This is a genomic window from Nitrospirota bacterium (assembly GCA_016219645.1).
Classification (GTDB): domain Bacteria; phylum Nitrospirota; class Nitrospiria; order Nitrospirales; family Nitrospiraceae; genus Palsa-1315.
Genome location: JACRLR010000040.1, coordinates 171,818 through 287,160 on the forward strand (window position 1 = coordinate 171,818; position 115,343 = coordinate 287,160).

Consider the following 115,343-nt stretch of genomic DNA (forward strand, 5'->3'; position numbering starts at 1 on the left):
GCCGGCGGGCTCTATGACCGACGCGAGGAATTTGCCCGCCTACTGACGGCTGAAGCTGGCAAACCGATTACCGACGCGAAACGTGAAGTCAATCGGGCTGTTCAAACATTTACCATTGCGGCTGAAGAGGCGAGGCGGATACCTGGCGAGGTGGTCCCCCTTGACTGGACGCCGGGAACGGACTCCCATCTCGGCATCCTCCGTCGGGTTCCCATCGGTCCGGTGCTTGGGATTACCCCCTTTAACTTTCCCCTCAATCTTGTTGCTCACAAGGTTGCACCGGCCCTGGCTGCCGGAAATTCCATCCTGATCAAACCGGCGCCACAAACACCTTTGACTGCGTTACTTTTGGGAGAGGTTGTCCTGGGGGCCGGACTTCCGCCTGGCGCAGTCAATATCCTGCCCTGCGACAATGGGACGGCAGAGCAGCTTGTGGTCGATCCGCGTTTCAAACTCCTGAGCTTTACCGGCAGCGCCGCCGTGGGATGGATGTTGAAGGCCAAATGTGGGAAGAAAAAGGTGGTGTTGGAGCTTGGTGGGAATGCGGGCGTCATTGTGGAGCCCGATGCCGATATAGAACTTGCCGCACAGCGTTGCGCAGTCGGCGGGTTCGGATATGCTGGTCAGACCTGTATATCCGTTCAACGAATCTTCGTCCACCATTCCATCGTGGACCTCTTCACCACGAAGTTTCTGTTTCAAGTCGCGCGTCTGAAGGCTGGCGACCCGAGCGACGATACCACAGTAATTGGACCGTTGATTGACCCGGCCGCATCCCATCGTCTTGAAGCATGGGTTGAGGAAGCCGTGTCGCAAGGCGCCCGAGTGCTTCTGGGTGGCAAGAGAATGGGATCGGTGATGGAGGCGACCGTGCTCTCGCACGTCACGCCAACCATGAAAGTTTCTTGTCAGGAGGTCTTCGGGCCGGTGGTGACCGTGACACCCTACCGCCACTTCGGCGAAGCGATCACAGCGCTCAACCAGTCTGACTATGGGCTCCAAGCCGGAGTGTTCTCCCAGGATGTGAACAAGATCTTTCATGCCTTTCGGCACCTTGAAGTGGGGGCTGTGCTGGCAAACGAGATTCCGACGTTCCGCGCCGATCACATGCCATATGGCGGCGTGAAAGATTCAGGAATCGGGCGTGAAGGGGTGCGGGCCGCAATCGAGGACATGACCGAGCCCCGTATGCTGGTGTTGAATCTTAAATCACCTGCGGGGATCTAGCAGCAGCTGATATGCCTACCAGCACCCTCCAATAGAAAAAACGTCTCAGGATATTGCGAACCTCCGCCAATCTTGATACAACAGCGACCCTGTGCCCAGTTACGCTTACGGTAGGTGTGCATTTCGGTTAACAAGGAACCTCTCCACCAGGTGTGTCTAACGAAGTAAGGAGTAGAAACGATGGTACCTACGCAGATGTTTCTGACGCGAGGCGTCGGAGTCCACAAAGAAAAGCTGGCCTCTTTCGAACAAGCCTTGCGCAGTGCCGGCGTCGCCTATTGTAATCTCGTCACGGTGTCGTCGATTCTTCCGCCGAATTGCAAAATTGTTCCACGCACTCGCGGAGAGAAGTTGTTGAACCCCGGTGAAATCACGTTTTGTGTCATGGCGCGATCGGAAACAAATGAGCGAAACCGCCTGATCTCCGCATCGATTGGGGTGGCAGTCCCTACCGATCGGCGAACCTACGGGTATCTGTCCGAGCACCATGCTCATGGCGAAACCGATGAAGAGACAGGCGAGTATACGGAAGATTTGGCAGCGCAGATGTTGGCCACGACGCTCGGAGTCGAGTTCGATCCGAACATCGCATGGAAAGAGCGGGAACAAGTATTCAAAATGGCCGGCAAGATCGTTCGGACCCAAAATATCACCCAGTCCGCTATTGGTAAACCCAATCGCTGGACGACGGTGATTGCATTGGCCGTGTTCATCCCGGCGGAAAATATACCGAAGCGGCGTCGGTAGCCCTGCCGCGTGAGCGTACACCCATGACACTTCCCGCCGGTTGGGAGGGCATCGACCAGAACTTCCTCGGTCTCGATGAGCCCTGGTGCCATCCCGATCAGGCGGGTGTCTATGTCCTGCCAGCACCCTACGAACATACCTCCAGTTATGTGCTGGGCTCCGATCGAGGCCCGTCAGCCATCATCGAGGCATCACAACAAGTCGAGTTATACGACGAAACCCTCCGGTGTGAGCCCTATCGAGAGTGGGGCGGGGTTGCCACCATCCGCTCGCTCGATCTTGATGGCAAAGTCGATCGGCAGGCGGTGGATGCTATCGATGCGTTCGTTGCTCCTCACGTCGGTACCGGACGGTTTGTCGTCACCTTGACCGGGGAACATACCGGCGCGCTTGGCGCCATCCGAGCCCATGCCCGATGCTATCCTGATCTGTGTGTCGTGCAGATCGACGCGCATGGAGACTTGCGGAAAGCCTACGGAGGGAATCCGTATAGCCACGCCAGTGTGATGGCCCGCGTGGTTGACGACGGGTTGCCGCTGGTTCAAGTCGGCATTCGTTCCATCTCTCCCGAGGAGATCGATTGCATTAAAGACACCGGTCGAATCACCACGTTCTTTGCCTCCGATATTCTTGACCAGTCAGGACCCTACGAAGGCAAGGCTTCCCGCTGGGTTCCCGATGTGGTAAAGGCCTGTCGAGGGCCGGTCTACCTGACCTTCGATTGTGATGGACTTGATGCCTCGCTCGTTCCTGCGCTTGGCACTCCCGAGCCCGGTGGATTGGGGTGGTACGATACGGTCAACCTCGTGACAGCCTTGGCCAATGGACCTGGCATCCTCGGGATGGACATCAGCGAAATTGCTCCGATAGAAGGGTTTGTCGCTCCACAATTTTGTATCGCCCGATTGATCTACCGCATGCTGGGACGTATCAATGCGGGCCGCCGCGTCCACTGAAACGGCATACCTTGCCCGTGACCGACAAGCTTCGTATCAATAAGTTTTTTACCCATCACGGCATCTGTTCTCGGCGCGAGGCTGATCGCCTCATCGAATCTGGTCGCGTAACTATCAATCAGCGGGTGGCGGGTTTAGGGGATCAGGTTGGTCCAGGCGACGTGATCGCGCGAGACGGACAGGTGATTCCCTGGGGGACGGCCCCGCTCTATATCAAGTATTACAAGCCGGTAGGTGTGACGACGACCAGTGAGTCACATGTACCCCGTAATATCATTGCAGAGATCGGTCATCCGGAACGGATCTTTCCGATCGGTCGGCTCGATAAGGACTCTTCCGGGCTCATTCTTCTGACGAACGACGGGGACATCGTGAACGAGATTCTACGGACCGAGCGCGGGCATGAACGGGAATACGAGGTGTCGGTCGATCATCCATTCGATCAAACATTCATGGACCGCATGACCCAAGGGGTTGTTATTCTCGATCGCCCAACCAAGCCCTGCAGGATCGAACGACTCGGTCCGGCGCGATTCCGTATCACCCTCACCGAAGGACGCAATCGACAGATCAGGCGCATGTGCCAAGTCTTGGGATATCGGGTGCTTACGTTACATCGTGTCCGGATTATCCACATTACGCTTGATGGATTAGTCTCGGGACAGTGGAAGCCACTCACCAGAGTGGAACGAGAGCAGCTCTTTCTGGCTGTCAGGCGAGGAAGCAATCAGGGGGCAACGTGAGCGAATGGGTGGTCTAGCAGGAAACCGAAAGGGTCCGTTGACAACCACGACGACGGAATTCACACTAGCCCCCGCATCATCCATGGAGAACGATCCTCAGATGGTCAATGTATGGTGGGGACCCCAACTCAATGCTCTGTTTGGTGGTCTCGTTGTCGCGGCTGGTGCCTGGCTGGCGTGGGACTCGATCCCACTGTGGGGGGTGTTTCTCGTCGCAGGAGGCGTTGCAGGGTTTCTAATTTGGAAGGGACGTACGATCGGACTGGTCTGGGCTTGGGCCACCCTCTTACTTGGCATCGAGAGTCTCGTGTGGCCCATTGTCACGATGGTTCAGGTCCGTTCGATCACGACGGAACCGACCGATGAACAATTGGGAACGATTCTCTCAGCCGCCCTGACCGGACTCATCTCAGCGGTCTTTTGGATCACGTTTTCCTATGGGTTCTTCAAGCGAGCCGGTCAGCCTCTCGTTGCGTCATCAACCGAGGCGACCGACAGCGCTACACCCATCATGCGATCAGGGCGCTCCAGCAGGAACAAATAAGTACTACCACTCTTCGATCGGATCGACATCGATATCGAACTTGACGGATCTGCGTTGATAAGTCCGTTCCATGTCTTTGACCGTCACTCGCACCGCTTCGACACCCACTTCACGGTCGAGCGACTTCACGAGGATTTGCCACCGATATCGCCCACGGAGTCTCGACACAGGAGAAGGAACTGGTCCCAGAACAGTGAGGCGGTCGGGCCGACCGATCGATTCAGCTGTCGAAGGGACATTGTCCGCAGCAACCGGTCTGGCCACAGACGGTGCAGAACAGGCGGTGAGCCGAACCACCCATGCGGCGGCAGCGTCGCGAACCATTTTCTCATCGGACCCCGATACGAGGAGGGCAATCAGATATACCGTAGGAGGATACCCCAATGCTTGCCGATAGGACAGCTCCTCCCTTAAGAAGATGGATTCCTCGTTCTGAGCCACAGCCTGAATCGCATGATGAGATGACAGGTAGGTCTGCACGATCACTTGTCCGCCATTCGTTGCAGAATCGGCGAGACTGATCGCATCGAGGAGGAGATGATAGGTACGTTCCGCGGATCGGAAATCAGGCATGCTGAGTCCTGCATCAGCTTGCACAATCCCGACTAGGCCCATCCTCGGGAGGGCCACCCGCCGCAGCAACAGTTGTGTCCCGACGAGGATATCCCACTCACCGTGCTCGATCTTCCGCCAGAGAGCCTCGGCTTGCGCCGGCCGTCGCAGGGTATCTCCATCAAGCCGAATCACTGCCGCGCGAGGAAACAACCGTTTCGCATCCTCTTCCACCCGCTCTGTTCCCTCCCCGATCAACTGCATGCGAGGACCGGAACAGGAGACGCAGGTTTCTGGGATTGGCGCGCTGCTCCCGCAGTAGGAGCAGCGCAGGCGTCCTGCCTGACGCGAATACATCAGTGCCACGCGACAGGCAGGGCAGCGGGGAACCAGGCCGCAGTCACGACAAACGAGGGCGCCCGCATAGCCCTTCCGGTTGAGAAACAAGAGGACGCCGGCTCGGCGACTGATTGCCTGCTCGATGGCCTGAGCGAGCGGCTGACTCAACACCGCGCTGTGGCCGTGATCGCGCAAATCAACAACCTGGACAGTCGGTCGCTCTTCACGCGGTATGGACTGACGTACAACGACTCCGCGTTGCCCCACAGCTGCTCTGGTCTCCAGAGATGGATGGGAAGAGCTGAGGACCAGCACAGCCTGTTCATCTTGCGCCCTCAACCATGCTACGTCCCGCGCATGGTACCGTGGCTCTTGAGCTTCTTTCAGCGCGGCATCTTCTTCGCCTTCGACCCAAATCACTCCGATCGCAGCCAATGGGAGAAAGATGGCTGACCTGGTCCCCACAACCACTCGAACGATCTGCCGATGGATCCGGTCCCAGATCTCGGCTTTCACCTGATCCGAGAGACCGCTATGGAAACAGACCGGGGAGATGCCTGTCTCGTGATCGCAGATCGAGTCTCTAATCCACTGGGCCCGCTCGGCTTCGCCGACGATGATGAGGGCCGACTTTCTTTGGTCGAGCGTCAGGCGAATGGCATCCTGCAACAGCCTCAACCGACCGCCCCAGGAAGCCTGTACCAGGATCCTGGACGGTCCTTGGCATCTCAGCGCTTCGAACAGGGGTCCGGCCCAAGATGTTGAGGTGTCAGGAATGAATGGTGCCGTGATGCCGGGGTTGCTCTGATCAGTCTGTCTGACTGGTGGAACAAAGGGTGCTGTCGAGATCAACGGCTGATCCTGCGAGCGCTTTTTGGGTGCCGGAGGTAGCATGAGCCTGAGACATTGTCCCCAGGGCGCGGCATACTGTTCGGCCACTTGCCGTGAGAGTTGAAACAGGCGAGATGACACATCTGTTGGAGCCTCCTCCTGGATGAGCGAGCGGATCTCCTTGATGCGCGCGCGATCGAGGCTCTGAGGAAGCGTCTGTGAAAGGGCGATCACCGCTCCTTGGAGGAGCGACCGTCCGAAGGGCACAAGCACTCGATGTCCGATGCGTATTGTCGGTTGGAGTGTCAGGGGCACGATGTAGGTGAAGGGGCCTGCCAGGTGCCGCGGGACAATGACGTCTGCGAACAGGGGTTCTGGTTCTGTGTGCGGAGTGGCTGCTTGAGGCGAAACCATGTGGCATTGTAGCAGTACGGGAAAAGGGGGGACAACGAAGGAGAAGGGATGGAGGAATTCTAGCGGGGGCCTGGAGGGTTGACGACCAGATGTCAACCCTCCGTGATGGTCCTTGATGAATCTACTGGAGAGGGGCTACAGAATCATTGGATTTCCGGTCTGAACTGCTCTGGCCAACTGAGGGCGAAATGGACGTTGAGGCAGGATTTCCAGGGACAGATGAGGGCGCTACGATGGATGGATCTGCTGAAGCCGCTGGGGTTATCGTGTTCGTTGGAGAGATGGGGGTGCTGCCTTCCGTTGGGCTGAGACGGGACAAGATGGATCCATTGTTGCCGGTCTCAGCTGACTTTGCCGCCGGTCCAGACTTTTCTGCGGGTGATTCGGGCGGAGAGAGTACGATATCCACACGACGGTTCTGCTGTCGACCGACTTCTGTCGCATTGCTGGCAAGCGGCTTTGTATCGCCATAGCCAACCGATGACAGTTTCACCGAATCGATCCCGCCTTTCTCGTTCAAGTAGCGAAGGACAGCTCTAGCCCGAGCTTTCGACAAGTCCCAATTCGTGTGGTAGAGCGACTGGAGCGAAGGGCCGATTTCCATGTTATCCGCATGACCCTCGACTCGAATCCACTGATCACCGGCAGCGGTCTTGAGGTACGCAATGAGTTGATCGAGTACCGTATAGCCCTCGGACTTGATTGTGGCTTCGCCGGATTCAAACCGAATCTGCTTCATGAAGTCACTGAGACTGATGCGAGTTTCGCCAGCAGCATTCTGTACGCGAAACTTGCTTGGGGAAGGAGCCTCAGTTGGAGACACAGTTAGTGACTGCCGGGGCGTTTGAGAGACCGGGATGACCTCAGCAGCAGGAACCGCGACCCTACTGAAGCGATCACCCTTGAGAATGCGGGAGGTTGATTTTGTAATCAAGGCTGTGGCGGTTCGGTCTTCCGTGGACAGGATTTTTAATTCACCCACGACTCGCTGGGGAAGACTCCCTCCGGTCCGGATTACCTTCATTCGATCCCCCGGTCTGATCCCATCTTCCCGTCCCCGGTCCAGGTACACGACGTTCCTTTGTGCCACAAGGTTCATTGTCCCCATGTTGGATTGAAAGTCCACAACTCGCCCTTCCATATTACCGGCAGAGGGCTGGTCCACTGCTGCTTCCTCGTCGGCCGGAAGTACGAATCTCATCACCGGATCACCAGGCGATACAGCTGCGTAGGCCCGAATGACCTGAACAGTGGTCAGCTCCTGATCAATTTGGCTGACCTCAACCACTGCGAGCCGATTAACTAGATGACCGAGGTATTGGCCGGTGGCCGGATGGAATACCTTGTGCGTTCGTCTGTAGATAGTGAAAAGATCTCCTAGGGCGGCATCGCTGGGATGGTTCAGCCGGAGGTAGAGGACATCCCGGCTTCCCAATATCATGTGATCTCCGGTTGTCTGATTGTCGCCGGTTATCACATTCACGAACCCATCCTGTGGAGTCGACTGCTGGATGGAGCCGGATGAATAGGCCAAAGCCTTTTCTCCGAATCTGATCGAATCGAGATTGTCTGCTCCCCAGGCCAGAGGAATGAGCGGTGTGGCTAAGCTCCAGACCATCAGGGAGACGACATGTTTCATTGAATAGTTAGCCATAATGGTTGTCCTTCATGTGAGGCAAGTATTGCTGTGAAAACCATAGCAAATAGTCTTGTATTGTCAAGGATATTAGGGTCTTTCACTGCTTGACCCGCGGATTTACTCGATGCTAACCTGATTCAGATTTTGGCTGCTGACAAAGGGGTTCCATTTATGGAATTTGACCAGGTGCCCGTCCATGATGCTCAACGTCGAGATCCTCCCCGTATCAAGACCCAGATTCACCGACGCAAGAAAGCCAAGGCCTTCTCGGCTCTGGAGCTTGAGTGGGATCAAATTTCTGGTATGCCGCCCTCCAGTTTGCGTATGTCATCAGATCGTATGGAACCTACCACAGTCACGATGCGGAGAATTCCGCATAAGTAGATCTGCTCCGACAGGCCTAAGCAGGTCGTGGGGAGATGGAATCCCTTCGGCTTCGGCTCCACCCGTACGAACTTCAGAAAAGTTTCCATAAGCTGTTGATTTCTCATCGCTGGATGATGACTTGTCAAGCAGCAGTGCCTAGGACTATTGGGTCGATCCAGCAGGTCCTTTGAACGCTTGCTATCCCTTAACCCAGAAGATAATATCAAGCTTTCCTTGTATCTCAAGGTGTTGAAAGGTCAGAGCAATGAGCGGCTTTGAGTTACTCTCCGAGTATCTGACCCACTACTTTCCGATCTTGTTCTTTGTTGTGGTTGCGCTGTTTTTTGGCATCTGGTCGCTGGTTATCAGTTATCTGGTCCAGCCGAAATATCCAGAGCCGGAAAAGCTCTCTTCCTATGAGTGCGGATCAGAGCCATTTTCAGATGCTCGAATGCCTTTCCCGGTTCGATATTACATTTTCGCGATGCTCTTTGTTATTTTCGATATTGAGGTCATCTTTTTGTATCCATGGGCAGTGGTCTTCACGAAGATTGAGTTGATCGGATTGATTGAAATGCTGGTCTTCATCGGATTGTTTTTGGTGGCCTATGTCTATGCTTGGCGCAAGGGGGCTCTGGAATGGGACTGATCCAAATTGGTCGTCATAGCAAGGACAGCGCCCCCGACATCGTCACTACAACGGTGGAAAAGGCGGTCAATTGGGCTCGCAAGGGATCGCTGTGGCCTATGACGTTTGGCCTGGCCTGCTGTGCAATCGAAATGATTGCCGCAGTCTCGTCACGGTACGATATGGACCGCTATGGTGCCGGTGTGTTCCGGGCCTCGCCACGCCAGTCCGATCTGATGCTCGTGGCCGGTACAGTTTGCCGACGGATGGCCCCCGTCATTCGAAAACTGTACGATCAGATGCCTGAGCCGAAATATGTCATCGCGATGGGATCTTGCGCCACGTCAGGCAATATCTACGACAGTTATAGCGTCGTCCAGGGTGTCGATCGTTTCGTGCCAGTCGATATCTATGTGCCCGGTTGCCCTCCCACGCCTGAGGCGCTCTTTGACGGTATCCTCAAGCTACAAGAGCGAATCATGCTAAAGCGTGTGTTCGTGAGACAACCGGATCAGGTCAAGCCTAGCCACAAAATATAGGTCTCGACCAATGTCCTTGCAGCAACTGGCCAGCCGACTTGAAGAAAGCTTTGCCACCGGCTTCGTAAAGGCCGTCGAATGGCGTGGCGAGCTTGCCGTGACCGTGATGCGGGATCGACTCCATGACGTTGCACAATTCCTTCGTGACGACCCGGCCATGGACTTCGATTATATTGTGCATGTGAGTTCGGTCGATTGGCCCGACGACGACGATCGGTTTGAAGTCGTGTATGAGTTCTACTCCATCAAGAAGTGCCATCGCATCAGGCTCAAGACCAGGGTACCAGAATCGGACTGTATCGTGGATTCCCTCACGGATCTCTGGAAGGGCGCGGATTTTATGGAGCGCGAAGTGTACGACATGATGGGAATCCGCTTCCGGCATCATCCGGATCTCCGACGGATCCTTTTACCGGACGATTACTCAGAAGGCTATCCGCTACGGAAAGATTTTCCGCTCCGTGGCAAGGGCTGGCGCGACACGTTTGAGTTCCTCGACGAAACGACTCGATAGGACAGACGATGGCCATAGAAGATCAGCGAACAACCGTCTACAAAATCGATCCGGCTCACCCGGAAAGCGAGACTCTCCCAACGTTACGTTCAGAGGAACTCTTGCTCAACATGGGGCCTCAACACCCTGCGACTCACGGGGTATTGAAAGTCATTCTCGAATTGGAAGGAGAACGCCTCGTCAAATCGACTCCTGTACTGGGATATTTGCACCGCGGTGTGGAGAAGCTGGCAGAAGACGGCACTTATCACCAATTTATTCCCCACACCGACCGGTTGGACTATGTCTGCGCGATGTACAACAATTTTGCATACTGCCGCGCGGTCGAGAAGCTTATGAATATCACCGTGCCCGACCGTGCAGAATATCTACGCACCATCGTGGCGGAGATACAACGGATCATCGGGCATCAGTTTTGGCTCGGTACCCAGGCCCTCGACATCGGAGCCATGGGCGTCTTTTTCTATTGTTTCCGGGACCGGGAAATTCTGATGGACTGGTTCGACGAACTCTGCGGCGCGCGCCTCACAACCAGTTGGTATCGCATCGGCGGCGTTGAGCGAGACTTCACGCCCTCGCTGTTCGGGAAGCTGAAGCAGTTTCTGGACTATTTTCCGCCGAAAATAGACGAGTATGTGGTGTTCCTCGAAAAGAACCGAATCTGGCTCGGAAGGACCAAGGGAGTGGCCATCATCTCGGCGGAAGACGCGGTGAGTTTCGGGCTGAGCGGGCCGACGCTCCGTGGCTCTGGTGTCGACTACGACCTCCGTAAGGCCGAGCCCTATTCGGCCTATGCGAAATGCGAATTCAGTGTGCCTCTCGGTAAGAACGGTGACACGTATGATCGGTATTGGATTCGCGTTCAAGAACTGTACGAGAGCATCAAAATCATCCGGCAATGCCTGGAACAGATGCAGGATGGACCTATTATGGCTGATGTGCCGAGCGTGACGTTGCCGCCGAAGCAACGAGTCTTTACGAATTTGGAGTCCATGATCCAGCAATTCAAGCTGTTCTCGCAGGGCTTCGACGCTCCTCCGGGGGAAATCTATTGCGGGACCGAAGCGCACAAGGGGGAATTGGGATTCTACATCGTCAGCACCGGCGGCGGGAAACCCTACCGCTTGAAAATTCGCGCCCCCTCTTTTATTCACATGGGCGCCTTCGACCATATGTCCAGGGGCTATATGATCTCCGATGCGGTCACGATCTTCGGGACCTATGACATAGTGATGGGGGAGTGTGACAGATAACAGAAATGTTTAATGCTAAATGTTCAATTGTGAATGGTGGGACGGTTTTTCAATTCAACATTGAAAATTCAACATTCAACATTCAACATTCGGAGCAATATGGGACTAAAGCCAGCAACTAATCCTGAGGTGGAAGCAGCCGAGATCGAACTGTCGATCGACGGAAAGTCTGTGATGGCAAAGAGCGGGGTCTCGCTCTATGACGTCATCTCGAGCACGGGAAAGATTATCCCCGCCATGTGCTACCACTATACCTTCGATCCATTCGGCTCTTGTGGCATGTGTTTGGTCATGCAGGAAGGCAAGAAGGCGCCTGTTCGTTCCTGCTCTGCCAAAGCGACCGCCGGGATGATCATCAGGACAGAGGGAGATGATCTCTTCCAAGCCAGGAAAAAGGCCGTGGAAAAACATCTCTCGGTCCATCCCCTCGACTGCCCTGTCTGTGACGCCGACGGTCAATGTGAACTGCAAGACACAGCCTTTCAGCATGGGGTGACGAACCTGGCGAACGCGAAACAGAAATTTATTCCGGAAGATACTCGCAGCCCCGCGCTCGACTTTAATATGAACCGTTGCATTGCCTGCGCGGAATGCATCAACGTGTGCAAAGACGTGCTGATGATCGACGCGCTTCAGTTCATGAAAAAGGGGGGGTTCAATCAAGTCGTGCCAAAGGGAGATCTCGCACTGTCCTGTGAGTTTTGCGGGGACTGTCTCGCCGTCTGCCCGGTCGGCGCCATCACGAACAAGTTCTCAAAATATTTGTACAAGCCGTGGCAGATGAAGAAAACAACCACGACGTGTAATTACTGCGGGGATGGTTGTCAGATGTACCTTGAGACCAAGGATGCTGAAGTGGTCCGCGTGACCTCGCCGCTGTCCTGGAAGAACAAATGGGGCGACAGGGCCGATACGGCTAAAGGGCACGGTGGACTCTGTGTTCGGGGGCGCTTCGGGTTCGAGTACATCGATAGTCCGGCACGTCTGAAACAACCGCTCCTTCGCAAAGGCAATCAACTCGTTGAATCCCCGTGGCTCGAGACCATGCACCAGGTGGTTGATCGGTTCTCAGAAATTCAACGGAAGCACGGACCTGACGCGATTGCCGGCTTAATCACGGCCCGTTGCACGAATGAAGAACTCTATCTCTTCCAGAAACTCATGCGCGCCGGGTTTCGGACCAACCATCTTGACAGCAGCGCCCGCTACGGCCACCTCAATTTCGTGCAGGCCTCTCGGCATGCTTTGGGAATAGGGCGGAATCCAAACGACTGGGAAGATCTGACGAAAGCCAAAGCCGTGATACTCATTGGCTCGAACATCACGGAAACAAACCCACTCACGGCCGTTCGCATCAAAGAGGCGATTCGTGTCTATAAAGCGCAAGTGGTGGTCCTTGATTCTGCCATCACGAACATCGCCAAGCTGGCGTCCCATCCGATCCTGATCAAGCCCGGAACAGAAGGCCTCGTGATCGATGGGATCGTGAAGGCCACCCTGGAGCTGGATTTAATCGATGACAACAGTACTCAGAAGTATCCATCGGCATTCAAGGCTTTGAAGGAGGCCGTGGCCCACATATCGCTGGAGCAGGTGGCCGCGCAGACCGGCATGCCGGTCGAGTCATTGAAAGAAACTGCGGCGATCTTTGCCGTAGCACCCAGATCCATCATCATCTGTGCCGAAGGGATTGTTCGGCGCCCCGACGGTTATCAGAACGTCATGAAACTGATTGACCTGGCCTGGATCACGGGCAAGCTGGGCCGGCCCGGCTGTGGGGTGAATACGCTTACGGAAGAGCCCAATGAGCAGGGTGCGGTGGATATGGGGGTTGCGCCGGAATACCTTCCCGGTCAAAGCTCATTCAACGATCAGGAAGCACGCGACCGGTTTGCCAAGGCCTGGGGTGTCACGCTTCCGGCGGCTGGGTCCGGCGCGAATCTCACAGAGATCCTCAAGCGCTGCAGGAACGGTCAAATCAGGGCCCTCTATGTGATCGGAGAAAATCCGCTTGCTACGTTGCCCACATCGATGGAGGTCCGTGCAGCATTGGATCGATTGGAGTTACTCGTCGTCCAGGATCCATTTTTGACTGAAACTGCCCGCATGGCCCATGCCGTGCTCCCTGCTTGTACCTTTGCGGAAAAAGACGGGACTTTCACAAATCTGGAAGGGCGAGTCCTGCGGGTTCGTGAAGCCCTCGATCCCATCGGGGAAAGTTTGCCGGATTGGCACATCATGACGGCGCTGGCTAATGCACTAGGCTGTCAGTGGGAGTACGCCTCTTCGAACGATATTCAAGCCGAGATCATGAAACTGCTTCCCGGGTACTACAACCTTGGGCAACCGCGCAAGGTTGCACCGACCAGGGATTCCTATTTCTTGGACGACTATGCGGCCGATGCGGCGGCGCGCTACCGAATCTCCACGCCGATAGACTCCAAAAATGAGCGACCTTTTGTGTTGCTGATGGGACAAGCCTTGTACCATTCAGGTAAGATGTCGACCAAAGCCCCAGGGCTCATCACGATCGGTCCGAATACCGGACGACTCAGGATGAATCCACAAGATATGGAACGTCTTGCAGTGGGTGAGGGGATGACGGTACGGCTCACATCGGATTGCGGTTCTCTGCAATTGGCGGTGCAGCCCGATCAATCCATCGGGCCGCTGACGTGCTTCTTTCCGGAGCATTTCAATGAGCCGCCGGTGAAAGACCTGATGTCGGTCCAGATTGATCCGGTGACCGGAGTCCCCTCGTTCAAGCAGACCAGCGTGACGATCGAAAAAGTGTAAAGGCGAGCAGAACGTACACATGAGCGTTGCCACACTGACAAAGCAGATCCTCAGAGCCGCGTTGTTCTATGAGATCTGGGACGCGATGAAAGTCACGTTCAAACACATGTTTCACAAGCCCATCACCTTTCAGTATCCACGAGAGCAACGCACCCTTCCCGATACTCACCGGGGGGCACTCGCACTCTTGCGCTATGACGATCACCGGGAACGCTGTGTCGGCTGTGACCTCTGTGAGGCGGCTTGTCCGTCTCGCTGTATCAAGGTCATCAGCTCGGAGGACGCGGAGCGTCCGCTGCAACGATTTGCCAGCGAGTTTTACATCGACATTACGAAATGCGTCTTTTGCGGCTACTGTGTCGAGGCTTGTCCGGTCAATGCGTTGGCGATGACAAAGGTGTATGAGTTCTCGACCCACGATAAACGCACCTTACTGTTCGATAAGAAGAGGCTGTACGAAATCGGTGAACGCCATCTCGAAGATGCAAAAAAATACTTGTACGCGCATAATCAAGAAGCGAATGTTGAGGAAAGCAGGGAATATCGCTATTACTTCCCGCAATCGGTACTGAAACCGACTCAACCACCCCCTAAGCATCTAGGCTGAGTCGATCGATGGTTGTCGTTTTCTTTACCTACTTCGCCCTGGCCAGTATTGCTGCAGGTGTCTTGACAGTCGCGCTCAAGCATCCTGTGCATTGCGGTCTGGCGCTTCTGGCCCTCTTGGTTCACGTCTCCGGACTCTTCATCCTCCTCAATGCCGAGTTTATCTGGGCCATGCAGGTCATCGCGTACGCCGGTGCGATCCTCGTCTTGTACCTCTTCGTCCTGATGCTCATGAACTTGAAGACCGATGACCGCTATTTCCACTCCTCCTATCTGTACTTTCTGGTTCCTGCAGTCATCGGGTCCTTGTACGTGTTGGCGCTCCTGGTCCGGTCACCCTTCGGGGGCGCAAAGGGCAACGCGACGACTGCAGTGGTCCTTCAGGATGGCGATACCCACGCGGTCGGGATCACGATGTTCAGCGACTATCTGTTGCAGTTCGAAATCGTTGGAGTATTCCTGTTGGGCGCCGTCATCGGAGCGATCGTGCTGGCAAAAACCCCCAAACCGATCAACAAAGAAAATAAGGCGTAACAGGTCACGCGTGAGGGAACGAGCGACAAGAGAACAGACAAGGGTTTGCGCGCCTCACGCCTCACGCCTCACGCCTCACACGTAACTATGGTTCCTCTCAGCGCATATATTGCCGTCGGTGCCGTGCTCTTTATCACAGGCCTGCTCGGCGTCTTGATCAGACGGAACTTCATCATCGTGCTGATGTCCGTCGAGATCATGTTGAACGCGGCGAACATCAACCTCGTGGCCTTTTCCTATTACCTGGAATCAATGGCAGGTCAACTGGTGGCTCTCTTTATCATCGCCATCGCAGCAGGGGAGGCAGCCATCGGATTGGCCATCATCATCGTCGTATTCCGTGGAAAGATCTCCACGAACGTAGACGAGATGAACCTCTTAAAATGGTAACGTGACCGATTTACTCATAAAACTCATTCCGCTGTTCCCTCTACTGGCCGTAATCATCAATGGGCTCGTAGGCAGGAGGTTTTCCCACGACGTGGCCCATCGGCTTGCCTGGGGGTCGGTAGGGTTATCGTTTCTCTGCACGATCAGCGTGTTTGTCGACATTCTGCGGACCGGTACGCCCCATGAAGTCATCGCCTATCAATGGATATTCGGTGGGGACCTCACCATCAATTTGGCCTATCTCGTCGATCCTCTCACATGCATCATGCTGCTCGTGGTCACGGGCGTCGGGTTCCTGATCCACGTCTATTCCGTCGGCTACATGCATGGGGAAGAGGGATTCACGCGATTCTTCACCTACATGAACCTCTTCATGGTCTCCATGCTGCTCCTTGTCATGGGGAACAACTATGTCGTGCTCTTCATTGGGTGGGAAGGGGTAGGACTCTGCTCCTACCTCTTGATCGGCTACTACTATGACAAGGTCTCGGCCGCGAAGGCTGCCTCGAAAGCCTTTGTGGTGAACCGTATCGGCGACGCGGGCTTCCTTCTGGGAATCTTCCTCATCTTCATCAATTTCAAGACACTCGACTATACGAAGGTCTTTGCCCAGATCAGCCAGCTCTCGCCGGAGATGGCCACCGCGATCGCCCTCTGCCTGCTCGTGGGAGCAGTTGGCAAGTCGGCTCAACTTCCTCTCTACACCTGGCTCCCGGATGCGATGGAGGGGCCGACACCGGTCAGCGCACTCATCCATGCGGCGACGATGGTCACGGCCGGAGTGTATATGATCGTGCGGAACCATGCCATTTTCGACTTGTCACCCACGGCCATGGCGGTCGTTGGCATCATCGGCGGACTCACGGCCTTGTTTGCCGCCAGCATAGGACTCGTGCAAACGGACATCAAGCGCGTCCTCGCCTATTCGACGGTCAGTCAACTTGGGTACATGATGCTTGCGTGCGGGATCGGAGCCTATACAGCTGCCATTTTCCACCTCATGACCCATGCCTTCTTCAAGGCCCTCTTGTTCCTCTCAGCCGGCTCGGTGATCCATGCACTCTCGGGGGAGCAAGACATACGAAAGATGGGCGGCCTCAGCGCGAAAATTCCCTGGACCTATCGACTGTTTCTGATCGGCACCATTGCCATAGCTGGTATTCCACCCTTGGCAGGCTTTTGGAGCAAAGATGAAATTCTCGCTCATGCCTTCACCCATCACCACTATCTACTGTACGGCATGGCGGCCATCGCCGCCCTCCTGACTTCCTTCTATATGTTCCGCCTGATCTACCTGACGTTTTATGGCCCATCCCGTATGGACCACCATACGGAGCAACATGTCCACGAGTCTCCGACTGTGATGGTCGGTCCGCTGATGGCCTTAGGTGTGCTGTCCATACTCGGTGGGTTCTTGGGGTTTCCTCCTGAACATGGCTGGCTCCATCAATTCCTTGCGCCGGTCGCCGGCATGGGAGAGGAACATGAAGCGAGCACCGGACTCGTGCTCACCCTCATGATGATTGCCACAGGGATCGCGTTGCTAGGCTGGGGGCTCGCGCACTATTTTTATAGTGTAAATGTCTCGGTGCCGGATCGCCTGTCCGCACAGTTTCAGGCTGCCTACAGGACCTTGCTGAACAAGTATTATGTCGATGAGCTCTATGATCTGTTATGGGTGGAGCCGACAAAAAAGTTGGGATTTCTGCTTGATTGGTTCGACCACACCGTGATCGATGGTCTTGTGCGCGCCGTCTCACGTCTGGCTGATCTGGCCGCGGCCGGTTCAACGTGGGTTGAAAAATACGTGATCTACAGCGGGCTCAACGTGATTGGCTACGGCAACCATCTTGCCGCCCGCCAATGGCGGCAATTACAGAGCGGGATGGTGCATCACTATGCTGCCATCATTGTGGCGGGACTATTCCTGCTGGCAGCCATTGTCCAGCTCATCATGCAGCTATAAAGCACGGACATGTTAGAAGAACTGTCGTCAACCTTTCCCATTCTTACCTGTATTCTTTTTCTTCCTCTCGTAGGGGCCGCTGTCCTGTGGCTGGTTGACGACGAGGACATGGTCAAGACTTCGGCCTTGACGATCGCACTCTTGGAGTTGGCTCTCTCCGTATTCATACTCTTACGATTCATTCCAGATTCGGCTGCCATGCAGTTTTCCGAACACGTGCCGTGGATTCCCGCCCTCGGAATCAGCTATCACCTGGCGGTCGATGGGATCAGTGTCCTCTTTGTCGGGCTCACTGCGTTTCTTACGGTCCTGATCGTGATCTATTCCTGGGACACCGTGCGCCATCAAATCAAGGTCTACATGATGGCGCTCCTCGCGCTCGAAACGACGACGATGGGGGTCTTTCTCTCTATCGATTTGATCCTCTTCTTCGTCTTTTGGGAACTCATGCTTATCCCCAGCTATTTTCTGATCAAACTGTGGGGTGGAGGGGCGGAGCGGCACTATGCAGCGCTGAAGTTCGTGCTCTACACCTTGCTTGGCAGCGTGTTCATGTTGGTGGGTATTGCTCTGCTGAACATCAATTTTCATCAGTGGGCGACGTTGCGCCATCTGGAACAGACCTATTCGTTTGACCTGTTAGAACTGCTCTCCGTTCCGATCCCCCTGAGCCAACAGATCCTCATTTTCTGGCTGTTGTTTCTTGGCTTCGCGTTCAAGGCTCCGGTGTTCCCGTTTCACACATGGCTCGCCGATGCCCTCCTCGAAGGCCCGATCGGGATGGCGGTAGTGCTGGCTGGGCTGAAGCTCGGGACATTCGGCTTCATCCGGTTCAGCATTCCGTTGCTTCCGGACGCATCGAAAAGTCAGACCGTTGTCACGATCATCATGGCTCTGGGCTTAGCGGCGATTCTCTATGGGGCCATTATGGCGCTGATCCAGCAAGATTTTCGCCGGTTGCTCGCATTCAGCAGCATCAGCCACCTCGGATTCGTGGTAATCGGCCTGTTTGCCCTGAATTTTCAGGGATTGCAGGGCAGCCTGCTCACCATGATCAACTTGGGATTCAGCACGGCGGGTTTGTTCTTTATTGCAGGCTTTCTCTATTCACGGCAGCAGAGTACTCAACTAGGTTCATTCGGCGGCATGGCCAAACGGACCCCTCTCCTCGCAAGCTATTTCTTGTTCATCGGATTGGCGGGTATCGGTTTGCCCGGAACCAATGGCTTCGTCGGCGAATTCCTCATTCTCATGGGGACCTTCAAAGCCTATTGGCTCTACGGGGCTATAGCAGTAAGCGGCGTGATCTTTGGTGCAGCCTATTTTCTCTGGTACTACGAGCGGTCGATGCTGGGACCGCTCGGCAAGGCCGTCAAGGATTCCATCCCTGATCTGCAGCCCCGCGAAGTGCTCATTGCGACAGCCTTGGCGGTGATGATCCTTTGGATTGGTCTCTATCCAAGCCCCTTCTTGAGAATGATGAACGGATCGGTGCAGGCGTTGGTAGATCGGCTGGATCGGGGAACCGTCGCGTCGATCGAGTCCAAGCCCCTGGTTACGGTGGATTAAGTCGTATGGGTGACTACACACTGCTCTATATCCTGTTTGCACCCTTTGTGGGGGCCATCGCGCTGATCTTCGTCTCCAACCGTCAAGCGATGCTTGTTCGGGGCATCGCGGCGGGATCGGCCTTTGTCTCCTTGCTCGCTTCACTATATCTGTTCTACGCCTATGATCATGTGAAGGGGGGATTCCAGTTCGTCCAGAAATACGAATGGTCTCGCCAGCTTGGTATCTCGCTTCACCTCGGTGTGGATGGGATCGGAACCCCGCTGGTGCTGGCATCCGGCATCTTGTTGTTCGCAGGAATTTTCGTCTCCTGGCACATCAAGGATAGGACGAAAGAATTCTACATCTGGCTGCTGATCCTCGCCGCAGCCACGATCGGCGTCTTCATGTCGTTGGATCTCTTCTTTCTCTTCTTCTTTTACGAGATGTCCGTCATCCCCATGTATCTCCTGTTGGGCATGTGGGGGAGCCATACGAAAACGTACAACGAGATGACGGATGCGGAAGGCCTCAAGCTGCGCGATTCGGTCGGATTCATTTTCAACTTCGGATCCAACAGTAAAGAATACGCCGCGATGAAACTGGTGCTCTTTCTCTCCGCCTTTGCCGTTGCGGCTCTGATGGGCATCTTGCTGATCTACAAGTTTGCCGGACTAAACACCTTCGATATTTTGGTCCTCCGCGAACAGGCCAAGTTGATGAACATTCCTGTGCTGGGCACGACGTTGGACAAGATCATTTGGATTTTGGTCTTTTTCGGATTTGCTTCGATCGCGCCTCTGTGGCCGCTGCATTCCTGGTCTCCAGTGGGCCATGCTGCCGCGCCGGCTGCGACGAGCATGCTGCACGCAGGTGTGCTGATGAAGCTCGGCCATTTTTCGATCATCCGGGTGGCGTTCGAGATACTGCCGGAGACCACCAGGGAGCTTATGCCCATTGCGGCCGTGCTCTGCATGTTCAGTATCGTGTACGGAGGATTCGTGGCGTTCTTCGCCAAAGATACGAAGTACGTTATCGGGTACTCAAGTTCGAGTCACATGGGTTATGTCTTCTTAGGCATGGCCGCTTTGGACTATATCAGCTTGACCGGGGCAGTCATGTACATGTTCGCCCATGCGATGGCCACCGGCATGCTCTTCGCGATGGCCGGCTGGGTATACGATCAAACGCACAGCCGCGACATTCCCTCGCTCGGCGGGCTCTCGAATCGCATGCCGTTCATCTCCGGCTGTTTCGTGATTGCGTGCATGGCTTCGATCGGCGTGCCTGGCACCGTGAACTTCATTGCTGAAGTCATGATCATCGTCGGCAGTTGGAACAAGTATCCGCTCCAGGTCATTGTGGCCGTGGCCGGCATCGTCTTGACCTTGGCTTACCTGTTCAAGATGATGCGGGGGATCTTCTACGGACCTATGGATCAGAAGTACAGTCACGCGCACGACGCAGTTGCCGTTGCTGATCGTCTTCCGCTCCTGATCATGATCACTGTCAGCGTCGGCTTCTTTTTCTTCCCCATGCATCTCTATAATGTGGTGCGGTCCGGTGTCGATCCCTTGATCGCAAAGATCATCCGTGTCGTGCCGGTCGCGCAGACAGGTGAAGGGTTAGGGGTGAGGAGTGAGGCGAATACCCCTCTGCGGACACCTGATGCTCCGCTCTTGGCGAACAACCCCTCACCCCTCACCCCTCACCCCTCACGGGGATCCGAATGACCTTCTCGCTTACGATATCTCCCTCCGATCTCCTGTTGCTGTTGCCGGAAATTCTGCTCACGTGCTGGTTATGCGTCATCCTCATCATTGATTTCTCGTTCCCTAGGCTGCCGAATGAGCAATTGGCCTATCTCAGTATCGCTGGGCTCGTCGCCACTCTCGGCTGTCTGGCGTGGTTCGATATCGCCGGCATCACAGGGACCCTCTTTGCAAACATGTTCGCCCTCGACCGGATGGCCTTATTTTTCAAAATGTTTGTCGTCGGATCGACGATCCTTGTCCTTCTCGCCTCAATCGATTACATCCATCGATTCAAGTTCTTCCGCGGAGAATATTATTTCCTGATCCTGATGTCCGCCCTCGGGATGATGTTTATGGCTTCCGCGAACGACCTGTTGTCGGTTTTTGTCACATTGGAATTTTCCACCCTCGGCTTCTACGTCCTTGTGTCGTATCTCCGCGAGGACATGGCCTCAAACGAAGCAGGCATCAAGTTTTTCGTCCTGGGGATCTTCGCCGCAGGCCTTCTCGCCTATGGCATTAGTTTGGTTTATGGGGAAACCGGCAAACTGGTGTTTTCCGATATGACAACGGCGCAGGCCACACCGGGACTGGCCATTGGTTTCCTGCTCATCTTCGCCGCATTAGGGTTCAAGATCGGCGCGGTACCCTTCCACTCGTGGATTCCCGACACATACCATGGATCACCGACGCCGGTGACCGCGTTCCTCTCGATCGCACCCAAGGGAGCGGCCTTTGCCATTCTGCTGAGAATGTTCTTCGTTGCCTTGGCCACCTTTAAGCCGGTCTGGATTCTGTTGATTGTCGCTGCGTCCATCCTGTCCATGACATACGGCAACATCGTGGCGATCGCGCAGAAGAACATGAAGCGGCTCCTGGCCTATTCCGGTATCGCCCAGATCGGCAATGTGCTGATTGGTCTCGCGACGGGGACGAAAATGGGCAGCGACGCACTGCTGTTCTACCTCCTGACGTATCTGTTCGCCAACCTCGGTGCCTTTGCCGTTGTCATTGCGGTCAGCGAAGCCATCGGCAGTGATGAAATCGACGACTATAGCGGTCTGGGCCGCCGGTCGCCATTTCTCGCATTTTCCATGTTGATTTTCCTCTTGTCGCTAGCCGGCGTGCCCCCGCTGGCCGGCTTTATCGGCAAACTGTACATCTTTGTCTCAGCCGTGAAGGAAGGGCTGTACTTGCTCATTACGGTAGGGCTCATCAACGTCGTGATCTCCATGTATTACTACCTCATCGTCGTGAAGAAGATGTATGTCAGCGAGCCCCATGACCGCGCGCCCCTCAGGGTCTCAGGCTCGATTAAGCTGGTGGTCTATGTCTGTCTCGCCGGCACACTTGCCATTGGCATCTATCCGCAACCGGTCACCGACTGGGTTGTTTCTGCTCTCTTAATGTTTTCAAACTTCCCTGATCCAACCGCAGCCCTCCCAGTTCCCCCTGCCGTCACCCCCTTCGGGGGGTAGTTCTACTGTGGACTGCCTCCACGGTGCAGCCAGTATCCTGTAGGATATTTCTTGCAGGGTCTTCTGGAGGAGGGTACAGTCTCCACAAGAGTGGCCTCCATTCCGGTGCAGCAGCACGTTTGACTGATATGGAATCCATCACGCAGGAACCTCCAGTTACGCCCGCTCCAGTTCAATCGGAACCGATCCCCGAGGGTAGTTCAGCCTCGATTCCCAAGGTCAACGGGATCTTGGAGTGGTTTACCCATTGGTCGATCGAACGACGAGTTCTTGCCGGGTTTGGGCTCGTTTTTGCTGGGATTGTCGTCATCAGTGCGATTTCCTATCGCAACACCTCCGTTCTGATCGAGAACAGCCGGCTCGATACCAGGAGCCACGAACTGGTCCAGTTACTCGGTTCAGTGAGAGAGGCCCTCGATGCCGCTGAAAGTGGTCATCGACGATACCTGGTTACCGGTGATGAGTCGTACCTCAGACCATACCGGAACCTGGCTGAACAGATGCCTGAATACCTCCGGTATCTCAGAGGCCTGATGAGCGAGGATGCTGAACAACAGACCCGCGTGGAGACGCTCGAGCGGCTCATCGCCAAGCAATTGGGAGCGGAGGCGGAAGCCATCACTCAACGTGAAAAACACGGCTACCAAGCCGTCCGCCATCTCGCGCTCTCGGGAGCGGCAAAGGCCGAGCTCGAGGGAATCCAACGCCTGATGACGGAGCTCGACACCGCGGAACAACGATCGCTCGTGCAGCGAGTGGCGCAATCCGCTGGGAGCACGAGAAATACGATCGCCTTGCTCGGGCTCGGCGCCCTCATGCAGTTGCTCCTCTTGGCCTTCGTATACTTTCTGATCCATCACGATGTCACCGAGCGCCGCCGCGTGGCCAAGGAACTACAAACCAGAGGCGAGCTGCTCCAGGCGGCCAATAAGGAGTTGGAAGCATTCAGCTATTCCGTGTCGCACGACCTGCGTGCCCCACTCCGCCATATCGACGGCTATGCGGCTCTGTTGTCCAAGTCGGCTGGTGACGCGCTGGGCGACAAACCGCGCCGTTATCTGCAGACGATTTCGGATTCCGCGAAGCAGATGGGTCAGCTGATCGACGACCTGCTCGTGTTTTCTCGCATGGGCCGTCAGGATATGCTCCGCACGACCGTCAACTTGGACCAACTTGTCACCACCGTCCTTCATGATTTGCGTCTTGACTTGCAAGGGCGGACAATCTCCTGGACAATACAGCCACTACCTCCTGTATTAGGCGATCCTGCGATGTTGCGCCAAGTGTTCATGAATTTGATCTCCAACGCGGTAAAGTTCACGGCGACCAGAACGAACGCCGAAATCACAATCGGCGCCACCAATAGAAGCCTCAGCGAAGCTGAAATATTCGTACGGGATAATGGAGTAGGGTTCGACATGCAATATGTCAACAAATTGTTCGGCGTCTTCCAGCGACTCCATCGTAACGATGAGTTTGAAGGGACCGGCATCGGTCTCGCGAACGTTCGTCGAATCATTCATCGACACGGGGGAAGGACGTGGGCTGAAGGGGCGCTGGACCAAGGGGCCACCTTCTACTTTTCACTTCCACTCGCGAGGTCTCTCAGATGACCACTGTGAAACCCATTCTTCTCGCGGAGGATAACCCTCGTGATGCCGAGCTTGCGCTGGCCGCCATGGAAGAACATCACATTGCCGACAAGGTTGTAGTATGTCGTGACGGGGCGGAAGTGCTCGACTACCTCTATTGCCGTGGCATCTTTTCCAGCAGGCAGGAGGGGAATCCCGTGGTCGTGTTCCTCGACCTCAAGATGCCGAAGATTAATGGGCTCGAAGTTCTGAGGACGATCAAGAGTGACGTCAATCTGAAACCGATTCCCGTCGTCATGCTCACATCCTCGCGCGAGGAGAGCGATTTGGCCCAAAGCTACGCCTTGGGTGCCAACGCCTACGTGGTGAAACCGGTTGAGTTTCACCAATTCATCACGGCCGTAAAAGAGCTTGGTGTCTTTTGGGGCGTAATCAACGAACCGCCCCCCGAAGGCTCTTAGCCTCAAGTAACATCCAAACGAAGGACCTGTGAAACCCCCACTCCGTCTACTTCACCTCGAAGACGATCCGGTTGATGCAGAACTCATTGCAACCACCTTGGTCGAGGGCGGGATTCCCTGCCAGTCGCAAGTCGTCGACACGAGGCAGGCATTTGTGGCGGCTCTCAAGGAATGCCGGATGGATCTCATCCTGGCGGACTATTCGATCCCGGGCTTTGACGGCATGACGGCCCTGACCTTGGCCCGCCAGCACTGTCCCGATGTTCCCTTTCTTTTCGTCTCGGCCACCATCGGAGAGGAGCTGGCCATCGACGCCATGCATCATGGCGCGACGGACTATGTGCTCAAACAACGGCTCGGTCGGCTTGTGCCCTCGGTCCAGCGTGCACTGCGTGAGCTCGATGACCGCGCCGAAAGGAAACGGGCAGAAGAGGCCCTTCGGCAGAGCGAGAAACAATTTCGGCAGTCCCAAAAAATGGAAGCGGTTGGGAGGCTGGCCGGTGGTATCGCGCACGATTTCAATAATCTCCTGACCGTCATCATGGGCTACAGTCAAGTGCTCTTGACCGAACTGGGCCCTCAACATCCTCTTCGCGGAAAGATAGACGAAACACTGAAAGCCGGTGAACGGGCTGCGACGCTGATCCGACAACTACTCACGTTCAGCAGCAAACAGTCGCTGGACCCAAAAATTCTGTCCCTCAATACGGCTGTCACAAGCCTGGAAAGTCTGCTGCGCCGTCTTATTGGCGAGCACATCCAGCTCGTCTGTAGACTCGATCCGACACACGCGCGACTCAAGGCCGACCAATCTCAGCTTGAACAGGTTCTGGCCAACCTCGTCGTCAATGCGCGGGACGCCATGCCGAGTGGCGGAACGCTCACGATCGAAACCGCCCAAGTGGAATTAACCCGCAGTCCTGTCTATCACCTCACCCCGTTACTGCCAGGTCACTATGTACGGTTGACTGTCAGCGATACCGGCTGTGGCATGGACCGTAAGACAGAAGCCCATATCTTCGAGCCGTTCTTCACCACGAAGGCGGAGGGGAAGGGTACGGGTTTAGGCCTCTCAACGGTGTTCGGGATCGTTACTCAATGCGGCGGTGCCATCGATGTTACCAGCCGAGTGGGTCACGGTACGCGTTTTGATCTGTACTTCCCCAGTGTCGAGTCTGACATCCCTGCCACCGTGACGCCCGGACCCTTGGCCCAGCCTCAGAGAGGCACGGAAACGATTCTCTTGGTGGAAGATGAACCAAGCGTCCGCACGCTCGTGCGAGACGAGCTGAGGAAACTGGGTTACCGAGTCGTAGAAGCCAAGAACGGAGTCGATGCCTGCTTGCTGGCGACGCAACAAGCAGGATCGTTTCAGCTTCTCCTGACCGACGTCGTCATGCCGGGCATGGGTGGACGGGAACTGGCACAACATCTCTCCGTCATCAAACCGGACCTACGAACCCTGTTCATTTCAGGCTATATGGATGACATCGGCATTATGGCAGGGCAAGAAGAGGGTATAAGCGCTTTCTTGCAGAAACCCTTTACTCCTGAGGTACTCGCCCATGCGGTCCGTAACCTGCTTGACTCCAGTGCAGTGTCCGAGACGGCCGGCGCTTCCATCCCATCGACAATCCCCAAAATGCCGCGCTGACCGCAAGAGCAACATCGCAGCTGAGGACCCTCTTCCTCGAATGATTTGACGCTCTGTACCAGCGCTCTCTATACTCGATCGTGAGACACCATGGCACAGAACACTCACTTCCAACTGTCTCTCCCTGTCGCTCGGGTTGTGTTGTCTATCACTCTTTTCATGTTCAGTGCTGTCTCCACGACGCCGGCTCAGACCATCACAGAGGATCAACTCGGAGACGGTTTATCCGTTTCTGTCTGGAATCCTCAGACACAATGCCCGGACGTTGCGCCATTGGTCGCCGTCGAGATCGACCCCGATCGCTATCGCTTTTCCGTGCACTATTACCAACAAGACGGTTTCTCAAGCCCGCTCGATATTCGCCAATGGCAGGAACGAACCGGCCACGATCTGGTGTTCAATGCGGGGCTCTTTCGTGAGAATTACGCGTATCTCGGTCTGCTCTATGGAAATGGCCGTTCGCTGGGAAGCAAGCGGCACCCCACGTGGCTGGGATTATTTGTGGCGGAGCCATCGGTGGATCGTACAAGGCGAGCGCGGGTCTTGGACTTGACCTTCGATACCTTCGATGAGGGGCACCCTCCCTATCGCGAGGTTGCACAATCCCTCATGCTCCTTGACCGGACGGGAACAATCCGCGTGCGTCAAACAGGCAAACGCGCGCATCAGACTCTGGTTGCCGAAAAAGGCGATGGGCATCTTCTCTTATTCAAGACGACCGAAGTGACGTCGCTCCATGCCCTTGGGGAATGCCTGCGGGACGCCTTTCCCCCCCTGCGTCAGGTCATGGCCATGGATGGGGGATCCTCGTCGGACATGGCTGTCAGCTCCGCACTGCGACAAGCCAGGCGTAAGATGGCCGGATTGCATAGTTGGCTTTCACTGTTGGACGGAAGCACTCTGACCCACATAGGACTTCCGGCTGTGATCGGGGTCAGCCCACGCCAGGAACAAGGTGGTGCGAAAACTGGTGCCAGATGAGGTCGGTCACATCTGTGAGCTAACGACGCCTCGATTCAACCGGGAAGCCAGCCGCGAGCCAGGCATTCATGCTTCCGCTGACATTGTAGACATGGCGATAGCCCAGATCGGCCAGTGTTTCTGCTGCAATGTTGCTGCGATGGCCTGATTGACAATAGACCACAATGTGGTCCTCCAACTGCGCGCCGATCTCACGGTGGCGTGTCCTCATTTCACGAAAATCGATGTTGATGTCAGTCCCAGGGATGAAGCCTTGCAGATGTTCTTCTGGGGATCGAACATCGATCAACACAAACCCCTTTTCGGCCATCGAAGGGGCTTTCGTCAGTCCGACTTTCAGTTGCTGGACGGTCAAGAGATACGAGTGATGGGCTGACACCACGGTCACGGTCGCGGCGAGAAAAACAACAAGACCGGTGACGAACATGGCGATTCGTGTATTCATGATAGGCCTCCCGATGATAGCCATGATGGACATGCTCGACAGAGAACGACGTTCATGATTATGATAGGGACTCCATGAAGACTTGGTCAAGCCTCATCTGTGCATCCGCTCTCTTCCTGGCTGGCTGCGCCGAGGGGGCAAAACTCGTGCAGGACACAGGTGACGGAGGGCTGGTGACCTACCCGTTCAAGGGGGAACAAGGGGCCATGCTCTCTTCATTTCGAAGCGAAGCACTCGCGTTGATGCGTGATAAGTGCAGCGGGTCCTACACGATTGTGCGGGAAGGAGAGACAAGGGGAAGGGCACGTGCCGACGGCGTTGAGGGCTCGCAAGAGATGATCCATGAGCGCCGGTGGGGTATTCAGTTTCAGTGCAAATAACTCATGTGGAGAGATCTTTGGTCAGATCGTCGATCGTCAGCAGACTGATCAGTGAGACTCCTTCCTGTACAACCCGTGCGTGCCCGTCCTGCTCTTTTCGATCCACGATCACGAGCGCCTGATTTACCACGAGGCCTGCCTGGCGGGCAGCGGCAATCGCCTTCAGGAGGGATCCACCGCTGGTCAACACATCGTCTACGATCAGCGCGCGATCTCCCGAGCGCACCGCTCCTTCAATCAGCTTCCCCAATCCATGGTCTTTCGCTTCCTTACGCACGACAAAGGTCCGCCAATTCCGTCGAGGGGTCGCTCCGTAGCAATAGTCCGAGATAGTCGTGGCAATAGAGATCGCGCCGATTTCAAGCCCTCCAAGGCAGTCGATCTCCACCCCGGCCAATGCGTCATGCGCGAGTTGTCCCACGAGCCGGCGCGACCCGGGATGGGCCATCAGCGATCGACAATCGACATAGAAGGGACTCTTCTGACCGGACGCAAGTGTAAATTGTTTAATGGGGTCCCACTTGAACGACTGCGTGTCATGAAATGCACGAGCGAGATCGTCTCGTATTGTCATGGGTGATGGCCCTCGTGTGTGGGAGAGGAGTAAATCCCTCGCTGTGGCAGGACGCCCGCTAAGAAGAAATATGTCATGGACCTTGTCCTCCGTTACATACTATGATGAAGTGGTGTCATGGCCAACGTCCGTTTGTGAGGAGCAATAGCGCTGGTCAGAGAGACAGAAGCAACAATTCCCGAGTCAAAGAACGTACATTATTCCTGTCTGCCTTGCTTCGATCGGCTCCACACCATCCCGGTCTGTTCCTTTGAGCTAAACCCCAGCTTTTCATAAAAGCCAGGCATACGGGTACAGAGCCAGAAAAGTTCGACTTTCTTGAGACGGGGGTGGGTCAGGATCCGCTGGACGATATCGGTTCCGACACCCTGTCCCTGGTAGGCTTTATCGACAATCACATCCCAAATGGTCGCTCGATACACATAGTCTGTTAAGACCCGTCCAAATCCGATCAGCAGATCATTGTCCCAGGCCGTGACTACCACATCGGTGTGGCGCAACATCTCACGTGCGTCTTCAAGGGTCCGTCCTTTAGCCCAAGGCGCTTGCTGGTAGAGGCGGACGAGCTTGGCCGGGTCGAGATGTTTCTTTTGAGCGAAGGTGATGGCGGGCTTGAGGGTTAGAGGCATCTTGTACTAAATTATATTCCAGTTCGATCAACGATAATCACGCGGAGTGTACGAGGAACAACATGGCAACGCAAGTACGAACCTGCCCCATGTGCAAGCAGCTCATGTGGCTGAAAGAAGACCAGTATGAACAGCTGGATACGGAAACCATCCGAGGAAAGTGTCCTCGATGCGGATCGACCGTTCGATTCAAACTCGTATCACAAGGCGAAAACGCGGCAGGCCCAAAGATGGGGCATTGAACTGGCAAGGGGTAAGGGGTTGCAAGATCGAATCCTTCGCCTGACGCCTCACGTTTCACGCCTAACGAGTTTACTACATTCCCCGCCCTGCTCCGTCAAGCTCAGGTTTGTTGCCGGGTAGAATCTTATTCAGGGCGGATCGATACTCAGCTGTACGTTTCTCATCTGGCCGTCCGATTTGGATTTCTTTATCTCGTTGCATCCTTTCAAGATGGTCGAGCACCGAGAGGAGGGGATGGACGGAACCGAGCAATCTGCCAACTTCGAAAGCTTCAAGCGATTCCACAAATAATCCGTTCAGGCCTTTATAGGGAGTCCCGGCGCTCTGGCTCCGGAATCGGGAGACAATCTCCTCATACTCCTCAACCGCCTCAAACTTGGGCTTCACTCCCGTCGGCACCACAGCCAGATGAACCACCGGCGGCAATTTGTCCGCATAGTGCTTCAGTTGAGCCACGAGTCCACCCATCACGTCCAGGACATCGCCAGTCTGCATGACCCCATCCTTTGAGGCGGAACTGATTACGCCAAGTTGAAAGGCCTGTCAAGGCTGTCGCATTACAGGAGGCGGCGTGAGATCAGCGAGGGCTTGAACGACCTGCTCCATATCCGATGGAACAATCCGAGTATATTCCTGAAACTCACCGGTGGAAGGATGATGGAAGCCCAGCGTCCTCGCATGCAGCATCACACGGGGAATCTCGACACCCTCAACCCTGCAGACCTTTTTCCCGCCGTAAGTTTGATCTCCTAGAATGGGATGGCCGAGGGATGTCAAATGGACACGAAGTTGGTGAGTTCTGCCGGTGCGCGGGTACAAGAGCACATGGGCGGCCAGTTTTCCGAAGCGATGGTCCACGTTGTATTCTGTCACGGATTCCTTGGGTCGCGCCGTGCGGGAAGAGAATGTTTTCCGTTCCTTCCTGTCGCGGCCAATGGCCAGATCGATTAATCCATGCCCTTTTTTCGGTATGCCTGAGATCAGCGCCTCATATACCCGTGTGATCGTGTGCTGTTTAAATTGTGCCGAAAGCGCGCGATGGGCCTCGTCCGTCTTGGCAATGACCATCACGCCAGATGTATCTTTGTCCAGCCGATGGACCAGCCCTGGCCGTTCTTTCCCGCCGATCGTCGAGACTGTGCCGCCGGAGGTCTGAAAATGGTAGAGGAGGGCATTCACCAATGTGCCGCCCCAATGACCAGGCGCAGGGTGGACGACCAGGCCGGCCGGTTTATTCAAGATCAACAAGACGGTGTCTTCGTAGAGAATTTCGAGCGGGATCGATTCCCCTTTGAGTTCCAAAGGCTCCGCCTTCGGAATATCAAAGGCAATGATCTCGCCAGGCCTGATCTTGTGACTGGGCTTGACGATCTGACCATTGACCCTCACACGACCCTGCTCAATCAACCGTTGCAAGGCTGACCGCGATAACTTGGGTTCACGATTGACGAGAAAAACATCCAGCCGTTTTGGCAGCTCACCGGCCGTTACGACAAACTCAGTTACCATGAAAGCATCACTCTAAGGAGCACGCCTCCCTCACCATCAGCCAGATTGCCGCCGGTTCACTGAGAAATCGAGCCTGCACGCAAGCCCACTGGGTGAAAATGATTCGGCAGCAGCATGATGCAGTTGGGGTTGAACCCCTGTGCTTTCAAGGTGTCGATGCTCCCCACCACCTTTCCCCCCTTCGTCACGTCGATCACCGTGATAGATCCGTCGCTCATCCCTTCCAGATTGAGCAGGCTATTTTGAACGAACAAATAGCGCTCATCCGGAGAGAGGACCGTGTGATGGGCGCCTGGAGCGGCTGGAATAGCCTGGAGAAACTTGGGCTGTCGCGGATCTGTATTGTCGTACAGATTGACGAATCCCGGCTTGGCGGTCGTGACGTACAAACGGTTCCCCTTTGCGCTATAGAGCATTTCCAATGGCATCCCTTGTTCGCGCGAGCCGAAGTCGTCCACTTGATGGAACGAGAAGGTTCTGGTTTTTGGATCCCACACTCCGGCCCACAGGGTCCCTTCCAACATGTTCGTGATGTGCACGACCGGCGGATCAGCGTTCGGCGCGAACATCACCTCGACGGGAGCAATCTTGGCGGGAGCCGGTTGGGACGTGACTCTATGTGTGGACAAGACCTTTCCGGTGCTGGCCTCGATGACTGTTACCGTGTCGCCCGCCTCTGACATATCCGGCTTGACGGTGCTGGTGACGAGCACGCGGTCGATGCCATTGTGAATTGCGATGCCGTGCGGATAGAGAATAAACGGCTCTGTCGGTCCAGCTGCGCTCACGGTTTTGATCGGCGTATCGTGGATGGCATCACCCATGATTACATTGCTCGAACCCATACAGGTGAGGTACCAGGTTTTGTTATCCTCCGATACGACGAGATCCTCGCCGACCTTGCAGTCCGGAACGTCAATCGCGCGTAGCCGGTAAGGGAACTTCGTAAGATCGACGACGTGCAGGAGGCTTTTGCCCAAGGCCGTAATGTAGGCTTTCGTCCGATCGCGGTTGAAGAAGATGTGGTGAGCGACGAGGTCCGGAGGTAGCGGAATCTCCATCAAGATCTTGCCGAAGTCAGACGACGCGGGGTCAATGTCCATAATCGCGATCCCTTCTCGTCTCACCGGCTGTCCCTGCTTACTCTCGTAGTTTAAGAGGGCCAGCAGTTCAGCCGACGCCAGCGTTGCACAGGAGAGCAGCAGCACAAGGGTCAAGGAAATGAGTCGAAAGGGTTTCATGGAAAGCCTCCTTGGATGGATCGCTAATAGCAGAAAAGGTACTCTTTTTAAAGGGGGCTCTGCAACGGGCGAAGGGGTAACGGGCGTGATTTCTCGCAGGGAAAGGGGTAAGCTTCGGCCGAGATGGTGGCGACGGGGGATTCGTCCCCTATGGGGTCGCGATCAGCCGCACCGGATATAAGAGCTGATGACGGATGTGTATGGCTGCGCATCATTCTCCAAGGCTTTTCTAAATCCTCGGCCCCTGGTATTCTGATCATACTGTTCTCGATGTTCTTTTTCGGAGAGACAAGCAAACTGTCATCTCTTGGAGGTCGTTATGAGGGTATACGAGAGGCTGTGGCACCTGTTGCGTATGGTCGGTCGCTTTTGGACCGACCTCCCCCTGTTGGTTCGACTTCTCAAGGCTTGGAAAGACGGCAGGTACAGGGGCCCATCGGTTCAGACGCTCGTGGCAGTTGTCGCGGCGCTGTTGTATGTGGTCAGTCCGTTAGACCTGTTGCCCGACTTTATTCCCTGGATTGGCTTGTTCGACGATGCCGTCGTGCTGGCCTGGTTACTAGCCAGCCTCGCCAAGGACCTCGATCGTTTTCGAGACTGGGAACAGGGCATCGTCGACGCAGTGGTCAAAGGCTAGTTTCGGGGGAGCACGCCTGAGGAGGCCCTGGTCCTTCTCTATTTAGCCGTCTGGCTGAGAATCGGGTCTGAAAACGGGGGTCTCGGCCCTCAGTCGTTCCTTATTCTTCGATCAACGTCCCGGTCATATTAGCATGGCCTTTGCGCCGGCGTATGTAGAGGTACGTGCCCGGCGGGGGCGCCATGGCAATCCGGATCGATTGCCTCGGCGGAAGGAGAATGCCGGGGCTGTCGGACTTGGGCGGAGGGGGGGCGCGCGCCCCGCGTTGTAGACGGAGAGGGTGATGGGCAGAGTGGCCGTTACCTGCACCAGGTTGGGGACGAAGGAAAAATCTTCCGCGGTGAGGGAGATCTGTTGCGTTCTGTCGCAGGAGGCAACGAGGAATGAGAGAACCAGACAGAGGAGGAATCGGGGGGAGTATCGGCTATGCATAGGGCGGCGCATTGCCGCGCTTCCACTTGATGCTGCAGCCGATGCTGGCCTTTTGGTTGGAATCAACTGGGTTTCCGGCAAGCAGCCTGTCGATCGCTGCACGAAGATCGCGGCCTGTGACCGGCTTGTTGTTGCCTGGTCGACTGTCGTCGAGCTGGCCCCGGTAGACAAGTCGTCGCTGGGCATCAAAGAGATAGAATTCCGGTGTGCAGGCGGCCTTATAGGCCTTGGCGACTTCTTGGGTTTCGTCGAAGCACAAGGGAAAACGAAACTTGAGCTGCTGGGCCATCTCCTTGAGCCGCTCGGGGGCGTCATCGGGATAATGAGCCGGATCGTTGCTGCTGATGCCGATGATGCCAAGCCCCGTGTCCTGGTAGTCCTGTCCGATCTTGGCGATCTCGCTCTGGACATGCACGACATAGGGACAGTGCCGGCACATAAAGATAACCAACAAGGCGGCCTTGCCGGCAAACGAGTCGAGCGAATACAGTCGTCCGCTCACGACATCGGGCAAGGTAAAGGAGGGAGCCGGCGTTCCAAGCGGGAGCATCATCGATGAGACCGCCATAGGGTAACTCCTGATGTCATGTTGAACAACGCAGGGGTGACATTTTACAGATCTGGATGTCCGCCGACTAGGCCTGGTCATGTGGAGATACATCACAAAAAGAGAGAAGAAGGGCCAAGCGGATGCTCGCGCATCCGCTTGGTTGCACAGGGTGATGGAATAACGGCATAATTTCTGGCGATGTCGATGCAATATGTCCATCTCGGTCGCTCGGGGGTGAAGATCAGTCGGCTCTGTCTTGGCACGATGAACTTCGGGCCGGAGACGAGTGAGGGCGAGAGTTTTGCCATCATGGATCGGGCGCTGGAGTTGGGCATTAACTTTTTCGACACGGCGAATGTCTATGGTTGGAAGGTGGGTGAAGGGTGGACGGAGCAGATTGTCGGGCGCTGGTTTGCCCAACGCGGAGGACGACGAGAGAAAGTCGTCCTGGCGACGAAGGTCTTCGGCAGAATGGGCCAATGGCCGAATCAGTCACGCTTGTCGGCCCTGCACATCAAACGGGCCTGCGAGGAAAGTCTGCGACGTCTTCAGACGGACTGTATCGATCTCTACCAGATGCACCACGTCGATCGGGAGACGCCCTGGGAGGAAATCTGGCAGGCGATGGAGCAGCTGGTGCGGGAAGGCAAGATTCTCTACGTTGGCAGCAGTAACTTCGCCGGCTGGCACCTGGCCCAGGCGCAAGAGCTGTCGCGCAGTCGTCACTTCCTTGGACTCGTGTCCGAACAGAGTCTCTATAATTTGAACGAACGGACGGTCGAGCTGGAAGTGATTCCGGCCTGCGAAGCCTATGGCATCGGTCTCATTCCTTGGAGTCCGCTCGCGCGCGGGCTGTTGGCCGGCTCATTGGAACCGGCGAAGGTCGGTCGACGCGCCGACGAGGACCTAAAGAAAGAAATTGAAAAATATCGGCCCAGGCTGGAGGCCTATGAGGCGTTGTGCAGTCAGCTTGGCGAACAACCAGCCGATGTCGCACTCTCGTGGCTGCTCCATCAAAAATCGGTTACGTCGCCGATTATCGGACCCCGTACGATCGCGCAGTTGAACGGCACGATACGTGTGTTGACTCTCACGTTGAGTCAAGACACACTGAAACGGCTCGATGACATCTTTCCCGGCCCTGGTAGGCCTGCCCCAGAAGCCTACGCTTGGTAAAAAAGGAGGCAGGCAACCTCTCCGGCGCCGTCCGCCTTTCCCCATTCCCTATATCTCTCAGGGGTAGCCTGGTCGAGCCTCAAGTGCGCGCGTCGAACGAGCACCTCTTGATTCTTCACATTCTCAAGAGGGGGCAGGCAAGCCGTCGTTCACTGCGCGCATCGAGCGACCACCGTTGTATCATGGGGGCTCTGCGAGCAAGAAGGATGGTTGGCTGCCCCTTCCTAACTTTTGCGGGCTCGTTCGGCGATTTTCTTGCGGAGGCGGGCTTTTTCGAGGCTGATTTCGGCTTCTTTGAGTTCGGACGGCAGGCCTCCGGCCTTGAGGCGCTGTTCAGCTTTTTCCACGTTCGCTTGTGCGCGGTCCACGTCGATATCTTCAGCCTTCTCGGCGATCTCGGCCAGGATGGTCACTTTGGTCGGCGTGACCTCTGCATAACCCCAGAGGACCGCCATGTGGTTGGTCTGATCTCCGACGCGATAATGGAGCTCACCGATGCGCAACGTCGTAAGGAAATGACAATGTCTCGGCAACACACCGAATTCACCCTCTGAGCCAGGGGCAATCACCTCATCCACCTCCTGGCTCAAGAGCAACTTCTCCGGCGTCACCACTTCTAATAGAATCTTCCCCGCCATAATTCCTCGTGAGGCGTGAAACGTGAAGCGTCAGGCGAAGGATTGAAACACCTTACCCCTCACGCCTTACCCCTTACATTCTTTTAGACTTTTACTCCCATTTTCTCTGCCTTCGCAATCGCTTCCTCAATCGGGCCAACCATGTAGAACGCCTGCTCTGGCAGATGGTCGTATTTGCCGTCGAGAATTTCCTTGAAGCTTCGCACTGTGTCTTTGAGTTTCACATACTTCCCTGGTGATCCAGTGAACGCTTCGGCCACATGGAACGGTTGCGAGAGAAACCGTTGGATCTTCCGTGACCTTGCCACGACCATCTTGTCTTCTTCCGACAATTCGTCCATGCCGAGAATGGCGATAATGTCTTGGAGGTCTTTGTACTTCTGCAAGACGGACTGGACTCCGCGGGCCACCTTGTAGTGATCTTCGCCGATGACCCTCGGATCGAGAATTCGTGAGGTGGAGTCGAGCGGGTCGACGGCTGGATAGATACCCAGTTCAGCTATTTGCCGCGACAACACGGTGGTCGCGTCCAAGTGGGCAAAGGCTGTCGCAGGCGCTGGGTCGGTCAGGTCGTCTGCCGGCACATAAACGGCTTGGACCGAGGTGATTGAGCCACGTTTGGTCGAGGTGATGCGTTCCTGTAACGTTCCCATCTCGGTGGAGAGGGTTGGTTGATAGCCGACGGCTGATGGCATACGACCGAGCATTGCCGAAACCTCAGACCCGGCCTGGGTAAACCGGAAGATGTTATCCACAAAGAGCAGCACGTCCTGATTTTCTTCATCTCGGAAATATTCGGCGACGGCCAGTCCCGTCAATGCGACGCGCAGCCGCGCGCCAGGCGGCTCATTCATTTGCCCATAGACCAACGAGACTTTCGACTTGGTAAAGTCCTTTGGATCGATGACCTTTGACTCCTGCATTTCGTGCCAGAGGTCGTTACCTTCACGAGTCCGCTCACCGACGCCGGCAAACACCGAGAAACCACCGTGGTGTAAGGCGATGTTGTTGATAAGCTCCATGATAATGACGGTCTTGCCGACACCGGCACCGCCGAAGAGGCCGACCTTGCCGCCCTTGCTGTACGGCTCAAGAAGGTCGACGACCTTGATGCCTGTTTCGAGGACTTCGGTCTTAGGGTCCTGATCTTCGAGCCTGGGCGCAGGCCGGTGAATGGGATACCTCTTCGTTGTCTTAATGGGGCCCATCTCGTCCACTGGGTCGCCCAACACGTTGATCAGTCGGCCCAATGTCTCGCGGCCGACCGGTACAGAAATCGGCGCCCCTGTGTCCTGCACAGCCATTCCACGGGTCAGACCGTCGGTCGTGGACATCGCGATGCCGCGAACTCGGTTCTCACCAAGGTGCAGTGCCACTTCAAGAGTGATGCGGACAGCCGGCGTGCCGGTGGCCTTATTTTCTTCCTGAGTCACTTTGAGGGCGTTATAAATGTTCGGCAGTTGTCCAGGAGGAAATTCTACGTCAACCACCGGTCCAATGACCTGAATGACTTTTCCTATACTCACGGATGTCTCCTTCTTCAACCTGGCGGACTATATTACCGCTTCTCCACCACCGACAATGTCCAGCAGTTTCGGATTCGCTTCAGTCACAATCTGTAAGGCCTCGGTAATGGCCTGTGTATGTCTACATACCGCCATGTGTATGTTACGTGCAGAGTTTCTAGCCCCGCATCGTTGAGATTCCTTGACAATGAACTATACGCCCTTAGACGTCAGCATTTCAGCAGTGGTTACTTTCCTCCGTACCCCATTTTTTGTTTAAAGGTCTTGATCATCTCTTTGAGTCTGTCGCTAACCGTCTCATCGATCTTCCCGATGGTCGTAATTTCTGTTTTCAGCTCCGGATGGTTCTGTTGTATGTAGCGCAGCAGGTCAGCTTCAAACTCTTGGACTTTATCGACCGATACATCATCCAGATATCCGTTGACGCCGGCGTAAATCGACAGCACTTGATCGGCGACCGGCATCGGTTTGTATTGTCCCTGCTTGAGCAACTCCACCATCCGAACGCCACGCGCAAGTTGCCTCTGTGTCGCTTTGTCGAGCTCGCTGCCGAACTGGGAGAACGCGGCCATTTCTCGGTACTGCGCGAGATCGAGCCGAAGGGTACCGGCCACCTGCTTCATGGTCTTGATCTGAGCCGAACCCCCGACGCGGGAGACCGACAGACCCACGTTAATTGCGGGACGAATACCGGAGTAGAACAGATCGCTGGCGAGATAGATCTGCCCATCCGTAATTGAAATGACGTTGGTCGGAATGTAGGCGGACACGTCACCGGCTTGCGTTTCGATGATCGGCAGTGCCGTGAGGCTTCCCCCGCCGAGCTTGTCACTGAGCTTGGCCGCACGCTCCAACAACCGGGAGTGCAGATAGAACACGTCACCCGGATAGGCTTCGCGGCCTGGAGGACGACGGAGCAGGAGAGACAACTGACGGTAGGCGACGGCGTGTTTGGAGAGGTCGTCATAGACGATCAACGCATGTTTGCCGTTATCCCGGAAGTATTCGCCGATGGCGGCACCGGCAAAGGGCGCAAGATACTGCATGGGCGCAGCATCGCTTGCGCTGGCCGCCACCACGATGCTGTAATCCATCGCGTGGCTCTCCTCGAGCGTCTTAACAACCCGGGCCACGGTCGACCGTTTCTGACCTATGGCCACGTAGATACAAAAGACGTTGAGGCCCTGTTGATTGATAATGGTATCGATGGCGATGGCGGTTTTGCCGGTCTGCCGGTCGCCGATGATCAACTCACGCTGCCCGCGGCCAATGGGAATCATGGCGTCGATGGCCTTGATACCCGTTTGCAGGGGTTCGCGGACCGACTGGCGTGTATTCACTCCCGGTGCAGTGACTTCTATGCGGGACGAGAGCGACGATTTGATCGGGCCCTTTCCATCGATAGGTTGCCCAATTGCGTTCACCACACGACCGAGCAATGCTTCGCCAACTGGAATCTCCGCAATACGTCCCGTGCGCTTGACCGGATCGCCTTCCTTGACCCCCACGTCATCGCCCATGAGCACGGCGCCGACGTTGTCTTCTTCAAGGTTCAGCGCGATCCCGTAAAGTCCGCCGGGAAATTCGAGCATTTCACCGGCCATGGCGCCGTCTAGGCCATAGACCTTGGCAATCCCATCTCCGACTTGAATGACAGAGCCGGTCTCTTTGACATCGACCTGTTTGTCGAAGCCTTTGATTTTCTCTTTGATGATCGAACTGATTTCTTCTGCCTTGATCTGCATGACTACTCCTTCTTCAACAAACCCTCCATCGCTTGTAACCGGCTCAGTACGGTGCTATCGACTAACGTGCTGCCGAGACGGATCTGTAGGCCAGCGATATAGCGGGCATCAGTGTGAAAGGTCACTTCCACTTGGCGCTTGAGCACTGTGCGCAAGCGATCGCTGATTTGATCTTGTTCATGTGGAGGTATAGCCGTTGCTGAGAAGACAATGACCGGCTGAGTGCCTTTGGCCGCATCGGCAAGTTTCGCGAAGGCCTCGGCGATTTCAGGAATAAAGGCGACGCGATTCTTTTTCACTAACTGTGCTAGAAAGGCTTTTCCGGCTGGAGGACAGCCCAGGCGTGAACCTAGTTCTGCAAGGACAGCAATTTTATCCTCGGCGCCATATGCCGGTGACGCCACGACATGGCGCAGCTCGGTTGAGTCCTTGAGCGCTTGCCTTAACCCGGTTAAGGCTGTGCGGGCTGACTCGATTGTGGAGATGTCGAGTAGCTCAAACAACGCCTGTGCGTAACGTCGCGCCACTACTGTCTTAATCACTATATCGATCCGTTCTCTGTTCTATTTGGCAAAGAAGGAAGTCTTCCTGCTCTAGCAGGAAAATGGGCGTGCAAAGTTAGCATTGCCGGATAAGTGCTGTCAATATGATGCCGGGAATTTGAGACCGTTAGCCCGCATTATTCATGACTGTTCGTGGCGAAATCGCCACGCCGCGTCGTGAGACTGGCGCGCGGAGCCCGGAGGACCTGAGGCCTACTGTGCACGTCGAAGGTCCGAGGGGCGAGCCTGCCGGCTTGTTGCAACAACGGATCGGCGATTGCAGCAGAAGAGTCCTGAATAATGCGGGTTAGAATGATTGGATGATACCGCCGCCCAGTACATGATCGTTTCGATAGAAGACCGCTGACTGCCCTGGGCTCAACGCTCGCTGGGGTACATGAAAGGAAATACGCAGGGTGCCCTCTGAAAGGGGTTGGATGGTTGCGGGCGTGGCAGCTGTAGCATACCGGACTTTAATGTCAGCCTCTGTTGGTCCGGTGAGGAGGGAGGGGTCGAAGAGATTGAGATCCGTAATGTCACAGTGGCTGCGACGTAGTGATTCTTCTGCTCCAAGCACGACGGTATTGGTGGCCGGCAGTACTTGCTGTACATAGAGCCTGCGGCCAGTGGCAATACCGAGACCTCTCCGCTGGCCTGGCGTGTAGAAGGCGATACCGTCATGTTCGCCCAAATATTGGCCCGCATCGTCGACAAAGGCCCCTGGGTTCTTTGCGGAGGGCGATTCCTTTTCGATGAAAGTCCGATAATCGCCGTGGCTCACAAAACAGATTTCCTGACTTTCCTTCAATTCTTCGACAGGAAGACCCAAGGCCCCTGCTTCCTTCCATACGTCCGCCTTCTCCATGTCTCCCACAGGAAAAAGTAGGCGTTCGAGCCACGCGTGGCGGAGACGATAGAGGAAGTAGCTTTGGTCTTTCTTAAGATCCGTTGCTCGCTGAAGCGTCCGCATTCCCCGGGATTCGCCAATGCGAACATAGTGGCCGGTGGCCACAAATTTGATTCCGCGTGTGTTCGCAAGCTCGATGAGACCACGCAGCTTGACCCGCTCGTTGCACCTGACACAGGGGTTGGGTGTTGTCCCTTCGAGATAGCCGGCCACAAAGTTGTCGATGACGCCGGCTCGAAAGGTTGCTCTGGTGTCGACGACCTCATAAGGAATTTTCAATGTCTGTGCGACAAACCGGGCAATACCGACCTTGCAGCAGCCGCGTTCCTCCCACCGCTTAGAGGCCGCGACGGTTTCATCTTCGTGTTCCCAGACCTGGAGCGTGACGCCGTGGACGTCGTACCCCTGGCGAACGAGGAGCGCTGCCGCGACGGAGCTGTCCACTCCACCGCTCATGCCGAGAAGAACTGTAGGGCGAGCCATACAGTCGCTATTCTACTGGGAAGACGGGAAAAGGGCTAGAGGGCGCGTCCTCTGACTAATGGGCGGCCGCGACGAAGCTGGGTGAGATATCGAGCGCGAGAGCGCGGTCGTTGCTCCAATGATGCGCACCCATATCACACATGCCATGGAAATGAGAGCCTTCTTCGATTGCAATAACCGGGGTCCGGATATCACCGACAAGAACACCGGGTTTAAGGATGAGAATTTTTTCACTAGCAGTGATAGTGCCATTGATCTTGCCGCTATTCATGAGGACTCCGGCTGACACGATACCCTCGATCACTGCATGCTCACCGACGATGAGTGTCCCAGTTGTATAGATCTCGCCTTCGACTCGTCCATCAACCCGGAGGGTGCCGTCAAAACTGACGACCCCCCTGAACTCCGCGCCTTTTCCCAAAAGGGTAAGGTTTTCACTGTTCTGCTCATGTTGTTGAACGCGTTCTCTTGTCGGCCACATGATTGCCTCCTACAGTCCTCTCCCATGCCTGCACAGTGTTCGCCAGACAAGTAAAGAGCTGAAAAATACCTACATATTAATATTTCCCCTAGCCATTGACTCGTTTGATGCCAGGGGGCATGATCATTCCTACGGGGTGCAGAGAGACTTCCCTGGGGAGTTCGCGCACGCCGTGAGCCATTTCAAGGGCGCCGTTAAATAGTACTCCATCTTCCATGGAAAGGACCGGCGTCTTGACGCTCCCATTCATCACCGCTGGGGCGCGGAGCTTCACGCACTCCTTGGCAATGACATCTCCGGTGATTTTACCCTTACACACAACGGTACCGGCAGTAATTTTCGCCTGGATGACGGCCTCTTCGCCAATCAGTAAGACCCCGTCGGTATGAATTTCTCCGTCGAGGTATCCGTCAATTCTCACCGTGCCGCTGTAGGAAATCGTACCTTTGAATTCGACTCCTTTTCCGACAAAGGCACTAATATCCCCAGTCCCTTCGGGAGTTGTTGAGTTGCCGGTCACCATAATCACCTCTTCACCTTTCTGCTCGCTTGAGCTCTTTTCTTCTTTTTTATCCTGCCCCCACATGAGCGCGCCTCCTCGATTTCATGACATTCCTATTTCACCACGGGTTCAGTGCCATCAAGGAAATAGTGGATCAGAAGGGGAATAGTCACGAATACGTAGAAGCAACAATTATGCCTCTAACGATCGCGATTCATGTGAGACTGAAATGAGATTCTGATTAGTTCAGAAGTCTCTCAAGAATCCCGTCGAGTTCAGGAGGAGAGAAGTAGTGAATGACGATTTTCCCGCCACGCCTTCCCTTTTGTATAATGACCTTTGTGCCCAATCGTTTTTGCAATCGCTCCTCAACATCGGACCAGGCTGTTTCCCGTACTTCCTTTGTCGCGCGTTTCTTCGCGATTGATGGGGATTCTATGACTTTTTCCGTTTCTCTTACGGATAGAGATTTTGCAACGACAAGGTGGGCGATTCTGAGTTGTTCGTTCTGGCTGGAAAGACCGAGAATCACTTTTGCGTGCCCCATCGAGAGTTGATTCGTCTCGATCAGCTGCTGGACCTCCAGAGGGAAATTCATAAGACGCACGACGTTGGCGACCGATGACCGCTCACAGCCAACTCGTTGCGCAATTATGTCCTGAGTCAGTCCAAATTCGTTCATCATCCTATGGTAGGTCCTTGCCGTTTCCATGGGATTGAGATCAGCCCGTTGAAGATTTTCCACCAACGCAAGGACGACAGATTCTTCATCGCCACAATTCCGAATGACGGCTTGAATGGTTTCCAGCCCCGCCTGCTTCGCCGCACGCCAACGCCTTTCACCGGAAATAAGCTCGTAGATGCCATCGCCCTTGCGGCGTACCAAGATTGGTTGTAGCAATCCACTTTGCTTCAACGAAGCAGTGAGTTCTGCCAATTCTTGTGAGGGAAATGCTTGTCTCGGTTGGTACCGGTTTGGAACAATCGAATCCACAAGCAGATGTTGAACCTCAGGCAATTCCGGCATCGACACAGGTTTGGCAGCGGGAAGCAGCGCGTCCAATCCTCTACCGAGCGCTTTCTTCTCCATGGCTCACAAACTCCTTGGCTAATGACAAGTACGCTTGAGATCCTGACGATGAGGCATTGTATAACATTGCTGGCCGTCCGTAACTTGGAGCTTCAGCCAATGTCACATTGCGAGGAATCACTGTGTCGTAGACGACATCCTTGAAATACTCGCGAACTTGTGCAAGGACTTGACGCGCTAACGTATTCCTCGCGTCAAACATTGTCAAGACGATCCCTTCCAGCTGAAGGTCAGGATTAAAGGACTGTCGAACGCGATCAATGTTTCCAACCAAGCGGCTCAAGCCCTCCATGGCGTAGTATTCACATTGGACCGGGACTAAAATGCTGCGAGATGCGACGAGCGCATTGACCGTCAAAATGCCCAAGGTAGGAGGACAGTCGATAAAGATTACATCAAACAACTGATCAACATCTCGCAGAAAATTCCGAAGCAGTTTTTCTCGTTCTTCAACGTTCACCAGCTCGATTTCTGCTCCAGACAAGTCAGCATTTGCCGGCAAAAGTGACAAACCGTTCACTTCTGTTACCTGTACAGCCTCGTGAAATTTAACATAATTAATCAAGCAGTTGTACACGGTTGTCTGTAGAGAACGTGGATCAATACCGAGTCCACTTGTGGCGTTCCCTTGTGGATCCATGTCCACAAGTAAAACACGTTTTCCAAGCAGTGCGACACCAGCGGCAAGATTCACCGCAGTTGTAGTTTTGCCTACGCCACCCTTCTGATTTGCGATTGCTACAATCTTTGCCATGTTCATTACCGGGGAACCATCTAGTAATTAATGTTCCACGTGGAACATATGCTTATTTAGTTGCTGAATCACTATGTAGTTCTCTGAATCACCGATACAACTCTCTTACCCGACCCCTGTGGGAGCATAAGAATCTTTTCGTCCACAAGATGAAAGGCTTCCCACATTTCCTCATTATTAATGGGGCAGGTTCTATACAAGACCACCTTTCCTTTGGGGGCGAGTAATGTAGGAATATGCATCTGTATTCCTTCACATTTCAATGCCCTTATCACAACCGTGTCAATTAGCTGCCTAAGCGGCCATTGAGCATATTGTTCGATTGTCCCATTAAATATTGACACATCTTGAAGTTTTAACAAGCCGACCACTGAATTAAGGAAAGAACATTTTTTCTGAACCGGCTCCACTAGAACCAGCCGCACGCCAGATTTCATGATTTTAATGGGGATACCAGGAAAACCTCCTCCAGAACCTATATCAAGCACCAAACTCTTATCTGTGAAATCTGTCGTGACGAGTGCGGCGAGTGAGTCAACGAAGTGTTTGATGATGATTTCATCGGGGTCAAGGATAGCTGTGAGGTTAATTACCCTATTCCACTCAATGAGATGAGTGAGATATCGCAGAAACTGCTCCGCTTGAACTTCTCCGATTGCCAGCCCGAGTTCCCTTGCAGAGCTAATTATGAATGTGCGTAATTCAAGTTGATGTTCCACGTGGAACAATTACGCGAATCAGCTAGTGAGGTCAAGATATTCCGAGATGAAAAATAAAAATCTTTGTGCTCGCCCGCTTAGGGGGAGACTTTCTGCAGGCTATCCCGATCGGATTCGCCTTTGTATTTTTCAAGAGCCACTAGGAGTAACGAAATAGCTGCTGGTGTAACTCCTGAAATCCTCGACGCCTGACCAATAGACTCTGGACGAACTTTCTTTAACTTCTCTCGGACTTCTCTAGAAAAACCAGGAATCCCATCATAATTGAAGGCCACAGGAATTGGCTTAGTTTCGAGTTTCTTAAATCGTCCTATTTGCTGAAGTTGGCGCTTGATATAACCGGAATACTTAACTTGTAATTCTATTTCATCTGCAGTTTCATTATCTTGTACAGAATCTATCTCGAGTGCTTCTAGCAAGGATCTATAGCTCGCACTCTGGCGCCGTAAAAGTTGAGCCGCGGTACAGGGCCCAGATACATCCTCAATCAGAACCTTTGCCAAGCGCTCTCGAACGCAGCCCGTAAGCTTTGGCCTTAAATCTTCGAGCCGTTCAATTTCATCTTCAATAGTTTTCTGCTTTAACTGAAACCTGGAATAGACTTCGTTGGAAATCAATCCAAGCTTCGATCCAAGATCAGTTAGCCGGAGGTCGGCATTTCCATGGCGCAGTAATAAACGGTACTCTGCCCGTGATGTAAACATACGATAGGGCTCACGAGCATCTTTTGTAATGAGATCGTCGATGAGCACACCAATATAGGCCTGCGACCGGTCAAGCACGAATGGCGATTCATTTCGAATTTTTAACACTGCATTGATACCTGCCATCAGACCCTGAGCCGCTGCCTCTTCATATCCTGACGTCCCATTGATCTGGCCTGCATGGTAGAGCCCAGCCATGATTTTAGTCTCAAGAGTTTGGTGCAGTTGCCGTGGAGGAAAGTAGTCGTACTCGATCGCATAGCCTGGCTTGAGCATGGTAGCCCGCTCTAGTCCTGGAATCGTTTTCAGAATCGCGGCCTGGACATCAACCGGCAGGCTCGTGGAAATTCCATTCGGGTAAAACTCATGACTATCCAACCCTTCGGGCTCGATAAAAATCTGGTGACGTTCCTTATCCGCGAAACGTACGACTTTATCTTCGATCGATGGGCAGTATCTCGGTCCCACCGACTCAATGATGCCACTGTAGAGTGGCGACCGGTCTAGATTGCGCTGGATTAATTCGTGTGTCGTTCGACAGGTATGGGTCAAATGACAGGGGAGCTGCCGATTCTCAATCCTGTCGGTTCGATAGGAAAATGGCGGAGGCGGATCGTCGCCCGGCTGCGGCGACATGGCGGAAAATTCTATGGTCGTTCCATCCAAGCGAGGGGGTGTACCGGTCTTGAGCCGACCAAGCTCGAACCCCAGGTCGCGCATACAATCAGACAGATGTTCGGCCGAGGCCTCGCCGGCTCGCCCCGCAGGAAAACGATTCAACCCGATATGGATAAGTCCCTTAAGGAATGTACCTGATGTCAGAATCACGGCCTTCGCCTGAATGTGGTCGCCTCGATCCGTCACGACGCCTGTCACCGAGCCGCCATGCGTCAGCAAGCGGTCGACCGTCCCCTCGCCAACCGTCAGCCTTGCCTGCCGGCTCAACGTGCGTTGCATGGCCTCTCGGTACAGCTTCTTATCGCATTGGACCCGGAGGGCTCGAACCGCCGGGCCTTTACTCGTGTTGATGAAGCGGAACTGGATGCCGGCTTGGTCGGTGTTCCGTGCCATTTCCCCACCCAGCGCATCGATTTCTTTTACCAGATGTCCTTTGGCGATTCCTCCAATTGCCGGATTGCACGACATCTGCGCGATGCGATCCTGATCCATCGTGAGTAGCAACGTCTGCGCCCCCATGCGCGATGCGGCTAAGGCAGCCTCGCAGCCGGCATGACCTCCGCCCACCACAATGACGTCCACAGACTGTCCCATGATTATCCCATCCCTATTTGCCGACACAGAACTCTGAAAAGATCCGACCAAGAATCTCATCTGTCGTAATGGCGCCCGTGATTTCCCCAAGCGCGTCCGCTGCAGCCCGCACATCGATCGAAATAAGTTCCCCGGCCATCCCACCTCGCACAGACTCGAGAGCCTGGTCCAAGGAAGTACTAGCCCGGCGTAACGCGTCACGATGTCTTGCGTTTGTCACCATGAGACTTTCTCCTGCCTCAAAACCTCCGGACACGAGCTGAGCGAGAAGAGCGGACTTCACCACCTCAATCCCCATCCCTGTTTTTGCAGACATGATATAGACCAGGCGGTCAGTCAGCGTGGGGTCCCTCTCCACAGTTTCAGCCAGATCCGCCTTATTCAGCAACACCATGTGCTTGCGATCCCTGACCGACCTCAACAGCTCCCGGTCATCGCTCGTGAGGGGCACCGACCCATCGACGACCACCAACAACAGGTCTGCCTCATCCTGTGCGGCACGCGCACGTCTGATGCCTTCCCGCTCAACCACATCGTCCGTCTCTCTCATGCCGGCCGTGTCCGCCAGATGAATCATCACCCCGTCAATATCGATGGATTCTTCGATCACATCCCTCGTTGTCCCAGGAATCGCAGTTACAATCGCACGTTCTTCCTTCAGAAGCCGGTTCAACAAACTGGACTTACCAACATTCGGGCGTCCCAAGATGACGACGTGTGCTCCTTCCTTCAAAATTCGTCCATCCCGCGCCGTCGCTTCCAGTTTTTGGACGACTACACGGGCGTGACTCACGATCCGTACGAATTCATCCTGTTGAAGAAAGGAAATATCTTCGTCAACAAAATCAATCCCTGCCTCAACATGGGCCAGCACAGTCAGGAGGGAGGCCCGAGCCTGCTCGATCTCATGAGCGAGATCACCCCGTAGCTGGCGCTGCGCGATATTCAATCCGGCGGATGATGCGGCCCTGATCGTATCGAGCACCGCTTCTGCCTGGGAGAGATCCAGGCGCCCATTGAGAAAAGCCCGCTTCGTAAACTCCCCCGGCTCAGCCATCCTTGCACCGGACTCCAGACAGACCCGGCACACCAGCTCAAGCACCAACATTCCCCCATGCGACTGAATCTCCACCACGTCTTCAGCCGTGAACGATCGCGGGGCCTTCATATAGACCACGAGCGCTTCATCGATCAGGCCCGATACGGGCAGGCGGTTACGAACGGCACGAACTTCGCCATGCTTCTCCAAAGCAGGAATGACAAGATCGGCAAGGTGCAGTGTATGGGAAGAAACCGATGAGAGGGAATCACCAGACCGAAGCCGGACTACTTGGGAAGCAATCGAAAGCGCCTGAGGGCCGCTTAAACGAACGATCCCGATGCCGCCTTGGCCTGCAGGGGTGGCAATAGCACAGATCGTGTCGTCGAGCCCTCCACGCATGATGACTTCTATGCGTTCGTGCTGCGGCTCTGCTCGGTCCCTGCCGCGATGAGTGCCTTGTCATGCAGCAGAAACCGATCCGTCACCAACTGTTGAGTGATAGTCAGAATATTGTTCGTCATCCAATACAAGACAAGGCCAGCGGGAAAGTTTATGAACAGAAAGGTCATACCGATCGGAAGCATCAACATGATCTTCGCCTGAGTCGGATCCATCGTGTTGGGCGTAATCTTCTGTTGAATAAACATGGTCGCGCCCATGATGATCGGCAGCACATAGAATGGATCTTCCAACGATAAATCGGTCACCCAGAGCATGAAGGGCGCTTGACGCAAATCAATCGACATGTAGAGGACATTGAACAGGGCTACGAAGACCGGCATCTGCAACAGCATCGGGAGAATGCTGCCCAGCGGATTGACTTTCTGCTCCCGGTACAGCTTCATCAGCTCTTTGTTCAGTTTGTCACGATCACCTTTAAATTTTTCCTGGAGCGCAGCGATCTTGGGTTGGATCGCCTTCATCATTTTCATCGACTTGTAACTCTTGTATTGCAACGGCACAAAGAGCAGCTTGATCCCCAGTGTGAGCAGGATGATGCAGACCCCATAGTTAGGGATATACTCATGAATAAATCTCAGCACATAAAAGATCGGCTTCGCCACGGATTTCACAATGGTCCAACTCCCGTAGATGAACCATCCGAAATCGATCATGTCCTCCAGGCCCACGTTCAACGATCGGAGCGTGTCATACTCCTTCGGGCCTGCATATAGCTGAAGTGCCACCGAGGATGTTGACCCTGATGCGGGCATTCGTACCCCTGCCGACACGACCTTTGGAGCTTCCGTCTTGACGAGAACGGCCTCACCCTGCTTCGGCATCATGACCGTGAGGAAATATTTATCCTGTAAGGCGACCCACTGAACTGCCCCCTTGAGCTCAAGCTCCTTCTCGGGCGTGTCCTTGTCTATTTTGTCGTCTACACGAGAGGCCGAGCCGATCAGACCGATAAACCCATCACCCCATTCCACGATACCGAAGTTCGTCCCCAACCCGACCTCGTAGGCCTCAGTCACTCCCTCCATGGCGACCGCGACATCCACCATGTAACTGCCATGGTGGAACGTGAGCCGTTTCTCCACGCTGAGATGGGTGACTGGATCACGGAATTGCATCGTGACATGCCCGACGGGATGAGCGGCATCGAGACTGGTGAAGTCTTTCTCAATGCTATAGAGCCCTTCTCGAATAGTCTTATCGATGTCGGCATTGGGGACCGTAATCGAGAGTGGGCCCCTAAACTTCCCGCCATGATAGACCAGCTGTACCGGCTTCGCTTCGGGAGGCTTGGTATGGTAGCGCTTCAGTTCTAAGCTTTGAATCACCCCACCACGATTCGAAAGTCCGATGCGGACCAGATCGGTTTCAACCGTGATCGTCTGTTCCAATATTGTCGGAGAATGAGCCGGTGAAGGGGCGCCGGATTTTTGGCCGGATTGAGTTGGAATGCTCGAACCGGTCGGGGTACCGCTCTGACTCGTCACGTTGGTGGAAGCTGGCTCTTGCCCCTGGGAAGAAGTGTCCGTCGCAGTGGTATTCTCCGCAGGGGGCGGTTCAGGCATCCACCCCATCTGTCTCATGAACAAGTCAAACCCCAGGATGACCCCCAACGAGAGAACGATAAAGACGATGATGCGTTTGTCCATAAGTAAACCGCTACCCTGATGTGAACATGAGCAATGCTGACTCTACGAATTCACTGGATCAGCGCCGGCTCGTCCTCATCGCTGCGGAGCAACCGTTGGCGCCGGAGCGATGATAGCCACACCTCTTTCAAGACAGCAAAGGGTTGCACGATCGAATCACGTTTGGGGAAAACCACAAGGCTGTGTCCTGTGAGTAAGTGGCCGCGCAATTGCCGAGTGAGTTCCCGAAACAAGCGCTTCGCTCGATTTCGGCTGACTGCGCCCCCGAATCGCTTTCCTACCACAATTCCAATCCGGCTGCTCCCCTGGTCAGTCCGGCAAATCACCATATTAAACAAGGAGGTCGAAATACGCCGACCATGCTCTTTGGCATACTCGATATCGAGGCTGCGCTTGAGAAACAGCTCCCTATCGCCTCCACCCTGCGGCATGACCATCATCCTGGGAGAAGGCAGGTTCGTACAGCACATCCATTTCGAGGCCCGATCTCCGGACTCGGTCATGACCACACAATGTCATCATGCTGTTGGGAACTACCGAGTCTGGGGGACGTAACGGAGGGGGAAAATTCCTTCGTGAAGCCCTAGCCAGCGTGCCTGACCTATACGGCCAAGCGGGCCCGCCCCTTCGCACGGCGACGAGCCAGGACCTTTCGGCCGTTCTTTGTGCTCATCCTCTTACGAAATCCATGTTCACGTTTCTTCTTGAGGTTCGATGGCTGCTGAAATGTAAACGACATACAATCACTCCTGGCCTAAAAGACTCACGAATAACAGGGCATTATAGGGAGGGGCCGCCAGCCTGTCAAACGAGGGGCTAGCCCGTCTGCAAGAAAACAAGTCTCGCGATCACCGGTTATCTCGGGCATGACAGTCGCATGAAGCGGGATATTTCCCATCCGTCGATCCACAATACCATCGGGACAACCGAAGCCTGATCTCCGTGACCCAATCTCCAAAAGATCCTTCGACCAGATTGACAATGACTTTAGGTGTGATCAATCCAGGCGAGTGTGATACTGTTTCTCGTCGTGGGAGCCGGCAAAGCAGGAGTTGTACGAGCCATCCTCAATCCAAAGACCGAGGCAGAACGGCAGCTTCCTGCATCATTGGGAGCACCAGAGGACGGCCGCCTCATTTGGCATCTCGACTGAGCAGTTGCTTCCGAGCTTCCAGAGCATCGGAGTACAAGCGCGTGAGGGTAGGATGATTCTTGCCGGAGATATCGGGGGTACGAAAACCTACTTGGCCCTGTTCGACTGGCACGAAGATCGCGTGGATCCTGTCAGGCTGGAATCATTTCACAGTGCCGATTACACCTCGTTGGAGGACATGCTCACAGAATTTCTCGTCCCGCCGAAGCCCCCGACTCCCTTTGCCGAACTTGCAGTCGGGAAAAGTGAGGCGGTCGAGCTGGAACCGGAACCGCCAACGGAAGGGCCGCTGAAGATCGACGCGGCTTCTTTCGGCATCGCCGGGCCTGTCATACAGAACCGGTGTCAGACCACTAACCTCCCCTGGGTGGTCGATGGGGCCACGCTGGCGAAGCGCTTCGACATACCGAAAGTGAAGCTGCTCAACGATCTTGAAGCTATGGCCCACGGGATTCTGCTCCTCCGACCGGACGAAGTTCATATTCTCAACGCAGGCAATCCACCACCGCACAACCAGGCGATTGCGTTGCTCGCAGCAGGAACGGGATTGGGCGAATGCATCCTCTTTTGGAACGGCTCGCGCTATCAAGCCATGCCGTCGGAAGGCGGCCACGCAGACTTCGCACCGAACAACGACAACGAAATCGAATTGCTGCGCCACCTGCGCAGTAATTACCTGCACGTGAGTTACGAACGGGTGTTGTCCGGACCAGGTCTGCACGCCATCTATGACTATGTCCGAGACAGCAAGAAAAATGAGCCGACCTGGCTCTCGGAAGAGATCAAAGCCGGTGACCCGGCGGCAGTGATTGCAGAAGCAGGGCTCAAGGGGCGGGCAGACATCGCCAAACAGACGCTCGACCTGTTCGCCTCCATCTATGGAGCAGAAGCGGGCAATCTTGCCCTGAAAGCTATGGCACTCAACGGCGTGTATCTGGGCGGCGGCATCGCACCAAAACTGTTGGCCAAACTGAAAGACGGAACTTTCATGAAAGGTTTCACCAACAAAGGCCGCTTCAAACGCCTGATGGATTCAATCCCGGTGAAAGTGGTCATGAATCAGAAGACCCCCCTACTCGGTGCCGCATCCGTTGCCGCAGCCCTTGCCCATAGCCCCACACCATCATGAGCAATCAGAACTTGGAAAGCTCGAAGAAGGCCGCCGCGTTAACAGCTGTCGAGTTCGTCCGTGATGGGATGGTCGTAGGCCTTGGGACCGGCTCAACAGCCAAGCATTTGATCATCGCGTTGGGGGAAAAAGTCCGCGCGGGGATGAAGTTGCGAGGCGTGCCGACCTCCCACGAGACTGCCGAGTTGGCCAGGCAGCAGGGCATTTCACTCATCGACCAGGACAACGCCTGGATCATCGACGTGGCAATCGACGGGGCGGATCAGGTTGATCCCAACTTCAACCTCATCAAAGGTGGAGGCGGCGCGCTCTTGAAGGAAAAGATTGTCGCTGCCTCAGCCAGGCAGTTCATCGTCATGGTCGACCATACAAAGCGAGTTCCGGTATTGGGGGGATCCTTCCCGCTCCCGATCGAAGTAGTCCCATTTGGCTGGGGCAGTACGGCGCGCGAGATCGAAGCGCTCACGAAAAGCCGGGTGGTACTCCGGGAGCGAAACGGTGCCCCATTTAAAACCGAGTCTGGCAACCTGATTGTGGATGTCCACATTGACCGCATCGAACAGCCGCGCGAGCTGGAAATGTCGTTGAACCACATTCCTGGCATCGTCGAGACCGGCCTCTTCGTGAACCGAACGGACATCTTGATCGTCGGAACTCCCCAGGGCGTCGAAACCCAGCATGCATCGAGGACATGAGTGAGTCTCTCAGCAGGCGCCAGGTGTTCAGGACCTTGGCACAGGCCTGCTTTCTGCTGGCCCTTCCAGTAGCACAGACATTGCTCGCAGCACTGGCGCCGGCAGGCGCCGCAACTTCAACTATACGACCGGAAGGTGAAGAAATGAATCTTGATGACAGTCCCGGCAGCATGGACCCCTATCGATTGCCCAGACACATTCTTCCCCATCGATACGATCTCCGGCTCGAACCAGATCTCGACCGCGCGACATTCGCAGGGAGGGAAACCGTAGTTCTCACGATTACCCAGACGACTGGCTTCATCGTTCTCAATGCTGTTGATCTGGTGATCTCATCCGCCATACTGGAAGGGTCATCAAGTACGCGACAGAATGCCACGATTGAGCTACACGACTCGACGCAACGCTGTCAGCTGACGTTTTCTCAGCCCATTGCGCCAGGTGAATGGAAGCTGCACCTGACCTTCCAGGGGAAATTGAATGACCAACTGCGCGGGTTCTACCGCAGTACCTATAAAGACCATGCCGGCGTCACGCACTGGATGGCCGCGACCCAATTTGAAGCCACCGATGCCCGTCGGGCCTTTCCCTGCTGGGACGAACCGGATTTCAAAGCGGTGTTTGCGACAACTCTGGTCATCGATCCGCGCTTGACCGCTGTCTCAAATACAGCAGTTGCATCAGAGTCCATCGAGTCAGGCAAAAAAGTCCTCCGGTTTGCCGACAGTATCAAGATGTCGACTTACCTTGTCGCCTTCATCGTTGGAAAGATCGAAACCACCCAACCAATATTCGTCGGGAAGGCGCCCCTACGGCTCTGGACCGTTCCTGGCAAGCAACCGCTCACGTCGTTCGGCCACGAGATTGCAGTGGCCTCGCTAAAGTTTTTTGAAGAGTACTACGGTATTCCCTATCCCGGCGACAAGCTGGATCTGCTTGCCATTCCTGACTTTGCGTCCGGCGCCATGGAAAATCTCGGGGCGATTACCTTCCGAGAAACCGCCTTGCTGGTCGATCGACAGAGTGCCACGCATGGAGAATTGGAGCGGGTGGCCGATGTGGTCGCGCATGAAAACGCGCACATGTGGTTCGGGGACTTGGTGACCATGTCCTGGTGGAATGGGCTCTGGCTGAATGAGGCCTTCGCGACCTTCATGGAAATGCTGGCGGTCGATGCCTGGAAACCGGAATGGAAACGTTGGGAAGCCTTTGGCAGCTCCCGCGCTGCGGCCTTCGCTGTCGACGGGCTACACAGCACCAGACCGATCGAATATCAGGTGCAGGCTCCCAAGGACGCCGAAGCGATGTTCGACGTCCTGACCTATGAAAAGGGCGCGTCAGTGCTTCGGATGTTGGAGCAGCACATTGGCCCGATCGTCTTCCGCGACGGTGTCCGCGACTACTTGCGCGCACATGCCTATGGGAACGCGGACACGAACGATCTCTGGGTATCGTTGGGGAAGATCGCCAAGCATCCGGTCCCTGAACTCATGGACAGCTGGATTTTCCAACCAGGCTTTCCGTTGATCACGGCTGAACTGCGGAAAGGTGTCGAATTCGTGTTAACTCAACAGCGCTTCACCTACCTGAACCCCTCACCCCTTACGCCTCACCCTTCACCACCTGTGACATGGCACATCCCGCTCCAGATGAAAGTCACAGGCGGCGGTAAGACCAGCAGCTCTCGCATGTTGCTGACGGAGAAGGAGACGACAGTTCCCCTCCCTCACGATTGGGAGTCGGTCCTATTGAACGAGGGGGGGCATGGATTCTATCGAGTGCGTTATGGGCAAGATCTCATGGATCGGCTTCTGAAGAGCGGCCTCGATCGACTCGCTGTCACCGAACGGTTCAACCTCATTAACGACGCCTGGGCCACCACTATCGCTGGCCTCATGCCCCTCACGGGCTATCTTGACCTGACAGCCCGCTTCACGACAGAGGAGGACAAGAATGTCTGGGCTGTGATCCTGGACTCCTTCTCCTTCCTCAATCGGATTGTCACCGTAGAAGATCGGCCGATGCTTGAAGCCTTTGTACGAAGTCGGCTGAGCCCCGCCGTGACCTCGTTGGGTTGGGCACCACGAAGCGGCGAGAGTGAAGGAACGAAACAATTACGAGGTGAACTGATCGGCGCCCAGGGAAGGCTCGGCAATGACCCAGTTACCCAGGAGCGCGCAGCCGAACTCTATGGGGCCTATCGCCTCAACGCGACAGCGGTTGATCCGAATGTCGTCCCTTCGATCGTTGCCATTCTCGCTCATACGGGCGATGCAACCAGGTACGACGAATTTCACGACAGATTCCGCACCGCCGTGACACCACAAGAAGAACGGCGCTATCTCTTCTCGCTCGCGGCATTTCAACCCAAGGCCTTGGTCGAACGCACACTTGCCCGCACCATCAGCGGAGAGATCCGAACGCAAGATGCGCCCTTTCTTGTCAGCGCGGTCCTGGGCAATGTTTACGGGAGAGAGTTGGCTTGGGATTTTGTGAAAACGAACTGGGAAAAGATGGACCGGTTGTTTCCCAAACAAGGGATGCGTCGACTCTGTAGCGGGATCAGTAACCTGGCCACGCCGGAACTGGAACAAGATGTGCGCACATTCTTCGAATCTCGCAAGATCGACCTGGGAGGGAAGACACTCGATCAAAACCTCGAACAATTGCGGATTATCGTCGCGGTCAGAGAGCGAGACAGCCGCACCTTGCGCTCGTACCTCGCCCAATATCGCTAACTGGCTGCCCGGGCGGCTTGAGGCGATTCAGCACTCTGTAGTAGGCTGAGGGCATACAGCCTACTATGACTCGGAGGGGCTGATGAAGCGGATTTGCCGCCTGTTGATAGTTGGTTTGGTCGTTGTCACTACCGGCTGCCTGATTGGGTGTTCCGGAAACGATAGCCAACAAGACTCTGAGCTTCCTACCTCTACCAGTGTGACACTCCAAACCGTCACAACAGGTCTAAATTTTCCGGTGTTCATGACCACAGCTCCGAACGACAACTTCCGTCTTTTCATTGTCGAAAAAGGAGGTCTGATCAGAATTCATAACAGGAACAGTCCCTCCCTGAGTCCTACTACTTTTCTAAACCTTAGCGGACTCGTTTCAACAGTAGGAGAGCGGGGCCTTCTGGGGATGGCCTTTGATCCCGGGTACATCACGAATGGTCAGTTCTATGTCTTCTACACGAATCAGAACGGCGATCTTGTGATCGCTCGTTATATAAGAGCGACGTCGGACGTTGCCAATCCAGCTTCCGCAGTAATTCTGCCACCCACCATTCAACGTAATCCAAACTTGTCAAACCATAACGGAGGCATGCTGGCGTTTGGTCCAGATGGCTGCCTCTATGCCGGCGTCGGCGATGGAGGAGGAAGTGGAGACCCGAACGACAACGGGCAGAATCTGAACAGCAGGCTCGGAAAACTCTTGCGTATCAATCCCGCAACCGGGGGACCCTGTCTCACGGGTTTCCCTCCCAACCCGTTCGTAAGCGGAGGCGCCCCCGAAGTCTGGAGCTTCGGGCTGCGCAACCCCTGGCGGTTTTCCTTCGATCGGGTAACAAATGATCTGTATATCGGGGATGTTGGACAAGGGGCAAGGGAAGAACTAAATGTCTCACTCGCCCCGAACGCGGGGCGAGCGCTCAACTACGGCTGGCGGTTCATGGAAGGGTTTTTCTGTTTCAATCCCTCCAGCAATTGCAACCCTGGCACCCCTCCTTTGACTTTGCCAGTACTCGACTATCCTCACGACGACGGAGCCTGTGCGGTGACGGGCGGGTATGTCTACAGAGGATCAGCAATGCCGGCGCTGCAAGGCACCTATTTCTATGGAGATTTTTGTGCGGGCTTTGTGAGGAGTTTCCGGTATCAGAATGGTCAACCAACAGAGCAGACAGAGTGGCCTTTACTCAGTCCGCCGGGTGGTTCTGTGGCGAGTTTTGGAGAGGATGCGGCTGGTGAGCTCTATCTCATGACCCAAGGGGGCGGGCTTTTCAAGTTTGTCCCCAATTGATGGACTGCGGTTAGCCTCTCGAAAGGGGGGTTGCTGCTGAATGTCACGAATTTATACAATTGGACCCCAGGGCCACTCACAGAGGAGCCATCATATACAATGCGCAGCTACAGTTGCCCGAAGTGCGGGACCGTGAAGACAAGACTCGCTCCACGCCATGGGGTCGCTGATCGGCTCCTCAGCACCCTGACTATTTACCCTCTGCGTTGTCAGCTCTGTACCCACCGCTTTACCACCTTCCTCGGCAAGCTCAAAGCCAACCCTCGCCGCAACTATGACCGGGTCACGGTCCAGTATCCGGCACAGGTTCGCCCAGTCCATGATTCCAGCCAACGAGTCGTTGTCGAAGGGGTGCTCTCGAATCTATCCCTGCGAGGGTGCCGTGTACTCACGAGCCAGCGTATTCCGATGGGCTGCCAGGTGATGCTGGAATTTCATCCTGCCGAGTACGATAATCCCATCATGGTCGACGGCGCCCTTGTCCGCTCCCGCACTGCTGAAGGAATCGGCCTGCGCTTTTCCAGTTTCCTGCGTTCGGAGGAACGGCGTCTCCGCCGCATTCTGGACTTGCGCCTTCCCGACCACGCCATCTAACAGAATGCTGAAAAAGGGCGGCGGGGTAGCTGGGACGATCCCCGTGCTCGCGCAACGCGCGGCCTTGGAAGGCCCTCGCTGGACGCGCGCAGTTGGGATCATCCCACCCACCCCTTAAGTGATCGTTCGCTGCAGTCGCGCTGACGGCCGTTTTGAGCATCCTGAAGCTGTTGAAGCATCCGGGCCACTCCGGAATATTCCAACGATGCTTTGTGTATATCCAGGTTTTCCGCAGTCTGCTAATGGTCGTTCGTCCTTCGCCCATGCTGTGATTCCTTTGATTCATAGCTTCTCTCCCTCTTCATTCTCCTCAGTAAGCAGACCGGTTGTCTTCCACTGCGCGCGTCCAACGAGGTCTTCCGATCCCATGACTGCTTTCTTAAAGGGAGCGGCCCAGGCTGCCCTTTACTGCGCGCATCGAACGAGCACATTCTTATCGTGCGCGTTCTGCGAGCAAGAAGGGGACCTGAGCCGCTCCCTTCCATCCTTTTTTATTCGTGTCGGAGCACGGCCAGCGGCGGTTGGCCGAGAATCCGGTAGGTACTTGCGAAACCCACGATCAGCGTCAGCAACATCGTGAGGAGAAGGCCGATGCCGAGCACCCATGGTTGCATGCCCCAGGGAAGTTCGAACACAACCTGCACCAGTGCCCATGACAAGACACTCCCGAGGGCCAGCCCGATTAGTCCGGCAACGGCGCCCAGCAGGACATACTCCATGGCAAAGGCGCGGGCAATCAGACCACGAGTTGCGCCCAGGGCCTTGAGAATGACCGATTCGTAGAGGCGCCGGTAGCGTGTCGCTGCGAGTGCCGCCGCCATGACCAGCCCGCCGGCTGCCACACAAAATAACGCCACGGCCCTGATGGCCAGCGAGAGACGATCGAGCACCTTTGCAAAACTATCGAGCACGTCACCGATATGAATCGCGCTGATGTTCGGGAATGAGGCGACGACCGCCTGCTGCAACGGCATCTCTTTCTCCGGCGAAACCCGGACCGTCGACACATAGGTTAACGGCACCCCGTCAATCGAGCCGGGGGACAGGATCATATAGAAGTTCGTCGAGAAGTTTCCCCATTCGACTTTGCGGATACTGCTTACCTCCGCTGACACAGTGGTCCCCTGAATATCGAACTCCACGGTTGAGCCGATCGTGAGTCCTAAATTCAAGGCCGCGTCTTCTTCCACTGACACCTGTGGGGTTGAGAAGGTTTGCCCGGCCTTCCACCATTCCCCCTTGACCACTTTATTGTCTTTCGGGAGGTTGTCGAGGAAGGTCAGTACATATTCCCTGGTGAAGTACCACTGTTGACCCCGTCCCTCTTTTCCCTCCCCGCTCTTGTCGCGCTTTTCCGCCCCCTCATCTACCGTGACGGCACGGCCATTGACCGCATGGAGTCGCGAACGTACCAGCGGCGTGAGCTCCGGACGGCCTGAGCCGGTCTGTCGATCGACCAGCGACAGGAATCCCTTCGCTTGATCGGGCTGAATATCGATAAAGAAAAAGGTCGGGGCATCCGCCGGACGATTCTCCTGTATCTGTTGGAGCAGCGCCCGTTCCACCAATGACACAGTCACGATCACCATCACGCCGATGCCGATGGCCACCATGATTCCGGTCGCCTGGCTCCCCGGCCGGACGACGTTACCCAGGGCATAACGGAGGCTCAAGATGCGAGGCAAGGGGACGGAGGCCAGCCCCAACACGAACAGCCTCGCACAGACATAGAGGATGGCAATGGCAAGGGACAACGAACCGAGAAACAGGAAGCCGACAGACAATGAACCTGCTTGCCACACGGAGAGGGCGCACAACCCGAGAATGATCACTCCCGCCGTGCCGACATTCCAGGGATCGGCCAGTTCCCATTTCACCCACCATTGTGACGGAGGGGTCCCATGCTTGACCGTCGCCAGTTCCGCATCCTGCCTGAAGATCGCACCAGGGTGAATCTCTCGAGTCTTCAACAGGGGCCACAGGGTGAACAGCAGCGTCGACAGGAGTCCTAGCGCCGCTCCCTTCATCAAGGGCCAGCTCGAGGACCACGATAATTCTGCTGAGACACCCAATTGATCGAGGAGGTCAGACCCGAACAGACCGGCGATGAGAGACGGCAATCCTCGCTGGAGTGCCATGCCCAACAAGATTCCCGCGAGGCTTCCGACTGATCCCAAGAAAATCGCTTGCGTCACATAGGTCAAGACCACGGTGGCCGAATCAGCACCGACTGCTTTCAAGATCGCAATGGTCCGCAGCTTGTCGCGCAAGAAGGCATGAATCGAGGTTCCGACTCCTAGTCCACCGATGAATAGGGCGGTCAGACCGATCAGTCCGAGATACCGGGAGAGCTGATCGAGAAATTTCCTCAACTGTGACTGGGATGTGCGATAGCTGGATACGCGAGCGGAATCCGACGCCAGCCGGTCGCGCAGCTCTGAGAGGAGTGGCTCCAGCGGCAGATCGGACGGAATCTTCACGAGATACCGTTCTCGCACGCGGCTTCCTGGCTTGATCAACGCCGCCGCCTGTAATCCCTCCTGCGTCACCATGACCCGTGGTCCCAACGTAAAGGCATTGGCCATCCGATCCGGCTCGACCCGCACAATGCCGGTGATCAGAAACATCGCTTGGCCGATCTTCAACGGATCTCCGACCGAGAGACCCATTCGAATCAGCAGCGATTCCTGTACCACCGCGCCAAAACAGGTCTGTTTGCCACAGCGGCGCTCATCAGGGTGGAGCAGCACCTCGAGCGGTTGCGCCGGGTCCAGCCGGACCGTTCCATACAGGGGGTACATCGATTCGACCGCTTTGAGTTCGATGATCTGGGTCGGTTGGCTCGCAGTTGGTCCGCGGGTTGTGCGCGAGGCCATGGCGACCAGCTCGCTGACGTGGGTGACGGCCAGACCTCGATCGCCCAATTCGTGCAGCACCGCCTGCCCTACGAGACTCGGGGAATGAGTCAGACGAATCTCAAGATCGCCGCCCAACATCCCCCGCGCCTCCTTTGTGACGGCGCGTTCCACATGGGAGCTGAACAATGACACCCCGACCAAGGCCCCGACACCGATCGCAATACAGGCGAAGAAATAAAGAAAGTGCCGCCAGGCCCCCCTGGTTTCACGCCAGGCCATCCTGAAGATGAAAGGATTCACAGGGATGACTCTGCGGCTCGATGGTCTGAACCGGTCAGGGTATCGGATTCGATGCGGCCGTCGCGCAACGCAATCACGCGCTCCATGGAGGATGCGAGCGTGAGATCATGCGTGACGAGGACTAAGGTGGTTCCGTAGTCGCTATGGAGAGCACGGAGCAGATCCATCACGTGCTGTCCCGTGGACGAATCCAAGTTGCCGGTCGGCTCGTCAGCCAATAGGATCGGGGGGTGACAGGCGAAGGCTCTGGCCACCGCCACCCGCTGTTGTTCGCCGCCGGACAGTTGGACGGGATAATGATGCAGCCGTTCTTCCAACCCGACCGTCCTCAATAGATGGGCCGCGCGATCCATGGCCTCGGGCATCCCTGCCAACTCCAACGGCACCAGGACGTTTTCCAGGGCGGTCAGGGTGGGAATGAGATGAAAGGATTGGAAGATATAGCCGATGTGGTCGCGACGAAACCTCGCCAAGGCGCTTTCGCGCATCGTCGAGATCTCGACACCATCCAAGGTGATGGAGCCGGACGTCGGGCGATCCAGCCCTGCGATGAGTCCCAGCAGAGTGGACTTCCCGCTTCCAGATGGGCCGACGATGGCCACGCGCTGCTTATCGGGAATCTCGAAGGAGACGTCGTCGAGGATCGTAATCTGATGGCCTCCACCAGCCAAGCGCATCGTGAGATGAGAGAGTGTGATCATAGTGAAGCGTATATTATACTGGAGAACGATGTGCCGCCTACCGATTCTCACAAAACTATTTTGGCTCTCTCTCTCCCTGACCCTCCTAGTAGGCTACGAGTCAGGCATTGCATCCTCCTTTGCCTCCCTGTCTTCTGGTTCCCCTCGGGATGGGGCGGGACCGGGTCTTCAAATCGATGTCACGGCGCAGCCGGGCCGGTCGAAAAGTCACGGATCAGCCGAACGCCCACGCATTGTCGCCTTCGGCAACAGCCTGACGGCCGGCCTAGGAGTGCCACCAGCGCAATCATACCCCGCTCATCTCCAACGGGCATTGGACGCAGCCGGCTATCCCTATCTGGTTGTGAACGCGGGGGTGAGCGGTGATACGACAGCCGGAGGAGTCCGGAGGGTTTCCTGGGCCCTGAACAGCAAGCCGGCAATCGTCATTCTGGAACTCGGCGCCAACGACGGGCTCCGCGGCCTCAGCCTGCAGGAGACGAAAGCCAATCTGGAACGGATCATTCAGCAGTTCCAACAGGCCTCGGTCACCGTCGTGCTAGCGGGGATGAAACTCCCTCCGAATTATGGGCAGGACTATACTGACGGGTTTGAATCGCTCTACCGATCCCTTGCGAAACAGTATCGCCTGACACTGATCCCATTTTTTCTTGATGGTGTGGCTGCCTCATCCTCGCTCAATCAGGCAGACGGTATTCATCCGACAGGCGAGGGCTATCGCATCATTGTCGAAAGGGTCTTCCCGGTGCTCGAGCCGCTACTGAAGTGAAAACGGTAATTGTGATTGAGGGAATAGGAAGGGGGCAGGGTGCCCTGCCCCCTTTGGTTCAGACTGAAACCGATACGTCGAGCGCTCGACTATTCCGGCATGCCGTGATCGTCGCTCCGCCGGTCGACTATGACGATGCCTGGTTGCCGGCCGCAGCTGCACCGGGATAGTAAATCATTACCCCCCCAGGCGTCGGCCCAACGGGCACGGTTTGCTTGATCAAATTATCCGCTGCATTGATGATCGAGACGGAATTGTCTGTGCTGTTGGATACCACAATATAAAGGGCTGAGCCAGCACCCGGGGCTCCTTGCGCCAACACGTCCATGCTGTGCCCACCAGTTGCTGCCAGAACGATTTCTCTAAGCAGAGTGAGCGATGGGACCGGCGCTGTCAGAGTCGAGGAATCGAAAGCGAAGAGACGATCCCTTGTCGTCGCTGCCGCCCCATTGCCGGCTAGAATGTAGAACCGCTTCCCATCCGGCGAGAACTTGAAGGCGCCGGGGGAAGTACCTGCGAGTGCCGCATCCAAAGCGGCATTGGTGAGATTGGTAAGGACCGGCGGGTTCACGCTGATATCCAGTACCCCCAGCTTGGTGGCCTGAGGATCTGGAGCTGTGGTTTGTCCCCGAAGCAAGAGAAATCGGCCATCCGGAGAGATCCCGAAGGACGTGTAGGGTGTGCCGGCAAGATCGAAGATAGGTGTAACGGCAAAGCTGGTCGGATCGATTTCGGAAATTTCTCCATACCCTTCCTGGATGCCGTAGACCTTCTGCGTCAGTTTCGACCAGCGGATGCCGTGCGGACCGGCATTGTTAGGGGTAAATGGGGCTGCACCGGTCGGATTCTCTACGTCGCATGTGTCCTTTAGAGGATTGCACAAATCGATTCGATGGATCATCGTCCATTTCGTAGCAGACCCCGGCTCATTATCAATGACAGCTATCTCACCGCCTGTTTCGCTGGAGACAAAGGCCCGTTTGAGGACTCCCGCACCGGACGAAAATGCGGTCACATGGTGCCCGTCGGCCAGAAGGCAGACAGTTTTTTCGACTGTGGGCGGATTGGCTCCTGGGCCAAGATGCGAATTATGGAGAATCGTGACAGAACTTCCGTAGTTCACTCCTGGCACAGGAAGAGGAGGAGCACAATTAATGAGATCGTCACCTGGTGTGGTCGTGCCAGAGGCATTGTCCCCGTCGTTCATCGACCAGATCACTTCGCCGTCGGTCGAGTCGCGATAGATGTGGACAGGACGAGTCCCCGTAACAAGGTTGGTTTCGTGGACTGGAGTCGCACCGGTCAGTGGATCAATCGTTGCGACTTTATTCGCCGCACCCAGATTGACGAACAGCCATTCCCCCTGCGAGAACTGCGTGTCACCCAGGGCCCCATTTTCAAATTCCGCGGCGGGAATCGTTCCCACCACCGCGTTCCCGGAATCGCCTCTCAGCGCCACGCTGGTCAATGACTTGTCGCCGGTGTTGTTTACGAAGGCCATTGGCCCCTGCAATGCCGCGCTGCCACTGCTGGTAGGTGTTCCTGACGAGGAATCTCCAGAACTACAGCTTGCCAGGCTGATCAGTGCGAGTCCGAGCAGGCCTGTCTTCGCGCAAGAGGTCATAATCTGTCGATGGCTGGTGAGTTTCATATTGCCTTCTTTCTTTATGATGTGGTGCTAATTCATGTGGCCCCGTACCCTCTTTGAACGTCTTTAGGTGAGGCTGGTTGCCGGAGGACCACGGGGAACAGATTCCATGCGATAGGCGAGGGTCTTCGGAGAGAGGACACCGGCCTGCGTCTGGTATCCGGCCGGATCTGCTACATTGCCAGGATTGCGGCCTGTGGCAGCCTGCGCATCGATCCCTCCACAGTGCCAGACACAATGACTATGATTCTGTTGTCCGCTGGGCGTTTGGCCTTGCGGACAGTGGGGCGTGGTCCATTGCGGTGTGAGACTGCTGTACAGGGTGGAGAATGATCCGACGATCCAGAGCAGCACGCAGAGGCATGCAATCGCACGGGGAAACTTTCCGCGGCGACTCCTGTCTCGTTTCTGAAGGATCGTGATGACCATGCTCTCTTCCCTGCTACGAGCCGCCAAAAAGCTGGAACGATTTGGTCAGTCCGAAGACATAGCTGATTTGTTGCTCCAGGTTGCCATTGAAGTCGCGATAGACGGGAATCTGCGCGACAAAATAGGCTGAGGCGAAATCCCAGAGGGTGACTCTGATGCCGGGAGAATAGGCGACATATGTTGAGCCGGTCGTCGGGACCTCCCGGAACTTGACCGTCGGATCCAGCAGGACTGCGGTCCCGGTCGCCGGATTGAACTGAAAGAGCGACGCATCCATCGCGTCGTTCTGCATCCAGCGATAATTGACCTGCTGCGTCAAGACCAGCCACTGAGTCTGCTCAAGCGGAACAAGATTGAATCCCCCGCTCAGGTTCACTTCATCGCCGAACTGGTACCCATCGTCGTTTTTGAAGGTATGCCGGTAACTGGTGAGCCCGAACACATTGATGCGGTGCGGGACGATTTCATAGGTCAGATATAAGGACGGCACAAGTCCGAAGTTTCCCCGTCCCAGCTGGAGCGTGGATTCCACCATCTGACCGGTGGAAGCCCGCTCCTGGTATGTGCCGGTCGGGAAGTCCACCCCCAGTCCCAGCACCATCATGCTGCGAAGCGTCGGGAGGACGTTGTACTTCAGGGTTACGCGCATGTCGCCCATCCCGACATTGGTGTAGGGCGTCGGCTCTGCCGTTCCAAGGTTCGCCTGTGAGTTCACCCGCCTATAGGGAAGGGTCACCTGGAGGCCGAACCGATCGGTCACCCCATAATTCATATCCAGAGTCCCAGTCTGGATATGCGTCCAAATCTGGCTCGAGTTCAAGTTGGCCAATGTCAATTGGCGATTTTCTTGATCCGCAAAGGGAATGCTTCCACCCTGCCCGCTAGGCGTCCAGCTCGGCGTGTAGTTGTAAATCGCGTTGACGGTCAGCAGCCCCGCCATCGGTACCTGTTGTTGTGAGCCGATGACGACGAAGCAGCTGACGGCGCCACAAGAAGCTTCAACGGGCGGCGTATCGATAGATATCAACCATCCCGAGGCCACAAGGCTAATGATGAATCGCTTGAGATGATCGGCCATGAAACATCCTTTCTCCGGCACAGGACGGTGGTCGTGACGGTATAGTCCATACGGAGCTGTAATCGGAGGCACCCATTGGCTTTCTTCAAAGAGATGAAGGAAGCCCGATCAATGGAGCCCAACGGTCAAAGAAAAATTCGGAGATGGGGAGATTAAACGAGAGGAGGCGCGCGCGACGGTGGTTGAACCGTGAGGGGAGCACTGATCCGTGAATCGAAGCTTTTTTGCTCTAACAGAGCGACTTGCTCAACAGGGGTGAAAGAGACGGAGGTTCCCTCGACAGCATCTGCTGCGATGCAGAGCCATGAACAGAGTGCGGTGGCATGAGTCGCCGCGTTGTGGTGCTCATGCTGACCGATGTGGGCGGTGAGTTGTGGGTAGACAATCCCACTGAGCGCCACAATCCAAAGGGCCAGGAATCCGATCGCAGTTTGTTGAATCCTACGGGTCATGATCCGTAACGCCACTTCAGCCTTCAGCCTGAACACCTGGGTTTAAAACCATCATCGAAGCGCCGCGGCCTTTAACGGCTCCTTTTTCTGAATCCGCGCGACGATTTCTTCGATCCTCTGTTCGGTCAGCAGGCCACCCTTAATGTACTCCTGCACGCGCCCCTCTTGATCGATAAACACGCTGACCGGCAATCCGAACACCCCGAATTGATTCGCGACCTTGTTGTCTCGATCCATGAGGACCGGGAAGGTGTGGCCGTATTGCTTGATATGTTCGCTGACCTTGGCATCGTCTTCGAGTTCGTTGACCGCCAATACGACGAAGCCCTTGTCGCGCAGTTTGTCATACATGGTTTGCATGGCCGGCATTTCGGTCGTGCAGGGCTTGCACCAAGTGGCCCAGAAATTTACGAGCACGATCTTGCCCCGATACTGGCTGAGGCTCTGCGACTTGCCTTCTAGATCTGTCAGGTGAAAATCTTCAACCATCGTACCGACAGCTGGGACTCGCGAGCCCATGCTCCAGACATCGATTGCGGGCAATCCAATCAATGCGACAAGCAGCGCGATCATCGCAAACATCTTGTTAGTTCTCCTTGGTCGCATGTCAGCCTCCTCTCCTGTCACCGCCTCGTTTACGAAGGGCTCCACATTTGGAACGAGCGTGTCAGCCCAAAGATGTAACTGGTTCCCTGCGCCAGACTGTTGTTGGAATCTCGCTCAAATGGGATCTGTGCGTAAAAGTAGAGCGACGTCATGTTTGTCCAATTTGATTCGATGAGCTGCCCCAGACCGACTTGGAAGCCTGGCGAAAAGGCGTAATAGGTCGAGCCGGTGGTTGGCACTTGTCGATCCGTGATTCGAGGATCAATTACGATCGGTTCACCGGGGAAGGCTGCTGGGCCATCTGCCGGTGTTGCGGAGCGAGAGAGCGAGGAACTGAAATTGTCGTGCACGAGATAGCGGTAATTAACCTGGCCGGTGAGAACCAGCCAGGGATTCGCCACGAAATTCAGCCCTGCATTGAGCATGTATTCGTCGCCAAATTGATAGCCATCGTTGTTTCGGAACGTGTGGCGGTAACTGGCTGACGCAAATTGATTGAGCCGATGGGGGATCAATTCATAGGTCTGATAAATTGTCGGATTCAACCCGACTTGCCCCCGACCGAGTTGTTGGGGCGACTCCATCACAAGCTCAGCGCTGTCATGCGCGTGGGTATTGCCGCTCGGAAGATAGACGCCAAAACCCAGCACCACCAAACTCCGAATGGTGGGCAACACATTGTATTTGAGGCCGACACGCAGGTCCCCAATGCCATTGGCGGAAAAATTGGTCGGTTCACCTGCGCCGCCATTTTCCTCTCCCAGGCCATCGATATGTTTGTGTGTGCGCCACAGATAGGGGAGCGTGAGTTGTAGTCCAAATCGATCGGTGAGGCCATAATTGAGATCGAGCGTCGCCTGCTGCGTAATGGTCCGGGTTTCCTGATGATGGTCCAGAATCATCTCCCGGCTCGCTTGGTCGACTGCCGGGATCACTCCAGACGTCCCGTCCAGTACCCGCATTGGCGTGTAATTATAGATGGTGTTGACCGTGAGCAAGCCAGCCTGGGGAACCTGCTGCTGAGACCCGATCACGACAAAACAGGTGACGGCCCCGCATGATGCCTGCGCAGTCTGGGCGCCGGGCCATGAGAAGAAGACTAGTGCAAGACTGAGAATGAATCCGAGGATAGACCGTTTGCCTGTCATAATGCTGCTGGTCCTAACTCTCCCATAGGATCGTTTCTACCCGCCTATTCCTACAATCCAATCAGCGGATCGCGGGAGAAGTGGAATAGAGACCTGCTGTGAGCAGACGAGAACGAAGACTAAAGAGAAAAAGACGGAGGGGCACGGCTGGATGAAATCTGACAGGCGTCGATCGAAGGCTGCGCGAAATGGGGGGTCGTGACAAGAGCGATAGGGCTGAATTCTGCCTGGAACGAAACCACCGCACTATCGAGTACAGTTCCGGCTGCACACATCCATGAGCAGAGCACGGTGCCATGCGTGGCAGCTTGATGCTGGGCATGGTGCCCGGCATGTTCGACCGACTGTGCCTGTGCCAATCCACCCATGGAGAGGACACAGAGCACCACGAGGACTGAGAGGAATTTGAGGGTGGTGCGGTTCATCTGCATTCGCCCAAGTGTGAGTCGGTTTCATCCTAATGGCTTCCCACGAGGCCTGTCAAGCTGCCTGCTACTCGACCTGGCCCTCGCTTGTTATAGGATTCAGGGAACAGATGTTGTATACTGCCGGGATACTTTCAGGCACATCGACCTTTGTTCGAACGACAGTACCATGGTCACGCAATTACTCAACCAGATCTTCGGCAGTAAAAACGAACGTGAAATCAAGGCACTCCGCCCGATTGTGGAGCGGATCAACAGTCTAGAATCCGGCCTGACGCCGCTTTCCGATCACGCCCTCGCGGACAAGACTCAGGAGTTCAAGAAGCGCATTGAGTCCGGGGAGACCCTGGACGACATCCTGCCCGAAGCCTTCGCGGTCTGCCGTGAAATGTCCCGCCGCAAGTTGAACATGCGCCATTTTGATGTGCAGTTAATGGGCGGCGCCATTCTTCATCGGGGCCGCATCGCGGAGATGAAAACCGGCGAAGGGAAAACCCTGGTGGCCACGCTGCCGGTGTATCTGAATGCACTCGAAGGAAAAGGCGCTCACCTCGTCACGGTGAATGACTACCTTGCCAAGCGCGACGCGCAGTGGATGAGTGTGCTCTACCACGCGCTGGGACTCTCGGTGGGCATCATTCAACACGATGCCTCATTTCTCTTCGATCCGACCTATGAGGCCTCCGACAAGCGGCTCCAGTCGCTCCGCCCCTGCACGAGGGCTGAGGCCTACCGTGCCGATATCACGTATGGCACGAATAACGAGTATGGGTTCGACTATCTCCGCGACAACCTGGTCGTCAACGATCTGGCCCAGTGTGTGCAGCGAGAGTTGAATTTCGCCATTGTGGACGAGGTCGACAGTATTCTCATCGACGAAGCCCGCACACCCTTGATCATCTCCGGCCCGACGGATGAAACGACCGATCTTTACTACCGTATCAACGCGATTATCCCGCAGCTGAAACCCGAGCACGATTACACGATCGAAGAAAAAACGAAGACTGCATCCTTGACGGAAGAGGGCAACGTCCGGGTCGAGAAATTGCTCGGTGTGGACAACCTGTACGATCCCAACCATATGGATCTCGTCCACCACGTCGTCAAGGCGCTCCAGGCCCATGCCCTCTACAAACGTGATGTGGACTATGTCGTCAAAGAAGGTGAAGTGATCATCGTGGATGAATTCACCGGGCGGCTCATGCCGGGGCGCCGCTGGAGTGATGGGCTGCACCAGGCCGTCGAAGCCAAAGAAGGCGTGAAGATCGCCAACGAGAATCAAACGTTGGCCTCGGTCACTTTCCAGAACTATTTCCGGATGTACAAGAAGCTCAGCGGCATGACCGGGACGGCGGACACGGAAGCGGCGGAGTTTGCCAAGATTTACAATCTCGACGTCAACGTGGTTCCGACCAATCGGAACATGATCCGGCAGGATTACGCGGACGTCGTCTACCGGACCGAGAAGGAGAAGTACGCCGCGATTGTCGAAGACATCAAGGATTGTCACGAACGGGGCCAGCCTGTTTTGGTCGGCACGATTTCCATCGAGAAATCGGAGCGACTTGCCGGCTTCTTGAACCGGACCGGCGTGAAACACAATGTTCTCAACGCCAAACAACATGAGCGAGAAGCCGAGATCATCGCGCAGGCCGGACGCAAGGGTGCTGTCACCATCGCCACGAACATGGCAGGCCGCGGGACCGACATTCTCCTGGGCGGCAATCCGGATTTCATGTTTAAACAAATCCTCTATCGGGAAGAAAATCTGACGGATGCGCGCAAGCTGGAGATCTTCGAGGAGATCAAGGCAGACTGCGAGAAGAATAAGCAAGAGGTCATCGCGGCAGGCGGCCTCCACATTCTCGGGACTGAGCGCCATGAAAGCCGCCGGATCGATAATCAGCTCCGGGGCAGAGCCGGCCGTCAGGGCGACCCCGGTTCATCGCGCTTCTTCCTGTCGCTGGAAGACGACCTGATGCGCATTTTCGCCTCTGAGCGGGTCTCTCAACTGATGCTCAAGCTCGGCATGGAAGAAGGTGTCCCGATCGAGCACGGCATGGTCACAAGGGCCATCGCCAACGCCCAGAAGAAGGTCGAGGCTCACCATTTCGATGTCAGGAAACAGCTGCTGGAGTATGACGACGTCATGAACAAGCAGCGTGAGGTGATCTACCAACACCGACGAGCCGTCCTGGGCGGGGCGGACCGGAAAGACGAACTCCGCGACATGATGGATACCCTGGTGGACTCCGCGCTGAACGTCTATTGCCCGGCTGAACAATATCCCGAGGAATGGGACATGAAAGGGCTTGCTGAAATCATGCATAGCCAGTTCGGTCTCGACATCACCCAGGGCAAGGGCGACGGAGGCGCGTCGCTCCGTGAGGTAGGGCGTGACGCGTTGCTCGAAGACCTTCGCGCGCAGGTGCGCGATGCCTATGATCGAAGAGAACAGGACTTGGGCCCGGAGTTGATGCGCTTCCTGGAGAAGAACTTCATGCTCCAGGTCATTGATCACCACTGGAAAGACCATCTCCTCGGGATGGATCACCTGCGCGACGGGATCGGATTGCGAGGTTATGGGCAGAAAGATCCCCTGATAGAGTACAAACGCGAAGGGTACGATCTCTTTGCCGGCATGATGGAGCGGGTTAAATCGGACACGCTCGATCGGCTCTTTCATGTGCAGGCGGTCCGGACCGAAGCGCAACCGGCAGCTCCGCCACCGCCACCAGTCATCTCGCGCCCCCTCCCCCCGCTTATCCTCAATCGCGGGGAAGAACCGGTCGCAGCCCAGACCGTTCAGCGAAGCGACGACAAGGTCGGCCGCAACGACCCCTGCCCCTGCGGCAGCGGGAAAAAATACAAGAAGTGTCACGGGGTCTGAAGAGGCTCGGCTGGAAGGGCGTGGAACTTCGGCGTCGCCATGATGCGACGGGTCCCCCACTGCTACTGACCACTTCACACCGCATCACGCACGACTCTAAAACTGCGCCGAAGCGTCGCAATGCCGTCGTGCGCGACCGTTACCACCCATTCAAATATGGAAGACGCCATGGCGAACGCCTCAGTCCACATCCCTTCCAGCCGAGCCTGAGAGGGGAATCCCCCATCTCACTTTCAAGGGCAGCCTAGTTGATCCTCGATTGCGCGCGTCGAACGAGCACATTCCTATCGTGCGCGTTCCGCGAGCAGGAGGACGACTAGGCTGCCCTTCATTTTCTTCCTTATTTCACCTTGACTTAGCTGGTAATACGAGGCTACCCTAAGCTATTTTCTCACCAATCATAATGGGTGGATTTTACCCGTTGTGTTCTATTGGTGTTCCCGCTTAAGCCGGTGAGCGGAGGAAGGGAGTAGTGTCTGTGACGACTGGGCACCCTCAACTCGTCGCTGCCATTGCGTCTGAGATTACTTCATCGGGCCCGATACCCTTTGCCCGGTTTATGGAACTGGCGCTCTATCACCCTCAGTTCGGCTATTACATGCGCCAACCGGACCGTGCGGACGATGAACGAATCGGCTGGTCCGGCGATTTCTACACCAGCTCTGATGTCTACCCGATTCTCGGCCGTGCACTGGCTGCACAGGCCAGGCAACTGGACGAACTCGTGGACTGCCCCACTCCCTTCACGATTGTCGAAATGGGTGCCGGCAAAGGGTTATTAGCCAGAGACTGTCTTGCGGCGATTCATGCCAATCAGGATGACTTCGCCTCGCGTGTCCGCTATGTCCTGATTGAACGGAGTCCTGCTATGCGGGAACTTCAGCGCAGGAACCTGGCCCCCTGGCTCAGCAAGTCCGGCCTCGTCACTTGGGTTGAGGGTCTGGATGGACTGGCTCCGGAGAGTGTGACCGGCCTGTTTCTCAGCAATGAACTGGTGGACGCTTTTCCAGTGCATCGTATTCAAGTCACGGCTGGGCAGACCGAAGAGCTATATGTGGACTATCGAGAGGGGCGGTTTGTGGAATGTCTCAGGCCTCTATCCACGACTCGGCTCGATCAGTATCTGCAGAAACTCGGCGGCACATGGCCGGAGGGTTATCGAACCGAGGTCAATCTGCTCGCGATGGATTGGATGGAGCAGGTCGCGCAGCGGCTCGATCGCGGATTTGTCGTGACCATTGATTATGGACATACGGCACAGGATCTCTACAGCGTCGAGCGGAAGAACGGCACGTTCCTCTGCTATTTTCAACAATTGACCAACGACGATCCCTTCATGCGGGTCGGTGAACAGGATATGACGGCCCATGTGGATTTTTCGAGCCTGGCCGCCGTCGGTGAAGAGCAGGGACTCCGCATGACGGGGTTCACGAACCAAATGAGTTTTCTTATGGGGCTCGGAGTTGAAGAGATGATTGGGGAACTAGAGCCGGAGAGCCAAGAGTTTCGGGCCGCAATTCATCTCCTGAAGCCGGATGGTATGGGCAGCACATTCAAGGTGCTCATTCAACATAAGGGAATAAGTCGTCCGGAGCTGGACGGTTTGAAATTCAAACCCTTCTTCGGCTCGGCGCTTGCTGTGGGGGCGATGGATAATGGTTGATGGAAAATGGCCGGTAAGAGAGATGGTTTATGGTCAATGGTCGATGAATCCAGAGCGTCTCCATCTTTCATTACCCATTTACCATTCACCATGCTCCATTTACCAGTAACCATCAACCATAGGGCTTACTGATGGGTAACGTCGCTATTCCGGAGAACTACATACCGATTCTTCTGTTTTTCGGTATTGCGCTCGTCTCTGTTGGCGGTGTTCTGCTGGTCGGCTCGTTCATCCGGCCGAGTCGTCCCTACCGAGCCAAGCAGGCTCCCTATGAGAGCGGAAGCCCGCTGTTTTCCGATGCGCGCATCCAGTTCCCGATGCGTTACTACATCATCGCGATGCTGTTCGTCGTTTTCGATGTCGAGGTTATTTTCATGATCCCCTGGGCCGTCAGGTTTCAATCGCTTGGCCTGCTGGGACTCATCGAAATGCTCGTCTTTCTCGTAATTCTATTGGTCGGATTTTGGTATGCCTGGAAGAAGGGGGCGCTCGAATGGGACTGAAAGATCGTAAGGCGTTAGGCGTGAAACGTAAGGGGTTTCCCATCTCGCCTTACGCCTTACGCCTCACCCCTGACGCGAGGCAACTATGAGCTTTCCGGAGCGACAGTTTGAGGCGAATATTCTGACGACCAATCTGGATGCGGTCGTGAATTGGTCGCGCAAGTCGGCTCTGTGGCCGATGACCTTCGGCCTCGCCTGCTGCGCCATTGAAATGATTGCCACAGTGTCGTCGCGGTATGACCTGGACCGGTTCGGGGCCGGCGTGTTTCGGGCATCACCACGGCAGGCCGACCTCATGATCATCGCCGGCACAGTGACGCGCAAAATGGCGCCGGTGATCCGCCGTATTTACGACCAGATGCCGGAACCACGCTATGTCATTTCTATGGGCTCATGCGCCACCTCAGGCAACCACTACAATAGTTATGCGGTGGTCCAAGGCGTGGACCAGATTATCCCGGTTGATGTCTATGTGCCGGGCTGTCCACCCCGCCCCGAAGCGTTGCTTGACGGCATACTGAAGTTGCAGGAAAAAATTCAGCGGGAGAAGGTGTTCGTAAGATGATGGTCGATGGCTGATGGTCAATGGTTGATGAAGAGACCAGCGCTACCGACCATTGACTATTGAACCATTAACCATCGACCATTAACCATGCATTCACTTCTTGAGACACTCAAGACCCGATTTCCCGATGCGGTCCTGTCGATCCACGAGGACAAGGATCGCGGGGAGCTGTCCGCGCGCGTGGCCGCTGCCCGCCTGTTGGAGATTGCGCGCTATTTGCACGATGCGCCGGAAGCAGCCTTCGACCATCTGACCGATATCTGCTCCGTCGACTATCCTGAGGACCAGCTGCGGTTCGAAGTCGTCTACCACTTACACTCGCTCCCGCTTCAACAGCGGCTTCGCCTCAAAGTGCGCATCGCGGAGGACGATCCGACGGTCGCGTCGGTCACCAGCATCTGGAAGGGGGCTGATTTCCTGGAGCGAGAAGTGTACGACATGATGGGCATTCGCTTTTCCGGCCATCCTGATCTCAGGCGTATTTTGCTGCCGGAGGATTATGCCGAGGGCTACCCCTTGAGAAAAGATTTCCCGACGGAAGGACGGGGCTGGCGCAGCCAGTTCGACTTCATTCCGAGATTCGACGAGACCCCGCTGGATGTCGTTGAGAGCGAGATCTCCGAGGAAGAGAAGAACACCTTTCGAGCCGAACCTGGCACACCAGGCCCTGGAAGGAAAGAGGAATTGTTGCTGAACATGGGGCCACAGCATCCGAGCACGCACGGTGTATTGCGGGTCGTGCTGATGTTGGACGGAGAACGGGTTGTGAAAGCCACGCCGGACCTCGGCTACCTGCATCGAGGCGTCGAAAAGCTATCAGAGGGCCTGACCTACATGCAGATCATCCCGCACACGGACCGACTCGACTATGTCTGTGCGATGTCCAATAACTACGCATACGTGCGCGCAGTGGAAAAACTCCTTGAGATCACGGTGCCGATCAGGGCCGAATACATCAGGACCATCGTGGCCGAGATGCAACGTATTGTCGGGCACCTCTTCTGGCTCGGTACGCAGGCCCTCGATATCGGCGCCATGACCGTGTTCTTCTGGACCTTCAGGGAACGCGAAGTCCTGCTCGACATGTTCGAAAAACTCTGCGGGGCCCGCCTGACATTGAACTACTATCGCATCGGCGGGGTCGATAGCGATTTCACCCCTGAGTTGACCCAACGGATGAAGGCGTTCCTCGATGTGTTCCCCGAGAAGGTCAAGGAATACGACGCGCTCATCGCGTCCAATCGCATCTGGCTCGGCCGCACGAAGAACGTGGCCCTGCTCTCGGCCGAGGACGCGATCAACTTCAGTTGCACGGGGCCGGTCTTGCGCGGGTCGGGTGTGGCCTACGATGTCCGCAAAGCTGAGCCCTATGGCGTGTACGACAAAGTCGATTGGGAGGTGCCGATCGGCAAGAACGGCGATACCTACGACCGGTACTGGATCCGCATGGAAGAAATGCGGCAGAGCGCCAGGATCATCGCGCAATGTTTCGATCAGTTGCCGGAGGGACCGATCATGGCTGAATCACCTCAGCATATCCCGCCGCCCAAGGAGCTGGTCATGCGGGACATGGAAAGTTTGATCCATCATTTCATCATTTATACCCAGGGTATCAAGCCGCCGAAGGCAGAGACCTACTGTGCGACCGAGGCCCCCAAAGGAGAGTTGGGGTTTTTCATCGTGAGCGACGGCAGCCCCCGCCCCTACCGATTGAAGATTCGCTCCCCTTCATTCGTCCATATGGGCGCCTTTGACCACATGGCGCGGGGTTACTTGATTTCCGACATCATCACGATCTTCGGGACCTACGATGTGGTCATGGGAGAATGCGACAGATGACGGTAGGCGTGAAACGTAAGGCGTCAGGCGAGAGAAAAGGTCGCGCCCCTCACGCCTCACCCCTTACGCCTCACGAGGGGTCGGCGAAGAGGACTCAATGTTGAAAGAGAAATACGCAACGGAAATTGAGGAAATCATAAGCCGCTATCCAGTGAGGCGCTCGGCATTAATTCCGTTACTGTACCTAGCGCAACGGGATGAGGGCTTCGTGTCCGAGGCGGCGATGAAGGAGATCGCGGGGCTCTTGCGCCTGACCCCGCCCCAAGTCTATGAGACGGCCACGTTCTATACGATGATCAATCTCAAGCGCGTGGGGAAGTTTCATCTCCAAGTTTGCAAATCCCTCATGTGTGCGCTGGCCGGGTCCGATACAGTGATCGAATGGGTCAAGACGAAACTCGGAATTGGACCAGGTGAGACAACATCCGACGGACTCTTTACTCTCAGCGCGGTCGAATGCCTTGCCGCCTGTGGCACTGCGCCGATGATGCAGGTGAACGAGGACTATTACGAGCGGCTCACAGAGGACACATTCGACCGAATTCTGTCTGATCTCAAGAGGGACGGGACCTGTCCGCTCAAGACCGGTCCATTTATGTGGCCTGAACCAGTGAACGCCAAGAGCTGAAGGGAATGGTTAATGGTAAAGGGTTTATGGGTAATGTGTCGTTCATCAACCATTATCCATTAACCATCACCCATCGGTAGGGAAACGATGCCCAAACACGAACTGATATTGCTCAAAAACATGATGCAGCCGGGCTATGGCGGCAGCCTTCAAGACTATGAGCGAACGGGTGGCTACCAGGCTCTCCGCAAGGCCGTAGGGAAAGTGCCGCCGACCGAAGTCACCATGGCGGTGATGAAGTCCGGACTCCGGGGGCGTGGCGGCGCGGGCTTCCCGACCGGTGTGAAATGGGGATTCCTACCCAAGGACTATCAGGGTCCGCGCTATCTCTGTTGCAATGCGGATGAGAGCGAACCAGGCACGTTCAAGGATCGCCAGCTCATGGAGCGAGATCCTCACCAGTTATTGGAAGGCATCGTGCTTACCTGCTACGCGATCGGGGCAGAATCAGCCTATATCTATATACGGGGTGAGCTGGTTCTCGCGGCGAAGATTTTGGAGCAGGCGATCAAGGACGCACGGGCTGCAGGCTATATTGGAGCAAACATACTGGGCACAGGGATTACCGCCAATGTGTGGGTGCACCGTGGCGCCGGAGCCTATATCTGCGGAGAAGAAACGGCATTGCTGGAGTCGCTGGAGGGCAAACGCGGCTTGCCGCGCTTCAAGCCCCCCTTCCCTGCGACAAACGGCCTCTACAACAAACCGACTGTGGTGAACAACGTCGAGACTCTGGCAAACATTCCTCATATTCTCGGCCGAGGCCCCGAATGGTTTGCATCGATCGGTTCCCCGCCGAAGAGCACCGGCACCAGAGTCTTCTGCGTCAGCGGTCATGTAAAGAGCCCCGGAAACTACGAGATGCCCATGGGGATCACGTTCCGTGAACTGATCTATGAGGTTGCCGGAGGCATGCGGTCGGACAAACCGCTCAAGGCGTTCATTCCGGGAGGGGCGTCCGCGCCGTTCCTCACGCCGGACCACCTCGACGTCAAGCTGGATTTCGAATCAGTTGCCGCCGCCGGCTCCATGCTCGGATCCGGGGGAGTGACCGTGATGGAGGAGGGCACGCCCATGGTATGGGCCGCGCTCCGCCTGATGGAGTTTTTCTATCACGAGTCTTGCGGGAAGTGCAGTCCCTGCCGTGAGGGAAGTTCGTGGCTGGTCCAGACCATGCGTCGAATCGTCGCGAAGAGGGGGCAGATGGAAGACCTTGAAACATTGGTCGATCTATGCAAAAACATCGAAGGGCGAACGGTCTGCGCGTTCGGAGATGCGTCGGTTGCGCCGATTATGGGCACGCTCAAATATTGGCGTTCTGAGTACGTCACCTTGATTCAGGAAGCAGAGGCGGCGAATCTTATTCGCCCTGAAGAGATAGCGGTGAGACATTAAAAACGCGAAACGTAAATCGTTCTTCGTTAATCGAACAGGATGGATTCTGGTCCCATCGTTTAACGGTTAACGTTTAACGAATAACGGCGAACATGGCTACTACCACCACAGAGACCGTTCACTTGACGATCGACGGCATTTCCATCTCGGTGCCCAAAGGCACGCTGGTGATCGAAGCGGCTCGCCAGGCCGGCGTGATGATTCCGCATTTCTGCTACCATCCGAAACTCAAGCCGGATGCGAACTGTCGCATGTGTCTTGTCGAAATCGAACGGGTGAGAAAGCTCCAGACCTCTTGCAGCACCGTGGCAACCGAAGGCATGGCGGTTCGGACGGCCACGACGGTCGTGAACGACGCCCACAAGTCAGTACTCGAATTCATTCTGGCGAATCATCCGCTGGATTGCCCGGTCTGCGACCAAGGCGGGAGATGCGACCTCCAAGACTTTTCCCATCAATACACCGCGACCAGCCGATTTACCGAGACCAAGCGTATTTTCCAGAAGGAATATTTTAGTCCTCTGATCGAAACACAGATGAACCGTTGCGTGCAATGTTTGCGTTGCGTTCGCTACTGCGACGAGGTGATGGACGTGAAGGCCCTCGCCCCGATCGGACGAGGTACGATGACCGAGATCAAGTCCTTTGGCGCCCACCCCTTGGACTGCGAATTCTGCGGCGGCTGCGTACAGATCTGTCCGGTCGGCGCCATCACCAGCCGGCTCTCGATGTACGAATACCGTCCCTGGATGCTCAAACGCGCCGACACGATCTGCGGTTTTTGCGGCGACGGTTGCCAGATTACGGTTCAAACCAAGGCCCAGCAGTTGATCGAGGTAAACAGCGCCCATGGCGGGGGCCGGAACAACGGCGACCTCTGCGCACGGGGCTATTTTGGATTTCATGCGACGAGCCATCCCGACCGAGTGACCCATCCGTTGATCAGAAGGAACGGTGTGCTGGTCGAAGCGACATGGGAGGAAGCGTTGGAATTTGTGGCCGGAGAGACTAACCGGCTCAAGCTGGCGCATGGCCCTCAGGCCTTCGGCGGGCTGATTTCCGGCCGCTGTACCAACGAAGAGCTCTATCTGTTCCAGAAGTTCATGCGCCTGACGATCGGCACCAATAACCTCGACAGCAGCGCCCGGTATGGCCATGTCAACGGGATACAGGCGATGCGACGAGTGCAGGGCACGCATCGCTGGACCCTGTCGTTTGAGGACATTGTGCAAGCGGACGTATTGCTCCTGATCGGCACGAACATCACCGAAGCCAATCCGATTACGGGCCTTAAAGTAAAAGAAGCCGTCAAGAAACACGATGCGACGTTATTGACGATCGAAGCACTCCAGCCCGCAGTCGGCACGATCAGCAACATTACCAACCTGTCGCAGCAACATTTCTGCGTTGCGCCGTCCCAGTTCGGTGCGGCGGTTCTGGGATTGCTGAAGGCTGTGGTCGAGGGAGACTATGTCGATAGTTCCATCCGTCAACGGGCGTCGGCCTACGTCTCGGCCGTTGCTCACGCGGTCGGGCTGCTTTCCTGGGACGATCTGGCTCTGAGCACGGGGATCTCGCGTGAGTCGTTCTCCCAGATGGCCGTCTCTGTGGCAAGAGGACGCCGAGTCGTGGTGCTCGCCGGCCAAACTCTGTTACGCAGCCAGGGCAGTTATGGCATCTGCCTCAATCTTCTCGATCTGCTTCTCTTGTCCGGAAAATTGAGCGAACAGGGCTGCGGCTTGGCTCCCTTGGCGGAAGAAAACAACGATCAAGGAGCGGTTGAAATGGGGGCGGTTGCGGAGTTGTTGCCGGGCGCTCGAGACCTTTCTGATCAGGACTCTCGGGCTCTCATGATTCGTGCCTGGAAAGAGGAACTCCCCCCGGTACCGGGAGGGACGCTGGTCGAGATGATCGACCGGGCAGGCGCCGGGACCATCAAGAGCCTCTTCGTCATTGGAGAGAATCCCGCCGGGAGCCTTCCGCCTCAGCTCAGAGTCAAAGAGGCGCTGGGTAAACTCGATCTTCTTGTATGCCAGGAACTCTTTCTCACGGAAACCGCGGCACTCGCCCATGTGGTGCTTCCCGCTGCGTCCGCCATGGAAAAAGCCGGGACCTTCACCAATACCGAGGGCCATGTCCAGGCCGTTCGGCCCGCAATCGATCCGGTGGGAGACAGCCGGCCAGACTGGGAAATCCTCTCGGCGTTTTCAGTCTTTCTCGGCGCGCCGCTGGAATACGGCGAGGCCAAAGAAATCCTCAAGGAGATCCGGTCGGTGATCCCCGGCTATGGATCGCTTGGGCCAGCGCCGACTGCTCCCACCGTGGATCCTGCCGCCATCGAACGATATATCACCGAGGGATATCGCCGCGACGTGGCGGTTCGGTATACTCTGCCCGCGCGAACTCCGCGTCAGGAGGAAACGGTCCAGCTTGGACTGGTCCAAAGCCTGTTTCATTCAGGAAAACTGTCGACTCATTCGAAGGGACTGCTGCAGATCGAACCGAGCGGGTTCTTGCAGATGAATCCCCTGGATGCAGCCCGATTCTCTCTCAGCCCGGGAGACCGGGCCTGTCTCTCAAACAACCGTGGCTCATTCACAACCACGGTGAAGCTGTTCGATCGGGTGCCCGAGGGGTTGGCCTGGTTCCCCGATCATTTCGCGCAGGAGGCCCTGCAACTGTTCGACTGTGTGATCGATCCGGATACGAAAGCCCCGTCCTTTAGGACGACGGTTGTGTCCGTGAAGAAAACCACATGAACGGACGAGAAGCCATTGTATTTTTCACTTGTCATCCGGGAGTGCTGCAGTGACTGAGCTAAGTTTGCGACTTGCAGTTTCCTTCGTCCAGATACTGGCGGAGTGTAGCATCGTGATGTTGACGGTCGCGATCATGACCCTGGCCGAGCGGAAGGTGCTTGGCTGGATGCAGGATCGTATGGGCCCGATGGAGGTCGGTCCTTACGGAATCCTCCAACCGCTTGCCGATGGCGTCAAACTGTTCTTCAAGGAGGACATTGTGCCGGCCGGTGCAAACAAGGCGATGTTCGCCCTCGCGCCGATGCTGACCATGGTTGTCTCCCTGATCGGATTCGCCGTCATCCCCTTCGGCCCGAACGTCACGCTGGATATTAATGGGCTCATGATCAAACCGTTTGTCATCGCGGACATCAACATCGGGATCTTATACATCCTGGCGATCGCCTCTATCGGCGCGTACGGCATTATCCTGGGAGGCTGGTCATCGAACAGTAAGTATTCACTGCTCGGAGGTTTGCGTTCCGCAGCCCAGGTGATCAGTTACGAGTTGAACGTCGGGCTGGCTATCGTCGGCGTCCTGCTGTTGTCCGGATCCTTGAGCCTCGTAGAGATTACGGAGGCGCAGGCAGGCGGCTTCTGGCATTGGTTCATCTGGGGAGCGCGCCCTGACGGGTTCTTCCCGATTCATACACAAGTCTTTGCCTTTGTCGTGTTCCTGATTTCCGGCGTGGCCGAAACCAATCGTATCCCCTTCGATTTGCCGGAGGCCGAAAGTGAACTCGTGGCCGGATTCTTCACGGAATACAGCGGTATGAAGTTCGCTTTCTTCGTCAGCGCAGAATACGCGAGTATGGTTCTTGTGTCTTGCGTGGCCGCGTCGCTGTTCCTGGGTGGTTGGAATGCGCCATATCCCGGCACGATCTTCGAGTATATCGGCCTAGAAGAGCTGGCCTGGATAGAGCACATCATGTGGTTTGCGGGGAAGGTCTATTTTTTCCTCTTCGTATTTATCTGGTTACGTGCGACGTTGCCTCGGCTGCGCTATGATCAATTGATGCGGTTCGGCTGGAAGGTTCTCTTGCCGATCGCCTTGGCCAACATCATCATCACAGCCATCACCGTGTATTTCTTTCCGCGGGGCTGAGGCGGTTTATTTGGTTTGTTTGGTTTCTTTTGTTTCTTTGGTTGGCAGGATCGAGATTGATGAGGATGCGCAGATATTAACTCTATCGAGACAATGCAGAACAACTAAACAAACCAAACGAACCAAACAAACAAGACAGACTAGACAAACATGACTTTCAAGGCGTGGATCAAAACCGTTACGTTTTACGAGCTCATCGTCGGGATGAAAGCGACGATGTCGCATCTCCTGCATTACAAGCCGATCACCTTGCAATACCCCCATGAAAAGCGGACGCTGCCGGACAACTATCGTGGCATGCTTTCCCTGTTGCGATACGACGACGGGACGGAAAAATGTGTCGGCTGCGATCTGTGCGAAGCCGCCTGCCCATCGCGTGTCATCCGTGTGGTCAGCGCAGAAGTACCCGGCGAACCGACGAAGCGTTACTCAAAAGAATATTACATGGATATGACACGCTGCCTGTTCTGCGGCTTGTGTGTCGATGCTTGTCCGGTCGATGCCCTCGGCATGACGCGCGAATACGAGTGGTCGGTGTACGACAAACGGCAACTGCACCTCAACAAGGAACAATTGCTCGCCATCGGCGACCGGTCGTTCCCGGTTCGCGAGAAGCAGTTGGAACTCCAGCACCCGAACGTGGCGTTTTTCAACGTCGCGTTCAAACACCTGCCGCAAAAACCTGACTGAACCGCCTGCGCCTGATTACTGCGCGAGACTGGCAAGACGGGTGAGAAGTACGCGACAGGCAGAACCGGGGCTTGGGCATCGGGCGTATCGATGCCTGTCTCTCTCGGCGCGCCCGTCGCGCGTGAGAGCAGCGAACGGCAAAGAAGGACATGTGTGATGGAACAGGCATTCTTTTTCTATTTTGCGTTCGTCATTGCGGCCACATCGGTGCTCGTCGTCGCGTTGCGCAATCCTATTTATAGCACGCTGGCGTTGCTGATCATGTTTTTCCACGTGGCGGGGCTCTATGTCACGCTCCACGCAGAATTCCTCGCTGCCGTTCAAATCATCGTCTACGCCGGCGCCATCTTGGTCCTCTACCTCTTCGTCGTCATGTTGCTGAATCTGAAACAAGATGTCCGCTACCATCGGCAATGGCCCATCGCCGCGGTGGTGGGCGTGAGCCTGGCCGTCGAGGCCCTCATCCTCACGGCGATGAAGGGCTGGACGACCCCTGCCGCGGCAACCGGCACAGAAACGGCGATCGCCGGAGTAGGCAATACGGAAACCATCGGAGACGTACTCTATACCACCTATTTGTTTCCCTTCGAGGTGGCGTCCGTGATCCTACTCGTGGCGATGATCGGCGCCATCGTGCTCGCGAAAAAAGACATTGGAGAGCGTGAAGCGTGAAGCGCTATTCGTTAAAGACCCCGGGTTGTCACCCTCTTTCGACGTTTCACGTTTCACGTTTCACGTTTCACGAGGCGCGCTTCACGAGGGTTTCATGACGGTCCCGTTGTCCTACTATCTTGTGCTGAGCGGCATCATGTTCCTGACGGGAGTGATCGGGGTGCTCCTTCGGCGGAATATCATCATCATCTTGCTGTCGGTCGAATTGATGTTGAACGCGACAAACATTAACTTTGTCGCCTTTTCGCAATACTTCCACAATGTGGCAGGGCAGGTCTTCGTCTTCTTTACCCTCACCGTCGCCGCGGCGGAAGTCGCAGTCGGATTGGCCATCATCATTGCCCTGTATCGAGCCAAATCGACGATCAACATCGACGAATTTCAATTGCTGAAGTGGTAGAGGAGAGAATGTCAACGGTCATTGGTCAACAGTCTTTGGTGAGGGAATATGGCTCTGGCCCGCTTTTTCTCCGTGACCCAATGACCAGTGACTATTGACCGCTGACCACCTATGACGTACGCACTGATCCCACTGCTTCCCTTCGCGGCGTTCCTGATTCTCGGGATTTTCGGACATTGGATCAAGGATAAGGCCCATCTCGTCGCCGTTCCAGCCGTTGTCGTGTCGTGGCTGCTGGCGCTCATGGTCTTCTTCGATGTCGCCGGCGGGCACCAGACGAGCTTCCCGCTTTACACCTGGCTGACCTCGGGTCTGCTCGATATTCACATCGGCTTCTCCATCGACCGGCTCACAGCTGTCATGCTGCTTCTCGTCACGACCGTGAGTTCACTGGTCCATATCTATACCATCGGCTACATGCACGGAGATTCCGGGTACGCACGGTTTTTCAGCTATATCGCGCTCTTCACCTTCTCGATGCTGATGTTGGTGATGGCGGACAACCTGCTTCAACTCTTTATCTTCTGGGAAGCCGTCGGACTCTGTTCCTATTTGCTCATCGGCCACTGGTACGATCGTCCGGCTGCTTGCTCCGCTGCGACGAAGGCCTTCATTGTCAACCGTGTCGGCGACTTCGGCTTCATGCTCGGGCTGCTGCTGGTCTGGTACAGCTTTGGATCGCTCGACTATTCAGAAATCTTCGTGCGCGCGCACGAGTCGGCAGGCGAAGTCATCAACGTCCTCGGTCCGTTTGGAGGAACCTGGGATATCTCCCTGCTCACGCTCATCTGCGTCTTATTGTTTACCGGCGCAGTCGGTAAATCGGCTCAGGTGCCGCTCCACGTCTGGCTGCCGGATGCGATGGAAGGCCCCACTCCCATCTCGGCGCTCATTCATGCTGCGACAATGGTCACCGCCGGCGTGTTCATGGTCGCGCGATTGGCTCCCCTCTATAATCTGTCTTCTACCGCCATGGCGCTCGTCGCGATCACGGGCGGAGTCACCATGGTCGTTGGGGCGACCATTGCCCTGACCCAGACCGACATCAAGCGCGTGGTTGCCTATTCGACCGTCAGTCAGCTCGGCTACATGATCATGGCCTGCGGGCTCGGTGCCTATGCCGCCGGCATGTATCACCTCTTGACACACGGTGCCTTCAAGGCCCTGCTGTTTCTCGGTTGCGGGTCCGTCATCATCGCCCTGCATCACGAACAGGATATGCGGCGTATGGGCGGGCTGAAACACAAATTGCCGATTACCTATTGGACGTTCGTGGTGGGCTCGCTCGCCCTCGCGGGATTCCCCCTGACGTCAGGATTCTTCAGCAAGGACCATCTGCTCGTCGCGGCCTGGTCGGCTGGACCCCTCGGTCAGGTCCTGACCGTGCTCGGCCTCGTGACGGCGCTGATGACGGCGTTCTATAGTTTCCGGCTGGTCTTCGTGACATTCTGGGGTCCCTCGCATGTCGATCCTCATCATGCGGACCACGTCCACGAGCCTTCGAACACGATGACCCTGCCGCTGATCGTCTTGGCTATATTCAGCATCCTCACAGGCTATCTTGGCATTCCAGAGTTTCTTGACCCCATGTTCGAGACGGCCGCGGGCGAGGCGGCTCACGGTGGAGGAGCCTCCACCGGCATCATGGCAGTGGCCACCGGCATGGGATTGCTCGGAATCGCATGCGCCTATTATGTCTATGTGCTCAACCCGGCCCTGCCGGATCGACTTGCTCAACTGTGGCAGTCGTTGTATCGGGCTTCGCTGAACAAATGGTATGTCGACGAGGTCTACGACCGGACGATCGTTCGCCCCACCTTTGCCGGCGCAACCGGACTGTGGAAGCGCGTGGATGTCAACGTGATCGACGGTGCAGTGAACGGCGTGGCCCGCGCGATCGCTTGGGGAGGGTGGCTCTTGAGGCTCACGCAAAGCGGACAGGCGCAACATTATGCGCTTGGGATGGCGCTCGGGGCCGTGGTCCTTTTTACGATGTTCTTCTTCTTATAAGGAGCGTCAATGGTTACTGGTCACTGGTCACTGGGAACATCGAAGTGTTGTTCTCTCGCCAATGCCCATGGCCAATTGACCACTGACCAATGACCAGTTCCTTTCCCTGGCTTTCGCTTCTCCTCCTGCTCCCCCTTGCGGGGGCTGTCGCGATGTCGTTCGCGACAGAATCGACCGCTCGATGGATTGCGCTGGTCGCCACGCTGGCTGATCTGTGTGTCGCCCTCCCGCTCTGGTGGCTCTTCGATCCACAGGCCAGTCAGATGCAGTTCACCGAACATGTTGCCTGGATTACTGCTCCCCCCATTTACTACAGCCTGGGGCTCGATGGAATCAGCCTCCCCTTGGTGTTAATGACCGTTGGGATTATGCCTCTCTGCGTCTTGGCCTCTTGGAATGCGATCACCACCAGAGTCCCAGGCTTCATGGCCATGCTGCTCATCATGGAAACGGCTATGGTGGGAGTATTTGTCGCGCTGGACTTCGTTCTGTTCTACATCTTTTGGGAAGCCATGTTGATTCCGATGTACCTTCTCATCGGCGTCTGGGGCGGTGCCAACCGACTGTATGCAGCCATCAAGTTCTTTCTGTACACCCTCGCAGGGAGTATGCTCCTGCTCGTCGCCATCCTCGTCCTGTACTATTACGGCGGGCACACGTTCGACATCCTCGCCTTAAGCCAAGGCACCTACCCTGCTTCACTGCAAATGTGGCTCTTTCTGGCGTTCTTCGCCGCCTTCGCGGTGAAGGTCCCCATGTTTCCATTTCACACCTGGCTTCCGGACGCCCACGTCGAGGCTCCAACAGCCGGCAGCGTCATCCTCGCCAGCATCCTCTTGAAAATGGGCACCTATGGGTTTCTGCGATTCAGTCTGCCGATGCTGCCGGATGCCAGTCGCGTCTTTACGCCCATGATGGTTGTCCTCTCCATCATCGCGATTATCTACGGCGCATATATGGCGCTGGCGCAGGTCGATCTCAAGAAGCTGATCGCCTATTCGAGTGTGAGTCACATGGGGTTCGTGACCCTGGGGCTGTTCGTCCTGAACCAACAGGGTATCGAAGGAGCCGTTCTCCAAATGGTCAACCATGGGATTACAACAGGTGGGCTGTTCCTCTGTGTCGGCATTATCTATGAGCGCACCCACAGCCGGTTGATCGCCGACAATGTCGGATTGGCATCACCGATGCCGCAGTATGCCACTCTGTTGGTGATCTTCGCCCTGTCCTCACTCGGTCTTCCAGGCACCAATAGTTTTGTCGGAGAATTTCTCGTGCTCGTCGGCACCTTCTCCTGGAGCAAGATTGCAACAGCCGTGGCGTCGTTGGGCATTATTCTCGCCGCCACGTATCTCCTGTGGATGGTCCAACGGGTGGTTTTCGGAGTCCCGGCCGCGCACCATCTTCCGAAACTCAGGGACCTCAACCGACGGGAGTTCGCGACCCTGGTGCCGTTGGTCCTGTTGATATTTTGGATCGGGTTCTATCCGAATCCTCTCATAAGCCGGATGCATCAGAGCGTGACCAACACCATTGCCTCCATGTCCCGCGAGAAGGTGGCACCGACTGCCCACCCCTCTGCCAGAATCACAGCGCCGTTGCTGGTGGAGAGAGAAGAGCCGCTGGAGATCCAAGGCGGATTGCGATGAGTCTCTACGGCGCTGATCTCTTGGCCTTGCTTCCTGAACTCATCGTCCTCGCCACGGCCTGTCTCGTCATCGTGTTGGACCCCATCACTCCTGCGTCCAGACGCGATCTTCTGGCTTGGCTGAGTGTCGGTGCCCTTGCCATCTGTCTCGGGCTTACAGGCTGGCAGATCAGCGTGGAGAATGTTCGGGTGTCCGCCTTCAGCGATCTGGTGGCGATCGATGCCTATGCCAGGTTCTGGAAAACTCTCCTCTACGGCGTGACCGGCGTGACGATCATACTGTCCTTGCCCTATCTGAAGGCCGAGCGCATCCACGTCGGCGAATACTACGGGTTCATCCTCCTCGCCCTCTCCGGCATGCTGGTCATGGTTTCCGCTGTCGACTTGCTCACGATATACCTCGGCACCGAACTCATGTCCATCTCCCTCTATGTCATGGCCGGTCTCAACCGGTCGAAACCTCGCTCGCTGGAGGCCTCAGCCAAATATTTCGTCCTGGGGGCCTTTTCTTCGGGAATTCTGTTGTATGGCATCTCGTTGCTCTATGGCCTGGCCGGCAGCACCAAGCTGGTATCAATTGCGGGCGCCATCGGGTCTCGCGGGGCGGATGATCCTCTTGTGCTGATCGCGACGATCCTGGTTGCGGTCGGCTTCGGGTTCAAGCTCGCCGCGGTCCCGTTCCATATGTGGACGCCCGATGTCTATCAGGGCGCCCCAACCTCTGTCACGGCGTTCATGGCGGTGGCGGCAAAGGCTGCCAGCTTTGCCGCATTTATCCGTGTGTTCGTCGAAGGGCTCGGCGGGCTCAAGGCGGATTGGTCGATCCTGTTTCTGCTTATCTCCATCGTCACCCTGCTATTGGGCAATTTCGTCGCGATCGTGCAGACCAATATCAAACGGATGCTGGCCTATTCCAGCATTGTGCACGCAGGCTACGCGTTGATCGGTTTTGTCGCGGCAGGCCGGGGAGACGGCCTCTCCGGGGGAACACCGGGCCTTGCAAGCGTCATGATGTATCTCGTCATCTATTCGTTCATGACGCTCGGCGCCTTCGCCGTCATCGGCATGCTCAGGAAAGGCGGGATCGAGGGAGAGGAAATCGAGGATTTCACGGGTCTTGCAAAGCGGCAACCGCTCGCAGCTTTCTTCATGCTGGTCTTCATGGCCTCGCTTGCCGGCATTCCCCCGACCGCGGGCTTTATCGCCAAATTCTATGTGTTCATGGCGGCAGTCGATGCAGGAATGGCCTGGCTCGCCGCACTCGCCCTGATCTTCGCCGCCGTATCGGCGTACTATTACATGCGGGTGGTGATGGTGATGTACATGCGCGATCCCAATCCTTCTTCAGTTGCGCTGCCACACCTCGCCACGTCTCCGGCCCTATCCGTTGTGTTGGCCTGCGCTGTTGTCGGCGTGATCCTGTTCGGCCTCTTTCCCAACCCTCTCGTCAGCTTCGCGCTCCAGTCCGTCCTGACTCTCAAGTGATCCTGTCGTCCAGGAAGACTCTGAACAGGTGCAGGAGGGGGCGACTCGTGCTACGTTGGTAACGCACCCATCACCCATCGTGCCCTAATGCAGCCCTTTCGTTTTCTCAGAGACCTCGTACGATCGTTTCTGCGCCACGGATGCGCCAGTCTGGCGGCCTCTCTTGCATTTTTCTCTTTGCTCTCTCTCTTTCCTCTCGTCTTCCTCTTACTCTACGGCTTGAGTTTCGTGGTGAGTCAGGATGTGATCGGGGCACAGGTTATTCTCAATGCTCTCAAGGGTTTTCTCCCATCGATGGGAGAACATGTCGTAACGGAACTGCAGCGGGTGAGTGCGTTGGAAACAGTCAGATGGGCCGTGTTTCTGACCTTCGTCTGGTTCGGCACGCTGGTGTTCTACGAACTCGACTATGCGTTGAACGTCGTATTCGAGAGCACGTGGAAGCGACATCCCCTCATCTCAACCGCTATCGCAGTAGCCTCACTCGGCGTGACAGGACTCGTACTGATTCTTTCCTACGTCGCGACCCAAGCGATCAATTTCTTAACGGCCTACGCACCAAGACTTTGGGGGCTCGATCTCCTGGCCCTCGCAGCCCATGATCTGTCTCTCGCCTATACACTCCCCTTTTCGCTGGCCTTCCTCGTGGTCACGGGATTATATCGGCTCGTCCCACGGCGGCGGCCACGATGGCGTGAAGCGATGATCGGTGCTCTGACGTTCAGTCTTCTCTGGGTCGCAGCGAAACTCTTGTTCGCGATCTATAGCACCTACGCGACCGTGTACGGCGACCTCTATGGGTCCCTGTTGGAAGTCATTCTGACGCTCTTATGGTTCTACTACTCCGCAGCCCTTTTGCTGATCGGTGCTGAGGTTGCGCACAGCCTCCAACAACAGGAACAGGTACTGTCAGCTACGGCCACGAGAGCCCCCCTCTCGAACCCAACATCCCCGGATGGCCCATCAGTATGAAAAGACCGATAGTTGGTTTGTTTGGTCTGCTTTGTGCATTTGGTTGAATAAAACGAATCAGATAAACCAAATGAACCAATTTCGACTGTCAGCTTCCAGGCTTTTGCTGGCGGGGATATCCCTTCGCAGCTAGAATATCTACCGGCGTAAGAAGGGGATTGTCTCATGCTCGACTTGCTCGGGGAATTCGGCAAAGACATGTTCATGCTCGGCGGCACCGTGGTGGGCTTCCTCGCGGCGTTGTTGTCTGTCCTAGAGAAGCTGTTGGATTTCCGCAACCGGATGACATCGAAGAAGGAACGAAAGTCGCCTTCCGTTCCCGAACGTCCAGTCGCTGATTCATCTCTTTCGATCGACTTCTTCTCGTCGAAGCCCTTCCGTGGGATCTCCTATCTACTCTTGTACGAAACCAGTGTCATTATCGCAGCAGGCCTGATCCTCAACTACATCGGGCTCACATTGAGTCGCCATCTCGAGAGCATTCTGTTCCTTGATATGACAGGAACAGCGTTGGTCGCCTTCCTATTGGGTCCCTGGTGGGGAGCCATCGCCGCGCTCCTCTCGAATTCTGTCGTGAACTGGTTACTCTATCCGGAAACCGGTGCAGATGTGGTCATTTTCCCCTGGTCGGTGGTGAGTATGGTCGGCGCTTGTTATTGGGGTTGGATGGCCAGGCAAGCGGGGTTTCAAAAGTATCTCAGGACAGGACGCAGTTCCGCGCTGTCCCATGCCTGGTTCCTCTATATTTTCGGGGTCGGCAGCGCGCTTGTCATGAGTCTTCCCGGAACCTTTGTCCAATCAGCACTGCATGAACAAACAACCTTTGCCTTGAATCCCGACGTCGCCGAATCGATGAGCCAGCGTGTGCTCCAATGGGAGCAATCCGTGCGGCTCTACCTGGAATCCCTCTTCGGAATCACCTGGGGAGAAAGTCTCAGTTGGTGGATCGTCAATTGGTTCCAGACCTGGATCCGCTACATTCCCGACAAGACCATGAGTGCCGCCATTGCCCTGGTAGTCCTCAAATACGGTTACCCCCTATTTGAGCGTGAGCTGATCCAGGGCGGACCGGAAGGGGAACGTCCAAACGATGAACGCATCCTGCCGCTGGTATTGGGATTACTGTACGCCCTGCCGTTCGCCGCGTTGCTCAGCGGCGAAACTTATGGAGGTGCGGCCTATTGGCCTCTGTGGGCCCTGCCCTGGCTGTTGATTCTGGGTGGCTATGTCTATCTGCGGTACTGGGGGACAGGGGAAGACGCTTTGCAGACAGCCAGACTCCAACGGGCTGAACGTTACGCGCGCGCGCTGAAACAGATCGGGCGGGAAGCCTCCCATGAGTTCTGCAAACGATTGACCTTCATGACGCTGATCGTCAGCCTGCTCTTTGCCCTCTGTCTTCCCATTCTCTTAACAGACTTTTACCGCGCGACCTTCAAGTTCTTCTGTGTCGTCTACGGATTCCTGCTCGTGGTCCATCTCGTGCGTATCGCCATCGCGCAAAACATTTCCATCGCCCGCATGAATGACTAAGCGGAGGCGCCAGTAGTAAGTTGTAAGTAGTAAGTGGCACAGAGAAAACGACCCTTTACCTCCAGTCTCACTCGCCTGACGCCTTACCCCTCACGCCTTACGATTTACGCCTCACGCCTTGGGCAGCTGCAGAACATTCGCGATGGCTGATCGGGTGATGAGCCCTACAATCTGTTCATGCTCCATCACCACGAGGCGATCCGATCCATTTTGAACCATCCGTTCCATCGCCTGAATGACCGACCAGTCCGGAGGAATGCAGCAAGCCTGTGAGGCCGGCTGCATAATCTCTCGAATGTATCGCCAGGGCCAGAGTGCTATGGGAAGCCCTTGCACGTCGCTCACTGTGACCACACCGAGGAATTGCCCTCCTTCGCATACAGGAAATCCGCCGAACCCATGCGTGACAAAGAACTGATCGACCGCCTCCTGCACCGTCATATCCGGCCGCAGAGTCACGACGCGATGGGCCATGACCTGCCGTACCGTCACCGATGTCAACGACGTCCGGCGGGCTGCCTGCCGTCTGCTTGACAGGGCTGCCGAAAAGAGGAATACGCCGATAAAGAGGAGCCAGCCTCCATTCGTCTCGATCGACTGCCCCAGGGCACCGGACCAGGTTCCCACCATCAAGGCTGCGCCGATCAACCCGAGCACCACACCGAACCCAATTCCCGCGAGGGATGCTTGACTTGTCGCTCGATGGAAGTCCTTGTTTAAGGCCCACAGCCCAGCCCGCAAAACACGTCCACCGTCTAACGGAAATCCCGGGATCAGATTGAACAGTCCCAGCTGCACATTCACCATGCCGAGCAAGCTCCCGAGGACAACGAGTCCTTGAAGTGTGGATCGCATGGGTAAAGCCTCCACTGCCATGGCCCCGCTGAGACACACAGCTCCCAAGATGAAACTCACGAGTGGTCCCGCCATGGCAATCAAAAATTCGGCCCGCGGACTGGGCGGTTCCTTTCCCATATGCGCCATCCCCCCGAATATGAACAGGGTAATCTGCTTGATAGGAATCTTGTAGCGCAGCGCCACATAGGAATGTCCCAATTCATGGAGCAAGACGGATAGGAACAGTAACAGGGCGGCTATGCCCCCCATGCCCCAATAGCGTGGAACCGAAAGGCCGGGCAACATCTCCGGCAAATACCCCGTCGCTAAAGACGACGACACCAAGAAGAACACGACAAACCAGGAGGCATGCACGTAAATCGGGATGCCGAGTGCGCGGCCGATTTTCCAATGAGGCAAAGCCATGTGTCACCGTAACAGTGCGGGAATTGGAGCGTCAATGACGGCTGCTGAAAAAGTCCGCCAGCGTTATTGGAAGGTTAAGGCTGAGGCTGATGTGGCTTGAGGTTGGAGGTATGAGGCTTAAAATCAAGAACCTGCCCACGGCTTCAAACATTCAGCCTCTAACCTCGAACTTCCAACCTCCAACGCTCTTCCTTCCTTAACCTCAACCTAAGCCTTCTTCATTCATAGCGGCCTTGCCTGCGGAAAGGCGCGTCCTTGGGTGAAGAGGCTGTCTTGGCAGACTCAGGGCGGGTGGGGGTAGTAGCCGCCAGGGTTGGGTGGGTGAGAAGTCTGGCCATTTTGAACAGCCTGCGGGATCGGATATACTAGGCACCATGCGACGACGCTATTATTCAGGGATACTATGCCTGGCCCTCACGATGCTGCTTGTTCCAGCGATGCCTCCTTTTACGCAGGCCCAAGTGATCAAGTCAGGCCCGCCTTCATGCCCGGGAGTCGCCTTGACGTTCGATCTCTGCCCGGTGCGAAACGGAGCGGGCTACGATCAGGCACTGGTCGATTATTTGATTGACCACAAGATTCCGGCCACCTTCTTCATGTCCGGGAAATGGATGACGAAACACGATCAGCAAGTACGGGCCCTGCTCCAGATTCCATTTTTTGAAGTTGGCACCCATGGCGATGTCCATGCCCACCTGCCGCTTCATTCAGCGGACGAACAGAAACAAGAAATCCTCGGACCGGTTCGTCTGCTCAAAACACGATACGGTCATGAAGCCACATTGTTTCGTCCTCCCTATGGAGAATTCAATGATGTCACGGTCAACGTGGTCCGTGCGCTCGGTCTCCAATTCATTCTCTGGAATGTCATATCCGGCGATCCCGACCCGACGATTACGGCGCTTCAAATCGAAGACCATTTGAAGCGGTCCGTCAAGCAGGGTAGCGTGATTGTGATGCATGCCAACGGGAAGGGCAGACATACACATGAAGTCGTGCAAGACCTGCATCAGCGGCTCTTGCCCCAGCGGAACCTTACCGCTATGACCATGAGTGATCTCCTCACATGTCGTCAGACATCCCCATGACCGAGTCGATCGTCCGGCCCATGACCGCTGAGGATCGGTCTGGTGTGATAGAGTTGCTCGCCTCCTCCGATCCTTGGAAACGGCTGGGCTACCAGGCCAACGACTGGGACCAGTATTTCGCTCCTCTTCCACAAGGACGTGATAGCTACGTCGTGGATCAGAACGGCAGAGTAGCCGGCATCGTGGTCGTTCGTCGGAAATTCCTGCTTGGCGACTATGTAGAGCTGCTTGGAGTGGCGGACTGGGCCAGAGGCAAGGGGCTGGGGGGGCTGTTGCTCGCTTACGTTGAAGCGTCGGTCTTCGAGAGGGTGCAGAATCTGTTCGCCTGCGTCTCGGACTTCAACGATCAAGCCAGGCACTTTTACAAGAAACAGGGCTACGAGGAGATCGGTCCCATGCCGAATTTGTTGATCCCAGGCAGCGCGGAAATCCTGTTGCGTAAGACCAAAGGACCCGCGAGGGGTAAATGAGAATGGTTGATGATCAATGGTCGCAGAGAAGAAATGGTTCATGGTAAATGGTCGATGGGTAATGAAGACGGAAGGATTCGTTCGGATTTTGCCTTCGTCAACCATCGACCATTTACCATGAACCATTAACCATTTGGAGTGTCCATGAAAGTCACCAAGCTCCTCCACACCCGCATGAGGGTCAGTGACATGGAACAGACGATCGCCTTCTACACCGGCGTCCTTGGGCTGGAGGTGCTGGAACGGAAGGTCTCTCCTCGCGGATCGCAGCTGGCTTTCTTGAAAGTCCCAAACAGTGACGAACTTATTGAACTCACCAGCTTTCCTCCAAGCGGACCGGTTACAGTACAGGAAGACCTCGTTCATCTTGCCTTTCAGGTGGAGAGTCTTGATGACACGATTGCGTCGCTGCATACGCAAGGCGTGAAGGTCACCGATGGCCCGACTCAAACTTCCTCCGGCAGCCGCTTCATCTTCATCGATGCGCCGGACGGTTATGAGGTCGAACTGATCGAACGCCCGCCCGGCGTTGCTTTCGTCTAAATACAAATGGACAATGGTGAATGGTTGATGGTCAATGGTCGATGAATCGAGAGCGTCTCCATCGTCCATCTACCATTACCCATTTACCATCAACCATTGCATAGAGATCATGAACAAGGAGTGAGAAGATGAGGAACGCCTTTTTCCGCGGGCATGGATTGGGCAATGACTATCTCGTGATGGACCCCAAAAACCTGTCGTTCTCACTCACGGCATCACGGATTACCTCCATCTGCAATCGACATTGGGGTCTAGGCAGTGACGGGATTCTTGCGCTGGTCCCGTCAAAGATCGCGGACTTCGGGCTCCGCATTTTCAACCCTGACGGCAGCGAGGCGGAAAAATCCGGCAACGGTCTGCGTATTTTTGCCCGCTATCTCCACGCCACCGGCAAGACAAAGAAACGACAGTTCACTGTCGAGACGAAAGGCGGGCTGGTCACGATTACGCTGCATCTGGACCGGTACGGCGATGCGAGTTCTGTCACGGTCGAAATGGGCCAGGCCACGTTCCATCCGGCTTCACTGCCCTGCACCCTCACGATCAACGAACTGATCAACCAGCCCATTGTCGCCGATGGCCAATCCCTCACCTTCACTGGAGTGAGTGTGGGGAACCCCCACTGTGTCGTCTTCAAGCGGGCCGGGCAATCATGGTCGCGAGAAGATCTTTTGAAACTGGGACCGATTTTAGAGAACCATGCCTACTTCCCGAATCGAACGAATGTCCAACTCGCTGTACCGACCGGTCCCAAAGAGCTCTTTATCCTGATCTGGGAACGAGGGGCCGGCGAAACTCAGGCCTCTGGCTCATCCTCCTGCGCAGCCGCAAGTGCGGCAGTCCGGCTAGGCCTGGTAAAAAGCCCTGTGAGAGTCAAGATGCCAGGGGGGCAACTCAACATCGAGGTCGCCCAAGACTTCAGTCTGACGATGAAGGGGCCGGTCGCGGAAGTGGCGCGGGGAAGGCTGAGTCCCTCCTTCGTACGATCGCTCCGATGAGGGAATCGATGGGTAATGGGCAATGGCAAATGGTTGATGGGTAATGGTTCATGGATGATGGTTAATGGGAAATGGCCGATGGGAGATGGTTTATAGCTCATGCTTCTCGGTAGTAGAATCTAAAAATGAAGAAACCGAATATTGAGAATGTCGAGGACATGCCCATTTATCAATCATGTTTTCATCTCGCGACAGAAATCGAAAAGATTTCGCGTGCCTTCGATTCAGACTTCCGCTGGCTTCGGGGGCAGGTACTCCGTTCATCCGAATCCGTCTGCGCGAATATGACGGAGGGGTTCTATTCGCAGTACAGCACTGAGTACCTTCAAGCGCTCTACCGCTGTCGTCGAGAGGGACGAGAGACGAAGACCCATCTTTGTTATGCGATGAGCGTGAAGCAGCTGCCTGAAGCCGCTGGAAGGCTACTCACGACGGGATACGATGAGGCGCTTAAGCAACTCGCGAACCTGATTGCCAGCATTGAGCGGAAAATTCGTCACCGCGGAAAGGGCAAGGCTGAGCCGGAATCACGGTCCTCTTAGTACATTCGCCATCACCCATTCACCATTAACCATGAATCTTGGTGCCACCCTCCAATCCAAACTCGACCACGTGCCGGACCAGCCGGGAGTCTATCTATTCAGGGACGAGCGAGGTGAATTGCTCTACATCGGGAAAGCGGCGGTTTTGTCACATCGCGTGCGGTCCTACTTTCAAAAAGGGGCAGACCGCTCTCCGAAACATACAGCCCTGATCAGTTACATTGCAGATCTGGAAACGATCGTCACCCGATCAGAACTCGAAGCACTTATCCTTGAAAGTAATCTGATCAAGCAGCACAGGCCCCGATTCAATGTGGTGTTGCGGGACGATAAACAATACCCCTACCTTCGTCTGCCGATCAAAGAAGACTTCCCGCGACTCTCCATCGTCCGCCGCGTGCAACAAGATGGCGCGCTCTATTATGGCCCCTATAGCCCAGCAGGCGCGTTGCGTGAGACGTTGAGAGTCATCAAGAAAGCCTTCCCCCTGGCCACCTGCACGATCGAGATCAACGGTAAGGCGGAGCGAGCCTGTATCGAATTCGAAATCAAACGGTGCATGGCGCCTTGCACCGGCAATCAATCGAAAGAGGGCTATCACGGTATCGTCAAACAGGTGCGTCAGTTTCTCGAAGGACGCGACCATGAATTACTGGACGATTTGCGCATGCAGATGGAAACGGCGGCGGCACATGAAGAGTTCGAGGAAGCGGCGCGCTTGCGCGACCGGCTTTTCAACATCGAACGCACACTCGAGAAACAACGGATTACCCAGACAACGACGACCGACCAGGATGTCATTGGCCTGGCGCGGCAAGGCGCCGCGGTCGACCTCCAGATCCTCTTCGTGCGCGGCGGCCTCCTGATCGGACGCAAGGACTTCTTTTGGCCCAATTCAGCCGATGCCGGCGACGAGGAACTCGTTCGATCCGCCATTGAACAGTTCTACAACAAAGACGGTCAGCCGCCCAAAGAGTTGCTTGTCCCCTCCAACCTGGATGACGTCAGGGTCATCGAAGAGTGGTTGTCAGGCAAGCGCGGGAGCGAGGTTCGCGTCGTGGCGCCTGAGCGGGGCGTCAAACATCAATTGCTCCTCCTGGCGGAGGAAAACGCCGGCGCCGCGGTAGCCAGCCACCTGCGCGACGAAGAAATCGGGCGACAAGCAGTCGAAGAACTGAAGCGGCTCGTACGTTTGGCCATCGCACCCCGGCGCATCGAAGGGTTCGATATTTCAAACACCATGGGCAACCAATCTGTCGCGTCCATGGTCGTATGGGAAGACGGTCAGATGAAGAAAGCCGACTACCGTCGGTTCAAAATCCAAACCGTGACCGGCGCCAACGATTTCGCCAGTATGCAGGAAGTCGTCACGCGTCGCTACGGAGAGAGCGAGCATCTCGCACGTCCTGATCTCATCCTGATCGACGGAGGACTGGGCCAGCTCGCCGCAGCTATGGAAGGGCTGAAACAAGTCGGCCATCAGGACCTGGCGATTATCGGATTGGCCAAGGCACGTGGCGAGAAGGATGAACGGATTTTCCTGCCTGGGCGAAAGAATCCCATCGTGCTTCGCGCGAACTCCCCGGCCACCCATCTTGTGCAACGCATTCGCGACGAAGCCCATCGATTTGCGATTACATTCCATCGCAAACTTCGCGGCAAAGCCCTGATGGCCTCACAACTGGATCAGGTGATCGGTATCGGCGAAATCAAGCGGGCCCGCCTGCTTAAGCGATATGGCAACCTGGCGAATATTGCTGCGGCCACGGACGATGAATTGACGGCAGCCGGTCTCGATCCCAAGACCGTTGCGGAGCTGCGGAAAGCGTTCGCGCAATCTACTCCGTCCGGCAGTTGAATGCGGTCATCTGCGAGGTCTGTCTGGTCTATCTGGTCTGTTCGGTCTATCTCGTCAGCTCGTTAAACGAAACCAACCAGACAGACCAGATAGACCAGATAGACTGGCGGACTTTTTCAGCATCCTGCTGCTAAAAGATGAAATTGATGCTCACGGTCCCCAGATGGACATAGGCATGGTATGTCCCGTCCACGGTGGGGCTGATGATGTTACCGGTAATCGTCCGTGACTCATAGAACCACTCCTGAAACGCCATATCGAGTCCAATTGCTTTCGGCCACAGTGCGGAGGTTCCTCCGCAAGGCACCAGGCCTAGAAATTTAGCCTGGCCTTTGCATACAAAGCCCGTCCCGATGGACAGCGTGTTGGCAGTTAAAGAAATCGTCGCCGGGTTGAACGTGGTATCGGGAACGGGATTCTCGGTCCTGGTGTACCCGGATCGGACTGCCACATCCCAATGGGGCAACCACGAGGGGTTGAGCCATTTGTATTCGGTGCCAATCGCTACGACCGGCACTGTCTTCCATTGTTGTGGTTGCGGGATGACCTGGCCCGATGAAAGGTGGATATCGAGGTTTCGATTCGAATTCCACCCGACATATTCCACGTCGAGTTCCAGTTTCCATTCCCGTTCACTGGTACGGACCGGCCAGATGGCAACGGCTCCTGTATAAATCTGGGGAAGCACGAGGCTGGTGGACGCATCGGCCACCTTCGTCCCGTTGACCAACAGCGATCCGTCCAATGGCACCACAGCCTGGGTGCGATAAACCAGGCCGATAGAGGCGATCGGTTGGCCATCGCTGTTTCTCAGGGGCGTATAGAGCAGACTGAAGTTTGCGCCGGCTCCTGTTCCTTTGCCGTTGGCCTCAATAGAAGCTCCAGCTAAGGGCCCGGTGCCCATTTGCTTCTGCTCGGCATGTCCCTGTCCAAGAAAACTAGCGAACGTATAGATGTCTGCACCTATCCCGATGGCCAATTGATCATTCAACTTGTAAGCCACCGTTGGCTTGATATCGATGAGCGGAAGCGCTGCAGAGGTGACGACGGTATTGAAGGGGCCACCCACGGGATAACGGATGTTCAATCCGAATGGCGAGTTGAGGCCGAGTCCGACCGTCACGTCGGACAAGCTGTTCCATCCAAGAGATCCTAGGTTCGCGCTCACATAGGAATAGCTCGGTGGGGGATTGGCGATAGTTCCTCCAAAGTCTCCCCGACTGTCTATTCCGGTCGGGCTGGTATACGTGACGGACCCCCCAACGAGGGTTGTTCCGTTGAGTACTTGGATCCCCTTCACTTGGCTCAGTCCAGCTGGGTTGTAATGGATTGCGGAAGGGTCGTCGGCCTGGGCACTAAAAGCATTCCCCTGCCCGGCCGCCGTCGCTCCCTGTGGCTGGAACCGAATCCCTTGCGCATGTCCAAGCTGCGGGCACAGGATAAAAAACAGCACCAGAGCCAAAACGAATTGTCGGCCTCTCATGCCATCTTCCTACCCGATGTCATCTTTTATCTGACAGCGCTAATGAGTACACGTTCCTCACGGCAACGGAACTTCCCAATGTTTCTTGCGTATATAGCTGAATTGACCACGAACCCGCTAGGGCTAAAATACCTTATCGCAAACCGGCTTGTCTTATGGTAGCCTTTCGAGACTTCAGTACTATAAGGAAGGCAATCTATGGCACACCTCCAGAACAAGCGGCCCTTTCCCAAAGCGCTCTTTACCCAGCTCACCAAACCAGAGTGTGAGAATTTTATTGAAGTACTGCACTTTGCGGCGCAATCAGAAAGTGTCGAAGATGTCAAAGATGTGCTCACACGGTTCCAAACTCTGTTTCCCTTTACCCGGGTGATCGGTGGGCTCGCAAAACTCAGCCCCTCTGGCGCATTTGAGGGTTTTACCAATGTCCTCAATGTCAGCTATCCAGAAGAATGGATTCGCCTCTACTGGCAGAGGGGGTATTTTGAGGTCGATCCGGTCCTCCAGACAGCCTTGCAGAAACCAGGGACTCAACATTGGGAATCTACCTACAAGGCGGCGAGCTCGGACAAACAGCGAGAATTCATGGAAGCGGCGAAGGAGTTCGGTTTGGGGGATGGGATCACAACCGGATCAACGGATACGGCATGTGGATACGGAACCTTCTGCTCATTTGCTTCTGCTGAACGCGTGGATGCGAAACGGTACATGCCGCTCGTCGAGTACTTTGGATATCACGTCCATCTTGCTCTCTTGCGCACCGCCCCAAAGAGTTCGCAAGCCGTTGCGCCCTGTGTGAGAGAACTCACGCTCCGTGAAATGACGATCCTCAACTGGGTCAGGCAGGGCAAGACGAATTGGGAGATCGCCAAAATCATGAGCGTGACTGAACGGACCATTCGGTTCCACGTGGAGAGCATCTTCTCAAAGTTGGATGTCACCTCGCGATCCCATGCGGTTGCGACCGCCATCGAACATGGTCTGCCGAACGTGGTGTAACCACATGAGGCTTGTTTGATCTCAGCAGGGCTTCTGCTACGCCTCTGCTCCTACTAACCCTAACCTCTGGCAGTTCGAGTACGTCGAATTCCGTCCCACTATCATCTCTCCCTGTAACGTCTCGATAGAGGAGATCCAGTTCAGCAACCGTGGTTTTTTGACCGCATTCTCTTCGTCAAATCGAACCATATCGTACAGCGCTGCTACGGAACTGGCTCCAGCGGGAGGCAGCACCACCGGCTCTCCTATCATTTCACAAGGGAACCCGAGCGCCCGAAGCGTGCGAAAGAACCGGTGTTCGACCTCAAGATAGTAATACCGAATGTCGTTCGCCACCGCCCATTGATAGACGCCTTTCAACAGCACCAGCATCATCTTGGATGAGAGTCCTCTGTCGCGGATTTCAGGATCAATCGCAAGCCTGGTGATCTCGGCAGTATCTGAAGTTTTTCTGAGTTGGTAGCCGGCCGGGAGCAAGGCACCAAACTCTTTTTCGAGCATGAACTGCCCGGAAGAGGGAAGGAGTCGCGCTGCTCCAACAACCGTTCCGTCATCTCTGATCAACCCAACGGTTGTCCCCCACAAATCGTACAGATCGATTTCCTGCCGATCATCTGTTTCGGGAACCCACTTCAGTGACTCAGCAAACACTTTATGCCGGAGTCGATATGATTGAGTGAGCTGCTCCCCATGCAGGGTCTTTACAACAAAACCATTTTCACTGAATTCGACATCGTTCACTGCGTGCATCAGCCGTCTCCTTTCGTAAAGCCCATGAAAAGCCCTGTCACTTTCGCGGCCATTGTTTTTCATGTTCTACGTATTTCGTCACCTGGCGGAACCGCCAGGTGACCCAATACGAGCAGGTGCGTACAAATAGGAGCCTGTCGAACCAAGGGGTCTCTACGAGGAGAGGCTCTGTTGCTATTTTCGTAGCATGAAATTTGGAGAGGGTCTTCTAACTGATGAAAAACCGGCAGGGCTTTCAAATACTCGACGGATTTCGGCAATCCTCAGGAAAACCGACACAGCAACGTGCGGCTCTCACTCATGGAATTCCCTGGGACACATCGGAGTCTCTTCCTTACCTGCTGCGGGATCAGGTCGGAGGCAGTCTCGCCTCTGCCCTCAAGGCATCCGAGCAACGTCTGACCGCGCTGTTGCACGATCGCAGCCGCATAGGAAGGGAACTGCACGACTCTGTGCTGCAAGCCCTCTATGCGATCGAGTTGAGCCTTGCACAATCCCCAGAGTTGCACAGGGGTGTGCCGCCTGCTCTGCCACGTTCCAACGGTCAGGCGACCGATCAACTCAACAGGCTTATTCGAGATATCCGACGCATGATTCTCAGTGTGGAATCTGACAACATCGATCCCTTCCGGCTGGTCTCCGAGTTACAAGCCCTTGCCCAGACTTGTGAGCAGGTGGGTAAATTACGGATTCGTGTGGCGGTTGCCCCTGCAGCAGCAGAAATCCTGACCGGCGAAGAAGCGCGCGAACTCGTTGCGATTGCCAGGGAGGCGTTGAGTAATTGTGTCCGCCACGCCCACGCGACACAGATCGTGATTGCCCTTCGGCACATCGGCTCCCGAGTACGGCTGCGCATCTGCGACAACGGATCAGGCTTTGCCGTCGCTCAGGGACAGCCGAAAGGCATCGGGATTGCCCAGATGGAAACTCGAGTTCGAAAGATCGGTGGTCGCCTGAACATCAAATCCACCCTGGGTCGAGGCACATGTATCACCGCCGATGTCTATCTTGAGCCGGTGCTCGCGACGACATGAACCGCCAACGCACTCAACGTGATACGGCATTATCTTCGAACGCTCCCAGCCGGGGGGTGCGCAGGGGCAACAAGACCGGTGCAAGCAGTTCCCTGAAGCCGGCTATCCCCCAGGGGGAGCCAATTGAGCAGTGCTATCGCACATTGCTAGGATTGTCCGGTAGTGCGATTCTGCTTCTCGCGCCTGACTCAATCATTCTAGGGTGGAACCGCTCGGCTGAAACAGTATCCGGCTGGATGGCCGATGAAGTACTGGGCCGGAACTTTGTGGAACTCTGTCTCTCGAAGGAGGCGCGCGCCTCTTTTCGGATAAAACTCGCGCAGGTGACTCAAGGGGAGGAGATAAGGGGTCTTGAGGTCCCTCTCCGGACACGTACTGGATCACAGGCAATGCTTTCTTGGAGTCTCTCGCGGGTGCTGGGGACTCATGGAGACCTCATCGGCCTCATGGCAATTGGGACCGTCCTCCTTTCTGATACCCAGATTGAAGAAGAGCTCCTGCTGGCCCATGCTCAGATCCTGACCGAGGCTCGCAGGGCTGAGAAGGTTGCAGACGAGGAGCGGGGCAGAATTGCACGGGAGTTACACGACGAGTTTGGACAGGCCTTGACCGGTCTGAAATTCGACCTTGCCTGGTTCCGCAAACAACTGTCGCTGTTGCCTGCTCCAACCGGCAGCAGGGAGCTAGTGAGCAAAGTCCAGGCCATGTCGGGATCGATCGACGCACTGTTGGAATCTCTTCGTACGACAGTCGCAGACCTGCGCCCTGCGATGCTGAACGATCTTGGACTGGTCCCGGCATTGGAATCCCTCGCGGCGACATTCCAGCATCGCACGGGCGTGCGATGCCTGGTAGACGTGGACCCGGAAGTGTCATCCCTGGAGCTGCCCTCAGAAACGTCTGCCGCGTTGTTTCGAATCGCACAGGAATCATTGACCAATGTGATGCGTCATGCTGCCGCTTCGCTGGTACGAATACAGCTGTACCAGGGTGACGGCAGGGTGACGTTGGAAGTGGCTGACAACGGAAAGGGCGTTACCTGCGAGCGGATGAGCAAGCTCGATTCCTTCGGGCTTCGAGGGATGCAGGAACGAGTCTCCCTTCTGGGCGGCCACTTTTCTATCGGAGGTGCGCTCGGGGTCGGAACCACAGCCCGTGCCTCTGTGCCGACACGCCGCTCAAAGGCTCTGGCCGACGGGCCGGTTGCGGAGGGCTCCATCCCATGATTGCGACTGACTTGGTAAAAATTCTGATCATCGACGATCACGAGGTCGTGCGCCGGGGTGTGAAACAGATCCTTGAAGAACACTTCCTGTACGTCGAGGTTGGGGAAGCCAATACCGGTGCGAAGGGGATTGCCGCAGCGCGGAAAGAGTCCTGGGATCTGATCATCGTGGACATCAGCCTTCCTGACCGGAACGGGTTAGAGCTCTTGTACGAGTTACATACGACAATGCCCCAACTCCCTCTGATGGTCTTGAGCCTGCACTCTGAAGAGCAATATGCAACTCGTGCGCTCCAGACAGGGGCTATGGCCTATCTCACCAAAAACACCGCGCCAGAAGAGCTGGCCAGGGCGGTCAAGCAGGTGTTGAGCGGCAGGAGGTATGTCTCCGCTTCCATTGGAGAGCGCTTGGCCGGTAACCTGAGTCAGAGTCCCTCCGGTCCTGAACATCACACATTGTCCAAGCGAGAGCTCGAAGTTCTTGTATTGTTAGCCCAGGGCCGGTCCATTAAACACATCGCGCAGTTCCTGACTCTCAGCATCAAAACCGTGAGCACCTATCGAGCCCGTCTCCTGGACAAGTTGCAACTCACGACCACCGCCGAATTGATCCGCTACGCCCTTGACCATCACCTGGTCGATTAGCAGGATGCGGGAAAGTCCGCCAGCGTCCGGTCTCGACATCCGTGAAGCGTATCTCGTGAAGCGTCGTTCGTTTCAGGATTCGGACGTTTCACGCTTCACGAACGACAGGGTCGTTCGAATTGACAGCTCACTTCCTCGCCGACTAGGATAACGGCCTGTGAGTCATTCCGATCTTATAGAACCCGCCGCAGTAAAGCGTTCTCATTCTCCCGGCAGCCGCGTTGAGCACGTATTTGAAACAATCGTGTTCGCCAGCCGGTGGATTCAGGCTCCACTCTATGGCGGCCTCATCGTGGCTGAGCTGCTCTACGCGTACAAATTTCTTGTTGAACTATGGGAGATGATCCGCCATATCGATCAGCAAAAAGAGACCGTCTTCATGCTGGGTATTCTGGGGCTGATCGACGTCACGATGGTGGCGAACTTGCTCACGATGGTGATCATCGGAGGCTACGCCACATTTGTGAGCAAATTAGATCTGGAGGATCATGCAGATCGACCAGACTGGTTGACCCACATCGACCCCGGCACCATCAAAATCAAACTCGCAGCGTCGTTGATCGGTATCTCCAGCATTCATCTTCTTAAATCGTTCGTCGACATCGAGAATGAAAATCTGGAGCACATCAAGTGGAAGATCTTTATCCATCTGACCTTTCTCGGCTCCGCTATCCTCCTCGCATGGACCGATAAGATTATGCAGAAAGACAAGAAGCACTGACCCAACGCGCCACCGCCCAGGTGTTCAGGCTGAAGGTGGTTTCTCCCCCTAACGGCCTTCAGCCTATCTACCTGACACGAGCAATGATGAAGCGATTAGAGCATTCCCTGTATGCCCTGCTAGTCATCCTGCTCGCGCAAGCAGGCTGCAGTTCTTCGGTCGTGCAGCTTCACGACCAACCGGATCTCAATCACAGAGATTTCCGTCAGAAGCTAGCCGACAATAAAGAGCTTGCGACGAGGTTCCTGGCATGTACCGGGCAAGTTCATGATGAACCATTGAGCGAGCGCCATAATGCCGGTACCTCTTCGGAGCCATTGTCCCCGCAAACCCAGAAGGGGCACGTGGTGAGCGTCCGCCCCCTGGCAGCCGTCATTGATACGGTGCGCCGGCGGCATCCCGACAAAGGCGCCTCCCTCTCTATCCTTGCCGACGTCCTTGACGACGTGGCCAACGCCGCGACGGCGCGCATCGATCTGGACAAGCTCAAGCAGGTCGCTGAAGCCGCCAGGCAGTGGCACGGGCATATCGGGCTGGATGAGGATCAATTTGAACGGGATTCTTCTCGCTTTGCTCGCTTGTTGCTGGCATACAACAAAGCCTATTTGGGCGATCTCAGCTACAGGGCAAGATCTGGTTCCACGGGAACAGGCCCTCGGGGGGTCGTCAAGGTTACCTCGCAAGGGTTCGTCGATCGAAGCGGCAATGCCTTTCTGTTCCCTGGTATCTCAGCTGAAATAGAAATGAGCTCTGGCAGTCCAGTTCGCGCCTCGGCTTCCATGGTCGACTCTCAACGTGTGAGCGCCGATCTCACGCGCATTTTCCTGGAGGCATTCTTCGACACGGCCTTTCGAGTACCGGCCGTACATGGCGCGACAGCATTGCGAGTGGTATCGAACTCCCGGGAACCCTCCTATCCTGAATTCGATGCCGATCATCCCGCGATCCCCCTGGAGGCCTTGGCGAGAGTCACTCGTGATGCGATGCGCGCCGAAGCCGCAATGGTAGCACTGGTCGGCAAAGCGGTTCGTGGTGGAAGTCTATTCGGAACGAACAACGAAACCGTTGCCGCCACCCTGGAAACCGCAGCGGGAGTGATTGCGAAAAAACTCGTCGAGCATGAAGGCTTCTGCTATTCCCAGGTCATGACAGGGCAGCCAGCCAGCAACCCACGTGATCAGAATGAGCCACCCGTGAAGTAACCGTCTCCTGCCTATTGCCAAGTCTGCGTGAGTATGCCTCGGCTGTCCCGCCAATTCGGTGTCCAGACAAGCCCGGAGAGCCTGTTCGACTGGGGGAGCAATCGATCGAACCAGCGTGCGAATATCCATCGAGTCTTCATGCAGATGCCAGGAGCTGTTCCACGTGCTCTAAGAAAACTGCGGCAGTGAACGGTTTGGCCAAGGTTTTGGCGGCGCCGAATAGCATGGCAAGGGCGTCTGTACCGTACCCTGCATTGAATTTTCCCGAGATGGCTAACACCTTGACTGTCTGGCAGCCTTTGTGGAGCTGCAGCAATGTCTCCAATCCATCCTTGTCAGGCAGATAAATATCGAGCACGATCAGGTCGGGCTTCTCTCGGTCAATGCAGGCAAGAGCGTTGCTTCCGTTCCCTGCCTCGAAGACCAAATACCCGTTGTCCTCGAGGAGTCTTCGAAGCCAGCTACGAAGTTGCTCGTCATCCTCAACGACGAGGATAGTCGCCATGGTAGCTGTTTCCTTTCGTCGAGAGGGCTGTGGTGCTTGAGTTCGATGTCCGCTTCTGATCCAGAACAAACAGAACCGCTGCCTGTGCCCGGTTCGCAATACCGAGTTTTTTAAACATATGCGAAAGATAGTTCTTTACGGTCTTGTCGGAGAGAGAGAGCTGCGCGGAGATTTCCTTGTTGGTCATGCCTTCCGACAGAAGGGGAAGAATTCGCCGCTCCTGTGGCGACACACGCTGTAATCCTGACCGCTGATGCAATGGAGCCGCGTCTTCTTTCCCTTGGAGGGAAGCGAACAGGTGATGATTTGCCTTCATATCGATGTAGAAGGTCCCCTCGGCAACCGCGCGAATTGCCCGGAGCAACTCCTGACGGTTGACTCCCGCCAGCACATATCCATAGGCTCCGGTCTCGACGGCATCACGGATTGCCGTACCGGTATTTTCCAGGGATAGGATGATGATTCGGGCCCCGGGAATCATCGCACACAAGGTCCGACAGAGCTCGAATCCGGATCCAGACTCAAGACGATCTTGAAGGATCACGATGTCGGGTTGTACCAGCTGCGCTTCGGATAACGTGCCGGCTTGGGTGCCGGTCTCAGCCACAATCAGCAGATCCGGTTCGTCTTCGCACATGATACGCAGGCCGACCCGGACCACCTCCTGGTCGTCGGCTATGAGCAGGCGAATCGGCCGTCGGAAGTCAGAAGCGGTTGAGCAAGTGGTAGAAGCCTTCGACGCGGGCCGGCGACGACGCTCTCCGCATAGAGCAGGTTCGTTTCCCATACGACCTCCAAGAAGAACGGTGCAAGCCGGCCGTCGCACCATAACGATTCGTTCCTGAACGTCAGGCTATCCCGAAAATGGGAGGAAGACTATCAGTCCGATCCGTATTCTGGTATCGGTTTTCGTCCTACAGGGACCGTTGTTGAAGCGACGGTCAAGTTAGGGGGCAAGGTGATGATCCACGGCATAACGAATAAGCGCCGCCGTGGTTTTCAGCTGAAGTTTTTCAAGGAGACGAGCGCGGTAGGTGCTGACGGTCTTGATGCTGAGTTTCATCCGCGTGGCGGCTTGAGAGACCGTCAAGCCCTGTCCGAAGTGCGTCAGCACTTCGAGTTCGCGGGCTGACAAGAGGGAGGCTGAGGGAGCCGTGCGGCTCATGGCACCGCGGGTTTCCAGCCGGTCCGTCAAAGAGGCGGCGACATGGCGCCCTCCGGCGAGGATCGTACGCAGCGAACGGCACAGTTCGTCGCGTTCGGTGTCTTTCGTGAGATAGCCGGACGCGCCAAAATGAAAACTCAGCTCGGCATACCGCGGCTCGTTGTGCATGCTCAGCATCAGGCAGGGAAGGTTTGGTCGCAGTTGCTTAATCCGTTTCAGCAGATCGAGACCGCTCTGATCCGGCAGCATGATATCGAGTACGGCCAAAGAAACCGGCTCCCGGCGCACGATGTCCAGCGCTTGTGCGCCGGTCGAAGCCTCCTGAGTTTTCCATAAGGGGAAGGAGTCATTAATGACCTGCATGAGAGCTTGGCGATAGAGCGGATGGTCGTCGATGAGGAGGACTAGCATAGCGTCCCTGGTTCATGTGCATGACCCGTGTGATTTTCAGAAACAGCCTACTGGAGATCAAAGGGAAGAGGTAGCAGAGTAAGGCTGATAGGGGTATCCGCAAAGATCCTACAGCCGGACAGGTGACGAATTGGCACGTAATCTTGTCGAGCTAGGTTGTGAGGCGATGTTCGATGGCGTAGCGCACTAGTTGGGCCGTGGATTGTAAGCCAAGTTTCTCCAGCAGCCTGGCGCGATAGGTGCTGATCGTCTTGACGCTTAGCGCCATTTCGTCGGCAATCTGCGATGGCCGCTTGCCCTGGCCGAGGAGCCGCAAGACTTCCATTTCCCGATCGGAGAGGATGGCATGAGGTGTAGCAGGCTGTCCGCTGTCGAGAAAGTCCATAAGCTGGTCGGCCAGCGAGCCGGTGATATATCGCCGGCCGGCGACCACTTCTTTGACTGCCGACAGCAGTTCGGATGGAGGCCCGTCCTTGGTGAGGTATGCTGAAGCCCCGGCCTTGAAAGCGCGCAGCGCAAACTCCCGCTCAGGATACAAGCTGAGCATCAACACCGGCAGCTTTGGGCGCAAGAGCTTGACTTCTTTCAACACCTCTAGACCGTGTTTATCCGGAAGTGCCACATCGAGAATGAGTAGATCCCAGGGTTCCCGTCGGATGGCAGCCAGCGCCGTGGCCGCGCAGTCCGCTTCGACGATGGCCGTGCAGGCCGCTTCTTGGCTAAGCAGGTTCCGAATTCCTTTGCGGAAAATCGGGTGATCGTCGACGATCAAACATTTACACTTGTGTCCCATGTCTCAGCCGCTTCTTTCTTTCGACCGGCATAGGGAGCCGAGGGGATCGCAAGGAACCGTTTTCCTGCAAGACAGGCGCGACGGGGATACGGACGGTTACAGTGGTCCCCTGGCCCCTTTCCGATCGGATCTCAAAGGTTCCTCCAAGCAGCTCGGCCCGCTCCTGGATCCCTCGGAGCCCGAACCGGTGCTTGAGCGGCCGCGAACCGAACTTCATGCCCTGTCCGTCGTCTTGCGCCTCCAGAGAGGCCCATCCGTCAGAACAACCGAGCGTGATCGTGGCGGTCGTCGCTTTGGCGTGGCGAACGATGTTCGTCAACAATTCCTGTGCGATGCGATAGAGAGTGCCCTGGATTTCAGGTCCCAACGATGTCCCAAAATCCTCGGTATCAGCCACGATCCGACACCGGAGCCCAGATCGTTCCTGCGCCTCGTTCGCGAGAGCCTGTATGGCGGTGAAGAGTCCCAACTCCTCCAGTACCGCCGGCCGCAAGGCCGCGACCATTCCCCTCAGCGATGAGAACAGGCGATCCACGGTGCTCGTGGCCGTCTGCGCTTTCTTGCGGACCCTGCTCGCCATCGGGCTGCGAATCTTCAGAAGCGAACCGGCGATGTCGTCGAGATCGAACTTGAGTACGCTCAGCAGCTGCCCAAACTCATCGTGCAGCTCCCGTGAAAGCCGTCTGCGCTCCTGTTCCTGCGCAATCTGTACCTCCCGGCTTAAGGCCTGAAGGCGGCGATAGGCTTCTTGTAACGCCTCGTAGGTTCGATTCCGGTCCGTAATGTCCAGAGCATAGGCCACGCGGGAGATGGGATTACCCCGCGAATCCTTGATAACTGTGACTTCCATCAGCACTGGGAAGGTCGTCCCGTCTTTCCGCCGGTGGACGGATTCGAAGACGAGATGTCCGCAGCGGTCTATTTCCGGGAAGCGCGCCTTCATCGCATCGTGCACGTCGGGGGCATAGATGGAGAGAATAGGTTGGCCGATCAATTCGTCGACACGGTACCCCCGCTCCCGGGCGAAGGCATCATTCACAGCCAGAAACGTGCCATCTTCAATACCCCCGTAAGCCAATCCGAACTGGGCCCGTTCGAAGACCTCCTTCCAGCGAGCAGCGCCTTCTTCGGCCTGCTTGCGCTCGGTGATGTCTTCCGTGAAAATCACAATACCGCCGATGTCGCCTCGGGCTGTTCGCCAGGGGATGATTGCCCACCGGAGCCAGTTCGTACGACCATCGTCACGGACAAAGATATCCTCCTCGCACCTCTCGGTCGCGCCAGCCAAACACCGTCGGTGAATGTCCTTCCAGCGTTGAGGGACATCCGGGAAGACCTCGTAATGGCTCCGTCCGGTGAGTGGCCCATCGCCCAGTTTATAATCGGTCATCCAGCGCCGGCTGACGGTCAGATACCGCATGTCGCGATCGAACATGGCCAACGCAACCGGGCTGTGTTCAATGAAGAGCCGCAAGTGTGTTTCTCGTTCAAGCAGCGCCTCAACCGCCTGTTCGCGTTCGATCGCGATCGCAGCGGTATGGGTGGCCATTTCAACCACTCCTAATTGGCGCGTAGCGGGCCGTCCGGGCGTACGGAAGTAGAGGGCGAAGGTGCCGAGTAAGCGCCGTTGCGTGTTGAAAATGGGTGTGGACCAGCAGGCGCGCAGGCCGTATGACAATGCAAGGTCACGGTAATTCTCCCACAGCGGATCGATGGCGATATCTTCGACAATGACCGCCTCACGCCGGAATAACGCTGTGCCACACGAGCCGGCGCATGGGCCAATGGGTTGACCGTCAATGGCCCGTGTGAAATTTTCCGGTAAGCTCGGCGCCGCGCCGCACCGCATATGGACGCCATCGGCATCGAGCAACAGGATAGAGGCGAGCATGCCGTCCGACTGTGTTTCGATGGAACGGACCAGCGTATCGAGAGTGTCGTGGAGCGGAGCGCCAACGGCTATTAATTCGAGCGTGCGGCTCTGGATTCTCAGCGACTCCTCACTTCGTTTTCGCTCGGTGATGTCGTAGCCGGTGGCTAAACGGGCCGGCTGGTCACCGTAGTCGATGGTCGTCGCGGTGAAGTCCAGCCAGCGCTCTTGGCCGTCCTTCTGGATGATTTTAAATTCATAACGGGCTGGCGTCGTTGCGCCTCCCTGTGTGGCCAGCGCACGGGCCTTCAAGAGGGGCAGAAAATCGGGGTGCACCATCTTCCACATATCCATCGCGAGCAATTCCTCGACCGAATAGCCGGAGATGAGGGCCGCGGCTGCGTTCGCATAGAGAATCTGGTCGCTCCGGTAAATGAAAATCGCGGAAGGGGAGGACTCGCTCAACTTTCTAAACTTTTCCTCGCTTTGCCGGAGTGTCTCATGCGCGTGGCTGAGATTGCTGTGGGTGTGCGACAATTCCTTTAGGCTCCGGTTCAGTATCAGATGCTCGATGACCTGCCGGCTGAGCACCTGCAGCGCTTCTTGTTGCTCCTTGGTCAGGGTACGCGGCACATGGTCGATGACGCTGAGCGTGCCGATCCTATATCCCTCCGAGGTGACCAGTGGGGCGCCACAGTAAAACCGGATATGAGGATCACCGGTCACCAGCGGATTGGTTGCAAACCGCTCGTCTGCCATCGCATCCGGCACGATCAGGACATCCGGGCTGAGGATCGTATGGGCGCAAAAAGCGATGTATCGGCTGGTTTCCGTCGCAGTCAGGCCGATTTTCGATTTAAACCATTGGCGATTTGAATCAACGAGGCTGATTACCGCAATCGGGGTATGACAAATGTAGGAGGCCAGCTGAACGAGGTCGTCCAGTGCCTTTTCGGGGGGAGTGTCGAGGACCTCATACTGATAGAGTGCGGAGAGTCGTTCGGCTTCACGAAGCGAAGGAGGAAGAGGAGCAGTCATTTTGGCTACCACCCCAGTAGAATGTCGGTACTATACCCGATGGAGGCTGCCTAATCTAGGAGGGATACATAGAGATCCCCCAACCTATAACCAGGCAGGACTGGTCGCTCCGCTTGAATCCCGCCAGTGTGGCGTCCAGGCGAGGGCAACGAGTTTGACGGCAATGTTGGCTTTGGTCGGCTTGATGGCGATCGAGTCGAGCCGTTCGTTCAAAGGGTCGGTGGCTGCCGCCAACGCCTCGCTTTCAGATTTGAACTGGGCTTCGAGGTCCGCCAGCTGCTGCTGAAGCGCTGCGACGTTCTCTTCGGCCTGGCCGACATCCTTCGATTCCTTCATGACTCGCCCCGCGCTACGAACTGCGGTAGTAGCCCGACCGATATTGACGGCGCTGATGGTCTTCCGTCCCAGAAAGGCGCCGAGGATCGACGCGCCGACTGAAATGGCCGCCTGCACTTGGCTGGAGCGCGATTCATTCTGTTGTCTTTTCTTCATCTGCTCGGCCCGCCTGATCCTGTCTTGGAGCGTCGCAATCTTCGTCGCATACTTCTGGCGGAGCGACTCCGCTCCCTTGTCCCGCTGCTCACGGCCGGATTGTTGGAGCCTCACACGGAAGTCCCGTTCCGGTTCTCCTGGCTTGGAAACCTCTTTCGTACTCGGGCTCTTCAGTAACTCCACTTTTTGTGTGCGAAAGAGCCAGCCGCCGAACTCCTTATGCCAATCGGTATAACTCTTAGCCTTACCGGCGGCGGCGGGAAGCGGAACAAACCGGGCGCTGCTCTCAGGAGCCTGCTCGAGATCTGCCACGGCGAGATCCGAAACGATTGCGTGGTCCCAATCAACGGCCACCGCACCGTCGGTCAGGGGCGCGAGCGCCGTTACGTCCTGCATCGTATCGATGCCACTCTTCGTATCAGAGAATCGGACCTGAGCGGATCCCAACAGCAGCGGCAAATAGACCAACTCGCTGCCGTCAGCCTTGGAACTTCGAAGAGGCACAAAGTGCTGCGGGACGTCGGGGGGCAATATCGGACGTGAGGCGTGAGGCGTGAGGTGTGAGGCGGTAGGAGCCGAAGATATTACTCCTGACGCTTCACGTTTCACGCCTGACGTTTCACGTCTCACTGGATCCATGAGCATTTTGATCTGCGTTCTCGTAAGGGGTCCGCGAAGATAGGACAGGCACCAGCGGGTTTCGAACACGATCGGCTCGTCTTCATGCACGTTGTTCATCAAGAAAATTCTGGCGCCAAGGCCCGCCAGAGTCTGTTCCATCCGACCCCTGTCGAACCTCTTTCCGGCACTGGACGAGGCTCCTTCCAACCCTTCGAGCACCCGCGCCTTGTCGCGTTCCGTTTGCAGTCGACCGATGAACCAGGTGCCGGTATTGGAGAGCCCTTTATAATCAAGATCGACCGGATTCTGTGTGGCCAGTACGACACCGAGTCCAAAGGCACGGGCCTGTTTGAGGAGTGTCATGAGCGGCAACTTGGACGGCGGGTTGGCGACCGGAGGGAAGTAGCCAAAAATCTCGTCCATGTAGAGGAGGGCCCGCAGGCTTGTCGTCCCTGATTGTGCCCTCATCCAGCCGACCATCTGGCTCAACAGCAATGTCACGAAGAACATACGTTCGGCATCGTTCAGATGCGCGATTGAAAAGATCGCCAGGCGAGGTTTCCCGGCTGAGGTATAGAGCAGTTGTTGGATGTCCAACGCTTCGCCTTCAAGCCAAGACTGGAATCCGGGCGCCGCAAGCAGATTGTTTAATCTCATCGCCAATGCAAACCGGTCTTTCGATGGGAAGAACGAGTCCACATCCATGACACCGATCTTGGAAACTGGCGGCGACTGGATCGCGTGAATGAGCGCCGCGAGGTCGAGATCTTGCTCTTTCATCCACGTGTGATTGAGAATCGTCGAGAGCAGGATATGCTCGCGGCTTTGAATCGGATCTGCGTCAATGCCGAGCAGGCCGAGCAGGCTGGTCACCGTGGTGCTGATGCGCTCACGGAACAGCTCACCGTCCTCGCGAACATCGACGGCCGGCGCGGCAAACGATTTCAAGATGGAAACGGGCAAACCTGCATTGCTGCCCGGCGTATAAATGGCGACCTCGGCTGCGTCACGCAACCGCTGAATCCGCGCGCCGTCCTGCTGCCAGCTTCCTAATCCCTTGGCCCACAGTTCAGCCTGCGACGTCGCATAATCGCTTGGCGACAATCCCTTCTTGCGAGCATCGTCCTCATTGATCCAGGGTTGAAAGTCCTCGCCCTTCAGGCTCGGAAAGGTGAGCATTAAGTTTCCGAGGTCGCCCTTGGGATCGATAATGATGGCGGGAATGTTATCGATTGCCGCCTCCTCGAGAAGTGAGAGGCATAGACCAGTCTTCCCGCTGCCGGTCATGCCGACGCAGACCGCATGGGTGACCAAATCCTTCGAATCGTAGAGAAGCCAGCCCGGCTTGGATTGCTTGGTAGCCAGATCGTATGGGCGTCCGAGGTAGAAAACGCCGAGTTTTTCGAAATCTTCAGCCATCCCCGTGCCCGCTGACGGAGCAGCGGTTCTTGCCGACTCCTTCGATTTAGCCGGGTCTTTCATCTTCGTTGCCATGCTGTGCGTCCTTTCCTTGTTCCCATTCTTGCAAGGGAGCAGCCTGCCCATTCTTCTTGCTCGCAGAACGCGCACGCTCGGAAGGTGCTCGTTCGATGCGCGCAGTGAAGAACAGGCAGGCTACTCCCTCCCCATTCACCATTCCTTAAAGATGACAAACACGGCGCCGATCATCATGGCAAAGCCGGCGATATAATTCCATTTCAGTTCTTCCTTCAGATAGACCACCGAAAAGACACAAAACACGACAAGGGTAATCACTTCCTGGATGGTTTTCAATTGCGCAGCGGTAAACTGGTAGTGTCCGATGCGGTTTGCCGGTACTTGGAAACAATACTCGATGAAGGCAATCCCCCTGGTCAACGAGCTTTGCAATCGGCATGAAGTATTGCGAACCGATAATGGAGATTATTTCCTGGTACGGTGCTGACTTCATCATGAGCTATACAAATCCCACCGGGTTGCTGGTGCGTGTAGTCTGCCCTAAACACGGCTAAGGGCCAAGCGCCGTCAACCACTACTTCTCTCTTCCTTTTTCACCGGGGGGGGATGGAGTGGGTGGCGTCGATCGATTGCTCGCCCGCAGCGGGGCCCCACACCGGGCGGGGTGCGAGGACGAGCAATGATCGACGCCAGGACCCACACCACGGTCTTGACGGGGACAGGCACCCTTCGACAGGCTCAGGGAGCCAATCCCCCTACAGCCCCGCTTCCCTCAACACCTGCCCCGCATACGCCGTCGCCACCCGCGCGCCGTCTACACCGCCTCTAATAGGGCACGAGGATTTTTATGCGCGATGGCCAACAGCATCCGGGCAGGTCCAGATGGGACGCGTCGATCCTGCTCCCATTCCTGCAGAGTGCGAACGGACACTCCGAGTAATCTTGCAAAGTCGGCCTGGGAGAGACCCACCCGAGCCCGAGTCTCAGCCACAGGGGGGCAATTGATGATGCGACCGACCTTTCCTCGCTTGAGCTGACGGATACCTTCCAGGATCTCCGTCCCAATGTCACGGGAACGCCTGTTACTCATCTTCGATCTCCTTTCGAATCTTGCGGAGGATGTGGCTGGGAATCGTTTCAGCTACGTTCTTAGGATACAGCGTCAGCATCCAAATCAGGCCTTGCTTAAGACGCAGGTAGTAGATGACGCGAAGTCCTCCCCGCTTGCCACGACCTGACATCGCCCACCTGAGCTTCCGGACTCCCCCTGATCCCGGAATCACATCGCCCGCCTCTGGATCATCTCGAAGAGTCGCTTGCAACTTCGCATACTCTTCGTCTGACAAGTACTGCGTGACAAGCTTCGTGAAGAGTGGTGTCTCGACAATGGTAAGCACGGCACAATTATACGTCAGAGACGTATCCCTGTCTACCGCAGAGGATTGGCTAAATGAAAGGCTATCGGTCGGCTGATTGAAATGATTGTTGGGGAGGGACTGTGTGGGTGGCGTTGATCGATTGCTCGCCGGCAGCGGGGCCCCACAACGGGCGGGGTGCGAGGACGAGCAATGATCGACGACAGGACCCACACCACGGTCTTGATGGGGACAGGCACCCTTCAACAGGCTCAGGGAGCCAGTCCCCTACCCAGGAGGCTGGCTCAGTGCCCGGAGGCGGTCGAGGCGCCGATGCCGGTCTCCGAGCGTACTTGCTGGGCCAGAAAGCCGCCGCGGTCCTTTGCGGCCTGGCTGCTTCGGTCAAGGATCGAGCACAACCAGATGCCCACGACACCGATCGTCATCGAGAACAGCGCCGGCGAGGTGTAGGGGAACAACGCGCTGCCTTTTGGATAGCCCAGGGTGGCTTCCCACACCGACGGGGACAGGATCGTGAGCAGCAGCGATGAAATCAGCCCGAGAAAACCGCCGATGACAGCGCCGCGGGTCGTGCAATCTTTCCACAAGACCAACATGAATAACACCGGGAAGTTGGCCGATGCCGCGATCGC

General features: G+C 55.9%; 106 protein-coding genes and 1 pseudogene (2 of these 107 running past the window's edge). 61 read left to right on the forward strand and 46 right to left on the reverse strand.

What is annotated here, in order from left to right; translation table 11 throughout:
* The 5 genes from HZB34_13995 to HZB34_14015 form a co-directional block, all read left to right on the forward strand.
* Positions 1-1,227: the 3' portion of an aldehyde dehydrogenase family protein gene (locus tag HZB34_13995; GenBank protein MBI5317072.1), read on the forward strand. Its footprint begins 213 nt before the window's first position; only the last 1,227 of its 1,440 coding nucleotides appear in the window; the start codon falls outside the window, past its left edge; it ends in the stop codon at positions 1,225-1,227.
* A gap of 180 nt (positions 1,228-1,407) precedes the next feature.
* The gene (locus tag HZB34_14000) at positions 1,408-1,974 is read left to right on the forward strand and encodes an arginine decarboxylase, pyruvoyl-dependent (protein ID MBI5317073.1); all 567 of its coding nucleotides are present in this window, start codon (positions 1,408-1,410) and stop codon (positions 1,972-1,974) included.
* A 23-nt stretch (positions 1,975-1,997) separates the two neighbouring features.
* Positions 1,998-2,930, forward strand: a complete 933-nt coding sequence (speB, locus tag HZB34_14005; GenBank protein ID MBI5317074.1) for an agmatinase — start codon at positions 1,998-2,000, stop codon at positions 2,928-2,930.
* Between the two features lie 11 nt (positions 2,931-2,941).
* Positions 2,942-3,673 carry a pseudouridine synthase gene (locus tag HZB34_14010; protein ID MBI5317075.1) on the forward strand — a complete coding sequence of 244 codons (732 nt, stop codon included), beginning with the start codon at positions 2,942-2,944 and terminating at the stop codon, positions 3,671-3,673.
* Between the two features lie 100 nt (positions 3,674-3,773).
* Positions 3,774-4,217 (forward strand): hypothetical protein, encoded by a 444-nt coding sequence (locus HZB34_14015; GenBank protein ID MBI5317076.1) that lies wholly within the window; start codon positions 3,774-3,776, stop codon positions 4,215-4,217.
* A gap of 3 nt (positions 4,218-4,220) precedes the next feature.
* Here HZB34_14015 and priA read toward each other — a convergent pair whose 3' ends face one another.
* A complete protein-coding gene (priA, locus tag HZB34_14020; GenBank protein MBI5317077.1) occupies positions 4,221-6,353 on the reverse strand; it encodes a primosomal protein N' in 2,133 nt (710 codons plus the stop codon).
* Between the two features lie 121 nt (positions 6,354-6,474).
* The gene (locus tag HZB34_14025) at positions 6,475-8,007 is read right to left on the reverse strand and encodes an OmpA family protein (GenBank protein MBI5317078.1); all 1,533 of its coding nucleotides are present in this window, start codon (positions 8,005-8,007) and stop codon (positions 6,475-6,477) included.
* 616 nt (positions 8,008-8,623) lie between these two features.
* On the opposite strand from HZB34_14025, the gene ndhC (HZB34_14030) reads away from it, so the two are divergent.
* The 16 genes from ndhC (HZB34_14030) (at position 8,624) to HZB34_14105 (ending at position 27,052) form a co-directional block, all read left to right on the forward strand.
* The gene (gene ndhC, locus HZB34_14030; GenBank protein MBI5317079.1) at positions 8,624-9,007 is read left to right on the forward strand and encodes an NADH-quinone oxidoreductase subunit A; all 384 of its coding nucleotides are present in this window, start codon (positions 8,624-8,626) and stop codon (positions 9,005-9,007) included.
* Positions 8,998-9,525 (forward strand): NADH-quinone oxidoreductase subunit B, encoded by a 528-nt coding sequence (locus tag HZB34_14035; GenBank protein ID MBI5317080.1) that lies wholly within the window; start codon positions 8,998-9,000, stop codon positions 9,523-9,525. Before ndhC (HZB34_14030) ends, HZB34_14035 begins: the two co-directional genes overlap by 10 nt.
* A gap of 16 nt (positions 9,526-9,541) precedes the next feature.
* Positions 9,542-10,039 carry an NADH-quinone oxidoreductase subunit C gene (locus HZB34_14040; protein MBI5317081.1) on the forward strand — a complete coding sequence of 166 codons (498 nt, stop codon included), beginning with the start codon at positions 9,542-9,544 and terminating at the stop codon, positions 10,037-10,039.
* Positions 10,040-10,047: 8 nt separating this feature from the next.
* Complete coding sequence (nuoD, locus tag HZB34_14045; protein MBI5317082.1) at positions 10,048-11,292, forward strand: NADH dehydrogenase (quinone) subunit D; 1,245 nt, start codon at positions 10,048-10,050, stop codon at positions 11,290-11,292.
* A 99-nt stretch (positions 11,293-11,391) separates the two neighbouring features.
* A complete protein-coding gene (locus HZB34_14050) occupies positions 11,392-14,088 on the forward strand; it encodes a molybdopterin-dependent oxidoreductase (protein MBI5317083.1) in 2,697 nt (898 codons plus the stop codon).
* A 19-nt stretch (positions 14,089-14,107) separates the two neighbouring features.
* Complete coding sequence (gene nuoI, locus HZB34_14055; GenBank protein MBI5317084.1) at positions 14,108-14,695, forward strand: NADH-quinone oxidoreductase subunit NuoI; 588 nt, start codon at positions 14,108-14,110, stop codon at positions 14,693-14,695.
* Between the two features lie 8 nt (positions 14,696-14,703).
* Positions 14,704-15,228: an NADH-quinone oxidoreductase subunit J gene (locus HZB34_14060; GenBank protein MBI5317085.1), complete on the forward strand. Its 525-nt coding sequence runs from the start codon at positions 14,704-14,706 to the stop codon at positions 15,226-15,228.
* Between the two features lie 87 nt (positions 15,229-15,315).
* Positions 15,316-15,618, forward strand: a complete 303-nt coding sequence (nuoK, locus tag HZB34_14065; protein MBI5317086.1) for an NADH-quinone oxidoreductase subunit NuoK — start codon at positions 15,316-15,318, stop codon at positions 15,616-15,618.
* Position 15,619: 1 nt separating this feature from the next.
* A complete protein-coding gene (gene nuoL, locus HZB34_14070; GenBank protein ID MBI5317087.1) occupies positions 15,620-17,584 on the forward strand; it encodes an NADH-quinone oxidoreductase subunit L in 1,965 nt (654 codons plus the stop codon).
* A gap of 9 nt (positions 17,585-17,593) precedes the next feature.
* On the forward strand, positions 17,594-19,153 hold the full coding sequence (locus HZB34_14075) for an NADH-quinone oxidoreductase subunit M (protein ID MBI5317088.1): 1,560 nt from the start codon (positions 17,594-17,596) through the stop codon (positions 19,151-19,153).
* A gap of 5 nt (positions 19,154-19,158) precedes the next feature.
* Positions 19,159-20,865, forward strand: a complete 1,707-nt coding sequence (locus HZB34_14080) for an NADH-quinone oxidoreductase subunit M (GenBank protein MBI5317089.1) — start codon at positions 19,159-19,161, stop codon at positions 20,863-20,865.
* Positions 20,862-22,364, forward strand: a complete 1,503-nt coding sequence (locus HZB34_14085; GenBank protein MBI5317090.1) for an NADH-quinone oxidoreductase subunit N — start codon at positions 20,862-20,864, stop codon at positions 22,362-22,364. The genes HZB34_14080 and HZB34_14085 overlap by 4 nt, the downstream gene beginning before the upstream one ends.
* A gap of 710 nt (positions 22,365-23,074) precedes the next feature.
* Complete coding sequence (locus HZB34_14090; GenBank protein ID MBI5317091.1) at positions 23,075-23,977, forward strand: hypothetical protein; 903 nt, start codon at positions 23,075-23,077, stop codon at positions 23,975-23,977.
* Positions 23,974-24,417, forward strand: a complete 444-nt coding sequence (locus tag HZB34_14095; GenBank protein ID MBI5317092.1) for a response regulator — start codon at positions 23,974-23,976, stop codon at positions 24,415-24,417. Before HZB34_14090 ends, HZB34_14095 begins: the two co-directional genes overlap by 4 nt.
* Before the next feature lie 28 nt (positions 24,418-24,445).
* Positions 24,446-26,071, forward strand: coding sequence for a response regulator (locus HZB34_14100; protein ID MBI5317093.1), 1,626 nt, complete (start codon positions 24,446-24,448; stop codon positions 26,069-26,071).
* A gap of 90 nt (positions 26,072-26,161) precedes the next feature.
* Entirely contained in the window at positions 26,162-27,052 is an 891-nt protein-coding gene (locus HZB34_14105) for a hypothetical protein (protein MBI5317094.1), read from the forward strand.
* Positions 27,053-27,071: 19 nt separating this feature from the next.
* Here HZB34_14105 and HZB34_14110 read toward each other — a convergent pair whose 3' ends face one another.
* On the reverse strand, positions 27,072-27,497 hold the full coding sequence (locus tag HZB34_14110) for a rhodanese-like domain-containing protein (protein ID MBI5317095.1): 426 nt from the start codon (positions 27,495-27,497) through the stop codon (positions 27,072-27,074).
* 74 nt (positions 27,498-27,571) lie between these two features.
* On the opposite strand from HZB34_14110, the gene HZB34_14115 reads away from it, so the two are divergent.
* The gene (locus HZB34_14115; protein MBI5317096.1) at positions 27,572-27,877 is read left to right on the forward strand and encodes a hypothetical protein; all 306 of its coding nucleotides are present in this window, start codon (positions 27,572-27,574) and stop codon (positions 27,875-27,877) included.
* A 1-nt stretch (position 27,878) separates the two neighbouring features.
* On the opposite strand, the gene pyrE is transcribed toward HZB34_14115, so the two are convergent.
* Both pyrE and HZB34_14125 read right to left on the reverse strand, forming a co-directional pair.
* A complete protein-coding gene (gene pyrE, locus HZB34_14120; GenBank protein MBI5317097.1) occupies positions 27,879-28,451 on the reverse strand; it encodes an orotate phosphoribosyltransferase in 573 nt (190 codons plus the stop codon).
* Positions 28,452-28,648: 197 nt separating this feature from the next.
* On the reverse strand, positions 28,649-29,080 hold the full coding sequence (locus HZB34_14125; GenBank protein MBI5317098.1) for a GNAT family N-acetyltransferase: 432 nt from the start codon (positions 29,078-29,080) through the stop codon (positions 28,649-28,651).
* 62 nt (positions 29,081-29,142) lie between these two features.
* Here HZB34_14125 and HZB34_14130 point away from each other — a divergent pair, with 62 nt between their 5' ends.
* The gene (locus HZB34_14130) at positions 29,143-29,322 is read left to right on the forward strand and encodes a hypothetical protein (protein ID MBI5317099.1); all 180 of its coding nucleotides are present in this window, start codon (positions 29,143-29,145) and stop codon (positions 29,320-29,322) included.
* A gap of 73 nt (positions 29,323-29,395) precedes the next feature.
* Here the strand turns inward: HZB34_14130 and HZB34_14135 are convergent, their stop codons facing one another.
* Genes HZB34_14135 through HZB34_14145 form a run of 3 tightly spaced genes read right to left on the reverse strand, consistent with a single transcriptional unit; the run spans position 29,396 to position 32,073 of the window.
* Positions 29,396-29,818, reverse strand: coding sequence for a hypothetical protein (locus HZB34_14135; GenBank protein ID MBI5317100.1), 423 nt, complete (start codon positions 29,816-29,818; stop codon positions 29,396-29,398).
* A 48-nt stretch (positions 29,819-29,866) separates the two neighbouring features.
* Positions 29,867-30,832, reverse strand: a complete 966-nt coding sequence (locus HZB34_14140) for an RluA family pseudouridine synthase (protein MBI5317101.1) — start codon at positions 30,830-30,832, stop codon at positions 29,867-29,869.
* 56 nt (positions 30,833-30,888) lie between these two features.
* Positions 30,889-32,073: a YncE family protein gene (locus HZB34_14145; protein ID MBI5317102.1), complete on the reverse strand. Its 1,185-nt coding sequence runs from the start codon at positions 32,071-32,073 to the stop codon at positions 30,889-30,891.
* A 319-nt stretch (positions 32,074-32,392) separates the two neighbouring features.
* Here HZB34_14145 and HZB34_14150 point away from each other — a divergent pair, with 319 nt between their 5' ends.
* Positions 32,393-32,710 (forward strand): DUF1232 domain-containing protein, encoded by a 318-nt coding sequence (locus tag HZB34_14150; GenBank protein MBI5317103.1) that lies wholly within the window; start codon positions 32,393-32,395, stop codon positions 32,708-32,710.
* Between the two features lie 424 nt (positions 32,711-33,134).
* Here HZB34_14150 and HZB34_14155 read toward each other — a convergent pair whose 3' ends face one another.
* Complete coding sequence (locus HZB34_14155; protein MBI5317104.1) at positions 33,135-33,710, reverse strand: thioredoxin family protein; 576 nt, start codon at positions 33,708-33,710, stop codon at positions 33,135-33,137.
* Positions 33,711-33,896: 186 nt separating this feature from the next.
* Between HZB34_14155 and HZB34_14160 the strand changes: the two genes are divergently transcribed.
* The gene (locus tag HZB34_14160) at positions 33,897-34,868 is read left to right on the forward strand and encodes an aldo/keto reductase (GenBank protein MBI5317105.1); all 972 of its coding nucleotides are present in this window, start codon (positions 33,897-33,899) and stop codon (positions 34,866-34,868) included.
* A gap of 224 nt (positions 34,869-35,092) precedes the next feature.
* Here the strand turns inward: HZB34_14160 and HZB34_14165 are convergent, their stop codons facing one another.
* From HZB34_14165 to rpmH, 15 genes are all read right to left on the reverse strand, one after another.
* Positions 35,093-35,506: a F0F1 ATP synthase subunit epsilon gene (locus tag HZB34_14165; protein MBI5317106.1), complete on the reverse strand. Its 414-nt coding sequence runs from the start codon at positions 35,504-35,506 to the stop codon at positions 35,093-35,095.
* A gap of 83 nt (positions 35,507-35,589) precedes the next feature.
* Positions 35,590-37,050: a F0F1 ATP synthase subunit beta gene (gene atpD, locus HZB34_14170; GenBank protein MBI5317107.1), complete on the reverse strand. Its 1,461-nt coding sequence runs from the start codon at positions 37,048-37,050 to the stop codon at positions 35,590-35,592.
* Between the two features lie 209 nt (positions 37,051-37,259).
* Positions 37,260-38,777: a F0F1 ATP synthase subunit alpha gene (locus HZB34_14175; protein ID MBI5317108.1), complete on the reverse strand. Its 1,518-nt coding sequence runs from the start codon at positions 38,775-38,777 to the stop codon at positions 37,260-37,262.
* Positions 38,778-38,779: 2 nt separating this feature from the next.
* On the reverse strand, positions 38,780-39,319 hold the full coding sequence (gene atpH, locus HZB34_14180) for an ATP synthase F1 subunit delta (GenBank protein ID MBI5317109.1): 540 nt from the start codon (positions 39,317-39,319) through the stop codon (positions 38,780-38,782).
* A 307-nt stretch (positions 39,320-39,626) separates the two neighbouring features.
* Complete coding sequence (mnmA, locus tag HZB34_14185) at positions 39,627-40,709, reverse strand: tRNA 2-thiouridine(34) synthase MnmA (protein ID MBI5317110.1); 1,083 nt, start codon at positions 40,707-40,709, stop codon at positions 39,627-39,629.
* A gap of 55 nt (positions 40,710-40,764) precedes the next feature.
* Positions 40,765-41,190, reverse strand: a complete 426-nt coding sequence (locus HZB34_14190) for a polymer-forming cytoskeletal protein (GenBank protein MBI5317111.1) — start codon at positions 41,188-41,190, stop codon at positions 40,765-40,767.
* 88 nt (positions 41,191-41,278) lie between these two features.
* Complete coding sequence (locus HZB34_14195; GenBank protein ID MBI5317112.1) at positions 41,279-41,776, reverse strand: polymer-forming cytoskeletal protein; 498 nt, start codon at positions 41,774-41,776, stop codon at positions 41,279-41,281.
* A gap of 157 nt (positions 41,777-41,933) precedes the next feature.
* Positions 41,934-42,782 carry a ParB/RepB/Spo0J family partition protein gene (locus tag HZB34_14200; GenBank protein ID MBI5317113.1) on the reverse strand — a complete coding sequence of 283 codons (849 nt, stop codon included), beginning with the start codon at positions 42,780-42,782 and terminating at the stop codon, positions 41,934-41,936.
* The gene (locus tag HZB34_14205; GenBank protein ID MBI5317114.1) at positions 42,760-43,536 is read right to left on the reverse strand and encodes a ParA family protein; all 777 of its coding nucleotides are present in this window, start codon (positions 43,534-43,536) and stop codon (positions 42,760-42,762) included. Before HZB34_14205 ends, HZB34_14200 begins: the two co-directional genes overlap by 23 nt.
* Positions 43,537-43,607: 71 nt before the next feature.
* Positions 43,608-44,255, reverse strand: coding sequence for a 16S rRNA (guanine(527)-N(7))-methyltransferase RsmG (rsmG, locus tag HZB34_14210; GenBank protein ID MBI5317115.1), 648 nt, complete (start codon positions 44,253-44,255; stop codon positions 43,608-43,610).
* 77 nt (positions 44,256-44,332) lie between these two features.
* Entirely contained in the window at positions 44,333-46,231 is a 1,899-nt protein-coding gene (mnmG, locus tag HZB34_14215) for a tRNA uridine-5-carboxymethylaminomethyl(34) synthesis enzyme MnmG (GenBank protein ID MBI5317116.1), read from the reverse strand.
* 13 nt (positions 46,232-46,244) lie between these two features.
* The gene (gene mnmE, locus HZB34_14220) at positions 46,245-47,672 is read right to left on the reverse strand and encodes a tRNA uridine-5-carboxymethylaminomethyl(34) synthesis GTPase MnmE (GenBank protein MBI5317117.1); all 1,428 of its coding nucleotides are present in this window, start codon (positions 47,670-47,672) and stop codon (positions 46,245-46,247) included.
* An 8-nt stretch (positions 47,673-47,680) separates the two neighbouring features.
* Positions 47,681-49,381 (reverse strand): membrane protein insertase YidC, encoded by a 1,701-nt coding sequence (gene yidC / locus HZB34_14225; GenBank protein ID MBI5317118.1) that lies wholly within the window; start codon positions 49,379-49,381, stop codon positions 47,681-47,683.
* A 50-nt stretch (positions 49,382-49,431) separates the two neighbouring features.
* On the reverse strand, positions 49,432-49,812 hold the full coding sequence (gene rnpA, locus HZB34_14230; GenBank protein ID MBI5317119.1) for a ribonuclease P protein component: 381 nt from the start codon (positions 49,810-49,812) through the stop codon (positions 49,432-49,434).
* Between the two features lie 170 nt (positions 49,813-49,982).
* A complete protein-coding gene (gene rpmH / locus HZB34_14235; GenBank protein MBI5317120.1) occupies positions 49,983-50,120 on the reverse strand; it encodes a 50S ribosomal protein L34 in 138 nt (45 codons plus the stop codon).
* A 137-nt stretch (positions 50,121-50,257) separates the two neighbouring features.
* On the opposite strand from rpmH, the pseudogene HZB34_14240 reads away from it, so the two are divergent.
* From HZB34_14240 to HZB34_14265, 6 genes and pseudogenes are all read left to right on the forward strand, one after another.
* Positions 50,258-50,590: pseudogene (locus HZB34_14240) on the forward strand (6-phosphogluconolactonase).
* On the forward strand, positions 50,587-51,663 hold the full coding sequence (gene glk, locus HZB34_14245; protein ID MBI5317121.1) for a glucokinase: 1,077 nt from the start codon (positions 50,587-50,589) through the stop codon (positions 51,661-51,663). The pseudogene HZB34_14240 and the gene glk overlap by 4 nt, the downstream one beginning before the upstream one ends.
* On the forward strand, positions 51,660-52,358 hold the full coding sequence (rpiA, locus tag HZB34_14250) for a ribose-5-phosphate isomerase RpiA (GenBank protein MBI5317122.1): 699 nt from the start codon (positions 51,660-51,662) through the stop codon (positions 52,356-52,358). The genes glk and rpiA overlap by 4 nt, the downstream gene beginning before the upstream one ends.
* Positions 52,355-55,096: a M1 family metallopeptidase gene (locus HZB34_14255; GenBank protein MBI5317123.1), complete on the forward strand. Its 2,742-nt coding sequence runs from the start codon at positions 52,355-52,357 to the stop codon at positions 55,094-55,096. Before rpiA ends, HZB34_14255 begins: the two co-directional genes overlap by 4 nt.
* Before the next feature lie 244 nt (positions 55,097-55,340).
* Complete coding sequence (locus tag HZB34_14260; GenBank protein ID MBI5317124.1) at positions 55,341-56,378, forward strand: PQQ-dependent sugar dehydrogenase; 1,038 nt, start codon at positions 55,341-55,343, stop codon at positions 56,376-56,378.
* A 99-nt stretch (positions 56,379-56,477) separates the two neighbouring features.
* Positions 56,478-56,972 carry a PilZ domain-containing protein gene (locus tag HZB34_14265; protein ID MBI5317125.1) on the forward strand — a complete coding sequence of 165 codons (495 nt, stop codon included), beginning with the start codon at positions 56,478-56,480 and terminating at the stop codon, positions 56,970-56,972.
* Between the two features lie 491 nt (positions 56,973-57,463).
* On the opposite strand, the gene HZB34_14270 is transcribed toward HZB34_14265, so the two are convergent.
* Entirely contained in the window at positions 57,464-60,130 is a 2,667-nt protein-coding gene (locus HZB34_14270) for an FtsX-like permease family protein (GenBank protein ID MBI5317126.1), read from the reverse strand.
* Entirely contained in the window at positions 60,127-60,831 is a 705-nt protein-coding gene (locus HZB34_14275; GenBank protein MBI5317127.1) for an ABC transporter ATP-binding protein, read from the reverse strand. Before HZB34_14275 ends, HZB34_14270 begins: the two co-directional genes overlap by 4 nt.
* Positions 60,832-60,859: 28 nt before the next feature.
* Here HZB34_14275 and HZB34_14280 point away from each other — a divergent pair, with 28 nt between their 5' ends.
* Positions 60,860-61,600, forward strand: coding sequence for an arylesterase (locus HZB34_14280; GenBank protein ID MBI5317128.1), 741 nt, complete (start codon positions 60,860-60,862; stop codon positions 61,598-61,600).
* Between the two features lie 127 nt (positions 61,601-61,727).
* Here HZB34_14280 and HZB34_14285 read toward each other — a convergent pair whose 3' ends face one another.
* From HZB34_14285 to HZB34_14315, 7 genes are all read right to left on the reverse strand, one after another.
* Positions 61,728-63,251 carry a hypothetical protein gene (locus HZB34_14285; protein ID MBI5317129.1) on the reverse strand — a complete coding sequence of 508 codons (1,524 nt, stop codon included), beginning with the start codon at positions 63,249-63,251 and terminating at the stop codon, positions 61,728-61,730.
* A 63-nt stretch (positions 63,252-63,314) separates the two neighbouring features.
* Positions 63,315-63,677 carry a hypothetical protein gene (locus HZB34_14290; GenBank protein MBI5317130.1) on the reverse strand — a complete coding sequence of 121 codons (363 nt, stop codon included), beginning with the start codon at positions 63,675-63,677 and terminating at the stop codon, positions 63,315-63,317.
* Positions 63,678-63,690: 13 nt separating this feature from the next.
* Positions 63,691-64,755 (reverse strand): transporter, encoded by a 1,065-nt coding sequence (locus HZB34_14295; protein MBI5317131.1) that lies wholly within the window; start codon positions 64,753-64,755, stop codon positions 63,691-63,693.
* A gap of 152 nt (positions 64,756-64,907) precedes the next feature.
* Positions 64,908-65,207, reverse strand: coding sequence for a hypothetical protein (locus HZB34_14300; GenBank protein ID MBI5317132.1), 300 nt, complete (start codon positions 65,205-65,207; stop codon positions 64,908-64,910).
* 51 nt (positions 65,208-65,258) lie between these two features.
* On the reverse strand, positions 65,259-65,789 hold the full coding sequence (locus HZB34_14305; GenBank protein MBI5317133.1) for a TlpA family protein disulfide reductase: 531 nt from the start codon (positions 65,787-65,789) through the stop codon (positions 65,259-65,261).
* 53 nt (positions 65,790-65,842) lie between these two features.
* Positions 65,843-66,961, reverse strand: a complete 1,119-nt coding sequence (locus HZB34_14310) for a transporter (GenBank protein ID MBI5317134.1) — start codon at positions 66,959-66,961, stop codon at positions 65,843-65,845.
* A gap of 119 nt (positions 66,962-67,080) precedes the next feature.
* Positions 67,081-67,386 (reverse strand): hypothetical protein, encoded by a 306-nt coding sequence (locus HZB34_14315; protein ID MBI5317135.1) that lies wholly within the window; start codon positions 67,384-67,386, stop codon positions 67,081-67,083.
* 169 nt (positions 67,387-67,555) lie between these two features.
* On the opposite strand from HZB34_14315, the gene secA reads away from it, so the two are divergent.
* From secA to HZB34_14400, 17 genes are all read left to right on the forward strand, one after another.
* Positions 67,556-70,276, forward strand: coding sequence for a preprotein translocase subunit SecA (gene secA, locus HZB34_14320; protein MBI5317136.1), 2,721 nt, complete (start codon positions 67,556-67,558; stop codon positions 70,274-70,276).
* 478 nt (positions 70,277-70,754) lie between these two features.
* The gene (locus HZB34_14325) at positions 70,755-71,939 is read left to right on the forward strand and encodes an SAM-dependent methyltransferase (protein ID MBI5317137.1); all 1,185 of its coding nucleotides are present in this window, start codon (positions 70,755-70,757) and stop codon (positions 71,937-71,939) included.
* 131 nt (positions 71,940-72,070) lie between these two features.
* Positions 72,071-72,442, forward strand: coding sequence for an NADH-quinone oxidoreductase subunit A (ndhC, locus tag HZB34_14330; GenBank protein MBI5317138.1), 372 nt, complete (start codon positions 72,071-72,073; stop codon positions 72,440-72,442).
* An 85-nt stretch (positions 72,443-72,527) separates the two neighbouring features.
* On the forward strand, positions 72,528-73,007 hold the full coding sequence (locus HZB34_14335; GenBank protein ID MBI5317139.1) for an NADH-quinone oxidoreductase subunit B: 480 nt from the start codon (positions 72,528-72,530) through the stop codon (positions 73,005-73,007).
* 87 nt (positions 73,008-73,094) lie between these two features.
* The gene (nuoD, locus tag HZB34_14340; GenBank protein ID MBI5317140.1) at positions 73,095-74,846 is read left to right on the forward strand and encodes an NADH dehydrogenase (quinone) subunit D; all 1,752 of its coding nucleotides are present in this window, start codon (positions 73,095-73,097) and stop codon (positions 74,844-74,846) included.
* A 97-nt stretch (positions 74,847-74,943) separates the two neighbouring features.
* Positions 74,944-75,474, forward strand: coding sequence for an NAD(P)H-dependent oxidoreductase subunit E (locus tag HZB34_14345; protein ID MBI5317141.1), 531 nt, complete (start codon positions 74,944-74,946; stop codon positions 75,472-75,474).
* Positions 75,475-75,561: 87 nt separating this feature from the next.
* On the forward strand, positions 75,562-76,869 hold the full coding sequence (gene nuoF, locus HZB34_14350) for an NADH-quinone oxidoreductase subunit NuoF (protein MBI5317142.1): 1,308 nt from the start codon (positions 75,562-75,564) through the stop codon (positions 76,867-76,869).
* 92 nt (positions 76,870-76,961) lie between these two features.
* The gene (nuoG, locus tag HZB34_14355) at positions 76,962-79,628 is read left to right on the forward strand and encodes an NADH-quinone oxidoreductase subunit NuoG (protein MBI5317143.1); all 2,667 of its coding nucleotides are present in this window, start codon (positions 76,962-76,964) and stop codon (positions 79,626-79,628) included.
* Positions 79,629-79,677: 49 nt separating this feature from the next.
* Positions 79,678-80,772 (forward strand): NADH-quinone oxidoreductase subunit NuoH, encoded by a 1,095-nt coding sequence (gene nuoH, locus HZB34_14360; GenBank protein MBI5317144.1) that lies wholly within the window; start codon positions 79,678-79,680, stop codon positions 80,770-80,772.
* 150 nt (positions 80,773-80,922) lie between these two features.
* A complete protein-coding gene (gene nuoI, locus HZB34_14365; GenBank protein MBI5317145.1) occupies positions 80,923-81,462 on the forward strand; it encodes an NADH-quinone oxidoreductase subunit NuoI in 540 nt (179 codons plus the stop codon).
* 156 nt (positions 81,463-81,618) lie between these two features.
* The gene (locus HZB34_14370) at positions 81,619-82,134 is read left to right on the forward strand and encodes an NADH-quinone oxidoreductase subunit J (protein ID MBI5317146.1); all 516 of its coding nucleotides are present in this window, start codon (positions 81,619-81,621) and stop codon (positions 82,132-82,134) included.
* A 94-nt stretch (positions 82,135-82,228) separates the two neighbouring features.
* Positions 82,229-82,534, forward strand: a complete 306-nt coding sequence (gene nuoK / locus HZB34_14375) for an NADH-quinone oxidoreductase subunit NuoK (GenBank protein MBI5317147.1) — start codon at positions 82,229-82,231, stop codon at positions 82,532-82,534.
* A gap of 111 nt (positions 82,535-82,645) precedes the next feature.
* Positions 82,646-84,544 carry an NADH-quinone oxidoreductase subunit L gene (nuoL, locus tag HZB34_14380; protein MBI5317148.1) on the forward strand — a complete coding sequence of 633 codons (1,899 nt, stop codon included), beginning with the start codon at positions 82,646-82,648 and terminating at the stop codon, positions 84,542-84,544.
* An 89-nt stretch (positions 84,545-84,633) separates the two neighbouring features.
* Entirely contained in the window at positions 84,634-86,193 is a 1,560-nt protein-coding gene (locus tag HZB34_14385; GenBank protein MBI5317149.1) for an NADH-quinone oxidoreductase subunit M, read from the forward strand.
* Positions 86,190-87,677: an NADH-quinone oxidoreductase subunit N gene (locus tag HZB34_14390; protein ID MBI5317150.1), complete on the forward strand. Its 1,488-nt coding sequence runs from the start codon at positions 86,190-86,192 to the stop codon at positions 87,675-87,677. The genes HZB34_14385 and HZB34_14390 overlap by 4 nt, the downstream gene beginning before the upstream one ends.
* Positions 87,678-87,764: 87 nt before the next feature.
* On the forward strand, positions 87,765-88,649 hold the full coding sequence (locus HZB34_14395; protein MBI5317151.1) for a YihY/virulence factor BrkB family protein: 885 nt from the start codon (positions 87,765-87,767) through the stop codon (positions 88,647-88,649).
* 165 nt (positions 88,650-88,814) lie between these two features.
* Positions 88,815-90,182, forward strand: a complete 1,368-nt coding sequence (locus tag HZB34_14400) for a hypothetical protein (GenBank protein MBI5317152.1) — start codon at positions 88,815-88,817, stop codon at positions 90,180-90,182.
* Between the two features lie 111 nt (positions 90,183-90,293).
* On the opposite strand, the gene HZB34_14405 is transcribed toward HZB34_14400, so the two are convergent.
* On the reverse strand, positions 90,294-91,445 hold the full coding sequence (locus HZB34_14405; protein MBI5317153.1) for a site-2 protease family protein: 1,152 nt from the start codon (positions 91,443-91,445) through the stop codon (positions 90,294-90,296).
* 374 nt (positions 91,446-91,819) lie between these two features.
* Between HZB34_14405 and HZB34_14410 the strand changes: the two genes are divergently transcribed.
* From HZB34_14410 to uvrC, 6 genes are all read left to right on the forward strand, one after another.
* Positions 91,820-92,533 carry a polysaccharide deacetylase family protein gene (locus HZB34_14410; GenBank protein MBI5317154.1) on the forward strand — a complete coding sequence of 238 codons (714 nt, stop codon included), beginning with the start codon at positions 91,820-91,822 and terminating at the stop codon, positions 92,531-92,533.
* Positions 92,512-93,003: a GNAT family N-acetyltransferase gene (locus tag HZB34_14415; GenBank protein MBI5317155.1), complete on the forward strand. Its 492-nt coding sequence runs from the start codon at positions 92,512-92,514 to the stop codon at positions 93,001-93,003. The genes HZB34_14410 and HZB34_14415 overlap by 22 nt, the downstream gene beginning before the upstream one ends.
* Before the next feature lie 144 nt (positions 93,004-93,147).
* Entirely contained in the window at positions 93,148-93,546 is a 399-nt protein-coding gene (locus HZB34_14420; GenBank protein ID MBI5317156.1) for a VOC family protein, read from the forward strand.
* 128 nt (positions 93,547-93,674) lie between these two features.
* Positions 93,675-94,544 carry a diaminopimelate epimerase gene (locus HZB34_14425; protein MBI5317157.1) on the forward strand — a complete coding sequence of 290 codons (870 nt, stop codon included), beginning with the start codon at positions 93,675-93,677 and terminating at the stop codon, positions 94,542-94,544.
* A 125-nt stretch (positions 94,545-94,669) separates the two neighbouring features.
* Complete coding sequence (locus HZB34_14430; GenBank protein MBI5317158.1) at positions 94,670-95,086, forward strand: four helix bundle protein; 417 nt, start codon at positions 94,670-94,672, stop codon at positions 95,084-95,086.
* A gap of 31 nt (positions 95,087-95,117) precedes the next feature.
* Positions 95,118-96,944: an excinuclease ABC subunit UvrC gene (gene uvrC / locus HZB34_14435; GenBank protein MBI5317159.1), complete on the forward strand. Its 1,827-nt coding sequence runs from the start codon at positions 95,118-95,120 to the stop codon at positions 96,942-96,944.
* Positions 96,945-97,074: 130 nt separating this feature from the next.
* Here uvrC and HZB34_14440 read toward each other — a convergent pair whose 3' ends face one another.
* Positions 97,075-98,427, reverse strand: coding sequence for an outer membrane protein transport protein (locus HZB34_14440; protein MBI5317160.1), 1,353 nt, complete (start codon positions 98,425-98,427; stop codon positions 97,075-97,077).
* 198 nt (positions 98,428-98,625) lie between these two features.
* Between HZB34_14440 and HZB34_14445 the strand changes: the two genes are divergently transcribed.
* Positions 98,626-99,426: a LuxR family transcriptional regulator gene (locus HZB34_14445; protein MBI5317161.1), complete on the forward strand. Its 801-nt coding sequence runs from the start codon at positions 98,626-98,628 to the stop codon at positions 99,424-99,426.
* A gap of 36 nt (positions 99,427-99,462) precedes the next feature.
* Here HZB34_14445 and HZB34_14450 read toward each other — a convergent pair whose 3' ends face one another.
* Positions 99,463-100,176: a GNAT family N-acetyltransferase gene (locus HZB34_14450; protein MBI5317162.1), complete on the reverse strand. Its 714-nt coding sequence runs from the start codon at positions 100,174-100,176 to the stop codon at positions 99,463-99,465.
* Between the two features lie 215 nt (positions 100,177-100,391).
* On the opposite strand from HZB34_14450, the gene HZB34_14455 reads away from it, so the two are divergent.
* The 5 genes from HZB34_14455 to HZB34_14475 all read left to right on the forward strand — a co-directional run bounded on the left by HZB34_14455 (position 100,392) and on the right by HZB34_14475 (position 105,003).
* Entirely contained in the window at positions 100,392-101,210 is an 819-nt protein-coding gene (locus HZB34_14455; GenBank protein MBI5317163.1) for an ATP-binding protein, read from the forward strand.
* A complete protein-coding gene (locus tag HZB34_14460; protein ID MBI5317164.1) occupies positions 101,207-102,436 on the forward strand; it encodes a PAS domain S-box protein in 1,230 nt (409 codons plus the stop codon). Before HZB34_14455 ends, HZB34_14460 begins: the two co-directional genes overlap by 4 nt.
* Positions 102,433-103,080: a response regulator transcription factor gene (locus HZB34_14465; GenBank protein ID MBI5317165.1), complete on the forward strand. Its 648-nt coding sequence runs from the start codon at positions 102,433-102,435 to the stop codon at positions 103,078-103,080. The genes HZB34_14460 and HZB34_14465 overlap by 4 nt, the downstream gene beginning before the upstream one ends.
* A gap of 175 nt (positions 103,081-103,255) precedes the next feature.
* Positions 103,256-103,801, forward strand: coding sequence for a TIGR00645 family protein (locus tag HZB34_14470; GenBank protein MBI5317166.1), 546 nt, complete (start codon positions 103,256-103,258; stop codon positions 103,799-103,801).
* Positions 103,802-103,884: 83 nt separating this feature from the next.
* Positions 103,885-105,003, forward strand: coding sequence for a hypothetical protein (locus HZB34_14475; GenBank protein ID MBI5317167.1), 1,119 nt, complete (start codon positions 103,885-103,887; stop codon positions 105,001-105,003).
* Between the two features lie 136 nt (positions 105,004-105,139).
* Here HZB34_14475 and HZB34_14480 read toward each other — a convergent pair whose 3' ends face one another.
* The 10 genes from HZB34_14480 to HZB34_14525 form a co-directional block, all read right to left on the reverse strand.
* Entirely contained in the window at positions 105,140-105,508 is a 369-nt protein-coding gene (locus HZB34_14480; GenBank protein MBI5317168.1) for a response regulator, read from the reverse strand.
* Positions 105,486-106,295 (reverse strand): response regulator transcription factor, encoded by an 810-nt coding sequence (locus HZB34_14485; protein MBI5317169.1) that lies wholly within the window; start codon positions 106,293-106,295, stop codon positions 105,486-105,488. Before HZB34_14485 ends, HZB34_14480 begins: the two co-directional genes overlap by 23 nt.
* A 159-nt stretch (positions 106,296-106,454) precedes the next feature.
* Positions 106,455-107,084, reverse strand: coding sequence for a response regulator transcription factor (locus HZB34_14490; GenBank protein MBI5317170.1), 630 nt, complete (start codon positions 107,082-107,084; stop codon positions 106,455-106,457).
* Between the two features lie 151 nt (positions 107,085-107,235).
* Positions 107,236-107,877: a response regulator transcription factor gene (locus HZB34_14495; GenBank protein MBI5317171.1), complete on the reverse strand. Its 642-nt coding sequence runs from the start codon at positions 107,875-107,877 to the stop codon at positions 107,236-107,238.
* On the reverse strand, positions 107,861-110,785 hold the full coding sequence (locus HZB34_14500) for a PAS domain S-box protein (protein ID MBI5317172.1): 2,925 nt from the start codon (positions 110,783-110,785) through the stop codon (positions 107,861-107,863). The genes HZB34_14495 and HZB34_14500 overlap by 17 nt, the downstream gene beginning before the upstream one ends.
* An 84-nt stretch (positions 110,786-110,869) precedes the next feature.
* A complete protein-coding gene (locus tag HZB34_14505; GenBank protein MBI5317173.1) occupies positions 110,870-113,317 on the reverse strand; it encodes an ATP-binding protein in 2,448 nt (815 codons plus the stop codon).
* A gap of 210 nt (positions 113,318-113,527) precedes the next feature.
* Positions 113,528-113,767 (reverse strand): DMT family protein, encoded by a 240-nt coding sequence (locus HZB34_14510; protein ID MBI5317174.1) that lies wholly within the window; start codon positions 113,765-113,767, stop codon positions 113,528-113,530.
* Between the two features lie 382 nt (positions 113,768-114,149).
* Complete coding sequence (locus HZB34_14515; protein MBI5317175.1) at positions 114,150-114,425, reverse strand: helix-turn-helix domain-containing protein; 276 nt, start codon at positions 114,423-114,425, stop codon at positions 114,150-114,152.
* Positions 114,418-114,732, reverse strand: coding sequence for a transcriptional regulator (locus HZB34_14520; protein ID MBI5317176.1), 315 nt, complete (start codon positions 114,730-114,732; stop codon positions 114,418-114,420). Before HZB34_14520 ends, HZB34_14515 begins: the two co-directional genes overlap by 8 nt.
* 263 nt (positions 114,733-114,995) lie before the next feature.
* Positions 114,996-115,343 carry the end of a cation acetate symporter gene (locus tag HZB34_14525; protein ID MBI5317177.1) on the reverse strand. It continues 1,392 nt past the right edge of the window, so 348 of the gene's 1,740 nt are visible here — the last part of the coding sequence; its start codon lies off the right edge, out of view — the gene reads right to left on this strand; it ends in the stop codon at positions 114,996-114,998.

What these genes read in the sequence shown, in the direction of transcription:
- HZB34_14000 (MBI5317073.1), top strand. Translation starts at nt 1,408, where the DNA reads ATGGTACCTACGCAGATGTTTCTGACGCGAGGCGTCGGAGTCCACAAA.
- speB (MBI5317074.1), top strand. Translation starts at nt 1,998, where the DNA reads ATGACACTTCCCGCCGGTTGGGAGGGCATCGACCAGAACTTCCTCGGT.
- HZB34_14015 (MBI5317076.1), top strand. Translation starts at nt 3,774, where the DNA reads ATGGTCAATGTATGGTGGGGACCCCAACTCAATGCTCTGTTTGGTGGT.
- priA (MBI5317077.1), bottom strand. Translation starts at nt 6,353, where the DNA reads ATGGTTTCGCCTCAAGCAGCCACTCCGCACACAGAACCAGAACCCCTG.
- HZB34_14025 (MBI5317078.1), bottom strand. Translation starts at nt 8,007, where the DNA reads ATGGCTAACTATTCAATGAAACATGTCGTCTCCCTGATGGTCTGGAGC.
- ndhC (MBI5317079.1), top strand. Translation starts at nt 8,624, where the DNA reads ATGAGCGGCTTTGAGTTACTCTCCGAGTATCTGACCCACTACTTTCCG.
- HZB34_14035 (MBI5317080.1), top strand. Translation starts at nt 8,998, where the DNA reads ATGGGACTGATCCAAATTGGTCGTCATAGCAAGGACAGCGCCCCCGAC.
- nuoD (MBI5317082.1), top strand. Translation starts at nt 10,048, where the DNA reads ATGGCCATAGAAGATCAGCGAACAACCGTCTACAAAATCGATCCGGCT.
- HZB34_14050 (MBI5317083.1), top strand. Translation starts at nt 11,392, where the DNA reads ATGGGACTAAAGCCAGCAACTAATCCTGAGGTGGAAGCAGCCGAGATC.
- nuoI (MBI5317084.1), top strand. Translation starts at nt 14,108, where the DNA reads ATGAGCGTTGCCACACTGACAAAGCAGATCCTCAGAGCCGCGTTGTTC.
- HZB34_14060 (MBI5317085.1), top strand. Translation starts at nt 14,704, where the DNA reads ATGGTTGTCGTTTTCTTTACCTACTTCGCCCTGGCCAGTATTGCTGCA.
- nuoK (MBI5317086.1), top strand. Translation starts at nt 15,316, where the DNA reads ATGGTTCCTCTCAGCGCATATATTGCCGTCGGTGCCGTGCTCTTTATC.
- HZB34_14075 (MBI5317088.1), top strand. Translation starts at nt 17,594, where the DNA reads ATGTTAGAAGAACTGTCGTCAACCTTTCCCATTCTTACCTGTATTCTT.
- HZB34_14080 (MBI5317089.1), top strand. Translation starts at nt 19,159, where the DNA reads ATGGGTGACTACACACTGCTCTATATCCTGTTTGCACCCTTTGTGGGG.
- HZB34_14085 (MBI5317090.1), top strand. Translation starts at nt 20,862, where the DNA reads ATGACCTTCTCGCTTACGATATCTCCCTCCGATCTCCTGTTGCTGTTG.
- HZB34_14090 (MBI5317091.1), top strand. Translation starts at nt 23,075, where the DNA reads ATGACGGAGCTCGACACCGCGGAACAACGATCGCTCGTGCAGCGAGTG.
- HZB34_14095 (MBI5317092.1), top strand. Translation starts at nt 23,974, where the DNA reads ATGACCACTGTGAAACCCATTCTTCTCGCGGAGGATAACCCTCGTGAT.
- HZB34_14105 (MBI5317094.1), top strand. Translation starts at nt 26,162, where the DNA reads ATGGCACAGAACACTCACTTCCAACTGTCTCTCCCTGTCGCTCGGGTT.
- HZB34_14110 (MBI5317095.1), bottom strand. Translation starts at nt 27,497, where the DNA reads ATGAATACACGAATCGCCATGTTCGTCACCGGTCTTGTTGTTTTTCTC.
- HZB34_14115 (MBI5317096.1), top strand. Translation starts at nt 27,572, where the DNA reads ATGAAGACTTGGTCAAGCCTCATCTGTGCATCCGCTCTCTTCCTGGCT.
- pyrE (MBI5317097.1), bottom strand. Translation starts at nt 28,451, where the DNA reads ATGACAATACGAGACGATCTCGCTCGTGCATTTCATGACACGCAGTCG.
- HZB34_14125 (MBI5317098.1), bottom strand. Translation starts at nt 29,080, where the DNA reads ATGCCTCTAACCCTCAAGCCCGCCATCACCTTCGCTCAAAAGAAACAT.
- HZB34_14130 (MBI5317099.1), top strand. Translation starts at nt 29,143, where the DNA reads ATGGCAACGCAAGTACGAACCTGCCCCATGTGCAAGCAGCTCATGTGG.
- HZB34_14135 (MBI5317100.1), bottom strand. Translation starts at nt 29,818, where the DNA reads ATGCAGACTGGCGATGTCCTGGACGTGATGGGTGGACTCGTGGCTCAA.
- HZB34_14140 (MBI5317101.1), bottom strand. Translation starts at nt 30,832, where the DNA reads ATGGTAACTGAGTTTGTCGTAACGGCCGGTGAGCTGCCAAAACGGCTG.
- HZB34_14145 (MBI5317102.1), bottom strand. Translation starts at nt 32,073, where the DNA reads ATGAAACCCTTTCGACTCATTTCCTTGACCCTTGTGCTGCTGCTCTCC.
- HZB34_14150 (MBI5317103.1), top strand. Translation starts at nt 32,393, where the DNA reads ATGAGGGTATACGAGAGGCTGTGGCACCTGTTGCGTATGGTCGGTCGC.
- HZB34_14155 (MBI5317104.1), bottom strand. Translation starts at nt 33,710, where the DNA reads ATGGCGGTCTCATCGATGATGCTCCCGCTTGGAACGCCGGCTCCCTCC.
- HZB34_14160 (MBI5317105.1), top strand. Translation starts at nt 33,897, where the DNA reads ATGCAATATGTCCATCTCGGTCGCTCGGGGGTGAAGATCAGTCGGCTC.
- HZB34_14165 (MBI5317106.1), bottom strand. Translation starts at nt 35,506, where the DNA reads ATGGCGGGGAAGATTCTATTAGAAGTGGTGACGCCGGAGAAGTTGCTC.
- HZB34_14175 (MBI5317108.1), bottom strand. Translation starts at nt 38,777, where the DNA reads ATGCAGATCAAGGCAGAAGAAATCAGTTCGATCATCAAAGAGAAAATC.
- mnmA (MBI5317110.1), bottom strand. Translation starts at nt 40,709, where the DNA reads ATGGCTCGCCCTACAGTTCTTCTCGGCATGAGCGGTGGAGTGGACAGC.
- HZB34_14190 (MBI5317111.1), bottom strand. Translation starts at nt 41,190, where the DNA reads ATGTGGCCGACAAGAGAACGCGTTCAACAACATGAGCAGAACAGTGAA.
- HZB34_14195 (MBI5317112.1), bottom strand. Translation starts at nt 41,776, where the DNA reads ATGTGGGGGCAGGATAAAAAAGAAGAAAAGAGCTCAAGCGAGCAGAAA.
- HZB34_14200 (MBI5317113.1), bottom strand. Translation starts at nt 42,782, where the DNA reads ATGGAGAAGAAAGCGCTCGGTAGAGGATTGGACGCGCTGCTTCCCGCT.
- HZB34_14205 (MBI5317114.1), bottom strand. Translation starts at nt 43,536, where the DNA reads ATGGCAAAGATTGTAGCAATCGCAAATCAGAAGGGTGGCGTAGGCAAA.
- mnmG (MBI5317116.1), bottom strand. Translation starts at nt 46,231, where the DNA reads ATGGGACAGTCTGTGGACGTCATTGTGGTGGGCGGAGGTCATGCCGGC.
- mnmE (MBI5317117.1), bottom strand. Translation starts at nt 47,672, where the DNA reads ATGCGTGGAGGGCTCGACGACACGATCTGTGCTATTGCCACCCCTGCA.
- yidC (MBI5317118.1), bottom strand. Translation starts at nt 49,381, where the DNA reads ATGGACAAACGCATCATCGTCTTTATCGTTCTCTCGTTGGGGGTCATC.
- rnpA (MBI5317119.1), bottom strand. Translation starts at nt 49,812, where the DNA reads ATGCCGCAGGGTGGAGGCGATAGGGAGCTGTTTCTCAAGCGCAGCCTC.
- rpmH (MBI5317120.1), bottom strand. Translation starts at nt 50,120, where the DNA reads ATGTCGTTTACATTTCAGCAGCCATCGAACCTCAAGAAGAAACGTGAA.
- glk (MBI5317121.1), top strand. Translation starts at nt 50,587, where the DNA reads ATGATTCTTGCCGGAGATATCGGGGGTACGAAAACCTACTTGGCCCTG.
- rpiA (MBI5317122.1), top strand. Translation starts at nt 51,660, where the DNA reads ATGAGCAATCAGAACTTGGAAAGCTCGAAGAAGGCCGCCGCGTTAACA.
- HZB34_14255 (MBI5317123.1), top strand. Translation starts at nt 52,355, where the DNA reads ATGAGTGAGTCTCTCAGCAGGCGCCAGGTGTTCAGGACCTTGGCACAG.
- HZB34_14260 (MBI5317124.1), top strand. Translation starts at nt 55,341, where the DNA reads ATGACCACAGCTCCGAACGACAACTTCCGTCTTTTCATTGTCGAAAAA.
- HZB34_14265 (MBI5317125.1), top strand. Translation starts at nt 56,478, where the DNA reads ATGCGCAGCTACAGTTGCCCGAAGTGCGGGACCGTGAAGACAAGACTC.
- HZB34_14275 (MBI5317127.1), bottom strand. Translation starts at nt 60,831, where the DNA reads ATGATCACACTCTCTCATCTCACGATGCGCTTGGCTGGTGGAGGCCAT.
- HZB34_14280 (MBI5317128.1), top strand. Translation starts at nt 60,860, where the DNA reads ATGTGCCGCCTACCGATTCTCACAAAACTATTTTGGCTCTCTCTCTCC.
- HZB34_14285 (MBI5317129.1), bottom strand. Translation starts at nt 63,251, where the DNA reads ATGAAACTCACCAGCCATCGACAGATTATGACCTCTTGCGCGAAGACA.
- HZB34_14290 (MBI5317130.1), bottom strand. Translation starts at nt 63,677, where the DNA reads ATGGTCATCACGATCCTTCAGAAACGAGACAGGAGTCGCCGCGGAAAG.
- HZB34_14295 (MBI5317131.1), bottom strand. Translation starts at nt 64,755, where the DNA reads ATGGCCGATCATCTCAAGCGATTCATCATTAGCCTTGTGGCCTCGGGA.
- HZB34_14300 (MBI5317132.1), bottom strand. Translation starts at nt 65,207, where the DNA reads ATGACCCGTAGGATTCAACAAACTGCGATCGGATTCCTGGCCCTTTGG.
- HZB34_14305 (MBI5317133.1), bottom strand. Translation starts at nt 65,789, where the DNA reads ATGTTTGCGATGATCGCGCTGCTTGTCGCATTGATTGGATTGCCCGCA.
- HZB34_14310 (MBI5317134.1), bottom strand. Translation starts at nt 66,961, where the DNA reads ATGACAGGCAAACGGTCTATCCTCGGATTCATTCTCAGTCTTGCACTA.
- HZB34_14315 (MBI5317135.1), bottom strand. Translation starts at nt 67,386, where the DNA reads ATGAACCGCACCACCCTCAAATTCCTCTCAGTCCTCGTGGTGCTCTGT.
- secA (MBI5317136.1), top strand. Translation starts at nt 67,556, where the DNA reads ATGGTCACGCAATTACTCAACCAGATCTTCGGCAGTAAAAACGAACGT.
- ndhC (MBI5317138.1), top strand. Translation starts at nt 72,071, where the DNA reads ATGGGTAACGTCGCTATTCCGGAGAACTACATACCGATTCTTCTGTTT.
- HZB34_14335 (MBI5317139.1), top strand. Translation starts at nt 72,528, where the DNA reads ATGAGCTTTCCGGAGCGACAGTTTGAGGCGAATATTCTGACGACCAAT.
- nuoD (MBI5317140.1), top strand. Translation starts at nt 73,095, where the DNA reads ATGCATTCACTTCTTGAGACACTCAAGACCCGATTTCCCGATGCGGTC.
- HZB34_14345 (MBI5317141.1), top strand. Translation starts at nt 74,944, where the DNA reads ATGTTGAAAGAGAAATACGCAACGGAAATTGAGGAAATCATAAGCCGC.
- nuoF (MBI5317142.1), top strand. Translation starts at nt 75,562, where the DNA reads ATGCCCAAACACGAACTGATATTGCTCAAAAACATGATGCAGCCGGGC.
- nuoG (MBI5317143.1), top strand. Translation starts at nt 76,962, where the DNA reads ATGGCTACTACCACCACAGAGACCGTTCACTTGACGATCGACGGCATT.
- nuoI (MBI5317145.1), top strand. Translation starts at nt 80,923, where the DNA reads ATGACTTTCAAGGCGTGGATCAAAACCGTTACGTTTTACGAGCTCATC.
- HZB34_14370 (MBI5317146.1), top strand. Translation starts at nt 81,619, where the DNA reads ATGGAACAGGCATTCTTTTTCTATTTTGCGTTCGTCATTGCGGCCACA.
- nuoK (MBI5317147.1), top strand. Translation starts at nt 82,229, where the DNA reads ATGACGGTCCCGTTGTCCTACTATCTTGTGCTGAGCGGCATCATGTTC.
- nuoL (MBI5317148.1), top strand. Translation starts at nt 82,646, where the DNA reads ATGACGTACGCACTGATCCCACTGCTTCCCTTCGCGGCGTTCCTGATT.
- HZB34_14385 (MBI5317149.1), top strand. Translation starts at nt 84,634, where the DNA reads ATGACCAGTTCCTTTCCCTGGCTTTCGCTTCTCCTCCTGCTCCCCCTT.
- HZB34_14390 (MBI5317150.1), top strand. Translation starts at nt 86,190, where the DNA reads ATGAGTCTCTACGGCGCTGATCTCTTGGCCTTGCTTCCTGAACTCATC.
- HZB34_14395 (MBI5317151.1), top strand. Translation starts at nt 87,765, where the DNA reads ATGCAGCCCTTTCGTTTTCTCAGAGACCTCGTACGATCGTTTCTGCGC.
- HZB34_14400 (MBI5317152.1), top strand. Translation starts at nt 88,815, where the DNA reads ATGCTCGACTTGCTCGGGGAATTCGGCAAAGACATGTTCATGCTCGGC.
- HZB34_14405 (MBI5317153.1), bottom strand. Translation starts at nt 91,445, where the DNA reads ATGGCTTTGCCTCATTGGAAAATCGGCCGCGCACTCGGCATCCCGATT.
- HZB34_14410 (MBI5317154.1), top strand. Translation starts at nt 91,820, where the DNA reads ATGCGACGACGCTATTATTCAGGGATACTATGCCTGGCCCTCACGATG.
- HZB34_14415 (MBI5317155.1), top strand. Translation starts at nt 92,512, where the DNA reads ATGTCGTCAGACATCCCCATGACCGAGTCGATCGTCCGGCCCATGACC.
- HZB34_14420 (MBI5317156.1), top strand. Translation starts at nt 93,148, where the DNA reads ATGAAAGTCACCAAGCTCCTCCACACCCGCATGAGGGTCAGTGACATG.
- HZB34_14425 (MBI5317157.1), top strand. Translation starts at nt 93,675, where the DNA reads ATGAGGAACGCCTTTTTCCGCGGGCATGGATTGGGCAATGACTATCTC.
- HZB34_14430 (MBI5317158.1), top strand. Translation starts at nt 94,670, where the DNA reads ATGAAGAAACCGAATATTGAGAATGTCGAGGACATGCCCATTTATCAA.
- uvrC (MBI5317159.1), top strand. Translation starts at nt 95,118, where the DNA reads ATGAATCTTGGTGCCACCCTCCAATCCAAACTCGACCACGTGCCGGAC.
- HZB34_14440 (MBI5317160.1), bottom strand. Translation starts at nt 98,427, where the DNA reads ATGAGAGGCCGACAATTCGTTTTGGCTCTGGTGCTGTTTTTTATCCTG.
- HZB34_14445 (MBI5317161.1), top strand. Translation starts at nt 98,626, where the DNA reads ATGGCACACCTCCAGAACAAGCGGCCCTTTCCCAAAGCGCTCTTTACC.
- HZB34_14450 (MBI5317162.1), bottom strand. Translation starts at nt 100,176, where the DNA reads ATGCACGCAGTGAACGATGTCGAATTCAGTGAAAATGGTTTTGTTGTA.
- HZB34_14455 (MBI5317163.1), top strand. Translation starts at nt 100,392, where the DNA reads ATGAAAAACCGGCAGGGCTTTCAAATACTCGACGGATTTCGGCAATCC.
- HZB34_14460 (MBI5317164.1), top strand. Translation starts at nt 101,207, where the DNA reads ATGAACCGCCAACGCACTCAACGTGATACGGCATTATCTTCGAACGCT.
- HZB34_14465 (MBI5317165.1), top strand. Translation starts at nt 102,433, where the DNA reads ATGATTGCGACTGACTTGGTAAAAATTCTGATCATCGACGATCACGAG.
- HZB34_14475 (MBI5317167.1), top strand. Translation starts at nt 103,885, where the DNA reads ATGATGAAGCGATTAGAGCATTCCCTGTATGCCCTGCTAGTCATCCTG.
- HZB34_14480 (MBI5317168.1), bottom strand. Translation starts at nt 105,508, where the DNA reads ATGGCGACTATCCTCGTCGTTGAGGATGACGAGCAACTTCGTAGCTGG.
- HZB34_14485 (MBI5317169.1), bottom strand. Translation starts at nt 106,295, where the DNA reads ATGGGAAACGAACCTGCTCTATGCGGAGAGCGTCGTCGCCGGCCCGCG.
- HZB34_14490 (MBI5317170.1), bottom strand. Translation starts at nt 107,084, where the DNA reads ATGCTAGTCCTCCTCATCGACGACCATCCGCTCTATCGCCAAGCTCTC.
- HZB34_14495 (MBI5317171.1), bottom strand. Translation starts at nt 107,877, where the DNA reads ATGGGACACAAGTGTAAATGTTTGATCGTCGACGATCACCCGATTTTC.
- HZB34_14500 (MBI5317172.1), bottom strand. Translation starts at nt 110,785, where the DNA reads ATGACTGCTCCTCTTCCTCCTTCGCTTCGTGAAGCCGAACGACTCTCC.
- HZB34_14505 (MBI5317173.1), bottom strand. Translation starts at nt 113,317, where the DNA reads ATGGCTGAAGATTTCGAAAAACTCGGCGTTTTCTACCTCGGACGCCCA.
- HZB34_14515 (MBI5317175.1), bottom strand. Translation starts at nt 114,425, where the DNA reads ATGAGTAACAGGCGTTCCCGTGACATTGGGACGGAGATCCTGGAAGGT.